At 68.1% G+C, this 112,639-nt stretch carries 105 protein-coding genes, 1 tRNA gene and 1 pseudogene (1 of these 107 cut by a window edge); 51 read left to right on the top strand and 56 right to left on the bottom strand.

Annotated features, from left to right (window positions below):
- Positions 1-399, bottom strand: partial view of a pentapeptide repeat-containing protein gene (locus AC1D1A_RS03030; protein WP_476870363.1) — the 5' portion only. It extends 279 nt beyond the left edge of the window; only the first 399 of its 678 coding nucleotides appear in the window; its start codon is at positions 397-399; its stop codon lies beyond the left edge, outside the window.
- Complete coding sequence (locus tag AC1D1A_RS03025) at positions 399-872, bottom strand: SRPBCC family protein (RefSeq protein ID WP_230010721.1); 474 nt, start codon at positions 870-872, stop codon at positions 399-401. Before AC1D1A_RS03025 ends, AC1D1A_RS03030 begins: the two co-directional genes overlap by 1 nt.
- 175 nt (positions 873-1,047) lie before the next feature.
- On the opposite strand from AC1D1A_RS03025, the gene AC1D1A_RS03020 reads away from it, so the two are divergent.
- From AC1D1A_RS03020 to AC1D1A_RS03010, 3 genes are all read left to right on the top strand, one after another.
- Positions 1,048-1,224, top strand: coding sequence for a CsbD family protein (locus tag AC1D1A_RS03020; RefSeq protein WP_043435744.1), 177 nt, complete (start codon positions 1,048-1,050; stop codon positions 1,222-1,224).
- Positions 1,225-1,325: 101 nt separating this feature from the next.
- Positions 1,326-2,099 carry a dienelactone hydrolase family protein gene (locus AC1D1A_RS03015; protein ID WP_476947111.1) on the top strand — a complete coding sequence of 258 codons (774 nt, stop codon included), beginning with the start codon at positions 1,326-1,328 and terminating at the stop codon, positions 2,097-2,099.
- A gap of 88 nt (positions 2,100-2,187) precedes the next feature.
- Complete coding sequence (locus AC1D1A_RS03010) at positions 2,188-3,045, top strand: prephenate dehydratase (RefSeq protein ID WP_223913646.1); 858 nt, start codon at positions 2,188-2,190, stop codon at positions 3,043-3,045.
- Between the two features lie 45 nt (positions 3,046-3,090).
- On the opposite strand, the gene AC1D1A_RS03005 is transcribed toward AC1D1A_RS03010, so the two are convergent.
- Complete coding sequence (locus AC1D1A_RS03005; protein ID WP_476947110.1) at positions 3,091-5,004, bottom strand: FAD-binding monooxygenase; 1,914 nt, start codon at positions 5,002-5,004, stop codon at positions 3,091-3,093.
- Between the two features lie 249 nt (positions 5,005-5,253).
- Here AC1D1A_RS03005 and AC1D1A_RS03000 point away from each other — a divergent pair, with 249 nt between their 5' ends.
- The 6 genes from AC1D1A_RS03000 to AC1D1A_RS02975 are packed head-to-tail and all read left to right on the top strand — an operon-like array spanning position 5,254 to position 11,766.
- Positions 5,254-6,759: a fumarylacetoacetate hydrolase family protein gene (locus AC1D1A_RS03000; protein WP_476931660.1), complete on the top strand. Its 1,506-nt coding sequence runs from the start codon at positions 5,254-5,256 to the stop codon at positions 6,757-6,759.
- On the top strand, positions 6,752-7,453 hold the full coding sequence (locus AC1D1A_RS02995) for a GntR family transcriptional regulator (RefSeq protein WP_026537409.1): 702 nt from the start codon (positions 6,752-6,754) through the stop codon (positions 7,451-7,453). The genes AC1D1A_RS03000 and AC1D1A_RS02995 overlap by 8 nt, the downstream gene beginning before the upstream one ends.
- A gap of 56 nt (positions 7,454-7,509) precedes the next feature.
- On the top strand, positions 7,510-9,024 hold the full coding sequence (hpaE, locus tag AC1D1A_RS02990) for a 5-carboxymethyl-2-hydroxymuconate semialdehyde dehydrogenase (protein WP_476872901.1): 1,515 nt from the start codon (positions 7,510-7,512) through the stop codon (positions 9,022-9,024).
- A gap of 48 nt (positions 9,025-9,072) precedes the next feature.
- On the top strand, positions 9,073-10,161 hold the full coding sequence (gene hpaD, locus AC1D1A_RS02985; protein ID WP_028276400.1) for a 3,4-dihydroxyphenylacetate 2,3-dioxygenase: 1,089 nt from the start codon (positions 9,073-9,075) through the stop codon (positions 10,159-10,161).
- Position 10,162: 1 nt separating this feature from the next.
- Complete coding sequence (gene hpaH, locus AC1D1A_RS02980) at positions 10,163-10,948, top strand: 2-oxo-hept-4-ene-1,7-dioate hydratase (RefSeq protein WP_476870358.1); 786 nt, start codon at positions 10,163-10,165, stop codon at positions 10,946-10,948.
- The gene (locus AC1D1A_RS02975) at positions 10,933-11,766 is read left to right on the top strand and encodes an aldolase/citrate lyase family protein (protein WP_476947109.1); all 834 of its coding nucleotides are present in this window, start codon (positions 10,933-10,935) and stop codon (positions 11,764-11,766) included. The genes hpaH and AC1D1A_RS02975 overlap by 16 nt, the downstream gene beginning before the upstream one ends.
- Before the next feature lie 105 nt (positions 11,767-11,871).
- On the opposite strand, the gene AC1D1A_RS02970 is transcribed toward AC1D1A_RS02975, so the two are convergent.
- Both AC1D1A_RS02970 and AC1D1A_RS02965 read right to left on the bottom strand, forming a co-directional pair.
- Positions 11,872-13,329: an amino acid permease gene (locus AC1D1A_RS02970; protein ID WP_476855549.1), complete on the bottom strand. Its 1,458-nt coding sequence runs from the start codon at positions 13,327-13,329 to the stop codon at positions 11,872-11,874.
- Between the two features lie 269 nt (positions 13,330-13,598).
- Entirely contained in the window at positions 13,599-15,281 is a 1,683-nt protein-coding gene (locus tag AC1D1A_RS02965; protein ID WP_476947108.1) for an ABC-F family ATP-binding cassette domain-containing protein, read from the bottom strand.
- A gap of 186 nt (positions 15,282-15,467) precedes the next feature.
- Here AC1D1A_RS02965 and AC1D1A_RS02960 point away from each other — a divergent pair, with 186 nt between their 5' ends.
- From AC1D1A_RS02960 to AC1D1A_RS02935, 6 genes are all read left to right on the top strand, one after another.
- A complete protein-coding gene (locus AC1D1A_RS02960) occupies positions 15,468-16,229 on the top strand; it encodes a lysostaphin resistance A-like protein (RefSeq protein WP_476947107.1) in 762 nt (253 codons plus the stop codon).
- Positions 16,230-16,359: 130 nt separating this feature from the next.
- Positions 16,360-17,637: a S1C family serine protease gene (locus AC1D1A_RS02955; protein WP_476872899.1), complete on the top strand. Its 1,278-nt coding sequence runs from the start codon at positions 16,360-16,362 to the stop codon at positions 17,635-17,637.
- Between the two features lie 39 nt (positions 17,638-17,676).
- Positions 17,677-18,117: a VOC family protein gene (locus AC1D1A_RS02950; RefSeq protein WP_476947106.1), complete on the top strand. Its 441-nt coding sequence runs from the start codon at positions 17,677-17,679 to the stop codon at positions 18,115-18,117.
- 21 nt (positions 18,118-18,138) lie between these two features.
- Positions 18,139-19,107 (top strand): 1,4-dihydroxy-2-naphthoyl-CoA synthase, encoded by a 969-nt coding sequence (locus AC1D1A_RS02945; RefSeq protein ID WP_476947105.1) that lies wholly within the window; start codon positions 18,139-18,141, stop codon positions 19,105-19,107.
- A 23-nt stretch (positions 19,108-19,130) separates the two neighbouring features.
- Positions 19,131-20,276: an AMP-binding protein gene (locus AC1D1A_RS02940; protein WP_476850271.1), complete on the top strand. Its 1,146-nt coding sequence runs from the start codon at positions 19,131-19,133 to the stop codon at positions 20,274-20,276.
- A 73-nt stretch (positions 20,277-20,349) separates the two neighbouring features.
- Entirely contained in the window at positions 20,350-21,231 is an 882-nt protein-coding gene (locus AC1D1A_RS02935; RefSeq protein WP_476947104.1) for a 1,4-dihydroxy-2-naphthoate polyprenyltransferase, read from the top strand.
- 137 nt (positions 21,232-21,368) lie between these two features.
- Here the strand turns inward: AC1D1A_RS02935 and AC1D1A_RS02930 are convergent, their stop codons facing one another.
- On the bottom strand, positions 21,369-21,692 hold the full coding sequence (locus AC1D1A_RS02930) for a DUF4229 domain-containing protein (protein WP_476872896.1): 324 nt from the start codon (positions 21,690-21,692) through the stop codon (positions 21,369-21,371).
- Positions 21,693-21,821: 129 nt separating this feature from the next.
- On the opposite strand from AC1D1A_RS02930, the gene AC1D1A_RS02925 reads away from it, so the two are divergent.
- Both AC1D1A_RS02925 and AC1D1A_RS02920 read left to right on the top strand, forming a co-directional pair.
- The gene (locus AC1D1A_RS02925) at positions 21,822-22,250 is read left to right on the top strand and encodes a PLD nuclease N-terminal domain-containing protein (protein WP_476947103.1); all 429 of its coding nucleotides are present in this window, start codon (positions 21,822-21,824) and stop codon (positions 22,248-22,250) included.
- A gap of 160 nt (positions 22,251-22,410) precedes the next feature.
- Positions 22,411-23,994: an alkaline phosphatase D family protein gene (locus tag AC1D1A_RS02920; RefSeq protein ID WP_476947102.1), complete on the top strand. Its 1,584-nt coding sequence runs from the start codon at positions 22,411-22,413 to the stop codon at positions 23,992-23,994.
- Between the two features lie 109 nt (positions 23,995-24,103).
- Here AC1D1A_RS02920 and ccsB read toward each other — a convergent pair whose 3' ends face one another.
- The 5 genes from ccsB to AC1D1A_RS02895 are packed head-to-tail and all read right to left on the bottom strand — an operon-like array spanning position 24,104 to position 29,065.
- On the bottom strand, positions 24,104-25,222 hold the full coding sequence (ccsB, locus tag AC1D1A_RS02915) for a c-type cytochrome biogenesis protein CcsB (protein WP_476855544.1): 1,119 nt from the start codon (positions 25,220-25,222) through the stop codon (positions 24,104-24,106).
- Positions 25,222-27,009 carry a cytochrome c biogenesis protein ResB gene (gene resB, locus AC1D1A_RS02910; RefSeq protein ID WP_476947101.1) on the bottom strand — a complete coding sequence of 596 codons (1,788 nt, stop codon included), beginning with the start codon at positions 27,007-27,009 and terminating at the stop codon, positions 25,222-25,224. Before resB ends, ccsB begins: the two co-directional genes overlap by 1 nt.
- The gene (locus AC1D1A_RS02905; protein ID WP_028278104.1) at positions 27,009-27,764 is read right to left on the bottom strand and encodes a cytochrome c biogenesis CcdA family protein; all 756 of its coding nucleotides are present in this window, start codon (positions 27,762-27,764) and stop codon (positions 27,009-27,011) included. Before AC1D1A_RS02905 ends, resB begins: the two co-directional genes overlap by 1 nt.
- A gap of 12 nt (positions 27,765-27,776) precedes the next feature.
- Positions 27,777-28,397, bottom strand: a complete 621-nt coding sequence (locus tag AC1D1A_RS02900) for a TlpA family protein disulfide reductase (protein ID WP_476850216.1) — start codon at positions 28,395-28,397, stop codon at positions 27,777-27,779.
- Positions 28,398-28,399: 2 nt separating this feature from the next.
- Positions 28,400-29,065, bottom strand: coding sequence for a histidine phosphatase family protein (locus AC1D1A_RS02895; RefSeq protein ID WP_243182124.1), 666 nt, complete (start codon positions 29,063-29,065; stop codon positions 28,400-28,402).
- Positions 29,066-29,278: 213 nt separating this feature from the next.
- Here AC1D1A_RS02895 and AC1D1A_RS02890 point away from each other — a divergent pair, with 213 nt between their 5' ends.
- The 3 genes from AC1D1A_RS02890 (at position 29,279) to AC1D1A_RS02880 (ending at position 31,934) form a co-directional block, all read left to right on the top strand.
- A complete protein-coding gene (locus AC1D1A_RS02890) occupies positions 29,279-29,827 on the top strand; it encodes a YceI family protein (RefSeq protein ID WP_028278101.1) in 549 nt (182 codons plus the stop codon).
- Between the two features lie 218 nt (positions 29,828-30,045).
- On the top strand, positions 30,046-30,804 hold the full coding sequence (locus AC1D1A_RS02885) for a hypothetical protein (protein WP_476947100.1): 759 nt from the start codon (positions 30,046-30,048) through the stop codon (positions 30,802-30,804).
- A 212-nt stretch (positions 30,805-31,016) separates the two neighbouring features.
- Positions 31,017-31,934, top strand: a complete 918-nt coding sequence (locus tag AC1D1A_RS02880) for a Yip1 family protein (RefSeq protein ID WP_476947099.1) — start codon at positions 31,017-31,019, stop codon at positions 31,932-31,934.
- Between the two features lie 66 nt (positions 31,935-32,000).
- On the opposite strand, the gene AC1D1A_RS02875 is transcribed toward AC1D1A_RS02880, so the two are convergent.
- Positions 32,001-32,696 (bottom strand): redox-sensing transcriptional repressor Rex, encoded by a 696-nt coding sequence (locus AC1D1A_RS02875; protein ID WP_079555510.1) that lies wholly within the window; start codon positions 32,694-32,696, stop codon positions 32,001-32,003.
- Between the two features lie 74 nt (positions 32,697-32,770).
- Positions 32,771-33,043 (bottom strand): glutaredoxin family protein, encoded by a 273-nt coding sequence (locus AC1D1A_RS02870; RefSeq protein ID WP_476947098.1) that lies wholly within the window; start codon positions 33,041-33,043, stop codon positions 32,771-32,773.
- Positions 33,044-33,174: 131 nt separating this feature from the next.
- On the opposite strand from AC1D1A_RS02870, the gene AC1D1A_RS02865 reads away from it, so the two are divergent.
- On the top strand, positions 33,175-33,993 hold the full coding sequence (locus AC1D1A_RS02865; RefSeq protein WP_476947097.1) for an HAD family hydrolase: 819 nt from the start codon (positions 33,175-33,177) through the stop codon (positions 33,991-33,993).
- Between the two features lie 225 nt (positions 33,994-34,218).
- On the opposite strand, the gene AC1D1A_RS02860 is transcribed toward AC1D1A_RS02865, so the two are convergent.
- The 3 genes from AC1D1A_RS02860 to AC1D1A_RS02850 form a co-directional block, all read right to left on the bottom strand.
- Positions 34,219-34,317: a 30S ribosomal protein bS22 gene (locus AC1D1A_RS02860; protein WP_003792170.1), complete on the bottom strand. Its 99-nt coding sequence runs from the start codon at positions 34,315-34,317 to the stop codon at positions 34,219-34,221.
- 205 nt (positions 34,318-34,522) lie between these two features.
- The gene (locus AC1D1A_RS02855) at positions 34,523-34,744 is read right to left on the bottom strand and encodes a helix-turn-helix domain-containing protein (protein ID WP_018775046.1); all 222 of its coding nucleotides are present in this window, start codon (positions 34,742-34,744) and stop codon (positions 34,523-34,525) included.
- Between the two features lie 199 nt (positions 34,745-34,943).
- Entirely contained in the window at positions 34,944-36,059 is a 1,116-nt protein-coding gene (locus tag AC1D1A_RS02850; protein ID WP_476947096.1) for a 3-deoxy-7-phosphoheptulonate synthase, read from the bottom strand.
- Between the two features lie 397 nt (positions 36,060-36,456).
- Between AC1D1A_RS02850 and AC1D1A_RS02845 the strand changes: the two genes are divergently transcribed.
- Complete coding sequence (locus tag AC1D1A_RS02845; RefSeq protein WP_476947095.1) at positions 36,457-37,803, top strand: alpha-hydroxy acid oxidase; 1,347 nt, start codon at positions 36,457-36,459, stop codon at positions 37,801-37,803.
- 103 nt (positions 37,804-37,906) lie between these two features.
- Here AC1D1A_RS02845 and AC1D1A_RS02840 read toward each other — a convergent pair whose 3' ends face one another.
- Entirely contained in the window at positions 37,907-38,470 is a 564-nt protein-coding gene (locus AC1D1A_RS02840) for an ArsR/SmtB family transcription factor (RefSeq protein WP_476947094.1), read from the bottom strand.
- An 81-nt stretch (positions 38,471-38,551) separates the two neighbouring features.
- Positions 38,552-39,775: an acetoin utilization protein AcuC gene (locus AC1D1A_RS02835; protein ID WP_476855537.1), complete on the bottom strand. Its 1,224-nt coding sequence runs from the start codon at positions 39,773-39,775 to the stop codon at positions 38,552-38,554.
- Between the two features lie 118 nt (positions 39,776-39,893).
- Between AC1D1A_RS02835 and AC1D1A_RS02830 the strand changes: the two genes are divergently transcribed.
- A complete protein-coding gene (locus AC1D1A_RS02830; protein ID WP_223913623.1) occupies positions 39,894-41,324 on the top strand; it encodes a TrkH family potassium uptake protein in 1,431 nt (476 codons plus the stop codon).
- Between the two features lie 40 nt (positions 41,325-41,364).
- Positions 41,365-42,003, top strand: coding sequence for a potassium channel family protein (locus tag AC1D1A_RS02825; protein WP_374208249.1), 639 nt, complete (start codon positions 41,365-41,367; stop codon positions 42,001-42,003).
- 72 nt (positions 42,004-42,075) lie between these two features.
- On the opposite strand, the gene proC is transcribed toward AC1D1A_RS02825, so the two are convergent.
- From proC to AC1D1A_RS02790, 7 genes are all read right to left on the bottom strand, one after another.
- The gene (gene proC / locus AC1D1A_RS02820) at positions 42,076-42,909 is read right to left on the bottom strand and encodes a pyrroline-5-carboxylate reductase (RefSeq protein WP_476947093.1); all 834 of its coding nucleotides are present in this window, start codon (positions 42,907-42,909) and stop codon (positions 42,076-42,078) included.
- Between the two features lie 488 nt (positions 42,910-43,397).
- Positions 43,398-44,699, bottom strand: coding sequence for an RNA polymerase sigma factor (locus AC1D1A_RS02815; protein WP_476947092.1), 1,302 nt, complete (start codon positions 44,697-44,699; stop codon positions 43,398-43,400).
- Between the two features lie 21 nt (positions 44,700-44,720).
- Positions 44,721-45,062 (bottom strand): YciI family protein, encoded by a 342-nt coding sequence (locus tag AC1D1A_RS02810; RefSeq protein ID WP_223913620.1) that lies wholly within the window; start codon positions 45,060-45,062, stop codon positions 44,721-44,723.
- Positions 45,063-45,176: 114 nt separating this feature from the next.
- A complete protein-coding gene (locus AC1D1A_RS02805; RefSeq protein ID WP_476850226.1) occupies positions 45,177-46,181 on the bottom strand; it encodes a Ppx/GppA family phosphatase in 1,005 nt (334 codons plus the stop codon).
- Between the two features lie 92 nt (positions 46,182-46,273).
- On the bottom strand, positions 46,274-46,717 hold the full coding sequence (locus AC1D1A_RS02800) for an SseB family protein (RefSeq protein ID WP_476850227.1): 444 nt from the start codon (positions 46,715-46,717) through the stop codon (positions 46,274-46,276).
- 115 nt (positions 46,718-46,832) lie between these two features.
- Positions 46,833-49,571 (bottom strand): type I DNA topoisomerase, encoded by a 2,739-nt coding sequence (gene topA / locus AC1D1A_RS02795; RefSeq protein WP_476859270.1) that lies wholly within the window; start codon positions 49,569-49,571, stop codon positions 46,833-46,835.
- Between the two features lie 236 nt (positions 49,572-49,807).
- The gene (locus tag AC1D1A_RS02790; RefSeq protein WP_476855533.1) at positions 49,808-50,509 is read right to left on the bottom strand and encodes an ArsR/SmtB family transcription factor; all 702 of its coding nucleotides are present in this window, start codon (positions 50,507-50,509) and stop codon (positions 49,808-49,810) included.
- Positions 50,510-50,588: 79 nt separating this feature from the next.
- Between AC1D1A_RS02790 and AC1D1A_RS02785 the strand changes: the two are divergent.
- Positions 50,589-51,851 (top strand): annotated as a pseudogene (locus AC1D1A_RS02785) (MFS transporter); the annotation flags it as partial.
- A gap of 114 nt (positions 51,852-51,965) precedes the next feature.
- On the opposite strand, the gene AC1D1A_RS02780 reads toward AC1D1A_RS02785, so the two are convergent.
- Together AC1D1A_RS02780 and AC1D1A_RS02775 are read right to left on the bottom strand one after the other, a co-directional pair.
- Positions 51,966-53,645, bottom strand: a complete 1,680-nt coding sequence (locus AC1D1A_RS02780; protein ID WP_476947091.1) for a DUF7059 domain-containing protein — start codon at positions 53,643-53,645, stop codon at positions 51,966-51,968.
- A gap of 92 nt (positions 53,646-53,737) precedes the next feature.
- Positions 53,738-54,517, bottom strand: a complete 780-nt coding sequence (locus tag AC1D1A_RS02775; RefSeq protein ID WP_476859268.1) for a MerR family transcriptional regulator — start codon at positions 54,515-54,517, stop codon at positions 53,738-53,740.
- 191 nt (positions 54,518-54,708) lie between these two features.
- Here AC1D1A_RS02775 and AC1D1A_RS02770 point away from each other — a divergent pair, with 191 nt between their 5' ends.
- Together AC1D1A_RS02770 and AC1D1A_RS02765 are read left to right on the top strand one after the other, a co-directional pair.
- Positions 54,709-55,167 carry a hypothetical protein gene (locus AC1D1A_RS02770; protein WP_223913613.1) on the top strand — a complete coding sequence of 153 codons (459 nt, stop codon included), beginning with the start codon at positions 54,709-54,711 and terminating at the stop codon, positions 55,165-55,167.
- Positions 55,168-55,277: 110 nt separating this feature from the next.
- Entirely contained in the window at positions 55,278-55,823 is a 546-nt protein-coding gene (locus AC1D1A_RS02765; protein ID WP_476872256.1) for a DUF6023 family protein, read from the top strand.
- 34 nt (positions 55,824-55,857) lie between these two features.
- Here the strand turns inward: AC1D1A_RS02765 and trhO are convergent, their stop codons facing one another.
- Positions 55,858-56,751, bottom strand: a complete 894-nt coding sequence (gene trhO / locus AC1D1A_RS02760; protein ID WP_028277710.1) for an oxygen-dependent tRNA uridine(34) hydroxylase TrhO — start codon at positions 56,749-56,751, stop codon at positions 55,858-55,860.
- A 117-nt stretch (positions 56,752-56,868) separates the two neighbouring features.
- Here trhO and AC1D1A_RS02755 point away from each other — a divergent pair, with 117 nt between their 5' ends.
- Complete coding sequence (locus AC1D1A_RS02755; RefSeq protein WP_223913610.1) at positions 56,869-57,561, top strand: GNAT family N-acetyltransferase; 693 nt, start codon at positions 56,869-56,871, stop codon at positions 57,559-57,561.
- Between the two features lie 162 nt (positions 57,562-57,723).
- Positions 57,724-60,150 (top strand): DEAD/DEAH box helicase, encoded by a 2,427-nt coding sequence (locus tag AC1D1A_RS02750; RefSeq protein WP_476947090.1) that lies wholly within the window; start codon positions 57,724-57,726, stop codon positions 60,148-60,150.
- A gap of 151 nt (positions 60,151-60,301) precedes the next feature.
- On the opposite strand, the gene AC1D1A_RS02745 is transcribed toward AC1D1A_RS02750, so the two are convergent.
- From AC1D1A_RS02745 to ssd, 8 genes are all read right to left on the bottom strand, one after another.
- The gene (locus AC1D1A_RS02745) at positions 60,302-60,772 is read right to left on the bottom strand and encodes an Rv3654c family TadE-like protein (protein ID WP_476947259.1); all 471 of its coding nucleotides are present in this window, start codon (positions 60,770-60,772) and stop codon (positions 60,302-60,304) included.
- Positions 60,772-61,242, bottom strand: a complete 471-nt coding sequence (locus AC1D1A_RS02740) for a TadE family type IV pilus minor pilin (protein WP_476947089.1) — start codon at positions 61,240-61,242, stop codon at positions 60,772-60,774. Before AC1D1A_RS02740 ends, AC1D1A_RS02745 begins: the two co-directional genes overlap by 1 nt.
- Positions 61,239-61,523, bottom strand: coding sequence for a DUF4244 domain-containing protein (locus tag AC1D1A_RS02735; RefSeq protein ID WP_476947088.1), 285 nt, complete (start codon positions 61,521-61,523; stop codon positions 61,239-61,241). Before AC1D1A_RS02735 ends, AC1D1A_RS02740 begins: the two co-directional genes overlap by 4 nt.
- Before the next feature lie 297 nt (positions 61,524-61,820).
- Positions 61,821-63,527: a hypothetical protein gene (locus tag AC1D1A_RS02730; RefSeq protein WP_476947087.1), complete on the bottom strand. Its 1,707-nt coding sequence runs from the start codon at positions 63,525-63,527 to the stop codon at positions 61,821-61,823.
- A 339-nt stretch (positions 63,528-63,866) separates the two neighbouring features.
- Positions 63,867-64,478, bottom strand: coding sequence for a type II secretion system F family protein (locus tag AC1D1A_RS02725; RefSeq protein WP_476855525.1), 612 nt, complete (start codon positions 64,476-64,478; stop codon positions 63,867-63,869).
- A 16-nt stretch (positions 64,479-64,494) separates the two neighbouring features.
- The gene (locus AC1D1A_RS02720) at positions 64,495-65,229 is read right to left on the bottom strand and encodes a hypothetical protein (protein WP_476931678.1); all 735 of its coding nucleotides are present in this window, start codon (positions 65,227-65,229) and stop codon (positions 64,495-64,497) included.
- 161 nt (positions 65,230-65,390) lie between these two features.
- The gene (locus AC1D1A_RS02715) at positions 65,391-66,731 is read right to left on the bottom strand and encodes a TadA family conjugal transfer-associated ATPase (protein ID WP_476947086.1); all 1,341 of its coding nucleotides are present in this window, start codon (positions 66,729-66,731) and stop codon (positions 65,391-65,393) included.
- A complete protein-coding gene (gene ssd, locus AC1D1A_RS02710; protein ID WP_476872251.1) occupies positions 66,728-67,837 on the bottom strand; it encodes a septum site-determining protein Ssd in 1,110 nt (369 codons plus the stop codon). Before ssd ends, AC1D1A_RS02715 begins: the two co-directional genes overlap by 4 nt.
- 134 nt (positions 67,838-67,971) lie before the next feature.
- Between ssd and AC1D1A_RS02705 the strand changes: the two genes are divergently transcribed.
- Both AC1D1A_RS02705 and AC1D1A_RS02700 read left to right on the top strand, forming a co-directional pair.
- A complete protein-coding gene (locus tag AC1D1A_RS02705) occupies positions 67,972-69,714 on the top strand; it encodes a bifunctional 3'-5' exonuclease/DNA polymerase (protein WP_476887250.1) in 1,743 nt (580 codons plus the stop codon).
- An 80-nt stretch (positions 69,715-69,794) separates the two neighbouring features.
- Entirely contained in the window at positions 69,795-70,118 is a 324-nt protein-coding gene (locus AC1D1A_RS02700) for a YegP family protein (protein WP_308288883.1), read from the top strand.
- Between the two features lie 85 nt (positions 70,119-70,203).
- Here AC1D1A_RS02700 and AC1D1A_RS02695 read toward each other — a convergent pair whose 3' ends face one another.
- Genes AC1D1A_RS02695 through AC1D1A_RS02685 form a run of 3 tightly spaced genes read right to left on the bottom strand, consistent with a single transcriptional unit; the run spans position 70,204 to position 73,235 of the window.
- Positions 70,204-70,884 (bottom strand): NUDIX hydrolase, encoded by a 681-nt coding sequence (locus AC1D1A_RS02695; protein WP_230008029.1) that lies wholly within the window; start codon positions 70,882-70,884, stop codon positions 70,204-70,206.
- Positions 70,881-71,699: an endonuclease III gene (gene nth, locus AC1D1A_RS02690; protein ID WP_476947258.1), complete on the bottom strand. Its 819-nt coding sequence runs from the start codon at positions 71,697-71,699 to the stop codon at positions 70,881-70,883. The genes AC1D1A_RS02695 and nth overlap by 4 nt, the downstream gene beginning before the upstream one ends.
- A 48-nt stretch (positions 71,700-71,747) precedes the next feature.
- A complete protein-coding gene (locus AC1D1A_RS02685; RefSeq protein WP_476947085.1) occupies positions 71,748-73,235 on the bottom strand; it encodes a hypothetical protein in 1,488 nt (495 codons plus the stop codon).
- A 431-nt stretch (positions 73,236-73,666) separates the two neighbouring features.
- Here AC1D1A_RS02685 and acs point away from each other — a divergent pair, with 431 nt between their 5' ends.
- From acs to AC1D1A_RS02670, 3 genes are all read left to right on the top strand, one after another.
- Positions 73,667-75,697, top strand: a complete 2,031-nt coding sequence (acs, locus tag AC1D1A_RS02680) for an acetate--CoA ligase (RefSeq protein WP_476947257.1) — start codon at positions 73,667-73,669, stop codon at positions 75,695-75,697.
- A gap of 220 nt (positions 75,698-75,917) precedes the next feature.
- Entirely contained in the window at positions 75,918-76,394 is a 477-nt protein-coding gene (gene aroQ, locus AC1D1A_RS02675) for a type II 3-dehydroquinate dehydratase (protein ID WP_028277671.1), read from the top strand.
- Between the two features lie 2 nt (positions 76,395-76,396).
- A complete protein-coding gene (locus AC1D1A_RS02670) occupies positions 76,397-77,572 on the top strand; it encodes a DUF2332 domain-containing protein (protein ID WP_476947084.1) in 1,176 nt (391 codons plus the stop codon).
- Between the two features lie 51 nt (positions 77,573-77,623).
- Here the strand turns inward: AC1D1A_RS02670 and AC1D1A_RS02665 are convergent, their stop codons facing one another.
- A complete protein-coding gene (locus AC1D1A_RS02665; RefSeq protein WP_476887247.1) occupies positions 77,624-78,808 on the bottom strand; it encodes a MarP family serine protease in 1,185 nt (394 codons plus the stop codon).
- A gap of 215 nt (positions 78,809-79,023) precedes the next feature.
- Between AC1D1A_RS02665 and AC1D1A_RS02660 the strand changes: the two genes are divergently transcribed.
- Positions 79,024-79,701: a Crp/Fnr family transcriptional regulator gene (locus AC1D1A_RS02660; protein WP_011693220.1), complete on the top strand. Its 678-nt coding sequence runs from the start codon at positions 79,024-79,026 to the stop codon at positions 79,699-79,701.
- A 419-nt stretch (positions 79,702-80,120) separates the two neighbouring features.
- On the opposite strand, the gene AC1D1A_RS02655 is transcribed toward AC1D1A_RS02660, so the two are convergent.
- From AC1D1A_RS02655 to AC1D1A_RS02645, 3 genes are read right to left on the bottom strand one after another with little or no spacing between them, the layout of a single operon-like run.
- Positions 80,121-81,032, bottom strand: coding sequence for an NUDIX hydrolase (locus AC1D1A_RS02655; protein ID WP_476855516.1), 912 nt, complete (start codon positions 81,030-81,032; stop codon positions 80,121-80,123).
- 16 nt (positions 81,033-81,048) lie between these two features.
- Positions 81,049-81,639, bottom strand: coding sequence for a RidA family protein (locus tag AC1D1A_RS02650; protein ID WP_476947083.1), 591 nt, complete (start codon positions 81,637-81,639; stop codon positions 81,049-81,051).
- 2 nt (positions 81,640-81,641) lie between these two features.
- Positions 81,642-81,797: a DUF4177 domain-containing protein gene (locus AC1D1A_RS02645; protein ID WP_003797879.1), complete on the bottom strand. Its 156-nt coding sequence runs from the start codon at positions 81,795-81,797 to the stop codon at positions 81,642-81,644.
- A gap of 37 nt (positions 81,798-81,834) precedes the next feature.
- On the opposite strand from AC1D1A_RS02645, the gene AC1D1A_RS02640 reads away from it, so the two are divergent.
- From AC1D1A_RS02640 to AC1D1A_RS02620, 5 genes are all read left to right on the top strand, one after another.
- Positions 81,835-84,120, top strand: coding sequence for a transglycosylase domain-containing protein (locus tag AC1D1A_RS02640; protein WP_476947082.1), 2,286 nt, complete (start codon positions 81,835-81,837; stop codon positions 84,118-84,120).
- A gap of 3 nt (positions 84,121-84,123) precedes the next feature.
- Positions 84,124-85,071, top strand: a complete 948-nt coding sequence (locus AC1D1A_RS02635; RefSeq protein ID WP_476947081.1) for a metallophosphoesterase — start codon at positions 84,124-84,126, stop codon at positions 85,069-85,071.
- A gap of 346 nt (positions 85,072-85,417) precedes the next feature.
- A complete protein-coding gene (locus AC1D1A_RS02630) occupies positions 85,418-87,241 on the top strand; it encodes an ABC transporter ATP-binding protein (protein ID WP_476947080.1) in 1,824 nt (607 codons plus the stop codon).
- A complete protein-coding gene (locus AC1D1A_RS02625; RefSeq protein WP_476947079.1) occupies positions 87,238-89,163 on the top strand; it encodes an ABC transporter ATP-binding protein in 1,926 nt (641 codons plus the stop codon). The genes AC1D1A_RS02630 and AC1D1A_RS02625 overlap by 4 nt, the downstream gene beginning before the upstream one ends.
- Before the next feature lie 128 nt (positions 89,164-89,291).
- A tRNA-Pro gene (locus AC1D1A_RS02620) sits at positions 89,292-89,368 on the top strand.
- Positions 89,369-89,605: 237 nt separating this feature from the next.
- Here AC1D1A_RS02620 and AC1D1A_RS02615 read toward each other — a convergent pair.
- A complete protein-coding gene (locus tag AC1D1A_RS02615) occupies positions 89,606-89,824 on the bottom strand; it encodes a hypothetical protein (RefSeq protein ID WP_018776166.1) in 219 nt (72 codons plus the stop codon).
- 131 nt (positions 89,825-89,955) lie between these two features.
- On the opposite strand from AC1D1A_RS02615, the gene AC1D1A_RS02610 reads away from it, so the two are divergent.
- A complete protein-coding gene (locus AC1D1A_RS02610) occupies positions 89,956-91,221 on the top strand; it encodes a helix-turn-helix domain-containing protein (protein ID WP_459385576.1) in 1,266 nt (421 codons plus the stop codon).
- A 33-nt stretch (positions 91,222-91,254) separates the two neighbouring features.
- Here the strand turns inward: AC1D1A_RS02610 and AC1D1A_RS02605 are convergent, their stop codons facing one another.
- Both AC1D1A_RS02605 and purD read right to left on the bottom strand, forming a co-directional pair.
- Positions 91,255-92,268, bottom strand: coding sequence for a phosphoribosylaminoimidazolesuccinocarboxamide synthase (locus AC1D1A_RS02605; RefSeq protein WP_476947078.1), 1,014 nt, complete (start codon positions 92,266-92,268; stop codon positions 91,255-91,257).
- Positions 92,265-93,575, bottom strand: coding sequence for a phosphoribosylamine--glycine ligase (purD, locus tag AC1D1A_RS02600; RefSeq protein WP_476947077.1), 1,311 nt, complete (start codon positions 93,573-93,575; stop codon positions 92,265-92,267). The genes AC1D1A_RS02605 and purD overlap by 4 nt, the downstream gene beginning before the upstream one ends.
- Before the next feature lie 738 nt (positions 93,576-94,313).
- Here purD and AC1D1A_RS02595 point away from each other — a divergent pair.
- Genes AC1D1A_RS02595 through AC1D1A_RS02585 form a run of 3 tightly spaced genes read left to right on the top strand, consistent with a single transcriptional unit; the run spans position 94,314 to position 97,371 of the window.
- Positions 94,314-95,888, top strand: a complete 1,575-nt coding sequence (locus AC1D1A_RS02595; RefSeq protein WP_476859229.1) for a molybdopterin-dependent oxidoreductase — start codon at positions 94,314-94,316, stop codon at positions 95,886-95,888.
- A gap of 36 nt (positions 95,889-95,924) precedes the next feature.
- Positions 95,925-96,941 carry an asparaginase gene (locus AC1D1A_RS02590; protein WP_079555582.1) on the top strand — a complete coding sequence of 339 codons (1,017 nt, stop codon included), beginning with the start codon at positions 95,925-95,927 and terminating at the stop codon, positions 96,939-96,941.
- Between the two features lie 13 nt (positions 96,942-96,954).
- Positions 96,955-97,371, top strand: a complete 417-nt coding sequence (locus AC1D1A_RS02585; protein WP_476855506.1) for a sterol carrier family protein — start codon at positions 96,955-96,957, stop codon at positions 97,369-97,371.
- A 71-nt stretch (positions 97,372-97,442) separates the two neighbouring features.
- On the opposite strand, the gene AC1D1A_RS02580 is transcribed toward AC1D1A_RS02585, so the two are convergent.
- The 4 genes from AC1D1A_RS02580 to AC1D1A_RS02565 all read right to left on the bottom strand — a co-directional run bounded on the left by AC1D1A_RS02580 (position 97,443) and on the right by AC1D1A_RS02565 (position 100,982).
- Positions 97,443-98,204 carry an SDR family oxidoreductase gene (locus AC1D1A_RS02580; RefSeq protein ID WP_476947076.1) on the bottom strand — a complete coding sequence of 254 codons (762 nt, stop codon included), beginning with the start codon at positions 98,202-98,204 and terminating at the stop codon, positions 97,443-97,445.
- 169 nt (positions 98,205-98,373) lie between these two features.
- On the bottom strand, positions 98,374-98,691 hold the full coding sequence (locus AC1D1A_RS02575) for a hypothetical protein (RefSeq protein ID WP_476947075.1): 318 nt from the start codon (positions 98,689-98,691) through the stop codon (positions 98,374-98,376).
- Positions 98,692-98,754: 63 nt separating this feature from the next.
- Positions 98,755-99,060, bottom strand: coding sequence for a hypothetical protein (locus AC1D1A_RS02570; protein WP_223913587.1), 306 nt, complete (start codon positions 99,058-99,060; stop codon positions 98,755-98,757).
- A gap of 134 nt (positions 99,061-99,194) precedes the next feature.
- Positions 99,195-100,982 carry a glycoside hydrolase family 15 protein gene (locus AC1D1A_RS02565; RefSeq protein ID WP_476850261.1) on the bottom strand — a complete coding sequence of 596 codons (1,788 nt, stop codon included), beginning with the start codon at positions 100,980-100,982 and terminating at the stop codon, positions 99,195-99,197.
- Between the two features lie 89 nt (positions 100,983-101,071).
- Here AC1D1A_RS02565 and AC1D1A_RS02560 point away from each other — a divergent pair, with 89 nt between their 5' ends.
- Positions 101,072-101,812, top strand: coding sequence for a DUF72 domain-containing protein (locus tag AC1D1A_RS02560; RefSeq protein ID WP_476855504.1), 741 nt, complete (start codon positions 101,072-101,074; stop codon positions 101,810-101,812).
- 90 nt (positions 101,813-101,902) lie between these two features.
- Positions 101,903-102,970 carry an App1 family protein gene (locus AC1D1A_RS02555; RefSeq protein WP_230010202.1) on the top strand — a complete coding sequence of 356 codons (1,068 nt, stop codon included), beginning with the start codon at positions 101,903-101,905 and terminating at the stop codon, positions 102,968-102,970.
- 21 nt (positions 102,971-102,991) lie between these two features.
- Here the strand turns inward: AC1D1A_RS02555 and AC1D1A_RS02550 are convergent, their stop codons facing one another.
- A complete protein-coding gene (locus AC1D1A_RS02550; RefSeq protein ID WP_476855503.1) occupies positions 102,992-104,530 on the bottom strand; it encodes a GH1 family beta-glucosidase in 1,539 nt (512 codons plus the stop codon).
- Positions 104,531-104,653: 123 nt separating this feature from the next.
- Here AC1D1A_RS02550 and AC1D1A_RS02545 point away from each other — a divergent pair, with 123 nt between their 5' ends.
- Positions 104,654-105,202 carry a TspO/MBR family protein gene (locus tag AC1D1A_RS02545; RefSeq protein ID WP_230007698.1) on the top strand — a complete coding sequence of 183 codons (549 nt, stop codon included), beginning with the start codon at positions 104,654-104,656 and terminating at the stop codon, positions 105,200-105,202.
- Positions 105,203-105,228: 26 nt separating this feature from the next.
- On the opposite strand, the gene AC1D1A_RS02540 is transcribed toward AC1D1A_RS02545, so the two are convergent.
- The 3 genes from AC1D1A_RS02540 to AC1D1A_RS02530 all read right to left on the bottom strand — a co-directional run bounded on the left by AC1D1A_RS02540 (position 105,229) and on the right by AC1D1A_RS02530 (position 106,580).
- On the bottom strand, positions 105,229-105,618 hold the full coding sequence (locus tag AC1D1A_RS02540; RefSeq protein ID WP_230007693.1) for a hypothetical protein: 390 nt from the start codon (positions 105,616-105,618) through the stop codon (positions 105,229-105,231).
- 93 nt (positions 105,619-105,711) lie between these two features.
- Positions 105,712-106,086, bottom strand: a complete 375-nt coding sequence (locus AC1D1A_RS02535) for a DnaJ domain-containing protein (RefSeq protein ID WP_476947074.1) — start codon at positions 106,084-106,086, stop codon at positions 105,712-105,714.
- A gap of 65 nt (positions 106,087-106,151) precedes the next feature.
- Positions 106,152-106,580, bottom strand: coding sequence for an Hsp20/alpha crystallin family protein (locus tag AC1D1A_RS02530; protein WP_476850266.1), 429 nt, complete (start codon positions 106,578-106,580; stop codon positions 106,152-106,154).
- A 136-nt stretch (positions 106,581-106,716) separates the two neighbouring features.
- Here AC1D1A_RS02530 and AC1D1A_RS02525 point away from each other — a divergent pair, with 136 nt between their 5' ends.
- A complete protein-coding gene (locus AC1D1A_RS02525) occupies positions 106,717-107,004 on the top strand; it encodes a MerR family transcriptional regulator (RefSeq protein ID WP_028276131.1) in 288 nt (95 codons plus the stop codon).
- A 6-nt stretch (positions 107,005-107,010) separates the two neighbouring features.
- Here AC1D1A_RS02525 and AC1D1A_RS02520 read toward each other — a convergent pair whose 3' ends face one another.
- A complete protein-coding gene (locus AC1D1A_RS02520; RefSeq protein WP_230007696.1) occupies positions 107,011-107,793 on the bottom strand; it encodes a phosphatase PAP2 family protein in 783 nt (260 codons plus the stop codon).
- A gap of 234 nt (positions 107,794-108,027) precedes the next feature.
- On the opposite strand from AC1D1A_RS02520, the gene AC1D1A_RS02515 reads away from it, so the two are divergent.
- The 3 genes from AC1D1A_RS02515 to AC1D1A_RS02505 all read left to right on the top strand — a co-directional run bounded on the left by AC1D1A_RS02515 (position 108,028) and on the right by AC1D1A_RS02505 (position 111,261).
- Positions 108,028-109,686, top strand: a complete 1,659-nt coding sequence (locus AC1D1A_RS02515) for a purine-cytosine permease family protein (RefSeq protein ID WP_476872234.1) — start codon at positions 108,028-108,030, stop codon at positions 109,684-109,686.
- A complete protein-coding gene (locus AC1D1A_RS02510; protein WP_476947073.1) occupies positions 109,683-110,849 on the top strand; it encodes a cyclase family protein in 1,167 nt (388 codons plus the stop codon). The genes AC1D1A_RS02515 and AC1D1A_RS02510 overlap by 4 nt, the downstream gene beginning before the upstream one ends.
- 202 nt (positions 110,850-111,051) lie before the next feature.
- The gene (locus AC1D1A_RS02505) at positions 111,052-111,261 is read left to right on the top strand and encodes a hypothetical protein (RefSeq protein WP_028276129.1); all 210 of its coding nucleotides are present in this window, start codon (positions 111,052-111,054) and stop codon (positions 111,259-111,261) included.
- Positions 111,262-111,400: 139 nt separating this feature from the next.
- On the opposite strand, the gene manD is transcribed toward AC1D1A_RS02505, so the two are convergent.
- On the bottom strand, positions 111,401-112,630 hold the full coding sequence (gene manD / locus AC1D1A_RS02500) for a D-mannonate dehydratase ManD (protein WP_223913579.1): 1,230 nt from the start codon (positions 112,628-112,630) through the stop codon (positions 111,401-111,403).
- Positions 112,631-112,639 lie beyond the last annotated feature (9 nt).

Genomic DNA, 112,639 nt, shown 5'->3' with positions numbered 1-112,639 from the left:
CACGTAGTCAAGTTTGCCGCCGTCGATCCGCACGGACTGCCAGCCACTTTCATAGAGCTCCGCCGATCCCCAGCGGGGGTTGCCGATCTCGACATCCCGCAGGCTGGTCCGGGCCGCCATCAGCACCGGGGCGTACGTCTCGGTCAGGATGCAGTCACGGAAAGTCGCGCCCCGCAGCTGCGTCTCATTGAAGGACATCCCGGTGAATTCGCACTCGGCAAAGTCCGTACCGCCCAGGTCCAGACCGTCTGCCGACGCGCGGCTGTAGCGGACGCCGTCGTACCGAACACCCCGACGGAACTCCGGGGCAGGGTCGTCCTGCAGATCCCCGGGACGGACCGGCGCGAGCCGGGGGGCGGTGACCTTGGGGGTTTTCTCCGCCGCGGTGCGCCGGACCATCACTGGCACTCGGCCTTGGCCGCGATGTCCGCCAGGTCTTTTGCAAGCGCCTTGCGGGTGATGCGCATCCCGAGCGGACCGAACACGGTGAGCATGATCCTGCTGAACCGGGTCGGTTTGATGACTTCGGCGCCAAAGGTCAGCGTAAGGTCGGTTCCCCCGCCGCGCTCCGCGAGCGCGAACCTGGTGGTGTAGTCGGCGCCGCCCTGGAGGGCCTTCACAGTGGTGCTGCCGGCCCGGCCGTTCGACGGCGCCTCGGACTGGGCAACCCACATCTCCACCGTTTCCGCGCGCCCCATCATGGTGCGGGTCTCCTTCCAGCGGGTACCCACGGCATAGGGTCCGTCGGTGAGCATCTGGATCGATTCGACGCCGGAGAGGGTCGCGGCAGATCCGGGAATGTCCGACACCACCGCCCAGACCGCGTCCGCCGGAGCATTGATGTGCTGCGTGAGAGTGGTCTTGTGGTCCATGACCTCGAGCCTAGCCCGCGGGCCGGGGGGATTTCATCCTTTCGCGAACCGCGCCGCCGCTGCCGCGGATGACGCTGCGGAGAATTGCCCCGCGAGACCCCTTGAATTAGTAAGCATGCTTTGTGTTAGGCTGATCGGACAGTATTTTCAACCGGAACGAAAGGTGGCCTACACCATGGGTGTCGGAGACAAGATTCAGAACGAAGCGGAGCACCTCGGCGGCAAGGCCAAGGAAACTGCCGGAAACGCCACTGGCAACGACCAGCTGCGCGCCGAGGGCCAGAAGGACCAGGTTGTAGCCGACGCGAAGAAGGTCGGCGAAAACGTCAAGGACGCCTTCAAGAAGGACTAGTCTTTAGGACGTTGGCGGCGCCGGATTTTCCTTTGGGGGATCTCCGGCGCCGCTTTTTTCGCCCGTGCAAGAATGGCCCCACAGCCGACGGAGGGGTCAGAATGGCACGGACACACGCAGGACGCGGCAAGCCCGCCGCCCGGGATCTCAGCAATACCGACCTAGGCCGGTCCGGCGCCGCCGCTGGCGGTTCGCCGGCGCTGCGCGGCTACCTGGCGACGCCGCAGGGCGAAGGGCCGTTCCCCGCGGTCCTGATGGTCCATGAGGCGTTTGGCCTGGACGACATCACCGTCCGCCACGCCGACCGGATGGCGGCGGCCGGCTACCTGACATTGGCCGTTGACCTGTACAGCGACGGCGGGGCGCGCCGCTGCCTCGTCGCCACCATGCGCGCGCTCTCCGCGGGCGAGGGCCGGGCCTTCACCGATCTGGCCGCCGCCCGGGACTGGCTGTGCGAAACCGGCCGGACCACCGGCAAGATCGGCGTCATCGGCTTCTGCATGGGCGGCGGCTTCGCCCTGCTGCTGGCCAATGACGGCTTCGACGCCGCCGCCGTCAACTACGGGCGGCGCCCAAAAGACCCCCGGGAGGCCCTCGCCGGTGCCTGCCCGATCGTGGCCAACTTCGGCGGCCGGGACCGCACCCTGCCCGGCGAAGCGGCGAAACTCGCGGCTGTGCTCGACGGGCTGGGCGTGGAGAACGACGTGAAGGAGTTCCCGCACGCCGGGCACGCCTTCCTCAATGATGTGGAGACCGGGCCGAAGGTGCTGCGGCCGCTCATGCGGGTCATGGGCATCGGCCCGGATCCGGAATCGGCCCCGGAAGCCTGGCAGCGGATCGAGGACCACTTCGCCAAGTATCTGAACCCCAGCTGAGTCGCGGCAGGGACCGTTTTTGGTTCTCAAACGGCCCTGCCGCGTCTTACTTGGGTGAGCGGGCGCCTGGCGTGAAACCATACGGAGCATGGCCCAGAAGATTGCGTACCAGGGTGAACCGGGCGCCAACTCCAATATTGCGTGCATGCAGATGTTCCCCGAACTGGAGAGCGTTCCCTGCGCGAGTTTCGAAGACGCTTTTGAACTGGTGGCCGTCGGCACCGCCGACCTGGCCATGATTCCGATCGAAAACTCCATTGCCGGCAGGGTGGCCGATATCCATGTGCTGCTGCCCCAGTCCGGGCTGCAGATCGTCGGCGAGTATTTTCTGCCCATCCACTTCGACCTGCTGGGCATCCCGGGCAGCACCATCGAGGCAGCCACCGAGGTCCACAGCCACCTCCACGCGTTGGGGCAGTGCCGGCGTCTGATCCGCTCCGCCAGCCTGCGCCCCGTGATCGCCGGCGATACTGCCGGGTCCGCCCGGGAAGTGCGCGACTGGAACGATCCCACCAAACTCTCGCTCGCTCCTCCACTCGCGGCTCAACTCTATGGCCTGGAGGTGCTCGCCTCCGCTGTCGAGGATGACCCCTCCAACACCACGCGGTTCGTGGTTCTGGCACGGGAAAAGCCGCTGCCGGCCCGGGACATCCTGTCCGGACCGGCCGTCACCAGCTTTGTATTCCGTGTCCGGAATGTCCCCTCAGCCCTCTACAAGGCGCTGGGAGGATTCGCCACGAACGGGGTAAACATGACGCGGCTGGAAAGCTACATGGTGGGCAATGAATTTGCGGCCACGATGTTCATGGCCGACGTCGAGGGGCACCCCGAGGATTTGCCGCTCAGACTGGCGCTGGAGGAACTGGAGTTCTTCACCACAGAGGTACGCATCCTTGGCGTCTACCCCGCCGCGGAATACAGGTCCAGGCAGGCAGCCGGCCTCTGACCGCCAGCCCGGACAAACCTTGCGAAGAAGGCCAACTCCACGCGGTCACACCGCCGCGGGCCGCCCTGCCCGCAACAGGGGTGCGAAGAACGCGGCAAGCTCCGCCGTCGCCGTCAGCGGCAGGACGGTGGCCACGTACTGGTCCGGGCGCACCACCACGATGACGCCGCCGCGGTCGATGCCGCGCAACTCAAAGATGTCCGCCGCCGGGTCGGTGCCGTAGACCTTTTCGAGGTAGGGGAGCTTGAACGGCCCCACCTCCGGTTTGAACACCGCGGGGACGTTGCCGATGTCGATGCCAGTGTGATCCTGCTGGTAGATCACCTTCACGTCGAACCAGGCGTCACGGTCGGCCCCCGCGGGGGTGGCGGCGAGCGGCGAGTCCGGCGCGCTGGCCAGCCACGCGGCGAGGTCCGCGGCGGGCGACGGGGCCCCCGCCTGTTGTGCTGGCGCCGCCTGGTCCGCGAAGACGTAGATGCGCCAGCGGCCGTCCGCCGTGGCCTGGTGGCCGAGCTGGACCGGGTTGGTGTCGCAGACCCGCACAACCGGCGCGGACTTGAAGCGCTTGCCGACGGGAAAGCCGGTGGCCAGCTGCTGGTGCGTGGCCTCGGCGACGACCATCGACGGCGAGTACTCGGTCATGAAGCCGGCAGGGAACTCGGCGGTGCGCACGTAGAAGTCCTCGAGCTCGGAGGGGTTTTCAAACTCCTCGGGCTTCTTCGCCATGAGCGTCGACCACACCTTGTCGAAGTCGATCAGGTTCTTCGCGACCACCTGCCGCTCGGCCGAGTACGTGGACAGCAGGCTCTCCGGGCTGCGCCCCTCCAGCACGTGGCCGAGCTTCCAGCCGATATTGAAGCCGTCCTGCATGGAGACGTTCATGCCCTGGCCGGCCTTGGCGCTGTGCGTGTGGCACGCGTCGCCGGTGATGAACACCCGCGGCGTGCGGGTGCCCAGCTCCTCCGGGAGGACGTCGTCGAACCTGTCGGTAAGGCGGTGGCCCACCTCGTACACGCTGTGCCAGGCCACGTTGCGCACGTCGAGCGTGTAGGGGTGGATGATCGCGTTGGCCTTGGCGATGATCTGCTCGATGGTGGTCTTGCGGACCGCACCGCGGTCGTCCGCGGCGACCTCGCCGAGATCGACATACATGCGGAAGAGATGCCCGCCCTCGCGCGGGATCAGCAGGATGCTGCCGCCGTCGTGGGACTGGATGGCGCATTTGAGCCGGATGTCGGGGAAATCCGTGGAGGCGAGCACGTCCATGACGCCCCACGCGTGGTTGGCCTGGTCGCCCGCCATGGTGCAGCCGATCGAGTCGCGCACCTTGCTGCGGGCGCCGTCCGCGCCCACCACGTACCTGGCCCGCACGATGCGCTCCCGGCCCTCGTCAGGACCGGCGGTGTGCGCCAGCGTCACGGCGACCGGGTACTCGCCCTCGCCGGTGACCTCCAGGCCGCGGAACTCCAGCCCGTAGTCCGGGCTCATGCGGCTCGGGGACATGGCCATGAACTCGGCGAAGTAGTCGAGCACGCGGGCCTGGTTGACGATGAGATGCGGGAACTCGCTGATCCCGCCCGGGTCATCGAGGGTGCGCGCGCTGCGGACGATGTTCGAGGGGTCCGCGGGATCCGGCTTCCAGAACGCCATCTCCGTGATGCGGTACGCCTCGGCGATGATCCGCTCGGCGAAACCGAAGGCCTGGAAGGTCTCGACGCTGCGGGCCTGGATGCCGTCGGCCTGGCCGATCGCGAGCCGGCCCGGCCGGCGTTCCACGATCCGGGTGGTGACGCCCGGGAACTGGGACAGCTGGGCTGCGGCGAGCATGCCGGCGGGGCCGGAGCCCACGATCAGCACATCTACCTCGTCGGGAAGGTGTGTGGGCCGGTCGATGCCGGCGCCGGCGGCCGGCTGGACCCGCGGGTCACCGGATACGTAGCCGTGGTGGTGGAAATGCACGGGCTTTCCTCACTTCGTTGTGTGGCGGCCTGTCGCCGACCAAGCGTGTTCGATATTAGAACGTGACGTTCGATAATAGAATTTCGGTCCCTGATCCAAAACTGTACGTCAGATATGACGCAGGTTACAAGTGCCCCCAACGGCCCGGGCAAAGGCCCCGGCAAACATCCCCGCGCAAGGGGTTGACGCTCCCCGGCTTCCGGGCCATAGTGTTTCGTATACGATTTCGTACTCGATGAGGAGTAACATTTGGAACAGGTCACCGACCACATCCTGGCCGCGGCCCGCAAGGTCATCGCGGTGCATATCAACTACCCCAGCCGGGCAGCCCAGCGCGGCCGCACACCCGAGCAGCCCTCCTACTTCCTGAAGCCGTCGTCGTCGCTGGCTCTCGGTTCTGCATCAGCGCCTTCAACCGTGGAGCGCCCGGCCGGCTGCGAACTCCTCGGCTACGAGGGCGAGATCGCCCTGATCATCGGCAAGACCGCCCGCCGCGTGGGCCTCGAGGATGCGTGGAGCCATGTCGAATGGGTCACCGCCAGCAACGACCTCGGCGTCTACGACCTCCGCTACGCGGACAAGGGCTCCAACCTCCGCTCCAAGGGCGGCGACGGCTTCACGCCCGTGGGCCCGGGCCTGATCGCGGCAGACGCCGTCGATCCCGCCAAACTGCGGATCCGCACGTGGCACAACGGTGAACTGGTCCAGGACGACACCACCGTGGACCTGCTCTTCCCGTTCGCCCGGCTCGTGGCCGACCTGTCCCAGCTGCTCACCCTCGAAGAGGGCGACATCATCCTCACCGGCACCCCCGCCGGGGCGTCGGTGGCCACGCCGGGCGACGTCGTCGAGGTGGAAGTCAGCGCGACGACGGGAGGCGCCGCCGGCGGCGGGCTCACCACCGGCCGGCTGGTCACCCGGGTGGAGGAAGGCACGACGCCGTTCGCGGACTTCGGCGCCCGGCCCAAGACCGATGATCTCCAGCGGGAGGAAGCCTACGGTTCCCGTGAAGCGGCCGGCCTCGCCGCCGCCCAGCTGTCAGGGACGCCGGGCCTGTCCCCGGAGCTGAAGGCCAAACTGGAGTCCGTCTGCACGGCCACCCTGTCCTCCCAGCTGCGCAAGCGCGGCCTGAACAACGTCAGCATCGACGGCCTGTCCTCCACCCGCCCGGAGCGGCGGATCGTGGGCCTGGCCCGGACCCTGCGCTACGTGCCCAACCGCGAGGACCTGTTCACGACCCACGGCGGCGGCTTCAATGCCCAGAAGAAGGCCATCGATTCCGTCAACGAGGGCGAGATCCTGGTGATGGAAGCCCGCGGCGAAAAGGGCACCGGCACGATCGGCGACATCCTGGCCCTGCGCGCCCAGGTCCGCGGCGCCGCCGCCATCATCACCGACGGCGGCGTGCGCGACTTCACCGCCGTGGCCGCCATGGACATGCCTACGTACTATGCCAACCCGCACCCGGCCGTCCTGGGCCGCCGGCACATCCCCTGGGACACGGACATCACCATCGCCTGTGGCGGCACCACCGTGCAGCCCGGGGACATCATCGTCGCGGACGCCGACGGGATCCTGGTGATCCCGCCGGCCCTCGCCGACGAGCTCGCGGACGACTCCATCGCGCAGGAACGCGAGGAAACCTTCATCGCCGAGATGGTGCAGCAGGGCCACAGCGTCGACGGCCTCTACCCGCTCAACGCCGCCTGGCGGACCCGGTACCAGGAATGGGAAGCAGGCAAGACCAATGACTGAGACAGCCAGGGCCGCAGCCACGCCGGCCGCGACTTCCGGCAGCAAATCCGAGCAGGCCTATGCGGCCGTCAAGGCCCGGATCGTGGACGGGACCTACTCCCCCGGCTACCGGCTGGTGCTGGCCAAGATAGCCGAGGACCTGGGCGTCAGCGTGGTGCCGGTCCGCGAAGCGATCCGCCGGCTCGAGGCCGAGGGCCTGGTCAAGTTCGAGCGGAATGTCGGCGCCACTGTGTCCGGAATCGACCCCACCGAATACCTCTACACGATGCAGACCCTCAGCATCGTTGAGGGCGCCGCAACGGCACTCTCGGCCCCGCTGATCGGGGCGGCGGACGTGGCCCGCGCCCGGGCAGTCAACGCCGAGATGCGCGAATGCCTGCAGCACTTCGACCCCGTCCGGTTCACCCGGCTGAACCAGGACTTCCACAGCGTCCTGTTCGAGCACTGCCCCAACCCGCACATCCTGGACCTCGTCCACCGGGGCTGGAACCGGCTGGCGTCACTGCGCTCCTCCACGTTCCGCTTCGTCCCGGGCCGGGCCCACGAATCCGTCGACGAGCACGAGGCGCTGCTGCAGCTCATCGAGTCCGGCGCCAGCCCGGATGACATCGAAAAGGCCGCCCGCCGCCACCGCAGCGCCACCCTGGACGCGTACCTCGCCCAAACCAACGCGGGGTCACTTAGCGCCCATTAAGGCGCCCGGCATGGGCCGTAAGTGACCCCGCGTTGCACTATCAGTAAGGAAAAACAATGACGTTTACTGCCGCAGAAACCACCACTCACTACGTTCCGCAGGGCCTTCCCACCCACATCCAGCACTACATCAACGGCGACTTCGTTGATTCGGTGGGCGGGGCGACCTTCGATGTCCTGGACCCGGTGTCCAACACCAACTACGCCACCGCCGCCGCCGGCCAGAAGGAAGACATCGACCTCGCCGTAGCCGCGGCCCGCGAGGCGTTCACCAACGGCCCGTGGCCGAAGATGAAGCCGCGCGAGCGGGCCCGGGTCCTGAACAGGATCGCCGACGCCGTCGAAGCCCAGGAGGCCCGCCTGGCCGAGCTCGAAACCTTCGACACCGGCCTGCCCATCACTCAGGCCAAGGGCCAGGCGCTGCGCGCGGCCGAGAACTTCCGCTTCTTCGCGGACCTGATCGTGGCCCAGTTCGACGACGCCATGAAGGTCCCCGGCGCCCAGATCAACTACGTCAACCGCAAGCCGATCGGCGTCGCCGGGCTCATCACCCCGTGGAACACCCCGTTCATGCTCGAGTCCTGGAAGCTCGCCCCGGCCCTGGCCACCGGCAACACCGTGGTCCTCAAGCCGGCCGAATTCACCCCGCTCTCGGCCTCGCTCTGGGCGACGATCTTCAAGGACGCAGGGCTCCCCGACGGCGTCTTCAACTTGGTCAACGGCCTCGGTGAGGAAGCCGGCGACGCCCTGGTCAAGCACCCGGATGTGCCGCTGATCTCCTTCACCGGCGAAACCACCACCGGCCAGACCATCTTCCGCAACGCCGCGGCCAACCTCAAGGGCCTCTCCATGGAGCTCGGCGGCAAGTCACCGTGCGTCGTGTTCGCCGACGCCGACCTTGAGGCCGCGATCGACTCCGCCCTGTTCGGCGTCTTCTCGCTCAACGGCGAGCGCTGCACCGCCGGCTCCCGAATCCTGGTGGAGCGCGCCGTGTACGAGGAATTCTGCGACAAGTACGCCGCCCGGGCCAGGAACATCGTGGTCGGTGACCCGCACGACCCCAAGACCGAGGTCGGCGCGCTGGTCCACCCCGAGCACTACGCCAAGGTGGCCTCCTACGTGGAGATCGGCAAGTCCGAGGGCCGGCTGCTGGCCGGCGGCGGCCGCCCTGACCACCTGCCCGAGGGCAACTACATCGCACCCACGGTGTTCGCCGACGTCGCCCCGGACGCGCGGATCTTCCAGGAGGAGATCTTCGGCCCCGTCGTCGCCATCACCCCGTTCGATACCGACGAGGAAGCCCTCGCCCTGGCGAACAACACCAGGTACGGGCTCGCGGCGTACATCTGGACCCAGAACCTGACCCGCGCGCACAACTTCTCCCAAAACGTCGAGGCCGGCATGGTCTGGCTCAACAGCCACAACGTCCGCGACCTCCGCACCCCCTTCGGCGGCGTCAAGGCCTCGGGCCTGGGCCACGAGGGCGGGTACCGCTCGATCGACTTCTACACCGACCAGCAGGCTGTCCACATCACCCTGGGCACCGTCCATACGCCCAAATTCGGCGCCTAAGTTTCCCGCCGGCGCCACCCAGACCCCTTTCAAAGAAGAGAGAGCACCATGACCAACTTCGTCCCCACCCCCACTGTCCCGGCCCCGGACATCGTCCGCTGCGCCTACCTGGAACTTGTGGTCACGGACCTCGCCAAGTCCCGCCAGTTCTATGTGGACCTGCTGGGCCTGCACGTCACCGAGGAAGACGAGAACACCATCTACCTGCGCTCCCTCGAGGAGTTCATCCACCACAACCTGGTGCTGCGCAAGGGGCCCGTGGCCGCTGCGGCCGCCTTCGCCTACCGGGTGAAGTCGCCGGCCGAGGTGGACGCGGCCGAGGCCTATTACAAGGAACTGGGCTGCCGCACCGAGCGCCGCAAGGAAGGCTTCACCAAGGGCATCGGCGACGCCGTCCGCGTCGAGGATCCGCTGGGCTTCCCCTACGAATTCTTCTACGAGACCGAACACGTCGAGCGCCTCACCCAGCGCTACGACCTCTACTCCGCCGGCGAACTGGTCCGGCTGGACCACTTCAACCAGGTCACCCCGGACGTCCCGCGCGGCCGGGCGTACCTCGAGGACCTGGGCTTCCGGGTCTCCGAGGACATCAAAGACTCCGACGGCGTCACGTACGCCGCGTGGATGCACCGCAAGCAGACAGTGCACGACACCGCCCTGACCGGCGGCAACGGCCCGCGGCTGCACCACATTGCCTTCGCCACGCACGAGAAGCACAACATCATCCAGATCTGCGACAAGATGGGCGCCCTGCGCATCTCGGACCGGATCGAACGCGGCCCCGGCAGGCACGGCGTCTCCAACGCCTTCTACCTCTACATCCTGGACCCGGACGGCCACCGCATCGAGATCTACACCCAGGACTACTACACCGGCGACCCGGACAACCCCACCATCACCTGGGACGTTCACGACAACCAGCGCCGCGACTGGTGGGGCAACCCCGTGGTCCCCTCCTGGTACACCGAGGCCTCCCTGGTCCTGGACCTCGACGGCAACCCGCAGCCCGTGATCGTCCGTGAGGAAAAGAGCGAGATGGCCGTGACCGTGGGCGCCGACGGCTTCTCCTACACCCGCAAGGAAGAGGACGGCTCCGCCGGAGAAGCGACGGGCTTCAAGCTCGGGGCGCAGGTTTAGCGTGCTTGATCCCGCGACGATCGAGGCCATCGCAGACGAACTGCTGGAAGCCGGCCGCAGCCGTACTCCGGTCCCCCGCCTGACCACCCGTTACCCGGGGATGACGGTGGAGGACTCCTACGCAGTCCAGCGGCTGTGGCGGCGCCGCAACGAGGACGCCGGACGGACCCTCGTGGGCCGCAAGATCGGCCTCACGTCCAAGGCGATGCAGGCCGCCACCGGCATCACCGAGCCGGACTACGGCGCGATCTTCGATGACATGGTGCTGGAAACCGGCTGCTCCGTGGACTGGGACCGGTACACCCATCCCCGGGTGGAGGTGGAGCTCGCGTTCGTGTTGAAGAAGGACCTCGCCGGTCCCGGCTGCACCATCTTCGACGTCCTGAACGCCACGGACTACGTGGTCCCGGCCCTGGAGATCCTGGACTCCCGGATCGAAATGGAGGGACGGACCATCGTGGACACCATCGCGGACAACGCGGCGATGGGCGCCATGGTGATCGGCGGCAACCCCGTGCGTCCCGACGCCGTGGACCTGCGCTGGGTCTCCGCCATCCTCTACAAGAACCAGACCGTGGAGGAAACCGGCGTGGCCGCCGGCGTCCTGGACCACCCGGCCAACGGCGTGCACTGGCTGGCCAACAAGATCGCCGCCCACGGCGACGGCATGAAAGCCGGCGACATCATCCTCGCCGGCTCCTTCACCCGGCCCCTCTGGGTCTACAAGGGTGACACCGTGCACGCCGACTACGGCCCCCTGGGAGTTGTGACATGCCGTTTCGAGTAGAACCCGACGCCACCTTCAAGCACGCCCTGCGCACCCAAACCGGCACTGCCGGCCGTCCCCTGGCCGGGATATGGGTCTGCTCCGGCAGCCCGCTCGTGGCCGAAATCTGCGCCGGGTCCGGTCTGGACTGGCTCCTGATCGACGCCGAGCACAGCCCGAACGGCCTCGAATCCATCCTGGCCCAACTGCAGGCCGTGCACGGCTACCCGGTCCATCCGGTGGTCCGGCCGCCGGTGAATGACACGGTGCTCATCAAGCAGTACCTGGACCTGGGCGTCCAGAACCTGCTGATCCCCATGGTGAACTCGGCAGCCGAGGCGGAGGCCGCCGTGGCCGCCACCCGCTACCCGCCCCACGGCGTCCGCGGGGTGGGCTCGGCCCTTGCCCGGGCCGCGCGCTGGAACCGTATCCCGGATTACCTCGCCCGCGCCTCGGGCACCGTCAGCGTCACCGTCCAGATTGAATCCGTTGCCGCAGTGGCCGCCGTCGGGGAGATCCTCGAAGTGGAGGGCGTGGACGCGATCTTCCTCGGGCCCTCCGACCTCGCCGCCTCCATGGGGCTGCTGGGCCAGCAGGAACACCCCCGGGTACGCGCCGCCGTCGAACGCTGCCTCGCCGCCGCCACAGCGGCCGGCAAACCTGCCGGCGTGAACGCCTTCAACCCGGCAACGGCCCGCGCTTACCTGGCCGCCGGCGCCGCGTTCGTGCTGGTCGGGGCCGATGTGTCCATCCTGGCCCGCGGCTCCGAGGCCCTTGCCGCCGACTACATCCCACCGGATGCGGTGGCTGAGCCCGGCGGCACCCCCGCCAGCTACTGAGGGCCCTCCGCTTTAAACGCAGTTAAACGCGACGGCGGCAGCCACCTTTTCCAGGTGGCTGCCGCCGTAGCATTTCTGCGTGCCGCGCGTCGGGACCGGTGGGTCCTAGCTGTAGAGCTCGCTCTTGGGCGCGTTGTTCTTGACCTTCTGCCAGCCCAGCCACAGCACCAGGGCGAAGAACGGGACGGTCGCCAGGGTCCACAGGCCCAGGTGGAAGACCTCGCCGGTCTTGCTGGTCATGGTGTCGAAGCCGATCAGCACGGTGATGGCCAGTAGTGCGACCAGCCCGGCCCAGCTGGTCCACGGCGAGCCCGGCATGGGCAGGCTGGAGACGCGGCCCTTCTGGTGGCGCAGCGCGATCTGGCTGGCGAAGATGGCGCCCCACGTGAAGATCACACCGATCGAGGCGGTGTTCAGCGCGAGGTCGAAGGCGTGCGAGCCGCCGAGCCAGATGTTCAGCATGATGCCCACGAGGTAGAAAGCTGCGATCGCAAGGATGGCCGCGTACGGCACGTGGCGCTTGGACATCCTGGTGAGCCACTGCGGGGCATGCCCGTTGTTGGCCATCGTGCGGAAGACACGGCCGATCGAGTACAGGCCCGAGTTGCAGGAGGACAGCGCGGCGGTGATGACGATCATGTTCATCACGTCGCCCACCCAGCCGAGGCCCATCTGGCCAAACACGGTGACGAACGGGGACACGCCGGCCTTGTACTGGTCCGAGGGCAGCAGCATGGCCAGCAGCAGCACGGAACCGACGTAGAACACCACAATGCGCAGTACGACGGCGCGGATCGCCTTGGGCACTTCGCGCTTGGCGTTCTGCATCTCACCGGCGGTGATACCGACGAGTTCGATGCCGTTGTAGGCGAAGATCACGGCGTTGAGCACGAGGACCATCACCAGGGCGCCCTTGGGGAACATCCCGCCGTCGTCGGCGAAGAGGTTGGTCACGGAGGCGTGGCCCGTGCCGACCTTGGCGTTGGTGACCACCATGAAGGTGCCAACGGCCAGGAAGATCAGGATGGCGCCGACCTTGAGGCAGGACGCCCAGAATTCAAACTCGCCGAACGCCTTGACGCTGAGCAGGTTGACGGCCACGAGCAGCGCGAGGGCGGCAATCGCGGAGGCTTCCACCGGCACGTTGGGGAAGAAGAACTGGAAGTACAGGCCGATCGCGATCAGTTCGGCGATCCCGGTCATGCCCCAGTTGATGAAGTACATCCAGCCGGAGAGGAAGGCGCCCTTCTTGCCGAACATTTCGCCGGCGTAGCTGACGAAGGAGCCCGAGGTCTGGCGGTACATGATGAGCTCGCCCAGCGCCCGCATGAGCAGGTAGGCGATCACGCCGGCGATGGCGTAGGAGAAGATCAGCGCCGGGCCCGTGGAGGCCAGGCGTCCGCCGGCGCCCATGAACAGGCCGACGCCGATTGCGCCGCCCATCGAGATCATCGTCACGTGGCGCCCGCTCAGGGTCTTCTTATAGCCCTCGGCGCTGAGGGTCGAGTCGACGGCGGTTTCCGCGGGCGCGCTCTGGAGTTCTGTGGGGGTAATTGATGGCACAACGGTTCCTTGTAGGTCGGATTATGGCCGGGACGGGACCGGGATTCGGTTACATTCCATTCGGGTTTCGGCCCGGTGGGACAGCAAGATGTACCGAACCTCACAAGGAGTCAAACCCTCGCGCGGCTCATCCATCGTACTGGAATTCCCGGACCGGCCGTGACGCGGGCAACAGCAGTCGGGCGCTATGCCTAATTAATGACACCAAATCTGCCAAATAGCAGAATAATGTTCTATTTTGTCCGCGCTGGCTCCGGCGAATCGTTCTGCTACGCCAGGGCGCCGTCCCGCATCGAGTACCGGAGCCAGTTACTGGCGCCGTTTCCGTGCCCGGTTTCCTGCCTGGCGCCGTGCCTTGTTTCTCGGCTCGTCCCTCGCCTGGCGCAGGTGCTGAACCACTCACCCAGCGCGCGGTCGTGGCTGACCATGACCAGTGTCCCTGCGAACTCGGACAGGGCCGCTTCAAGCTGTTCCACCAGCACGGGCGCCAGGTGGTTGGTGGGCTCGTCCACCAGCATCGTCCCGAACCCGCCCAGCAGGAGCCGGGCCAGCGCCAGCCTGCGTTGCTGCCCCGCGGAAAGGCTGCCCACCGGCACGTGGAATTCGCTGGTCCGGAAGAGCCCCAGGCGCAGCAGCGCCTCGGCGTGCTCATCGATATTGCCGCCCAGGCCCGCGGCAAAGGCGGGCAGGAGCCGCAGTCCCGGGCGCTGCGGGAGTTCCAACTCCTGCTGCAGGTAGCCGATCCGGCCGTGCCTCACCACTTTGCCCTGGGCCGGTTCCAGTGTGCCGGCGAGGACGGAGAGCAGCGTGGACTTCCCGGCACCGTTGGGGCCCGTGATGAGGATCTTCTGGCCGGCTTCCACCCGGAAGTCCGTGGGTTCCAGCCGGCCGGGCACCGCGACCCCCTGCGCCTCGAGCGCCGGGCCAACAGCTACGTCCGCCCGCAGATCCGTTGCCAGTTTCAGGGGCACCGGGGGACGGTCAATGGGGTTTGCCTCCAGCCGGCGCAGACGCTCCTGGGCGTTGCGGACCTTGCTGGTGGCCGCCTTCTGCCACGTGCCGGCCTTGAAGTCGAACCCCATCTTGTCGCCGTCGCGCTGGCGGGCGTAGCCCATCTTGCCGGCAACCGTGTCCGCCTGGAGCCGTTCGGCCGCCATCGCGTCCAGCCACCCGTGGTACTGCTGTGCCCAGCGCTGGCGCTCGGCAGCCTTCTCCCGCAGGTAGCCTTCATAGCCGTTGCCATACCGGTTGACCGACCGGCGCTCGGCATCGACCTCAATCACGGTTGAGGCCACTTTGCGCAGCAGCACGCGGTCGTGGGAGACCACCACCACCGTGCCGCGGTGCGCGGCCAGCCGCGCCTCCAGCCAGGCCGTGCCGGACGCGTCCAGGTGGTTGGTGGGTTCGTCCAGGAGCAAAATGTCGGCGGGATCGGCGAGAACGCAGGCCAGCGCCACCCGTTCCTGTTCCCCGCCGGAGAGCGAGCCCAGTGTCCGCATCCGGTCCAGCCCGCCCAGGCCGAGCCTGTCCAGCGCCGCTTCCACCCGGGATTCCGCGGCGTAGCCTTCCCGGAGCTGGTACTGCGTCTGCAGGTTTCCGTAGCGCTCCAGTTCGTCCGCTTCCGCGCCGGCCAGCCCGTCCTCCAGGCGGTCCAGCTCGGCCTCCAGCGCGCGGAGTGATTCCAGTGCGGCGTCGATCGCGTCGCTGACAGTGAACTGCTCCGGCATGCCATGGGTCTGGGCGAGGTAGCCCACGCGGCCGTGGCTGACGGACGTGCCCTCGTCCGGGGCCTCGAAACCGGCCAGGATACGCAGCAGTGTGGATTTGCCCGCGCCGTTTTCGCCGACGATCGCCACATGTTCGCCAGCCGTGATGGCAACGTCGACGCCGGCAAAGAGCTGGCGGTCCCCATAGCCGTGGGATACGCCCGAAAGGCGGAGATGTTCGCTCAAGGAGTCCTCGCAGTAGGTGCCAGCCTGCCCGACGGCGGCTTGCGTCCTCAGTATGGCACCGCCGGCCGTCACTGGGCACTGAGGCCCTGGGCACCGAGGCGGGTGCCGACGTCGGGCGTCAGGTCTGCGATGGCGCCGCGGATCAGCTGGACCGCGTCCTCCTGCCTCGGCGCTAGGCTGGGGGGCATGGGCACAGCTCTCCGTACACCACCCGCGCCGCAGCCGGAGCTTTACCGGTTCTCCCGGCTGGATTTCATCACTGTTGGACTCTATGTTGCCGTGGCCGGTCTATTCGCCGTGGCGGGCAGCCTGCTGGAGCCGCTGCTGCTGCAGATATCGCCCAATCCTGCTGTGGCGTCCTACGCGGTGAACCTGATCTTCTATGCAACGGTCGGCGCCCTTGCCCTGACCGCCGCGCGGCATGTTGCGGTCCGCGATCTCCGCGTCCTTGCCACAAGGCCCTGGTTCACGGCCCTGATGGTGCCGCTGACCGTCGTGGCGATGCTCATTCTCACCGCGGTTCTCGTGGCCCTCAGCGGACCTGTGCAGACCTCCGCCAACCAGGCGGGCCTTCAGGCGCTCATGCAGCAGGTCCCGGTCTGGCTCATGGTCCCCCTGCTGGTGTTGGTCGGCCCGTTCGTCGAGGAGTACATTTTCCGCCATTTGCTGATCGGCAAACTGAGCCGCCGGGTCAACCTCTGGGTCTGCTGCATCATGTCCGTGGTCCTGTTCGCGGCCCTGCACATCGTGGGCCAGGAGCAAATGACCCTGCAGGTGCTGATGCCGTACCTTGCCATGGGCGCCGTCCTGGTGTTCGTGTACGTCTGGACCGGGAAGAACGTGATGTTCTCCTACTTCGTCCACGCCTCCAAGAACCTCCTGGCGGTCGTCTTCATCTACGCCATTCCGCCCGAGGTGCTCGAACAGCTGCAGCAAGTGCAGGGGTAACCGAAGCAGCGCGGCGGCGCATGGCACCCGGCTCCCCTCTGGTTGTTCGCCGGCGCATGCGTTATCTTGAGGGCACTTCGCGATGGTTTGGGAGGGCTGGAGCGGCAACCTTGTATTGGGGAGGACTGCCATGAAAGCCCACGCCCACCGAATGTTCGCACTCCCGGCAGCTGCGGCGATGACGACACTTCTCGCGCTGAGCGGCTGCGTGTCCCTTCCCGGCGCCGCACCGACTGCACCGGCTGCACCGGCCACCCCAACGGCCACGTCTGCAGCGCCGGCGACCCCGCCGCCAACCAGCCAGGCGGCCGTCACGGCACCAGACCCGGTCGCTACCGGAAGCCGACAGCCGGGCGGGTGGGCCGGCACCGTCGCGAGTGTCCGCTCCGGAGTAGCAAAGATCAACGTCACGCTGTGCGACGCAGGCGGCGTCGGTACCGGTTTCCTCATCGAGAATGACCTCATCGTCACCGCCGCACACGTCGTGAAGGACCAAGCCGCCATCAGCATCAGCCTCGGAACAGAGATCTCGAGCGCGCAGGTACTCGGTATTGATGAGGCGGCCGACCTTGCTCTTTTGCGCACCGCCCGCCCGGTCAGCGGCCACATCTTCGACTTCGTCAGCGCTCCCCCGGCACTGGGCGAAGACGTGGCGGCGCTGGGCTTTCCCCTGGACGCCGACCTGACCTTCACCGCGGGACGCGTCAGCGGACTGAACCGGGAGCAGACAATCGGCACAAGGACGGTCAGCAACCTGATCCAGACCGACGCCGCCATCAATCCTGGAAACAGCGGCGGCCCGCTGCTGACCATGGACGGCAAGGTGGCAGGAGTCGTGAGCTCCAAGCGGGCCTGGGTTTTCGGTGCAGGCAGCGAAGGCAACTACAGTGCCGAAGGCACGGCCTTCGCTGTGGATGCCCGCAAGGCTGTCCTCGCCGTCGAGAGCTGGAAGAACCGCACCACTTCGCTGTCCCCGACAAGCTGCGGCCTGCCGGCACCGGCAGACACCAGCGCGATAGACGTTACGGTGAATTCCGATCACCCGCAGGCCGCCAACATCACCCAGAGCCTGGTATTTCATGGCCAGTCCATCAACCGCGGCGCATACGACCTCGCGTTCGCCATACTGACACCCGAGATGCAGGACCGGATGGGTGGACTCGAGACATGGCGGGAGGGGCTCGGCTCGTCTTTCTGGCGCACGCTGGAGGTCGAGGACGTATCCGCTGCCGGACCCGATCTCACGGCGTCCGTCCGGCTGAGGACCGTTCAGGACGCGCAGCACGGGCCCGACGGGCAGTCCTGCTCGGAATGGAAGCTCGACTACCTGATGACCTGGGATGGATCGATCTGGCGGATCGCGGACTCCCTTACGCCGCAAGGGCCTCCGGTGCCTTGCGGCGCCTGAACCCTACCGCCGCGAGCCGCGACGTCGTAGGTTCTTCCCATGACACTGAAAATCCAGATAGTCGTCGACTGCAAAAACCCGCACGAGCTCGCCGACTGGTGGGCCGAAACCCTGGAATGGGCCGTGGAGCCGCAGGATGAGGTTTTCATCCACTCCATGATCGAGCAGGGCTTCGCGACGGAGGCGGAGACCACCACGCACCGGGGCAAGGTCGTGTGGCGCGAGGGTGCCGCGATCCGGCCGCCCGAGGAACTCGACGCCAAGGCGCCCGCCCACCGCGTTTTGTTCCAGATTGTCCCGGAGGAAAAGACGGTCAAGAACCGGGTCCATTGGGACGTGCGGCTCGCGGGAGGGGACAAGGACGCCGTGCGGGCCGCCCTTGAAGCGCGCGGCGCCACGTTCCTCTGGTCTGCCAGTCAGGGACCGCATTCCTGGCACACCATGGCGGACCCGGAAGGCAACGAGTTCTGCATCAGCTGACGCGATTACTAGACTCGGACTGTGAGCAACGAAATCCCCGCCAAGGTATCCGACGTCTTTGACCCCTCCCGGTGGCGCACCGTGTCCGGTTTCGACGACTTCCAGGACATGACCTACCACCGGCAGGTGGAGCGCTCCACCGACGGGGAGGTGGTCCGGGACCTGCCCACCGTCCGCATCGCCTTCGACCGCCCCGAGGTCCGCAATGCCTTCCGGCCCGGCACCGTGGACGAGCTCTACCGCGCCATGGACCATGCCCGGATGACCCCGGACGTGGCCACCGTCCTGCTCACCGGCAACGGCCCCTCCCCCAAGGACGGCGGGCACTCGTTCTGCTCGGGCGGGGACCAGAGGATCCGCGGCCGCGACGGGTACCGGTACGTAGTACAAAACTCAGCTGACGGCGAGACCAAGGAATCCATCGATCCCGCCCGCGCCGGCCGGCTGCACATCCTGGAAGTCCAGCGGCTCATGCGCACCATGCCCAAGGTGGTCATCGCCGTCGTCAACGGCTGGGCAGCCGGCGGCGGGCACTCCCTCCACGTGGTCTCGGACCTCACCATCGCCTGCCGCGAGCACGGCAAGTTCAAGCAGACCGACGCCACCGTGGGAAGCTTCGACGCCGGCTACGGCTCGGCCCTCCTGGCCCGCCAGATCGGCCAGAAGTCCGCCCGGGAAATCTTCTTCCTGGCCCGTGAATATTCGGCCGAGGACATGGTCCGGATGGGCGCCGTGAACGAGGCCGTGGACCATGGACGCCTCGAGGAGGTCGCCCTGGAGTACGCCGCTGACATTGCCCGGCAGTCCCCGCAGGCCATCCGCATGCTCAAGTTCGCGTTCAACCTCGCCGACGACGGCCTGGCCGGCCAGCAGGTCTTCGCCGGCGAGGCGACCCGTCTGGCGTACATGACGGACGAGGCCGTGGAGGGCAAGGAAGCCTTCCTCGAGAAGCGCGATCCCGACTGGTCCGCTTTCCCGTACTACTTCTAAGGCGCGCTGTGACTTCCGGAGCCATGAACATCGAGCCTGCGCTCAAGGCGCTGGCTGCTGCCCTCCACGGCGAGGGACCCGCCGTCGAACTCTCCGCCGGGCCGGACGGCTCGCCGGTGCTGGGGTTCCCTGACACGGCCGGCATCGAGGACGCGGCCGTCGTGGTCCGGACCTCCGGGTCCACCGGCACGCCGAAGGCGACCGTCCTGACCGTCGAGGCCCTGGCGGCCTCGTCTGTGGCGACCGCCTTTGCGCTCAAGGGCGAGGGCCAGTGGCTGCTAGCCCTTCCCGTCCAGTATGTGGCCGGCGTCCAAGTGCTGGTCCGCTCGCTTTTTGCCGGGACCCGCCCGTGGGCCATGGACCTCTCCGGCGGTTTTACGCCGGAGGCCTTCACCGCCGCGGCCCTGGAGCTCACGGACAAGATCCGTTTCACCTCGCTGGTGCCCACCCAGCTCCAGCGCCTGCTGGACGCGCCCTCCGCCGAGACGCTGGCGGTGCTGCGGCGCTTCAACGCCATCCTGCTCGGCGGCGGACCCGCGTCCGCGCAGCTGCTCGACGCGGCCCGGGACGCCGGCGTGCGGGTGGTGACTACCTACGGCTCGTCCGAGACCTGCGGCGGGTGCGTGTACGACGGCTTCCCGCTCGAGGACGTCCTGGTCAGGGTGGAGGACGACGGCCGCATCCTGCTGGGCGGGGCAACCATTGCCGCCGGCTATCTTCAGGCCCCAGAGCTCTCGGCAGCGGCGTTCATCGAAGCGGACGGCGTCCGCTGGTACCGGACCAATGACCTCGGTGAACTGGACGCCGACGGCCGGCTCACCGTGCTCGGCCGGGCCGACGACGTCGTCATCACCGGCGGCGTCAAAGTTTCCGCCGCCCATGTCCAGGCTGAGCTGGAAAAGCTCGACGGCGTGCGGGCGGCTTTTGTCGCCGGTGTGCCGTCCGCGGAGTGGGGCCACGCCCTGGCCGCGTACGTCGCAGTGGCCGACAGTTCCCCGGAAGGGCTGGCGGCGTTCGCCGACCGCCGGAACCAGACCTGGGCCCCGTCGCTGGGCGCACTGGCCCCGAAAACCGTGCTGCCCGCCGCGGAACTGCTCATGCTGCCCAACGGGAAACCGGACCGGCTGGGCATGACGGTCCGGCTGGACGCCCTCCATCAGGGAAAATAGACAAGCGCTTCCGGCTTCCGGCCGGCAACTCAAACCACCAACGAGCATTCAACCAACCAACGAGGTACTGACCGTGGCCACAGCCGCACAATGGATCCAAGGCGCCCGACTGCGCACCCTGCCGGCCGCAATCGCACCGGTGCTGATCGGCAGCGCAGCCGCCTACGAGATGGATTCGTTCATCCTGCTGAACGCCATGCTGGCCGCCCTGGTCGCCCTGCTCCTGCAGATCGGCGTCAACTACGCCAACGACTACTCGGACGGGATCCGGGGCACGGATGAGGACCGGGTGGGTCCGCTCCGGCTGGTGGGCTCGGGGGCGGCCAGCCCGGAGCACGTCAAACGGGCCGCGTTCGCAGCCTTCGGGCTGGCGATGCTGTTCGGCCTGATCCTCGTGATCATCACGCAGGCCTGGTGGCTGATCCTGGTCGGCGTCGGCTGCGTGCTGGCCGCCTGGGGTTATACCGGCGGCAAGAACCCGTACGGCTATCTCGGCCTGGGCGACGTCTTCGTGTTTGTGTTCTTCGGCCTCGTCGCAACGCTGGGCACCACGTACACGCAGGCGGGGCAGTTGAGCGTGGCCGCGATCATTGGGGCGATCGGCACGGGGCTGATCGCGTGCGCCCTGCTGATGGCCAACAACGTCCGCGACATCCCGACCGACAGGAAGGCGGGGAAGAAGACCCTGGCCGTGCGGCTCGGGGACAAGCATGCGCGCGAAAGCTATGTGCTGATGCTGGCCGTCGCGATCCTGCTGGTCATCGTCCTGGCCCCCGCCCGGCCCTGGATGCTGATCGTGCTCCTGCTGATCCCCGCCAGCCTCATGCCGTCCTGGCTGATGATCGCCGGGCGGCGCCGCAAGAGCCTGATCCCGGTCCTGAAGCAGACCGGACTAATCAACCTCGGCTTCGCCGCGCTGTTTTCAATCGGACTCGTCCTCAGCCACGGGTTCTAAGCCGCGGGCTTAGGGCCGCGGCTCCCCGGGGCTTCCCGGGGCTTCCAGGGGCTTCCAGGGCTTCAGGGGACCAGCCCGGGGGCTCAGGGCCGCGGTTTCCCGGGGCTTGCAGGGCTTCAGGGAACCAGCCCGGGGGCTCAGGCCCCCGGTTGCCGGGAATCTTTGGGGCGGTCGTCCGTGCGGACGGCAATGTCGGGGTTCTCGTCCACGAGGCGGTCTTCGGCCTCGGCGTCGGCCACCTCTCCTGCGCTGCGCATCGGCTTGGCCTTGCCCGAGAACCGGTGGTGGAGCGTCGCGGTGGCCGCGTCGCGCTGCTTCTGGAAGAACAGGAAGCTGACGGCGAAGGACATCATTCCGGCGCACAGGGCGGCCAGGAGCACCCCCAGCTGCAGGTAGAGAAAGAGCGCAAACAAGGGCGCAAACAGCGCCAGTCGAATAAGGGTGTATTTGAGGAAAGCCACGCCTCAAGTTTAGCCGCCAGGACGGCGCGCTGCTTCGGCCATCCCGCTCCCCTCGTCCGCGGTGCCGGCAGCCTGCACCCGGGCATAGTGACCGGCGCCGTCGAGGCGCCCGACGGCTAGACTGAAGGTATGCTCCGTGTAGTGGTTCCGATCGTCATACTGGCCGTGTTTGTCTATGGACTGGTGGACCTCATCCGCACTGACGCGCGGCTGACCAGGGGCATCTCCAAGACCGCCTGGATTTTCGTGCAGGTCCTCCTCCCCGTGGTCGGCGCCACGCTGTGGTTTCTCATGGGACGCCCCCGCGCCACGGACACCGCACCGGTCGCCTACAGCCACCCGGTAGCGCCAGATGACGACCCCGAGTTCCTGCGCAACCTTGAGATCCGCCACCGCAACCAGACCGAGGCCGACAGGCTCAAGAAGCTCAAGGAAGAACTCGACGCCAAGGACCGCAAGAACGACGCCGGCAACGCGGAAGCCGGCGGCAGCGAAGGCGCCGGCGGTGCCCACGAACCCGGCGACGCCGGAACGCCCGGCACCGACGAGGTCAAGTAGCCCCAGCTCAAGTACGTGCGTTGACCGTTCCACTATTCCTGCCACCTCCATGGTGGATACCGACGAAGTGCCCGGTGCCAAGCGCGAATCTGGAGCTTAGAATGTCTAGATCATCGGCCGACCCATCTGAGCTCGGAAGTGGTGGAAATGCGTTTGAACCATGGATAACATTTCGCGCAGGGCACTGCTTACCGCCGGCTTGGGTGCAGGCATTCTCGTTTCGTTGCCCGGGGCCGCTGTGCCCGGCATCTCGACCGCGCAGGATGCCGGACTCCGGGGCGACCCGTTCACGCTCGGCGTCGCCTCAGGCGAACCCTGGCCGGATGGCTTCGTGCTCTGGACCCGCTTGGCGCTGGACCCGCTCACCGAGGACGGCCTCGGCGGGATGCCGTCCCGAAGCATCCCGGTAGCCTGGGAGGTAGGCGAGGACGCCGCGCTGGGCAAAGTGGTGGCCCGGGGCCTTGAATACGCCCATGTAGAGAACGCCCATTCCGTACATGTGGAATTGCGGGGGCTCCAGCCGGGACGCGAGTACTTTTATCGGTTCCGGTGCGGACGCCATGTGAGTCACACTGCCCGGACGCTTACGAGCCCCGCACCAAATGAGACTCCGGCGGCGCTCGCCATGGCCTTCGCCAGCTGCGCGAAGTATGAGCAAGGCTACTTCACGGCATACGCGCGCCTTGCCCAAGACCACCCTGACCTGGTGCTGCACCTTGGCGACTACGTGTACGAACGCCGCAGCGGCACCGATGTCCGCGAAGTCGCCCGCAACCGCGACGTGCTGGAGACGGTAACGCTTGAGGGCTACCGCCAGCGCCATGCGCAGTACAAGTCCGACGCCGATCTGCAGGCTGCGCATGCGATCGCACCGTGGCTGGTGGTCTGGGACGACCACGAAGTCGACAACAACTATGCGGATGACGTTCCCGAGGACAGGAGCCCGGCCGAGATGAACGATACCGCTGCCCGCTTCCGTGTGCGCCGCGGCGCGGCGTTCAAGGCCTACTACGAGAACATGCCGCTGCGCGCGTCCTCTGTGCCGGCCGGAGCGGACATGAAGATATATCGCACGATCCCTTGGGGCCAGCTGGCCAATTTCCATATGATGGACACCCGCCAGTATCGGGATGCCCAGGTCTCCGGCGGCTGGGGCAAGAATCTTGCCGGGCGGCTGGACAAGAACCGCACAATCACCGGCACCCGGCAGGAGAATTGGCTCCTGGAAGGATTCAAGAACTCCACCCAGCGCTGGGACATCCTGGGCCAGCAGGTCTTCTTCGCCGAACGGGACCGCAATAAGGCGGCCGGTATCGACGACGTTTCCATGGACAGCTGGGACGGCTACGCGGCATCGCGCCGGCGTATCACCCAGGGCTGGGTGGATGCCAAGGTGCGTAACGCCGTCGTCCTCACGGGGGACGTGCACCGGCACTGGGCCAACGAACTGAAGATCGACTATAAGGACCCTGACTCGCCGGTGGTGGGCTCAGAACTGGTCAGCACGTCCATTACCTCCGGGGGCAACGGTTCGGCTGCTACAGTCGATCCCGTCATGGCGTGGAATCCGCATTTGAAGTTCTTCAACAACCAGCGTGGCTACGTGAATACACGGATCACCAAGGACTCCCTCCGGGCGGATTTCCGGGTACTGGACTTCGTCAGCAGGCCGGGGTCCCCGGTCAGCACCAAGGCCTCGTTCCAAATCAACGACGCCCTTCCGGGCCTAGACCCCCGCGCTTAGGCACGGCAAGACGCACCTCTCCCCCGGCCGGCCCAACCGCACTCCTTGGACACGAATGGCCGCCAAACCCAGGGGCTTGGCGGCCATTCCGTTCGCGAATCGGTGCGGCTTACAGTCCCGAGTAGGAGTGCAGGCCGTTGAAGAACTGGTTCACGATCGTGAAGTTGAAGACCACGCACAGGTAGCCGACGATCGACAGCCAGGCAGCACGGGTTCCGGTCCAGCCGCGGGTGGCGCGGGCGTGCAGGTATCCGGCGTAGACGACCCAGATCACGAACGTCCAGACTTCCTTCGTGTCCCAGCCCCAGAACCGGCCCCAGGCTTTCTCCGCCCAGATGGCGCCGAACATGAGCGTAAACGTCCAGCCGACGAACGCGATCGCGTTGATGCGGTAGGACAGGTTCTCCAGGCTCAGGGCGTTCGGGACCAGGCGCATGAACCCGAGCTTGTCGGCTCCGCCGGCGGCGATGGTCTTCTGCCGGTGCGACTGCACGAGCTGCAGCGCGGACATCGCGAAAGTCAGGGTGAACAGCGCCGAGGACATTACCGCGATGGAAACGTGGATGATCAGCCAGTAGCTCTGGAGCGCCGGCACGAGGTGGCCCACGGGGGTCCAGAAGGCGATGGAGGCGGCAACCAGCATGATGATGGCCAGGCCGATCACGAACGTGCCCAGGAAGCGCAGGTCGCGGCGGATCAGCACCAGCAGGAAGACGGCCACGGCCACGAACGCGCCCGTGGTGAGGAATTCGTACATGTTGCCCCATGGCACCCGGCCGGCACCGAGCGCGCGGGTGATCACGCCGGCCGCATGAATCGCGGCGCCGAGGACGGTCAGCGCGACGGCGACGCGGGCGGGGGCACGCCGCTCGCCGGCGTAGCGCATGCTGCCGTCGGCGGTCTGGCCCGCGCCTGCGGCGGTGCCGGGGCGGGAGGTGGCCGACGTCGGACGCTCGGCACGGCCTGCCGGGCCGCTGACGTCCGCATCGGAGCGGGCCGCGTCGGCTCCGGCAGCCCCCGCACCGACGCCGACCGGAACGCGCGCGGCATTGGCCTCGGCCGCCGCGCCGGAGAGCTCCGCGGCCTTGAGGTCCACCGCGCGCAGCGTCTTGCTGCTCTTGGCCAGGTCCCAGGCGAAGGCGATGAACGCCACCGTGTACGTGCCGGCGGCCAGCAGCATGAACAGCTCGCTGTACTGGCCCATGGTTTCGTTGATCGAGAACGGCATTACTGATCCTTCTTCGACTCGGAAGAGCCGGCTGTTGACTGGATGAAGTCTTCTGCGGGTTTTTCAGGAGCGGCGTGCATGCCGCTGGCACCGGTGCTGCCTGTTGCCGTGCTGGCCTTATCCGCCCGGTCATTATCCGCTGTTGCGCTGGGAGCGGGCTGGGAGCCGGTCGCGGCGTCATCGCCCAACAGCCAATCGTCGGAAAGGAGTTTCCGGATTGCCGCGGCCTCCCCGGCCAGGCGGTGGTCCTCACCGCGGGCCAGGAGACCATACTCCACCATGGTGCGGCCGTCCTCGTGGGTGCCGGTGCGGACCCAAACACGGCGGCGGTTCACATAGAGCGAGGTCACAAGCCCGGCCACGGCCAGGAGCGCGAAGATCAGGGCGTACAGCTGGCCGGGGTTGTGGTGGATGTCCACGCCGATGTAGCGCTTGACGCCGTCGAAGCTGATGGAACCTTTGCCGTTCGGCAGCGTGTAGCTGCTCCCGGGCGCCAAAACGATGCCCTTGGTGTCCAGGTTGCGGGCGTTGAGCGGCGTCAGTTTCTTGACGTCGAGCTCGAAGACGTTCTGCGGGGAGCCCGCGTCCAGGCCGAGGTCGCCGAAGTAGGAATTCAGGGTCAGCTGCGGGTTGATGAGCTCCGGATCACCGCTGAAGGACACGCCCTTGTCGGTGACAAACGCCGTCGGCAGGAAGAACCCGGCGAAGGCGAGCTGTTCGGGTTTTGCGTCCGGAACCTTGATCACCACGGAGGAGTAGTAGTTCTCGCCCTGGAGCTTGGCCACCACGGGTCCCTGCATGGCAACATTGCCCGCGCCGTCGCGAATCGTGACGACGGGAGCGTAGCCGTTGCCGGTGAGGTACACGCTGGTGCCGCCGAGGCTGAGGGGGTCGTTGACCTTGAGCACCTCCTTCTTGGCGGGTGCGTCCGGGTTTTCCTTCGTGGTCACGGCGGCGGTGAAGTCGATGGGCTGACCGAACTTGCCCTTCGATTCACGGTCGAAGGTGATGTCGAACTTGTCCAGCTGGACCGAATAGGGCTGCAGCTGGCTGCTCTGGAAATTGGTGCCGGGGGTGAACTGGTCGTAGCCGACGAGGGTGTTGACGAACGTGTCGCCCTCCACCAGGATGCGCTGCCCGCTGTAGCCGAAGAGGCCGCCGGCCGCCACCGAAACCAGCACTCCGATCAGCGCGGTGTGAAAGACGAGGTTGCCGACTTCCTTCAGGAAGCCGCGCTCGGCGCCCAAGGACGGGCGGGCGCCGTCGCGGTCCCGCACGTCGACGCGGTAGCCGCGCTTTTTCAGCAGCTCGGCGGCGTCGGTGATGGCGGCCGACGCCGGGATCCCGGCGTCGGCCGGAATCACCAGGGTGCCGTATTCGGGGAGCCTGGACAGGCGGGCGGGGGTGCGCGGGGGCTGGGAGCGCATCGCTTTGTAGTGCGCGATGGCGCGCGGGATCACGCAGCCAATCAGCGAGACGAACAGCAGGATGTAGATCGCGGAAAACCAGGCGGAGGAGTAGACGTCGTAGAGCTGCACCGAGTCCAGGATCGAGCCGTAGTCCGGGTGGTCCTTGATGTACTGCGTGACAATCGCCGGGTTGGCCGGGCGCTGCGGGAACAGCGAGCCGGGCACGGCGGCGACGGCCAGCAGCAAGAGCAGGAACAGGGCTGTGCGCATGCTGGTCAGCTGCGTCCACGCCCACCGGAGCATGCCCAACGGACCCAGCGTGGGCAGGACGGCCTCGGGCTTCGGGGACTTCTTCTTTTCGTTCACGCGCTCGCTCATCAGATTGGCAAATTCACATCGGTTTGGAACCAGTACTGCAACCCGGAGACCCAGGTGCCCCACACACCGCTCGCCATCAGGATCCCAAGCAGGATCAGGATGCCGCCGCCAGTGCGCTGGATGGCGAGCCGGTGGTTGCGGAAGAAGGACATCACGCCAATGCCGCGGCGCACGGCCAGGGCGATCAGCAGGAACGGGATTCCCAGCCCAAGGCTGTAGACGAACGCCAGGAACGCCCCCTTGGCCGCCGAGGAGCCGCCGGAGAGGCTAAGGAGCTGGACGGCCGAATACGTCGGACCGATGCACGGTGCCCAGCCCAGCCCGAAGGTGATGCCCAGCAAGGGCGCGCCCCAGAGACCGGCCGGGGGTTTGGCATGGATCTTGGCATCGCGCTGGAGCCAGCCGAAGCCGCCCATGAACACCACGCCCATGACGATCACCAGGACGCCCAGCAGCTGGGTGATCCACATGTTCTGCGAGCCCGTGATGAAGCTGCCCAGCTGCCCGAAGGCGCCGCCGAGCAGCACGAAGATCACGGAGAAGCCCAGGACGAACAGCCCGATGCCGGCCAGCATGCGCCCGCGCCTTTGCTTCTGCAGGTCGACGCCGGTCAGCCCCGTGACGTAGCCCAGGTATCCGGGCACCAGCGGGAGGACGCAGGGCGAGAGGAAGGAGACCAGTCCGGCCAGCAGCGCGACGGGAATGGCAAGCAGCAGCGATCCGTTCAGGATGGCTTCGGCGAAGGGGCTGTTCACGGTGGGGCCCCGCTACTCGGCCACGGCGGCGGCGATGAGGGACTTCAGGGTGCCCTGCTGGATTTCGCCCAGGACCCGGGATGCGACGCGGCCCTGCTTGTCCAGCACGAGGGTGGTGGGCACGGCGCCGGGCGGCACGAGGCCGGAGACGGCCAGCAGCACGGCGCCGTCCTTGTCATTGAAGCTCGGGTACGTCAGGTTGAAGGTCTTGTCGAACGCGTCGGCCGTGGCCTTCTCATCGCGCAGGTTGACGCCGAAGAACTGTACGCCCTTGGTCTTGAATTCCTGGTTCAGCGCCTCGAGGGAGGGCGCCTCGACCCGGCAGGGGGCGCAGGCGGCAAACCAGAAGTTCAGCACGGTGACCTTGCCCGGGAAGTCCGCCGACGTGACGGCCGTGCCGTCGAACAGCGTCCCCTTGAGCGCCACGGGACTCTTGCGGTCCGCGACGGCGAACTCGGTGACGGACCCGTCGCCGGCCACGTAGTTCTTGTTGTCCCCGGCCTTGGCCTGTTTGGCGAGGGCGTCGTCCTGGGCGCAGCCGGACAGCCCGAACACCGCGGCCAGCGCGGCCCCGCCGGCGGTCAGGACGCTGCGGCGGGACAAAGGCATGTATTCGCGGCGGTTCGCGGCCATGGTCAGGCTCCCGGGGTGCTGGCGGCACCGGGCAGCAGGGCGGCAGCGGGCTCGCTGTAGTCGACGCGCACGAGGCCGCCGGCGTCGTCGAACACCAGGGACGTCAGGGACGTCAGGGTGCATTCGCGCTTGCGCGGGTCGTGCCACAACGGCCGGCCTTCGGCGCTGAGCCGCGTGGCCCAGATGGGCAGCTGGTGGCTGACAAGGATGGCTTCGGCCCCGTTGCCGCCCAGCTCGATGGCACGGACACGTGCGTCCTGGACGGCCGCGATGACCCGCGCGGCCTGCTCCTTGTACGGCTCACCCCAGGAGGGCCGCAACGGGTTGTACAGCCGGGCCCAGTGCTTGGGACGCAGCAGCTCCGCCTTCGAGACGCGGAGGCCCTCAAAGTAGTTGGCGGCCTCGATGATGCGGGATTCGGTGGCAATCTCCAGGCCCAGGGCGTCGGCGATCGGCTGCGCCGTCTCCTGCGCGCGGGTCAGTGGGGACGCGGCGAGATGGACGATCCTGGCCCCTTGCGCGGACCGCTCCCTGAAGTGTTCCGCCAGGGTGCGGGCCATCTCCCGGCCGAGTTCGGAGAGGTGGAATTCCGGCAGCCTGCCGTACAGGACACCATCGGGATTGTGGACCTCGCCGTGGCGGAGCAAATGAACAGTGGCTTGGGGCATGTCTACCAGTTTCTCAAAGATGCCGGTCGATCTGAAATCTTCTACGGGAGGTAGAACTGATGAGTTTGGAAAAATGTTCCCCGGAGTTGGAATAAAAGATGCAAATGCATGTTTATACTGGGTGAAGCAGTTAGTTGAGATTTCAACCAATGATGCTTCAACTAGCGATCAGACGAACCACCGCAGTACCAACCCGACTCAAGGAGAACCACCATGGCACTTCCCGCAAACGTCACCACCGGCACCTGGACCCTCGACCCGTCGCACAGCGAGATCGGCTTCACCGTCCGCCACGCCGGCATCAGCAAGGTCCGCGGTCAGTTCACCGACGCTGCCGCCACCCTGGACCTCGCCGAGAACGTCACCGACTCCAAGGTCAACGCCTCGATCAAGACCGCAAGCTTCGACTCCGGTGACGCCAACCGCGACGGCCACGTCCGCGGCGAAGATTTCTTCGACGTCGAGACGTTCCCGGAGATCTCCTTTGTCTCCAACACCATCGTCCCCAAGGGCGACGCCTACGAGCTCCAGGGCGACCTCACCATCAAGGGCATCACCCGCCCCGTGGCCCTCGAGACCGAATTCAACGGCGTGGCCGTCGATCCCTTCGGCAACACCCGCGCCGGCCTGAGCGCCGAAACCACGATCAGCCGCAAGGACTTCGGGCTGACCTGGAACGCCGTCCTCGAAGCCGGCGGCGTGCTGGTCAGCGACAAGGTTGCCATCAACCTGGAACTGGCCTTCATCGCTCCCGCAGCATAGCCAGCATCCAGTACGGTCGCGGCCCGGTCACTCCCGCCCGCGCCTGAGGGCCGACGCCGGTCAGCCGGCTCCAGCGCCCCGCTTCATCTTCGCGATGAAGCGGGGCGCTGTTGTTTTTCGCCGCTGCTGCCTGCCCCTCTTGGGCGCCGCCGTCGGGCACCGCGACGCGGCTGCAGATTCCCTAGATAACAAGGAAACGGCGGTCTACAGTGAGAGCCATGAGCAACCCGAGTGATGTACCTCCGCAGCAGCCGGGCGCCCAGCCGCCGGCATCGGGCAGCGTCCCGCCCGCCGGCCCACCGCAGCTTCCCGCCAACCCGCCGCCCCCTCCCGGGTACCAGGCACCGCCTCCCGGGTACCAGGCACCGCCGCCCGGGTACCAGGCACCGCCGCCCGGGTACCAGGCACCGCCTCCCGGATACCAGGCACCGCCTCCCGGGTACCAGGCACCGCCGCCGGGGTACCAGGGCCAGCCGGCGTCGGCCGGCGGATTCCGCTTCGAGATGCCCACCGACCGCCCCAGGAACTTCGGCGATGCACTGCCTGCCGGCGGGCTCTCCGGCATGTTCAAGGTCGCTGCAATGCCCACCGAGCTGAAGGTCTCCTACTGGATCTGGCTGATCGGCGGGCTCCTGGGCCTCCTCGGTGGAGTCATCGGGTTGTTCGGGTCCTTCGTCCTGGTCGCCTTCGCGCCGGCGATCGGGCTCCTGGTGCTGCTGCTCGTGATCGTGGCGCTCGCACTGGCAACCGCTCAGATCATCCTTGCCATGAAGATGAAGGAAGGCCGGGAATGGGCCCGCTTCGCCCTCACCATCCTTGCCGGCATCTCCCTGGTGCTGACACTCATCAGTTCCGGCATCGCCGACGGCCGGGCGGGCGGAGGCCTGCCGGGCTTCCTCATCAGCCTCGTGGCGACCGTGCTCATGTGGCTGCCGAATGCACAGGCCTGGTTTGCCGCCAACCGGGGCCGAATCTAGGCCTGCCGCCGCACAGGGCACCCGCGGATTCGTGGCAGCGCCAGGGCTCCCCCGCCGCCACGCACCGGCCATCGAAAGAGGCTTGAGAATACCTCTCCGGAATGATCCACACGGCGGCCGGGCCGCGGTACGGTTGAGCTAAACCATGCTGGGGGCAGGGCAGGATCTCTGATCCCGGTGGCCGATTCGATCGACACGCAAAGGACCGCTTCATGAGCAATCCCCCAGTCCAGCCCCCGCCTCGCAACGGCTCCGAGCCGGGCGGGGAATCCACTCCGGCGCCGCAGGCACCGCAGTACGGCCAGAACGCCCCGCAGGCACCGCAGACACCGCAGTACGGCCAGCAGACACCCCCCGCCTACGGCCAGAACGCCCCGCAGACACCGCAGTACGGCGAGCAGACACCCCCCGCCTACGGCCAGAACGCCCCGCAGACACCGCAGTACGGCCAGCAGACACCCCCCGCCTACGGCCAGAACGCCCCCCAGACGCCGCAGTACGGCCAGCAGACACCCCCCGCCTACGGCCAGAACGCCCCSCAGGCACCGCAGTACGGCCAGCAGACACCCCCCACCTACGGCCAGAACGCCCCGCAGGCACCGTACGGCCAGTCCCCGTACGGCCAGTCCCCCTACGCGCAGTACCCGTCCGAACAGCCGCAGGCTCCGGGCGCGGTTCCCCAGTTGGTCAATACGTCGTTCTGGCTGATCATCGCAGCCGGAGCCTTGTGGGTCATCTCCATGCTGGTATCCCTGGGAACCCTGGACACCCCTGCCGTCAGGGACATGTTCGAGCAGCAGATGGCAGCGAGCGGCACGAGCGTCGACTTCGAATCCATTAAGGGTGTCCTGATCGGCACCATCGTGGTGTTTGCCGCCATCAGCGCCGGGCTGTACGCCCTCGTGGCATTCAATGTCCGCAAGGGCAAGAACTGGGCCCGCATCCTGGGCACCGTGTTCGCGGCCTTGTCGGTCTTCAACATCATCCCGCTCAGCCTCGCCACCCTGGCGGCACTCGTGGGCATTGCGGCCATCGTGCTGCTTTACCTGCCCGCGGCAGCGCCGTATTTCCAGAAGCGGCAGCCCTTTGCCAACCCCTATGGACAGCCCGGAGCCCCCTTCGGGAAGTAGCTTCGCCAGGAACCCACCCAGCGGGGTACCACTCAGCGGGCGCGGGAACCGGAGGGCTGGCCGATCTTAGTCGGCGTCTTCCGGGTCCTGCGCCCTCTGTGCGTGGTAGGCCAGAATCTGCAGTTCCGTTGCCATGTCCACCTTGCGGAGGTTGACTCCCGGGGGGACCTGCAGCATCACCGGCGCGAAGCTGAGGATGCTCCGCACGCCGGCGGCTATCACCCGGTCGCAGACGTCCTGGGCCACCGCCGCGGGCAAGGCGAGGACCACCATGTTGGCACCGGTACGCTGCAGTACCGGCTCAAGGTCGGCGGCGTCGCTGACCCGCAGCCACCCGACTTCACTGCCCACCACCATCTGGTCGGCGTCGAAAATCGCCACAATGTCAAAGCCTCGAGACTCGAATCCGCCGTACCGGGCCAGGGCTTTGCCGAGGTTGCCCGCACCGACGATCGCGACTTTCCAGTCGTGCGTCAGCCCGAGGGCAGCGGCGATGTTGCGGTTGAGGTACTGGACCTCATAACCGACACCCCGGGTTCCGTAGGAGCCGACATAGGAGAGGTCCTTGCGCAGCGTCGAGGAACTGACTCCGGAGGCCTCGGCCAGCGACTCGGACGAGACCCGGTCCACCCCGTCAGCCAGCAGCGTGGTCAGGGCGCGCAGATAGATGGTCAGCCGGGCCACGGCCGCGGGCGGAATCTGTTTGGCCGCAGTCCCGGCTCCCCCGGGGACAGGCCCGGGAGATGAATCCAGCGAAGTCACTATCTGCTCCATTGCGTCGCGTTGTGCTTCCCACTCTAGAGCCCCCGCGCATCACGCAACAAAGCACCCCGCCGTCAGGAGGGCTGGTCGAGGACCCGTTGCAGGGTCCGGGTCAGGCGGGCCTCGTCGATCTTCCAGAAATCCCGCTGGACGCCGTTGACCAGCACCACCGGGATCTCCTCGGCGAAGCGTTCCCGCAGACCGGCGTCGTCGTCCACCGATTTTTCCGACCAATCTAGTCCGAGCGCAGCGGTGACCCGGCCGACGGCGGCACGCGCCTCTGTGCACAGGTGACAGTCGGCCTTGGTGATCAGAACTACATCAGGTAAGTGTGCGGGTTTGGCCATGCATCCACCGTAGCCCGGCGGCCACTTCGGCGTCGACGCGCGGAGCAGTCCGCCCGGGTCCGGGGCCGTCCTGCCCTCGCGTCGCGCGTCCCGCGGGCGGCCGGGGGCCCGTCATTGACTAGACTCGTGGCATGCCCGAGGAGAAATACGTCATTGTGGCCAATGAGCCTGCTGCATCGACGCAGCACGGCGAGGCCGCATTTTTCGACGTCGACAACACCCTCATGAAGGGCGCAAGCCTTTTCCATGTCGCCCGCAAGCTTCACCAGCGTGGCGCCTTCACCCTGCCGCAGGCTGCCGGGTTCGCCTGGAAGCAGTTCATGTTCGTGCTGCGCGGCGAAAACATGGATGACGTCCATGCAGTCCGCGATTCCGCCCTGACGCTGGCCGCCGGCATCACGGCCAAGGACATCGAGGCGTTGGGCGAAGAGGTCTACGACGAGATGATTGAGTCGCGGATCTGGCCGGGGGCAAAGGCCTTGGCCGAGCAGCATCTCCGGGTCGGGCGCAAGGTATGGCTCGTCACGGCGACGCCGATCGAGGTGGCCACTGTCATTGCCGCCCGGCTGGGCCTGACCGGGGCGCTGGGCACAGTTGGCGAGATCATGGACGGCTCGTACACGGGACGGCTTGTGGGCGAGATCCTCCATGGACCGGCCAAAGCCGTCGCAGTCCAGGAAATTGCCGAGGAGCAGGGTCTGGACCTGAGCCGCTGCTGGGCGTACAGCGATTCCCACAACGACATCCCGTTGCTGAGCATGGTGGGGCACCCCGTTGCCATCAATCCCGACTCCAAGCTGCGCCGCTACGCCCGCGAGCACAACTGGCCGGTCTACGACTTCCGTGCAGGCCGGCGCGCCGCCACTCTGGGCTTCAAGGCCGCGACGGTCGGAGGGGCCATCTACGGCCTGTGGCGGGGGTTCTCCCGCTTCCGCGGCCCCAGCCGCTAGGCCGCCCGCGGCTTCCGCTGCGGATTCGGACAGGCGCGGCGCGGATCCGGGCCGCCGTCCTCTGATTCCGAAGCCCGCGTCCGAATCCGGCGCGAATTTACGCGCCACCTCCTCGGCGTCTCCCCGGTTCGCCCCGGCCCGCCCCAACGCAAATCAACCGCCGAAGGCAAGAAAAATGCCCGTCGCCTGGAAGGCGACGGGCATTTCATGCATTTCGAAGTATTGCTACTTCTTATTGCGACGCTGGTGGCGCGTCTTGCGAAGCAGCTTGCGGTGCTTCTTCTTGGCCATACGCTTGCGACGCTTCTTAATAACTGAACCCACGAAAGTTCCTTACCGGCTAGATGCAGTACCTGCCTGTTGGGAAGGGTCCGCGGGCTAAGCAGCAGACTGAAACAACTGACAGGTTCTTACAATGACGTAAAACGTTCCTTAACAGGGTACCGCCTCTGCGAGGCACCCCACGACCGCGGGCCCCGTGCGGGACCCAAAGCAGTCGATTCACGCTGTGAATGTTGCCGCTGACTGATCAGCCAGTTCCGGCGTGGCCGTCATTCCGGTCGACGACGGCACCCTTGAGGTACTGCTCGACGGCGTTTTCCGGCACGCGATAGGAGCGGCCGAACCGCACGGCCGGCATCTCCCCCGAATGCACAAGACGGTACACAGTCATTTTCGATACCCGCATAAGTTCCGCGACTTCGGCCACGGTCAAAAAACGGGCCTTGGAGAAGTTGGCCTCCGTAGACATTTCCCTATTCCTTTGCTCAAGCGAACGGCAGCCCCACCTGTTGACATGGCGGTGTGCCGATGCTGAGCCATCAAACAACCATGTGTTAGCAACACTAGTTGCTCATGGTGCCAAAGTGAAAGACTTCCTCAGGAATCCCCACACGATTTCCGCAGGAATCTCGAAAATCCCGCGGCACGCTCCTTCTCCTGCTCCTCCCTCAGGCACGGGTCCGCCGCGTGCGGGCCGAGGCGGCCAGCTGGCCCAGTACCGACGCCGTCACGTCCCAGTCCATGCAGGCATCAGTGACGCTCTGGCCGTAGACCAGCCCGTCCCGTCCGGAGCCGGTAACGGCGTTGACATCAAGGTTCTGGGCCCCGCCCACCAGGAAGCTCTCGAGCATGACGCCGGCGATGGCCCCGGCGGCGGCTCCGGCATTTTCCAGCTGCGCACCGATTTCGAGGGCGACCTCGGCCTGGCGGTGGTGGTTTTTGCCGCTGTTGGCGTGGCTGGCGTCGACGATCAGACGGGGGTTGAGCTGCTTCGCGGCGAGTTTCGCTGAGGCCGCTTCAACATCGGCGGCTGAGTAGTTGGGGCCTTTGCGCCCGCCGCGGAGGATGACGTGGGTGTCCGGGTTGCCGGCGGTAGCCACAAGCGCCGCCCGGCCGCCGTCGTCGATCCCGAGGAACGCCTGGGCGGCAGCGGTGGCGCTGCACGCGTCCAGCGCCACCTGGAGATCGCCGTCGGTCCCGTTCTTGAAGCCGATCGGCATCGACAGCCCGGAGGCCAGTTGGCGGTGGATCTGGCTCTCCGTGGTGCGGGCGCCGATCGCGCCCCAGGCGACCAGGTCCGCGACGTACTGGGGGCTGATGGGCTCAAGGAACTCGGTGGCGGTGGGCAGGCCGAGGGCGGTGACCTGGCGCAGGAAGGACCGGGCCGCGCGCAGGCCCGCGGCGATGTCGTGGCTGCCGTCCAGCCGGGGGTCGTTGATCAGGCCCTTCCAGCCCACCGTGGTGCGCGGCTTTTCGAAGTAGGTGCGCATGACGATCAGCAGGTCTTCGCGGTGCTTCTCTGCCTGGCTGACCAGCCGGCGGGCGTATTCCAGGCCCGCCTTGGGGTCGTGGATGGAGCAGGGGCCCACGATGACGAGCAGCCTGTCGTCCACACCGTCCATGATGGCCCGGACCTCGTCCCGGCCCCGCCCGACCACCTCGGCCAGGCGGGCCTCCAGGGGCAGTTCCGCCATGAGGTCCTGCGGGGTGGGCAGCGGGGTGAACTCGCTGACGCGCAGGTTCGAGGTGGAGTGTTGGGGGCCGGTGGCTGCTTCGATGCTCATATTCGGGTCCTGTTCCGGGTGCGGAGCGGGCCCTGGTCAGAACCCGCCGAAGAAATGGCGAAGGGCAGAGAATAATCTCTGCCCTGTTGGCTCTGAAGGAAAGTTGGATGCGTGTCAGTTAGACGCGGGCCCCTCCAGAGCCAACGAAAAATACGCATACCAACGGTTAGTCATAGCGTTGACCATAGCCCCGGAGCCGCGGCCGGAGCAAACGCCGGACGTAACAATCCGCGGGCGGCCAGTTCCGGGCGGCCAGGACCAGGTCCGTGGTCGCCGGGCAGGCACGTCGCGGCGGTGTTCGCCGGCACTGCCGCGAAATGACATCTCGACGCACACCGGCACCACCTAGAGTGTGAGGAAACCCAGCACAGCATCCGATCCGCAAATGGAGGCAGCCATGACGCACACCGTCCCGCCCGGCAACCCCGAGGCTCCGACCACTCCCGCGGCCACGGACCCTGGCCCTGCGGTGTCCGCATCCGGGCACCACACAGCCGCGGCCGCCGGCGGGCTCCCTGCCGCGTTGAAGCGCCGCGTGCCCAAGTACGCCGACCTTGCTCCCCTGATGCAGTTCAAGAAGCCGGAATTCAGCCGGGCCGCCAGGCTGCGCCGTGCCAGCACCATCTGGGACCTGCGGGACATGGCCAAGCGCCGCACACCCCAGGCGCCCTTCGACTACACGGACGGCGCCGCCGAGGCCGAAATCTCCCTCCGCCGCGCCCGCCAGGCGTTCCTGGACATCGAATTCCGGCCCGGGGTCCTGCGGGACGTCTCCAGCATCGACCTCAGCACTGACATCCTGGGCGGGCCGTCCCGGCTCCCGGTGGGGATCGCGCCCACCGGTTTCACCCGGATGATGCAGTCCGAGGGCGAATACGCCGGTTCCCAGGCCGCCGCAGCCGCAGGCATTCCGTACACCCTCTCCACCATGGGCACGGCGTCGCTCGAGGACGTGGCCGCCGCCGCACCCACCGGCCGCAACTGGTTCCAGCTGTACCTGTGGACGGACCGGGAGCGTTCGCTGGAACTGATCCAGCGTGCCGCCGCGGCGGGCAATGACACCCTCATGGTCACGGTGGACACCGCCGTCGCCGGCGCCAGGCTCCGCGACGTCCGCAATGGCATGACCATCCCGCCCGCCCTGACGCTCAAGACCGTCCTGGATGCGTCCTACCGGCCCGCGTGGTGGTTCAACTTCCTCACCCACGAGCCGCTGACCTTCGCGTCGCTGTCCCGCTACACGGGCACGGTCGCGGACCTCATCAACTCCATGTTCGATCCCACCCTGACCTTTGCCGACCTCGACTGGCTGCGCGAGACGTGGAAGGGCAAGCTCGTGGTCAAGGGCATCCAGACGGTCGACGACGCCCGCAAGGTGGTGGACCATGGCGCGGACGGGATTGTGCTCTCCAACCACGGCGGCCGCCAGCTGGACCGGGCACCGGTTCCGTTCCACCTGCTCCCGGAGGTCTCCGCGGCACTTAAGGCGGACCGCAGCGACGCGGCGATCATCCTGGACACCGGCATCATGAGCGGCGCGGACATCATCGCCGCCCTCGCCCTGGGCGCCGACTTCACGCTGATCGGCCGTGCCTACCTGTACGGGCTCATGGCCGGCGGTCGGGCCGGTGTGGACCGTGCGCTCCAAATCCTGGAGAAGGACATGGAACGCACCATGGCCCTGCTGGGCGTCAGCCGGGTCGCGGACCTCACCCCCGAGCACGTGCGGATCCTCCGCACCTAGCACCTCTGACAAGCCCCTGGCGCCCGAAAGATCGGCTAGGTGCCTTTGGGCGGGGCGGATGGCCGCGCGCATACCCAGGGCGGCATACGCGGGGCAGGAAAGCCTACTTCTTGCGGCCGAATTTGGGCAGGTTGGCCAGGAGATCGGCGGCCCTGGTGGCGGCCCGGCCCACGGTCCGCCCGATCTGCTGGGGCATCTTGTCTTCCCCCGCCGTTCCCACCGGGATGACGACGGCGGGGCTCAGCGGGCTGCCGGCAGGGCGGCCCGCCAGTGCTGCGGCGGGTTGCGCGGCGACCGGTTGTGGGACGGCTGGTTGCGGAACAGCGGCGGCGGCCAGGTCTTCCGGGACGGCTGCGGGGCCGGCTTCGGGGTGGAGGGCGGCGGCCGCGTCCGCCGTCGCGGCGGGGCCGACGTCGAACGCCTGCAGCCAGGTGGCGATCCCGGTGAGCGGCTTGGGGTTGAGGGTGTAATACCGCTTCTGGCCCTGGGCGCGCATGCTCACCAGGTCCGCTTCCCGGAGGACTTTGAGATGCTTGGAAATGGTGGGCTGGCTTGCTTCAAGCTCCTGGACCAGTTCCCCCACCGCTTTGTCCCCCTTGCGGAGGGCTATCAGAATGTCACGCCTGGTTGCCTCAGCAATGACGGCAAATACGTCGTCTGTCACCATGCCCTCCACACTAGCGACATATACGCCAGATGGCATCCACGAATTGTTCCGTTGGTGCAAGCCCCCAAGCCCGGCCCGGATTCAGTCGAACCAGGGGTCCAGTCCGTGCAGGGGAAACACTTCCTTGCGGGTGGCCATGATGGTGCGGTCCACCTCGTCGTTGGGGTCGAAACCCACTTCCCAGGACCGCCACCAGAGGTCCACGTCGTCGCCCATCGTCTCGGGGGGCTCCACGCCGAACCTGGCGCCATATTTGTCTTTGACGTAGTTGCGCCAATCCTCCGGAACCGGGGTGCGCAGCGGCACCGGGCGGCCGGCGGCGATGGCTATGAGGTGGCTCCAGGACCGCGGCACCACGCTGACCACGTTGTAGCCGCCGCCCCCGGTGGAAATCCACCGGTTCTCGCAGTAGCGTGCGGCGAGGTTTCCTATCGCCGTGGCGGCCTCGCGCTGGCCGTCCACACTGATGTTCAGGTGGGTGAGCGGGTCAAGCCGGTGCGAGTCGCAGCCGTGCTGGCTGACGATCACTTCCGGTTCGAACGCGCCAATGAGCTGGGGCACGACGGCGTGGAAGGCCCGCAGCCACCCGGCGTCGACGGTGCCGGCCGGGAGGGCGACGTTCACGGCGCTGCCCTGCGCGTTCGGTCCGCCGATCTCGTTGGCAAACCCGGTGCCCGGGAAGAGGGTCAGTCCGGATTCGTGCAGCGAAATGGTCAGGACGCGCGGATCGTCCCAGAAGATGCTTTGCGTGCCGTCGCCGTGGTGCGCATCGACGTCGACGTAGGCCACCCGCCGGACGCCGCCGTCGAGCAGCCGCTGGACCGCGAGGGCGGCGTCGTTGTAGATGCAAAAACCGCTCGCGCGGTCCCGGGAGGCGTGGTGCATCCCGCCGCCGAAGTTCACGGCCCGCACGGCGCTGCCGTCCAGGACAGCTGCGGCCGCCAGCAGGGAGCCGCCGGCCAGCCGGGCGCTGGCTTCGTGCATGCCGGCAAAGGCGGGGTCATCCTCGGTTCCGAGACCCCTGGCGTGGTCGGAGGTGTCCGGGTTTGCGCTCACGCGCCGCACGGCGGCCACGAACTCCGGGCTGTGGACCGCGCCCAGCTCCGCGTCGGTGGCGACGTCCGGAGCCGCTACCGTGACGTGGTCCAGATCCAGCAGTCCAAGGCTGCCGGCCAGCTTCGCTGTGAGCTCCATGCGCTCCGGCGCCATCGGGTGGGAGTGGCCAAAGTTGTAGGCAGTCATGGCTGGGGCCCACACCACCGTCGTTGGCAGCGCGGTCTGAGCGAGTCCGGGCAGGAATGTCATCAATCACAGGCTACCCGAGCCGTCCCCGGCTTCCCGCGCGCGCACGGGCGTTCCCCCGGCCATTACCCGGTGTTTAGTGGTTTACTACTTGGGGAAGAAGTTTCAACCGAGGAAGAACATGACGCAAAGCCAGTCGAGGTCCACGAGCCCGGCCAGCTGGCAGCCAGGCATGCCGGAGCGGGAAGGCCTGTGGATCTTCACACGCCTGCGCGACTTCATTGACAGCATCGCGAACAGCTCACCCGCCCGCCTGGCGCTCTCGGCGTTCGGCGTCGTGATTCTGGTCTTCACCGCTTTGCTCTCGCTGCCCATGGCTTCCGCGACGGGACAAGTCACACCACTGCATCAGGCGTTCTTCACCGCGGCGTCCGCTGTCTGCGTCACGGGACTGACCGTGGTCTCCACGGCTGTGCACTGGTCCTTCTTCGGCCAGCTCGTAATCCTGGTCGGCATTTTCGTGGGCGGCCTGGGCACCTTGACCCTCGCATCGCTGCTGGCGCTCATGGTCAGCAAGAGACTCGGTGTCCGCGGCAAGCTGATCGCCCAGGAGGCCATGAATGCCGGCCGGCTTGGCGAAGTCGGTACGCTGCTCCGGATCGTGATTGTGACCTCCGTGGTGATCGAGGCCGCCCTGGCCGTGACCCTGATCCCCCGCTTCCTGGTCCTCGGGGAGGGCTTCCCGCAGGCCGTCTGGCACGGGGTCTTCTATGCCATTTCATCGTTCAACAACGCCGGATTCACGCCGCATTCGGACGGAATCGTGCCGTACGAAACCGATCTCTGGATCCTCGTCCCGTTGATGCTCGGCGTATTCCTGGGCAGCCTGGGCTTCCCGGTGGTCATGGTGCTGCACCAGAACGGGCTCCGGTGGAAGAAATGGAACCTCCACACCAAGCTGACCATCCAGGTGTCCTTCATTCTCCTGGCCGCCGGCACGGTCCTCTGGGGCTTCCTGGAGTGGGACAACCTGCGCACCATCGGGGACATGGACCTCGGCGACAAGATCACGCATGCGCTCTTTGCCTCAGTCATGTTGCGCTCCGGCGGCTTCAACCTCGTGGACCAGAACCACATGGAGTCCACCACCATGTTGCTCTCCGATGCCCTCATGTTCGCCGGCGGAGGTTCCGCATCCACGGCCGGCGGCATCAAGGTCACCACCATCGCCGTGATGTTCCTGGCGATCACCGCCGAGGCCCGCGGCGACGCGGACGTGAAGATCTACGGCCGCACCATCCCCGAGGGCACCATGCGCGTGGCCATCTCGGTGATCGTCGCCGGCGCCACCCTCGTCTCGGTCTCGGCCCTCCTGCTCCTGCATATCAGCCATGCATCCCTGGACCGGGTCCTGTTTGAAACCATTTCCGCCTTCGCCACCGTGGGCCTCAGCACCAACCTCAGTGCAGAGTTGCCGCCGGAGGGGGTCTACGTCCTCGCTTTGCTCATGTTCGCCGGGCGCGTCGGGACGGTCACCCTTGCCGCCGGCCTGGCCCTGCGCCAGCGCAGCCAGCTGTACCACTACCCGGAAGAGAGACCGATCATTGGCTAGTTCCTCAGGCGCCGTCAACCGCCCCGCCCACAACGCCCCCGTGCTGGTGATCGGGCTGGGCCGTTTTGGTGCATCCACCGCAGAACAGCTGGTCAAGCAGGGCCGGGAGGTCCTGGCCATTGAACGCGACCGCGCCCTCGTCCAGAAGTGGGCGAGCGTCCTGACGCACGTGGTGGAAGCCGACGCCACCAACATCGATGCCCTCCGCCAGCTCGGCGCCCAGGAATTCAGTTCCGCCGTCGTGGGCGTGGGCACCTCGATCGAATCCTCCGTGCTGATCACGGTGAACCTCGTGGACCTGGGAATCGAACACCTCTGGGTCAAGGCGATCACGCCCTCGCACGGCAAGATCCTCACCCGCATCGGCGCCAACCACGTCATCTACCCGGAGGCCGACGCCGGCGTCCGCGCCGCGCACCTGGTCTCCGGGCGCATGCTGGACTTCATCGAGTTTGACGACGACTTCGCGATCGTCAAGATGTACCCGCCGCGCGAGACCGTGGGCTTCACCCTGGACGAGTCCAAAGTCCGGTCCAAGTACGGCGTCACGATTGTGGGCGTGAAGTCCCCGGGCGAGGACTTCACCTACGCGCGGCCGGAAACCAAGGTTTCTTCGCGGGACATGCTCATCGTTTCGGGCCACGTGGACCTGCTCGAACGGTTCGCTGCCCGCCCCTAGGCCACAGCCGGAGCCTGCGGCTCCCAGGGCTGCGGCTCCAGGGCCGCGGCTCCAGGGCCCGCCCGGGCCGGCTCAGGCGAGCTGTCGGGTGATTTCCGCGGCGCGCTCAGCCGCCGCGCGGGCGCCGTCGGCAATGATGGCCGGCAGTCCGCGCTCGTCAAAGGTGGCGATGGCCCGTTCCGTGGTGCCGTTCGGGCTCGTGACCGCCTTGCGCAATGCAGCAGGATCCGCGCCGGGCTCAGCCAGCATGAAGCCCGCCCCGGCGACGGTCTCGCGGGCCAGCAACAGCGACAGCTCCGGGTCCAGGCCCAGTCGTGCCCCGGCCTCGGCCATGGCCTCCGCCAGGTAGAAGGCGTAGGCCGGGCCCGAGCCGCTGATCGCGGAGAGGGCGTCCACCTGCTCTTCCGGGATCTCCACGACCGTGCCGGCGGCTGCGAGGATGTCCTTGGCGCGCTGGAGCTGCCCGGCGGAGCAGCTGGTCCCGGGCGAGACGGAGACCACGCCGCGGCCCAGCTTCGCCGGCGTGTTCGGCATCGTGCGGATGACGGGCTGGCCGGCCGGCAGCGCCGCCTCCAGCTGCTCCAGTGACACGGCGGCCGCAACGCTGATGACGATCGTGCCCGGTGAAAGGGACCCGCTGATTTCCCGGGCCAGGTCCGCGATCCCCACGGGTTTGACGCCCAGGATCACGACGGCGGAGCCGGTGGCGGCCTGTTTATTGTTGTCCGGCTCTTCTTCGCCCGCGATGGCGGTGATCCCGGGGTGGCGCTGGGCCAGCTCGACCGCGCGCCCGGCCCGGCGGACGGTTGCGACAATGTCGCCCGGGTCGACGCCGCCGTCGATCAGCCCCGCCATAATTGCCTCGTTCATTGACCCACAGCCCAGGAATGCGATTCGGTTGCTCATGTCCCCATCATTGCAGTCTGACGTGATTCCCAGCCAGCTCCCACCTTCAGCGCAGTCAGCGCACAACTTTGGAACCTAACGTTGTAACTACCTCATTGAGGGTGCGAGTGATGCAGCAGGCATGCGGATGCCTGCGCGGCACCGGTGGTTGCAGCGGGTTTTCCCATTTTCCCGCAGCGGACCGCCGGTGCCTTTGCCGTTTAAAGCCCCCGCGGCGGAGCCGGCCACCATCCCGGGGACGCCGTCGGATTGCCAGCGAACACACAGGGAAAACTCGCTGCGCACCCATGATCGGCCATTACCTTGGAAAGTGCCTCAACAGGTGCGAGTGATGATAGCCGGTTCCCCCGGAGCCGGCGGTGCGCCGGGCGATTTGCAGCAGAGTTCCCCCAAGTCCTGCTCCAGATCGCCCGGCCCTACTCTTTTAACCGGTGCAAACGGGCCCGCCACGGGGCGCGGTCCGGCCCAGGTTTCCAACCGTCTGCTTTCTAACCGTCTGCGGCCCCGCCGAACACCGGGCTGCGGAGCTTGCCTTCCAGGAACCGGCGTTCCGCGGCGCTGCCGGCAAGCGCCAGCGCCCGCCTGTAGCCTTCGGCGGCCTCCGGATAGCGGCGCAGACGCACCAGGAAGTCGGCGCGGACGGCGTGGAAGAGGTAGTAGGTGTCCAGTCCCAGGCCCTCGACCGCCGCCAGCCCGGCAACGGGCCCGTGGAGCTCTGCCAGGGCCACGGCGCGGTTCAGCGCCACGACAGGACCCGGCGCGACGGCCAGAAGCTGGTCATACAACTGCAGGATCTGCGCCCAGTCGGTGTCCCCGGCGGCCGCGGCGTCGCTGTGGACGGCGTTGATCGCCGCCTGGAGCTGATACGGTCCCGGCTGGTTCCGGCGCAGGCACCGGCGCACCAGCTCACGGCCTTCGGCGGCCAGGGCGCTGTCCCAGTGCCCCCGGTCCTGGGCCGCGAGCAGCACCAGTCCCCCGTCGGGCGTGAATCGCGCGGCGCGGCGGGACTCGATGAGCAGCATCAGCGCCAGCAGTCCCGCCGCTTCCGGTTCGTCCGGCATCAGCGACGCCAACAGCCTGCCGAGCCGGATGGCTTCCGTGCAGAGCTCCGTACGTTCCCGGCCGTCGGCGGGGCCCGCGGTGTAGCCCTCGTTGAAGATGAGGTAGACCACCGCCAGCACCGATTGCAGCCGTTCGGGCAGGTCGGCGCCCTGCGGGACCCGGTATGGGACCTTGGCATCCCGGATTTTCGCTTTGGCCCGGACCAGCCGCTGCGCCATGGTCGCTTCCGGGACCAGGAAGGCCCTGGCGATTTCCGCCGTCGTCAATCCACCCAGAAGCCGCAGCGTCAGCGCCACCTGGGCGGACCCGGCCAGGGCAGGATGGCAGCACGTGAAAATCAGCCGCAAAGTATCGTCGTCCACGTCCTCGACCCCTGACTGTTCCGCCAGGAACTGCTCTTCGGCGGCCGGCGCGGGTCCGGCCCCGGACCGCGCCGCCGCGAGCAGGGCCGCCTGTGCGTGCTTGTCCTCGCGTGAGGCTTCCCGCCGCAGCCGGTCAATCGCCCGGTGCCGTGCCGTCGTGATGATCCAGCCAGCCGGGCTGGGCGGGATGCCGGCCGAGGGCCAGTGCTGGACCGCCGCGGCAAAAGCATCCTGGACGGCGTCCTCGGCAATATCGATGTTCCCGAACGTCCGCGTCAGAACGGCTACGGCGCGCCCGTACTCGCGCCGGAACACCCGGGCGATGTCCGCCTCGGTCGCTGCCTCATGTCCACGGCGCTCACCCACACCAGCACCCCCGACCGGCGGCTAGTGCTGGAACGGACGGACTTCGACGGGAAGTGTGGTGGCGCCGGCCAGCTTCCTTGCCCAGCCAAGGGCCGCGTCCAGATCCTCGGCCTCGATCACGGTGAATCCGCCGAGGTGCTCCTTGCCTTCGGTGAACGGCCCGTCGGTCACCAGGATCTCGCCACCGTTGGGCCGCAGGACTGTCGCGGACTCCGCCGGGTGGAGACCCGCGGCGAACACCCAGGCCCCGGCCGCCTGCATTTCATGGTTCAGGGCCGCCAGGTCACGCATGATGGGTTCGAGGAACTCAGGTTCCGGGGCAGGGCCGTCCGGCTGGTAAATGCTGAGCAGGTACTGCGTCATTTCGGGTGCCTCCTTGTCGAATCGGCCGGCGCCGTGCCGGCCTCTCAGCACTTACACGATCGAGGACGCTCCGGATCGACACAGTCTCGACACCCGCCACTGGCCCAAGCCGTCTCAGAGAGCCTTTTCCGGCGACTGAAGCCGCGCCGGCGGTTGCTCTGCCACGTGCGGCGGGGGATCGATCGGCCCCTCAAACACCAGCTGGTCCAGGCGGCGGAGGATGAGTCCTTCACGCAGGGCCCACGGGCAGGTCACCATGCTGTCGAACTTGAACATTTCCAGTGCCGCTTCCGCGACTAGGGCGCCGGCGAGGACCTGCGGCGCGCGGGCCTCGGAGACGCCGGGCAGGTGGAGCCTGTCCCCTATCTCCATGGCCGAGATCCGCTGCGCCCAGAGCCCGAGGTCGAGGGCCAGCAGCTCCCGCTTGACGTAGGGCCCGGCGCCGCTGGGGGCGGCCCCGGCAATCCTGGCGAGGGATCGGAATGTTTTGGATGTGCCCGCGACGAGGTTGGGCGGGCCCAGCTTCTCGAATTTGCGCACCGCGGGTTTGAGCGTGGAGCGGATGTAGCGGCGCAGCTCCTTGATGCTCTTGGCCGAGGGCGGGTCCTCGGGCAGCCAGTCGCGCGTCAGCCGGCTGGCGCCGAGCGGAACGGACATCGCCAGCTCGGGCAGCTCGTCCTGTCCGAGGGCCATCTCGAAAGAGCCGCCGCCGATGTCCAGGTTCAGGATGGGCCCGGCACCCCAGCCGTACCAGCGCCGGACGGCGAAGAAGGTCATGGACGCCTCTTCGCTGCCCGTGAGTTCCCGGAGGGTGACGGTCGTTTCATGTTTGACGCGGGCCAGGACGTCAGCGCCGTTGGTGGCCTCGCGGATGGCCGAGGTGCAGAACGCGAGGAGGTCGTCGGCTTTGTGCTTGGCCGCGAATTCCCACGCCTCGAGGACGAACTCGACCAGTTCATGCTGCCCGTCGTCGTCGATGTTGCCGTCGTCGTCGAGGTACTGCACGAGCGACAGCCGCCGCTTATGCGAGGCGTAGGGAACCGGGCGGGCGCCGGGATGGGCGTCGACCAGCAGGAGATGGACAGTGTTGGACCCGATGTCGAGGACGCCTAGACGCATGCTGCCATTATTCCCCCCACGGAGCGGCCGGCCTAGCTGCGACGGCGGTATTCGCGAAGAATACCGCCGTCGCAGTCTGGCCGATTACGGGCCTAAGCCGGGTCGGCGGAGCCGTCAGCGGGCTCGTCCGTCGGCTTGAAGTCGCGGCGGATGTTGGCCACGCCCTCCGGGTCGATTTCAAAACCGTAGGCGGCGCCGGGGTTGATCACCATGCCGAGCTCGGCGCCGAGGTTACCGATGATCGCGGCGCCCTGCGTGCCCAGCACGTTCGGGGCGGCGGCGAGATACTGCTCGGTGACGCGGCTCGGGTGCGAGAAAACGGCCAGAACGGGCTTGCCGGAGGAGTTGGCGAGGACCAGCGGCTCCACCTGCGAGTCGGGGCCCTCGAGGGCGTCGGAGCTGACCACATAGACCTCGTTGTTGAGGAAGGCCAGGATCACGTCCACCGGGTTGGCGTCCGGCTGCTCCCCCCGGGCGAGCTGCTCCTCGAGTTCGTTCAGCGGCTGGTTGTCCAGGTGTGCGGGCTGTTCAGTCATATTCCTACTCGATCACGTCCACGGCCCGTCCGCAAACGCGAAATCGCCGGAAACCTGCGGATTCGCCGGTATTTTCCGGCGAATCGGCAGGTTTCCGGCGATTTCGGCGTGCTGCCTACTTCTTGGCCGGGGCCTTCCGTGCGGGCGCCTTGCGGGCCGTCGTCGTGCGCTTGACCGGGCCCTTGGCCCGCTTCTCCGCGAGGAGTTCGACGGCGCGTTCCCGGGTCAGCTCCTCGATCGAGGTGGTGCGCGGCACGGTGATGTTGGTGATGCCGTCGGTGATGTACGGGCCGAACCGGCCTTCCTTCACCACGATGTTCTTCTCCGAGACCGGGTCCGGTCCGAATTCGGCCAGCGGCGGCACGGCGGCACGGGCGCCGCGCTGCTTGGGCTGCGAGTAGATCTCCAGCGCCGCCTCAAGCGTGATCGTGAAGATCTCCTCTTCGGAGCCGATGGAGCGGGAGTCCGTGCCCTTCTTCAGGTACGGGCCGAACCGGCCGTTCTGCACCGTGATCGGGTTGCCGTCGGCGTCCTGGCCAAGCACGCGGGGCAGGCTCATGAGCTGCAGCGCCTCGTCCAGCGTGATGGTGTCCACGCTCATGGACGCGAACAGGGACCCGGTGCGCGGCTTGGCCTTGACGGGCTTCTTCGGCGGCTTGGGCTTGCCGTTCTTGTAGTACTCAACGGGCTGGTTGGCCAGCTGTTCCTCGGTCATCTCCGGGATGATCTCGGTGACGTAGGCGCCGTAGCGGCCATTCTTGGCCACGATCGTGTGCCCGGTGTGCGGGTCCGCGCCGAGGACGCGCTCCTCCGGGGCAGCGGTCTCCATGAGTTCAACGGCTTTGGCGGCCGTGAGCTCGTCCGGGGCCAGGTCCTCGGGGACGTTGGCGCGGGCCGCCTCCACCACTTCGCCGGTCTCGGGATCCACCGTCGCGGTGGAGCTTTCCAGGTACGGGCCGAACTTGCCGACCCGGAGGGTGATCGCGTCCGTGATGGGGATGGAGTTGATCTCGCGGGCATCGATCTCGCCGAGGTTGTTCACGATGCTCAGCAGGCCGGGCTCGGAGTCCTCACCGAAGTAGAAGTGCTTGAGCCACGCGGGTCCGGCCGCCTGGCCGTTGGCGATCTTGTCCAGGTCCGCTTCCATGTCGGCCGTGAACTCGTAGTCCACGTAGTCGTGGAAGTGCTGTTCGAGGAGCCGGATCACGGAGAACGCGATCCAGCTCGGGACCAGCGCGGAGCCCTGCTTTCGGACGTAGCCGCGGTCCTGGATCGTAGAGATGGTGGAGGCATAGGTCGACGGGCGGCCGATGCCCTTCTTTTCCAGCTCCGCAGTCAGYGAGGCTTCGGTGTAGCGCGGCGGCGGCGAGGTTTCGTGGCCGACGGCGACAATGTCGCTGGCAGTGAGCGCGTCGTCCTTGGCCACGTTGGGCAGCCGGCGTGCTTCCTCGGACTCGTCGTCGCCGCGGCTTTCGTCCTTGCCTTCTTCGTAGGCGGCGAGGAAGCCGGGGAAGGTGATGACGGTGCCCGACGCCGAGAACTCGGCGTCGCGGCGGTCGGCCGGGTCACCAACGGTGACGGCGCCGAGACGGATCGTGGCGGTGGAGCCCTTGGCATCAGCCATCTGCGAGGCGACCGTGCGCTTCCAGATGAGCTCATAGAGGCGGAATTCGTCGCCGGAGAGCTGCTGGGCCACCTGGGCCGGGGTGCGGAAGGAGTCGCCGGCGGGACGGATGGCCTCGTGGGCTTCCTGCGCGTTCGCTGCCTTGCCGCTGTAGACCCGCGGCGACTGCGGCACGTACTCGGGGCCGTACAGCTCGGAGGCCTGGCGCCGGGCGGCCGTGACGGCCTCGTTGCTCAGCGCGGACGAGTCCGTACGCATATAGGTGATGTAGCCGTTTTCGTAGAGCCGCTGGGCCACCTGCATCGTGCTCTTCGAGGAGAAGCGCAGCTTGCGGCCGGCCTCCTGCTGCAGGGTGGAGGTGGTGAACGGCGCCGCCGGGCGGCGGGTGTACGGCTTGGTGTCGACGGAGCGGACGCGGAAGTCGGCGTCCTGCAGCCCCGCCGCGAGCGAGGTGGCGAGTTCCTCGTTGAGGTGGACGGCGTTGCGGGAGGTGAGCTCGCCGTTGTCGTTGAAGTCCCGGCCGCTGGCGACCTTGGCGCCGTCGACGGCGGCGAGTTTGGCTTTGAAGGAGCCGGAACCGGCGCCGAACTGGCCGGTGAGGTCCCAGTAGGAGGCGGCCTTGAAGGCCATCCGCTCGCGTTCGCGGTCCACCACCATGCGGGTGACAACGGACTGCACGCGGCCGGCGGAGAGGCCACGGGCCACCTTGCGCCACAGCACCGGGGAGATCTCATAGCCGTAGAGCCGGTCCAGGACGCGCCGGGTCTCCTGGGCGTCCACCAGGTCCTGGTCGACATCGCGCAGGTTGTCCATGGCGCGGTGGATGGCTTCCTTGGTGATTTCACCGAAGGTCATCCGGTAGACGGGAACCTTGGGCTTGAGCACTTCGAGCAGGTGCCACGCGATGGCCTCGCCCTCGCGGTCCCCATCGGTTGCGAGATAGAGAGCGTCGGCGTCTTTGAGCTGCGCCTTGAGCTCGGCGACCTTCTTCTTCTTGTCCGAGGACACCACGTAGTAAGGCTTGAAGTCGTTGTCGATGTCGACGGCGAACTTGCCCAGCGGGGTCTTCTTCAGTTCCGCGGGGAGCTCCGAGGGCTGCGGGAGGTCGCGGATGTGACCGATGGAGGCCTCCACAATGAAGCCTTCGCCGAGGTACTTGGCGATGGTCTTGCTCTTGGCGGGAGACTCCACAATCACGAGTTTCTTGCCGGTTTTGGCCTTGCTTGGCACGGTGCTCCTACAGAAAAAGGTGGCTCGGGCAGATGCGCCCATACCCGCCTAGTTCACCATATTTTGCAGAATCCCGCGCATCCGGCCGGAAATGACGGCCCGACGGACGCGGCTTCCGGCCGCAATAGGGCCACGTGCCGGCCGGCCCCTGAGCGCACTCCGGATGCGGTTCAGCGCCGTGCCCGCGACCGGTTCAGGCCTTCCCGGCGGCGGGCTCAGCCCTCCCCGGCGGCGGCTCAGCCCTTGCCGGCGGCGGGCTTGACGGGGGCGGGTTTTGCGGCGGCGGGTTTGGCGGCGGCCGCCGGGCCGCGGTCGTCCGGAATCATCGACCACATCGTGGCCATGCGTTCGGCACCTTCGGGCAGGTGGTCCGGATCCTCCAGTTCGTAGTCCCGCAGCAGGTCGAAGATCCGCCGCGTCAGTTCGGCCCGCTGGTCCGGCGTCAGGTACAGCAGATTGCTGGCCAGTACTACCGAGGACGGCCCGTCGGCGGTGTCGCCGCTCTCGCGCCGGGCGTTGCGGGCCGTAGCGTAGGCACGGACCCGGCGGCGGTAGGCGTCGAGCTCGAGGTCCAGGACGGCGAGCTCGGGGCTGGCCACTCCCCCCAGCGAGTGGATGGTGAAATCTGTACCGGCGGCCTGCCAGCGCCGCTCCCGGGCATCCCCCGCGGTGGCGGCGGGAATCACGATGCCCCACTTCTGCAGTGCCCGCAGGTGGTAGCTCATGGCACTGGGAGTCAGCCCGGTCTGCGCGGCAAGCTCGGTGGCCGTCCGGCTCACCTGCGTGGAATACAGCTCGGAAATGACCTCCAGCCGGGCGGCGTGGGCCAAGGCACGGATCGCCTTCGGGTCGGTGATTTCCACTTGCTTCTCCGGACGGTGCCGGCGCCTGGTGGCCGGCGGAGCCATTGACTCCGCCGTCGGGGTTTCTGCGTTCACTCCTCCAGTGTATCCAGCCCCGCCAAACTATGAAAGAAATGCTTGACATTTGTTTTGCCGCCGGACTAGGTTCCTTTTTATGAAACATACACTTCATAAATTGCCGGCATCCGCAGCCGGCGTGCCGCCCCTGTGGCGCAACCGCGACTTCCTGATTGCCGGCACCGCCCGGTTCGTGGCGACGGCGGGGATGGGCGCCGTCGTCGTAAGCGTCATGCTGCATCTGCAGAACGCGGCCGCCGCCGGCGAAACTCCTGTCGCCGGGCCCTGGCTCGTGGCCGCGTACCTGCTGTGCTCAGCGCTGCCGCTGGTCCTCCTGGCCCCGTGGGCCGGCCGGCTCGCCGACACCATGGACTCCCGCACGCTGGCGACGGCGAGCTCAGCGGTCAGCGCCGCCGCCGTCGCCGGCATGGGGCTTGGCATGCAGTACCTGGAGAACTATCTGCCCGTGCTGTTTGCCACGACGTTCCTGCTCGACGCGGCCCAGTCCGTGGCCAGCCCCACCTGGCAGGCCCTGCTGCCGCGGATCGTCGGAGAGGACCGCACCCCCCGGGCCATGGGGACCATGCAGGCGACCATCATGATCGCGGGGATGGCAGGACCCGCCGCGGGCGGCCTGCTCAGCGGCTGGGGCGGGACCGGGCTGGTGTTCACCGTGGCCAGCGGCTGCTACGTCGCTATGGGGCTGGGCGCGCTGCTGATCCGGACCCGGCGCGGCACGGCGGCCGAACGTGCCGGCCAGGCGAAGCCCGCGCTGCTGGACGGGCTGCGCCTGATCCGCCGGGACAGCCTGGTCTGGGCCCTGGTCCTGGGGGCGATGTTCTTCATCGTCGTCGGCGAAGCCACCAACGTGCTCGAGGTGTTCCTGGCCCGCAACGAGCTTGGCGCCACCGAAATCCAGTACGGCCTCCTGTCCGCAGCCTTCGGCCTCGGCATGGCGGCCGGGGCCGCGATGGCCGGCAGGATCAGGACGCCGCGGGTCCGCCTGCGCGTGCTGCTGGCCGCCATGACCGGAGCCTCGGCGTGCCTGGTCCTCACCGGGATGGTCCCGAGCGTGGAACTGCTTTTTGCGGCCTACACAGGGACGGGAGTGGCCTGCGGCGTCCTGAACGCCTGTTTCGGGGCCATCGCGATCCTGCGGATTCCGGAAAGCGGGCGCGGCCAGGCGATGGCGATTGTCGGCGGGATGACGCGTGCCGTCTCCATTGGCGCGCTGGCCCTGGGCGGTCTCCTGGGCGCCCTGGTGCCGGTCCGCGTCAGCTTCGTGCTCACCGGCGCCGTCGGGGCCCTGGTGGCCCTCGCCCTCACGGCGTACGTCCTGCCGCGGTTCGGCCGGGAGGACTCCGCCGCCAACACTCCAGCGGCGGCCAAGGCGGCGGCCGGGGCAGCGGCGTACGCGGCGTTGCCGGCCAAGGCCGCGGCCGAACCGTTGTTGGCGGGCACGGCCGCGACGGTATCAGGCAGGCAGCAGGAAGCCGTCGCGGACGAGGTTCCCGACTTCCTCGAGCAGGCCGGCGCGGAACTCCGCGCTGTCAAACCCCTCGTAGCCGCCCAGCAGCGCCTCGAGGGCGCCGATGATCTGCCCGACGGACAGGTCGCCGTCGCACGCTGAGACCAGGCCCGCCAGCTCGGTACTGAGCAGGTTGGTGCGGCGCAGCCCGGCACCCTGCCGCAGCAGGATGACGCCGGGGTGTTCCGCACCGGGGCGCTGGTGCCGTTCTTCGGTGACGTCCTCCGCGACCAGCAGGTGGGCGGCGGCCAGATCATGGCCGGCCAGCCAGTCGGCACGCTCGACGGCGGCGCCCAGGTGTGGCCCTACCGGCTGCTCGATCGGGTAGGTGATCTCCTCGAAGCGCGACAGCACCCGCCCCGCGCCGTCGGCAGGCCTCCGCAGCCAGATCATGCCGAAGCCGATTCCGGCCACATTGCGCGAGGCGAAGTCGTCCAGGTAGGCCGCGTACGAGTCCGCGTAGAGCCGGCGGTCGCGGCTTTCCGAGGCGTCCTGCAGCCAGGTCTCGGCGTACTGCTCGGGGCCCACCTGCTCGCGCTGGATGAACCAGACGTCGGTGGCCGGGCCGGCCCAGCTCTGGGGCCGGTCGGCCCAGCCGGCGCCGGCCGTGATCTCCCAGTTGCCCAGAAGCTGGGCCGTTCCGCCCGGGGCAAGGACCGAGGGCAGCACACGGACCAGCGAGGACACAATCTCGTCCCCCGGCAGGCCGCCGTCGCGGTACGTGAACTGGTCCGTGGCGGTCTCGCCCAGGCTGCGGGGGGTGATGACGAAGGGCGGGTTGGAGACCACCAGCTCGAACTCCTGCCCCGCGACGGGGTCCAGCAGGGATCCGAGCCTCAGGCTGACGCGGGCGTCAAAGTCGGCCGGGTCCAGGTGCAGCTCGGCGGCGTTGAGCAGCAGGTTGAACCGGGTAAACGCCAAGGCGCGTTCGGAGATGTCCGTGGCGGTCACGTGCTCGGCGTGGTGCAGCAGGTGGAAGGTCTGGATCCCGCAGCCGGTGCCGAGATCGAGGGCCTTGGCAACATGGCGGCGGGCGGTGACCTGGACCAGGGTGGTGGAGGCCTGCCCAATCCCCAGGACATGGTCGTGACGAAGAACGCCGGCGCGCTGGTGGGCCGCGAGGTCGCTGGCCACCCAGAGGTCTGCTCCGCCAGCGCTGGTCCCGTCTTCCCCCACTGTCGGGTCCCAGCCGTACGGCCTGAGGTCCACCCTGGCCTGGACCAGGTCACCGCCCGCAGGCTCCACGAGCCCAAGTTCCACCAGCCCCTTGGTACGGATGCCGGGGAGGGCGGCGTCGAGCGTCGCCGCGGGCTGCGGTTCAGACAGAAGCCAGAGACGCACGACGCCGGCGAGCGCCGCCGTCGCCGGCTCCCCGAGGGAACGCCCGGTGACGATCAGGGCCGGGATGAGCTGGTCCCGGCCCAGGGCCGAGTGCGCGGCCTCGCCGAGCAGCTCCGCAACCCCGTCCACGGTGTAGCCAATCGCACGCAGGTCCGCGGCCAGGGCCTCGAGGAGGCCGGCGAGGTCGCTGCGCGGAGCGTCCGGGGTGTTGCCGGCCGTGAACGGGGCTGAGGGAGCCTGCGTTGAACGGGAGGGTGCGGCGGGGCCTTGCGCTGAGGGAGTCACCGGACAAGTTTAGTCCGGGGGGCCGGGCCATGGGGTGGGACCTGGGTTGGCCCCGTCAGCGCCGGGGCTGGGCTTGGGGCGTGCGGGTCCGGCTAGAGCTCGGTCTCGGCATAGATTTTCAGCGCGTCCCGGACGAAGGCGGCGCCGTCCTCACCGCCGTAGTTGGCGGCGAACCTGGGATCGGCCACGTACATCTCGCCGAGCCCCGTCACGTACCCCTTGATGCCACCACCTGCCGCCGGGCTGCCGCCCGCTGCGGGTGACGCCGGCGTGCCGGGGATTCCCCTGAGCCATTCGACGTGGCGCCGGGCCAGGTCCTGCGCCTGCGCGCTGTCCGCCGGGACTCCCGACGCCGCAGCAGCCGTCCACTCGGCACCGAGCTGCCGGGACTGTTCCGTCCAGGCAGCCTTCTCCCCGGCCCCCATGCTGCGCCACCAGGCGTCGGACTTTGCATAGGCGTCCTTGCCCCACCGCTGCTGGACTTCCTCCTGGTACTTGGTGTGGTCGAAACCGTCGAACATTTCCTCCGCCATGATCTTTCCTCCCGTTTGCAATGCCTCAATGGTGTGACGGACCGCGGCAATCTGCCGCCCCAGCCTGTCCTGTTCCTGCAGCAGCCACGCCAGGTGCCGGCCCAGTGCATGCTCCGCGTCCGCCTCGTTGCCGAGCACGTCCGCGATCGCCGGCAGCCCGAGCCCCAGGTCGCGCAGGAGCAGGATCCGCTGCAGTCGGACCAGGGATTCCTGGCCGTAGTACCGGTAGCCGTTGTTGCCGGTGCGGCTCGGCCTGAGCAGGCCAATGTCGTCGTAGTGACGCAAAGTCCGGCCGGTGGTGCCGGCCAATTTCGCGATCTGCTGAACGGACCAGTCCATGCCTCCACCCTTCTGCTCCTTCGAGGCCCGCGTTCCTCGGACCCCCGCTGTTACCGTGCCGACCGGCTGCTTCCGGCCATCGCTTCGACTCTAAACTTTGACGCAGCGTCAAAGTCAAGGGCCCGCAGGGATAGGGCGCCCGGGACGTCGGCGCGGCCGGAGGGGAGCCTTCGAGACGGTAAGTTTGAGGCATGGTTTTCCCTTCCTCCCACGTCCCGGCCGCCCGCCTGGCAAGGCGGACGCTCAGCGGCGTGGCCGCCGCCGTCGTCGTACTGGCTGCAGCGGCATGTTCCCCGGCCGGTTCGATTGAGGGCGCCGATGTCCCGGCGTGGAAGGCCACCGCGCTGCCCTCCGCCCCTGGAACAGTGCTGGAGGATGCCGGCAAAATCCTGAACCGGGATCCGATCGTCCGGACCGCGTCCGGCGTTCCCGCCGGCACCTACACCTTGACCATGACCTGCGACGGCGGCGGGAAGGCGTTCTTCGCCGTCAGCCTGGACGGCAGCCAGCTCGCCGAAGCCGGAGCCGCCTGCAACGGCAGCCGCGAAACCGCCCGCATCAAAGTGCCCGCCGCGGGCAAGGTCACGCTCAGCACGTCCAGTGTGGATGCCCCGCTTCTCTACGCGTACCACCTGGCGTCGTCCGAGTAGCACCCGCCGCAGCCCGGTTCGTGGCGTCCGGCCCGGCGCCCCCTGAAGGCCTGTCCGACCCGGACCTTTGGCCTCTGGCGTTTGATTCCGGGCCGCCCTAATCTCAGGGTATGCCAACTGTGCCGGCGAGCAGGGTGCCGCGACGGCGCACCCCGGCGGCCGCCGTGGTGCTTTCAGTTGCGGTATTTCTCGGGGCAGCCCTGTCCGGCTGCGCCTATGAATACAGCGCCGACCACTGGGACGATGAATCGACCTCCGCTGCCCCGCCGCCGACCACTGACGCCGCCCTGCCCCAGGACCCCCATCTCAACGAGCCGGTGACGGGCGAGGAACTGGATGACTGGGTCGATGCCGTACTGCCCGACGCCGAGGGGCAGGTCTTCCAGACGGGTTTCGGGACGCTGGAGGCGGACGAGGAGCGCAAAGAGACTACAGCCCAGCTGCCCAAGGGTACTTACGCCCTGACCCTGGCCTGCCGGAGCACCCGCCGCGTGTCCTTTTCCATCGAGAACGGTGAGAACGAACTCGTGGACCTGAGCCTCCGGTGCGGGACGTCCAGGGTGAACGTGGTGCAACTGGCCGCAGATGCGTCGCTCTCCATCAAAGTGGATGCGAACGCACCGGCAAACTTTGCGTACCGGGTGAGCCGCATCTGAGGGTTCCCGGCCGGCCAAATGTCCGGCTCGCGCCTCAGGCGGCGCAGCCCTCGGGGCACCGCAGGGTGTCGGGGCTCGCGGCGCACCCGGCGCAATAGAGCGTCAGGGTCCGGCAGGACGGATTCGAGCAGTTTTCGAACTTGCTCGTGGGTGCCGAGCAGCGGACGCACTCGCCGATCGTCTTGGCGTCCCCGCTGAACTCGACGTGCATGCGCTTGTCGAACACATACAGTGAGCCCTCCCACAGGCCCTGGTCCTTGAAGGCCTCGCCGTAGCGGACAATGCCGCCGTCGAGCTGGTAGACCTCCTTGAACCCGCGGTTCACCATGAGGCTCGACAGCACCTCGCAGCGGATGCCGCCGGTGCAGTAGGTGACAACCGGTTTGTCCTTGAGGGCGTCGTATTTGCCGGAGTCGAGTTCCTTGATGAAGTCGTGGGTGGTGGCGACATCGGGAACGACGGCGTCCTTGAACTTGCCGATCTGGGCCTCGAACCCGTTCCGGCCGTCGAAGAACACGACTTCGTCGCCCTGCTGTTTCTTGGCTTCAATGAGTTCGTGGAGTTCCTCGGGTTTGAGGTGGGTTCCGCCGCCCACCACTCCGCCGGCGTCGACTTTGAGTTCGCCCGGGGCGCCGAAGGAGACGATTTCGTCCCGCACCTTGACGCTGAGCCGCGGGAAGTCCGCCGCGCCGCCATCGGACCACTTCACGTCGATGCCCTGGAAGCCCTTGTACTCGCGCGTGGTTTTGACGTACTGCTTCACGGCGTTCAGTTCTCCGCCGACCGTGGCGTTGATGCCGTCCTTGGAAAGGATGATGCGGCCGGTTAGTCCGAGTTTTTCGCACAGGGCGCGCTGCCAGAGCCGGACGGCGTCCGGGTCAGGCAGGGGGGTGAATCCGTAAAAGAGGACAATCCTGTTCAAAGCCACGCTTTTAAGGGTACTTGCTGGGGCGGGCGGCCGGGCGACAGTCACAATTGGATAAGCAAGCGGCTTCCCCCGACCCGGCCCCTGTTGCTTGTGGCACTGCTGGAATACGCTCATCACATGAGTCTTGACGCCATGGTTGAAGACACCACTCACCTGCTGGAAATCTGGGTTGCCGGATGGGCCGGCTGCCGCGGATATGAGACGCGCAGGGAGGGCAGGTTCCCCGCGGCCTTTCGCGGTGACACCACCCACGAATGGGAGTACTTCGCCTACGATCCGTCCGACGCGGAGTTCGAGGCGCTGGCGGCAAAGACGGCCGAAGCGCCGGCCCGGGTCCTCACCATCCTCACCAACGATGTGGCCCGATTCACCATACTGGGGCAGCGGAATGGGCTGCATGTCACCTCGGCCTCCCAAACCATGATGATCGTGGACATGGAGACCCAGGATTCGGAGGACCCCTGGCTTTCGGATGACGACCTCAGGCTCGAGACGTCCCGGACCGACGGCGTCCACCACGCGGTGGTCAGCGCCGGCGAGGACGTCGCCGCGAGCGGACGCGTGTTTGTGGTGGGACATACCGCCATCTTCGACAACATCGTGACGTCAGAGGCTTACCAGCGGCGGGGGCTGGGCAGCTTCATCATGAAGGCCCTGGCAGCCCAGGCGTTCGAACACGACGTCGACTCCGGGCTGCTGCTCGCCTCGCTGGACGGCCAAAAACTCTATTCGCACCTCGGCTGGCGCGAGGTGTGCCACGTCCTGATGTTGTCGACGTCAGACGAAGGGGCCGACCTGTCCGTGGGCTGAGGCGCCGCGAGCGCCGGCCGTCCGGCGGGCCTGCGCCCGGGGCAACGCGTTTGCCGGGCAGCCGCGCCGAAGCCACCGCGCGAAGCCGCAGCGCCTGCCGGGCTGCGTGCCGGGCTGCGTGCCGGGTATGGGCGATTTGAGGGCGGATGAAAGAATATGTGAGTGAACCCGCATGAGTCCTTGATTCCGTTGCTGGGCCGAGGTCCGGACCCGGAACAGCTGCGTCATGTGCGGACGATCCCCGCCCGCCAGGCCGTCAATGCTCCGTGGCCACAGTGGTCGCACCCGGATCTCGTGGCAGCCTACGGTTCCCTGGGCATCCACGAGCCCTACCTTCACCAGGTCCGGGCCGCCGAACTGGCCCACGGCGGAGAGAACGTGGTCATCGCCACCGGCACCGCGTCCGGCAAGTCCCTGGCGTATCAGCTGCCGGCCCTGGACGCGATCCACCGTTCCGAGCTCAGGGTCCTGTCCGATCCCGGGAAAATCCACGACGACGGGGCCGTGACTCTCTACCTGTCCCCGACCAAGGCGCTTGCCGCCGACCAGTTGGCGGCGATCAGGGCACTGAAGCTCCCCACAGTCCGGGCCGAAACCTACGACGGCGACACCGATCCCGCGTCCCGGCGCTGGATCCGGGACCACGCGAACTTCATCCTCGCCAACCCGGACATGCTGCACTTCGGCATTCTCCCGAACCATGCCTGGTGGGCCAGGTTCTTCCGGCGCCTCCGCTACGTGATCGTGGACGAAGCCCACAGCTATCGCGGCGTCTTCGGCTCCCATGTGGCAAACCTCATGCGCCGGCTGCGTCGGATCTGTGCCTATTACAGCCCGGGCGGCTCGCATCCCGGACCGGTGTTCATCGCGGCGTCCGCCACGGCGTCTGAACCCGGGCAGTCCTTCGGCCGGCTGATCGGCGCGCCCGTGCGGGCCGTTTCCGAAGACAGCTCGCCCCACGGGTCCACGACGGTGGCGTTTTGGGAGCCGGCACTGACCGAACTCCGGGGCGAAAACGGTGCCAAGGAGCGCCGGACGGCAGTCGCCGAGACCGCCGACCTGCTGGCCAACCTGGTGTCCTCGCGGACCAGGACCATTGCGTTCATCAAGTCCAGGCGCGGGGCAGAGTCGATTTCCTCCATCGCCAAACGCCTCCTCGACGAGGTGGATCCCAGCCTGCCCCAGCGTGTGGCCGCGTACCGCTCGGGCTATCTGCCGGAGGAGCGGCGGGCCCTGGAAAAGGCGCTGCGCTCCGGTGAACTGTTGGGCGTCTCGAGCACGTCCGCGCTGGAGCTGGGCATTGACATTTCCGGTCTCGATGCAGTCCTGGTCGCAGGCTGGCCGGGCACCCGCGCGTCGTTGTTCCAGCAGATCGGCCGCGCGGGCCGCGCCGGCCAGGACGCGATCGCGGCCTTCGTGGCCAGCGACGACCCGCTGGACACCTACTTGGTGAACCACCCCGAGGCGATTTTCGACGTGTCGGTGGAGGCCACGGTCTTCGATCCCTCCAATCCATACGTTCTGGGCCCCCACCTGTGCGCCGCCGCCGCGGAACTGCCCCTCGGGTTCGCCGAACTGGAGCTCTTCGGGTCCACCGCTGAGAAGCTGCTGGACCGCCTGGTCCTGCAGGGCTACCTGCGCAAACGGCCGGCAGGATGGTTTTGGACCCATCCGCAAAATGCCGCAGCCATGGTGAACCTCCGGGCCGACGGCGGAGGTCCGGTGAGCATAGTGGACGCGGAGACTGGCTCCTTGCTCGGCACCATGGATTCGCCGCAGACCCATTACCAGGCCCACACAGGGGCCATCTATGTCCACCAGGGCGACAGCTACGTGGTCGAAGACCTGAATGAGGACGATCACTGTGTGGTGGTGCGGCGGGCGAACCCGGACTACTACACGACCGCCCGGGACGTGACCCAGATCGAGGTCCTTGAAACGCAACGCACCACCCAATGGGGCGATGTGGCCGTGCATTTCGGCGATGTGAAAGTGACAACACAGGTGGTCTCCTTCCAGCGCAAGGCGTTAATTTCGAACGAGATCCTCGGCGAAGAACCCTTGGAATTGGGCGCCAGGGACCTGTTTACCAAGGCGGTCTGGTTTGTCATGGACAACCGCTCGCTGACCGGCGCTGGGCTGATCGAGGCACAGTTCCCCGGAGCGCTGCATGCTGCCGAGCACGCGGCCATCGGACTCCTTCCGCTGGTGGCCTCCAGCGACCGCTGGGACATCGGCGGAGTGTCCACGGCCATCCACGCCGATACCGGAGTGCCCACCATCTTTGTCTACGACGGCCATCCCGGCGGGGCCGGCTTCGCCGAACGCGGATACGACAAGGCGAGGTTGTGGCTGACCGCCACGCGCGACGCCATCAAGGCCTGCGAATGCGAGTCCGGCTGCCCCTCCTGCGTCCAGTCACCCAAGTGCGGCAACAAGAACAACCCGCTCGACAAGGACGCTGCCGTCACACTGATCGATGTGCTGCTCCAAGACGCCACCGACCTCATGCACGCCGGCAATCCCGGAACAACGGCCGCCGCGGCCGGGACCCCGGACGATCAGCCCGCCCAGCCGCTCCGCGCCTGACCACGTCTCAGCGGCCGGTTCGTGGGCGGCGGCCGGCAGGTTCGGAGCCGGGGCGGCAGGCACGTTCGTGTGAGCCGGGCGGCGGCAGGGCTGCACGCCAGGCCGCAGACGGATGCACGGCTTCTGGCGACCGCCGGAGTTGGTGCATCTTTCACGGTGCTGGCCTGTTCCCGGCCGCAGGGGGCGGTCCGGCCCTGGCCAGTCCCGTGGCCGCCCCGAGGAACGGTCCGGCGCTGAACTCGGTGCGCACCTGAACGGTGTCGTCCGGTCCTTGGGCACAGGCAGCCAGCGTGGCGTTGTTCTTCATTGCGACCTCTCGAGCCACAGCGCAGGGTTCGCCGGACGTGATGCCCCGCGCGGCATCCGCCGCAGCCAGCGCTGCCAGATCGGCGGCCGCCGCAGCCCTCGATGCCGCAACGGCCGATTCGGCCAAAAGAAGCAGCAGGGCCAACGCCATGATGACCACCAGCCCGAGTCCCAGGGCCAGGACGGTCCCCGACCCCCGCTCTGAAGACGTACACCGGTGCCGGGCGTGGGCGGGTTTCGGGCTCCGGGGTCGCGGCCCGCGGGCACGGACACGGACAGGTGCAGGTGCAGGTGCAGGTGCAGGTGCAGGCGACATCATGTGCCGCCCTGCCACGGGGAACGGGAGACGCCTTTTAGGTGGGGCTCGTCCAGCCCGGGCCGTTGTGCCGCGCCGGGGGCCTCCGCACGCGCCCACGCGCTGGCGCTGAGGGCCCAGGGAACCAGGGAGCCAACGGCCCCGGGGACCCGGCCGGAGACGGTGACCCTGTGCCACTCGCCGTCGTGCGTCACCTCGGAGTCCGCCGTGTCGCCGGCGAGACGGCGGACAATCTCACCGACTTCGCCTGCCGCGGCTCCCCTCGCCACCGCCCGGGCACCGCCGCGGGCCGCTTCCTCAACCCGCAGCTGCATCACCCCGGCCGCCGAACCCGCGAGCAGCACGGAGAGCAGGAGAACGACCGAGGGCAGCGCGACGGCGAACTCTGCGGTAACGGCCCCGCGGCTCCCCGCGGTTGGCGGCGGCTCCCTCCGGCCGCCGCTCCCCCTGGCGCGCCAGAGTCCGTTCATGGCAACGTGAGCGCTGTCCGGATGAGGTTCAGGAGGAACCCGCGGACCTCATCGCTGCGCATGATGAACACGAGGACCCCGGCGAACCCCACGGCGGCGAGGGTTGCGATGGCATATTCAGCGGTAGCCATTCCGGCCTGCGCCGCTGGCGGCCTGCTGCGTCCGTGCGGCTGAACGGGAACAACCGAGCTGGCGCCAGGGTAGATCTCATAGACCTCGGCAACGCCGCCCTCCCCTGCGTCAATGCGACTTGCAGCGGGAGTGTCCTGATTTATTGACATCTGCTTTCCTTCCACGGGTCACCGGCGTGATCGCCGGCTGATTCGACTCTCCCGGCTTGTACATCGCGCCATAAGCCCCGATAGCAGCCAAGTGGAAAACCTGCCCGAAGGTGCGGTCCTGGCGGCCTGTGGAGGAGAACTGTCTGGCCTCTCCGGTCGGTCAACGGACGCCAAACGTAGTGCCCGGATCCGCCAGCGCTCTGCGCGGACCGAGACAGGGCTGAACCCGAGGGGCTGCGCGTCCGTACTGCGACGACAGCCCCTCGGGTTCAGTTGGTGCGGGTCACCCCCGCGTTGCTAGGGGAGGAAGTACCCCGCGAGGTCGGCGATGAGCTGGGCGGACCCAGAGGACCGGTTGAACAACGTCACCTTTCCGTCAGGCCCGAGCGGGACCGAGACCAGGTTCGGAATGGTCTGTCCGGTGGCGAAGTTCAGGTTGGACGCATTCGGCCGTAGCGAGCCGGACGGAAACGCGGTGGCGAAGCCGAAGGACCGCGGAGCGGTGACCGTCAGGTTGAAGACAGCTGCCAGCGCGCCGGCCGGTACTCCGTTGGCACCGGCGACCTGGACGGACACTGGTGAATCCGCCGCTACCGAGAAGGTGTTCCGGGTGTCCAGGATCCGGATGGGGCCGACGGCCTTGAACGCACCGGTAGCGGTGGGAGTTCCTGGCAGGTAGTAGCCCGCGACGTCGGCGATCAGGTGGGAGGAGCCCGAGGACGCGTTGAACAACGCGACCTTTCCGTTGGCGCCGACGGGGACCGTGACCAAATTCGGCACAGTCTGGCCGGTGGAGAAGTTCAGGTTGGACGCGTTGGGCCGGGCGGCGTCGGAAGCGTACGCGGTCACGAAGCCCAGGGACCGCGCCTGGGTCACCGTGAGGTTGAACACCACTGCAGCAACGGATGGGGGAATGCCGTTGACCCCCGCGACCTGGAAGGTTACCGGCGAATTTGCGCCCACCGCATTCGAGTTCCTGGTGTCCAGAAGCCGGGAGGGCGAAAGGCTCTTGAAGGCTCCCGGCGTCGTCGCGGCGCCGGTGACGTAGTAGCCGGTGACGTCGGCGATCAGCTGGGACGATCCCGAGGACCGGTTGAACAGGGTGACTTTTCCGTTAGCGCCCACGGGGACCGTGACCAAATTCGGCACCGTTTGGCCCTTGGCGAAATTCAGGTTCGAAGCGTTGGGACGCGCAGTGCCAGCGGCGTAGGCGGTGATGAATCCGAAGGACTTTGGTTGGGTGACCGTGAGGTTGAAGACTACGGCCGACACCTTGGCAGGAATGCCGTTGACCCCCGCGACCTGGAACGACACGGCAGAATCCCTAGCGACGGGAGAGCCGTTCCTGGTATCCAGGAGCCGGGTCGGCGAGATGGGGCTAAATGTTCCGGGAAGCTGGCCACCCGCCTTTCCGGACTTGATGACGACGTCGTCAATGAAGCTGTCGCCGGCCTGCCGCCTGTGCTCGGCACCGAGCTGCATCTTGGTGACGGCGGTAAAGCCCGTGGCGACCTGCTTGCTGGAATACAGGAGCTTGCCGTCGAACGTTACCTCGATCGTGGAGGAGGATCCGTTGGCGACGACGTGCATGACGAGATGGTGCCAGGTGCCGAGCGGGACGTTGACCTTCATCGCCGTGTATTTTAGTGCGCCGTCGGGCGCCGCCACGCGCAGCCACAGGGCGCCGGCAGCGCCGTTATCGCGGAAGACGTCCACGAACCGGGTGTTCCCGTTGAAGAAACGGAAGTAGGGAACGTTGTTGCCCGCGACGCCGGGCTTCGTGACGTTGAACCAGCCGTCGGCGTAGACCTCATTGTTCCCGGCAGGAAGTGGTGCGGAGAAATTGGCCAAGGAACCGGCGTCCGTGGTGACGTGAACATGGGCCGAGCAGCGGCCCGAGTGTTGCTCTGCAGAGGACACATCGGCCGTGCCGGTCCCGGTCGTGGCTGGCGCGTTGAAGCCGGAGGCAGTGAGGCTTCCGGACTCGAAGTTCGTGGCAATCACCGTTGTGCCAGGGTATTGGTTGGTCGGTTGAGGTGCTCCCGGCTGACAGGTCGGTACGGCGGCGGACGCCGGACTGGCACCGACCGCCAAACCGGTCAACACTAGTAGGTTGAGCGCTGCAATCACGCCCGCTTTATACAGTCGAATCATTGATCTGCCCCCCTGGCATGGCTCCCATTTAGTACGAGACCCCAGATACTCCGGGATTCGAGGCGCCAAGGAGGTGCTGTGAGAAGCCGACGCACGAGACCGCTCATACTCCGACGGTGCCTGCCCCAAAGGTATCCCCCAGCAACTTGAATAAACCTTGGGCCCGGGGTGATCCCCGGGCTGCCGGCATCACGCCCGAAGCAGCCCCAGGAGCACGGGCACGACGCCGAGGCAGACGAAAGCCGGCAGGGAGCACAGGCCCAGCGGCACCACGAGCTTCACCCCGAGCGTGGCCGCGCGCTGCTCGGCGGCCCTGTTGCGTTCACGGCGGAGCCGGGCCGCCTGGGCATAGAGGAGCGCTGAGGAGGGGGCGCCGGTAAGCGCGGCGAAGGAAAGAGCGTCGCGCAGGGCCTGAAGTTGGGGCGCCCGGGCACCGGAGCTGCGCCATGCCGTGCCCCAGTCCGCACCGATTGCGAGGGCTGACACAACCGGCCGAAGCTGCCGCCCGAGTTCCGGTGGCATGAGGGCGGCCACGAGGTCGAGGGACCGGCCAAGTCCGGCTCCCGCATCCAGCATGGCGCCGATCAGTTCCAGCATCATGGCGGTGTCCCGCAGGCCCGGGAGGCCGTGACGTCCGTGCCGGCCGGCGTCGTGGACCGTCGGGCGCCGGGCGGCCCCGCCAGCAGGGGCCCGAAGCTGGCGCCGGAGCCGCCGGCGGACACGGCCCGGGCGGGCGAGGACGACTGCGGCTGCCCCGGCAAGGCTCGCTGCCATCACGAATCCGGCAAGTTCGGGCCTCACGGCGACCACCGCGGCGTCACGTTGGTGCTTCCGCCGCGGCGCGGACGAGCCTTGCGGACCACAACCGGCCGACGGCGGTCAGCGCCACGCCTGCGGCCAACGCCGCGAGGCCCCAGGGAGTTCCCAGCAGTGTCGCCACCGGGTCCACGCCGAGCAGCAGGCCGAGACCCAGACCCGACAGCGGCAGCCAGGTCAGCAGACGAACGGTCGCGCGGGGGCCCGCCAAGGCCGTCTGCCGCGCTGCCTCGGCGTCGTCCTCCGTTTCAAGGTGGGCGGCAAAGCGCGCCAGGACATCAGCCAGGGGGCAACCGCTGGCTTCAGCGGTGTCAAAGCATGCGGCGAGCTCGCCCCACACACGCACGTCGCGGCGGGCCCGGTTGCCGACGGCACCCGTGGTGACCGTGACGACGGCGCCCGCACCGGCAGTGACCGCGGAGACCTCGCGGCGGATGGCCGCGGCCACGGAAGACCCGCGCCGGGCGGCGGCACGCGCGGCTGCGAGGATCCTGCGGGACTCCGGGCCGAGGACCGTGCCGGTGCCGTTTGCGGTGCGGGGCTGGCCGGCGCTGTGAACTGCGGCCTGGGCCGCCGGCCCGTCCCGCGCGGTGTCACCGCCGTACAGGGCCCACAGTTCATCCCACAGTCGGGCGGGGATGCGCCCTCCCTTCAGCAGCGCGGCCAACTGCTGGACCAGGACTGTCATGGGGACGGGCCCGGCATCGGCGGATCCCCTGCCGCGCCAACGGGTCATGCCCCCGACGGCCCGTCCTGGGCGGGATCCCGGGGAACCGTAGGCCGCGGGAGCTCGCGTGCCCGCGGCGTGCAAGGCCCTGCGGGTACGATGGCCGGCCGCGCGCGGGGTGGGAAATGCCAGCCACACGGCCAGGACCAAAACGACGATGAGGAAGACGGTCATCGCTGCGTCCAGGGCTGGAGGGATTCGCGGCCGGAACCCGGCGGCCGTCCTGCCGGCAGCGCCGCCTGCAGTTCGGAGGGGTCCGCCCCGGCCAACCCGGGATCCAGGCCGAGACGGCGCGCCAGCAGCGGCCAGGCTCCGCCGAAGCGGAGCTCGCCCTGTTGGATCTCCAGTGCGGCGGCGACAACCAGGCCCGAGTCTAGGACCTCCATGATTCCAACGCTCGCCACCTGGCGGCCCGATTCGGTCCGCTCGACGTGCACGACGACGTCGATCGCGCTGGCGACCTGCAGCCGTACCGCGTCCTGGCCCATGCCGGCGAGCGCGCCGAGGGCCGTCAGCCGGGCAGGCACAGCCGCCGCCTCATTCGCGTGGATGGTCCCGCCGCCTCCGGTGTGTCCGGTGTTCATCGCCGAGAGCAGCTCGCGGACCTCGGCGCCGCGGCATTCGCCCACCACCAGCCGGTCCGGCCGCATCCTGAGGGCCTGGCGGACCAGTTCGCCCAAGTCGACGGCGCCACCGCCTTCCAGGTTTCCGTGCCGGGATTCCAGCGAGACGACGTGCGGGTGGACGGGATTCAGTTCTGCGGCGTCCTCAATCAGGACGAGTCTCTCCCCCGGGTGGCACAATCCCAGCAGTGTCGCCAGTAACGTGGTCTTCCCCGAACCGGTGGCCCCGCTGATGAGGAAGCTCAGCCTGGCCGCCACCATGCGTTCGAGCACGGACTGGACCAGGCTCCCGGGCGTCCCGGCCCCGAACATGCCGGCGCGCTTCAGCTCGGGCATGGAGAAGACCGTGGCCCGGCGGATCCGCACGCTCAGGAGGGTCCCGGCCGTGGAAATGGGCGGCAGCACCGCGTGCACCCGGTAGCCGCCGTCGAGTCGGACATCGACGCACGGCGAACCGTCGTCCAGGCGGCGGCCACCGGCTGCCACCAGCCTCGCGGCGAGGGCCCGGATCTGCGGTTCCCCGGAAAAGACGACCGGCGCCTTTTCCAGACCGCGGCCGCGGTCCAACCAGACCGAGTCCGGCCCGTTGACAAAGATGTCTGTCACGGCGGGATCACGGGTGAGCGGTTGCAGGGGGCCCAGGCCGTTCAATTCCGCGCTGATGCTCTCCACTGCGGCCAGGGCGCCGGCCGTGCCGAGCAGCCGCCCGCTCGCCTGGACCGCAGCCGCCACCCTTGAGGGGGTCACCGGGGAGGCATCGGCCATGACGGACTCGCGCACGGACTCCAGCAGCGTCTGGTCGAGAAATCCCTGCGAGCGGCGGCGGCCCGGTGCCCGCCGGGCCGGACGTTCCGGTCCGGCCGGTTCTACGGCCGCGTGGGCACTCATGAGCCGTCTCCGCCGTTCAGCTCAAGGAGTCCGGCCGCGAACCGGCGGACGGCGCGCTGCCGGCCGGTTTCGAGAAGGCGGCCGAGTTCCGTTGCCCCGGCCAGATCCTTGATGTCCGGCATGATGCCCTGAAGGACAAGCCCCACGGAGCCGGCGATCAGCGGCGCATCCAAAGCGGCGCCGCGACTGGCCCGGACCACGAGCGCGGTGTCCACGGGTGGAAGCTCCTGCAGCAGCCAGGCCGTGGCGACGGCGGCCCGCAGCCGGGCGGGCGCCACGACGATGATCCGGTCGCATTCGCCGGCGAAGGCCCGCAGGGCCTCCCGTTCCCGGCCGATATCCAGCACCACCAATTCGCAGCCGCGGCGTGCGGCGTCAAGAACCGCGGCCACGGTGGTCGCGTCCACCCCGGCGGCTTTGTCACGGGTTCCCGGCCACGACAGGAAGGAGAATCCGCCGGCGACCGGCAGCGACTCCTCCAGCTGGGCGGGGTCGATACTGCCGCTCACCCCGGCCAGATCCGGCCAGCGGAGCCCGTGGGTTTCCTCGGCGGCCAGCGCAAGTTCCAGGCCTCCGCCCCGGGGGTCGCCGTCGATCAGCAGCACCCGGATCCCGGCCCCGGCGGCGGCCTGCGCGATCCAGATGGCGGCGGTCGTGGCCCCGGCACCGCCGCAGCCGCCGGTGAGACCCAGCACCAGGCCGCCGGCTTCCGGGGCGCGGGACCGGCTCAGGTATTCCGCCAGCCAGGCGGCCGCGTCCGGCAACACCGCGACGCGTTCGGCCCCGACGGCGGCGGCCAGATGCCATAACCCTTCCCCGTCACCTTCGAGGCCGAGCATCACGGCAGGGGTCCTCCGCCGGGGCGGCAACCCGCGGATGTCGCTGCCCACCAGCACGGCGGCCGCGGCGTCCCAGAACGGCGCGGCCTCGGCAACGTCCTGCACCGTCCGCAGCTGGCCCCCGGCTGCTGCGACGATGCGTTCCACCTCGCTGCGCAGCACATCGGCGCCGGTTACGAGCAGGATTTCCGCGGAATCCCCGGGGGTCCAGGGCTCATGCGCCCGCGGTGGCGGTGAGCCTGGGCCACGGTCCTGGTGCCTGTTCATGCTGCCACTGTGCCCGGGCCGGGACCGCAGCGGAACCGCCGTCGTGGGCTATGTGGACAAGTCCGGCGTCTTTCCTGCACCGCGGCAAGGGACCGAGCACAGATCACGTCCCGGAGCAGGGCAGAATTGATCCTATGTATCTGCTGCTCGCTGCCCACGCCGACGGCGCGGCACTGCAGCAGCTCACGGCCGATGGCGCCCCCGAACCCTCCAATCCGGAACCCCGTGTGGTCAGGGCCGGCGACCTCGCCGGAATTGTGCGCGAGTTTGAGGAGCGGCACCCGCGCTGGATCTGGCACCGTACGCAGGACTGGTATCCCGCGTTGCTGCGCGCCGGGGTGGAACTCGAGCGCTGCTACGACCTCACCTTGTGCGGTTCGATCCTGGCCCACTCGGAGTTCACCGCCCACACCGGCTACGCGCAGGCGGCGGAGAAGCTGACCCAGGACGACGAGCTGAACCAGCCACCGCGGGGGCTGCAGCCTCCTGCCCCGCCGCCAGAACAAGGGGCCTTGTTTGATGCCCCGGCCTCCGGCCGGCGTCCCGGCCAATCCATTGAGGCTCTCCGCGCCGAGTACGCCGCGCAGCAGGAGGCCCTTCGCCAGGCGGGACCTGCGCCCGGAACGGCCTCCGGCACGGTCGTCGTCCCTGACGCCGGCCGGCGCCAACGGCTCCAGCTGCTGCTCGCGGCGGAATCCGCCGGAGCCATGATCGCCGCCGAAATGCAGCACACCGGCGTCCCGTGGCGGGAGGAACTCCACGAGCAGATTCTCGCAGAACACCTCGGACCCCGCCCGGCTCCCGGTCAGCGTCCGGCCAAACTCGAATCGCTCACGGCCGAACTGAGGCTGCTGCTGAAGTCGCCCGCGCTGAACCCGGACTCGCCGCAGGAGCTCATGCGCGCCCTGCACCGCAACGGCATCGAAGTTAAAACCACCCGCCAATGGGAGCTGAAAGAATCCAGCCACCCCGTGATCGTGCCGCTGCTGGCCTACAAGAAACTGGCCCGTCTCCACGCGGCCAACGGCTGGGCGTGGCTTGATACCTGGGTGAAGGACGGCAGGTTCCAGCCTGAGTACGTGGTGGGCGGCGTGGTCTCGGGCCGGTGGGCGTCGCGGGGCGGCGGGGCGCTGCAAATCCCGCGCCAGGTCCGCGGCGCGGTCCACGCCGATCCCGGCCACAAACTGATCGTTGCCGACGCCTCGCAGCTGGAGCCGCGCGTGCTCGTGGCGCTGGCCCAGGATTCCAAAATGGCCGAAGCCGCCCGGGACAAGGACCTCTACGCCGGCATTGCCGCCCAAGGCTTCGGCGGCGACCGGGCGAAGGCGAAGGTGGCCCTCCTTGGAGCAATCTACGGGGCGACCACGGGCGAGTCCGGCCGGCTGATGCCGCAGCTGGCCCGCACCTACCCCCGCGCCGTGGGCTTCGTCGAGCAGGCTGCCCGCGACGGCGAAGCCGGCAGGACCGTGACTTCGCGCCTGGGCCGGAGCAGCCCGCCGCCGTCGGAGCGCTGGCTGCAGAGCCAGCACTCCACCACCGCGGAAGAGCAGCGCCGGGCGGACTCGATCGCACGCTCGCGCGGCCGCTTCACCCGGAACTTTGTGGTCCAGGGCTCGGCCGCTGACTGGGCGGCATGCTGGCTCGCGGAATTACGACGGAGGCTTCGCGCCATACGGTCGGACGGCGCAGCCGCCGGCGAACTGGTGTTCTTCCTCCACGACGAGGTGATGGTCCACTGTCCCGAATCCGCCGTCGGGGATAGCATCAAGGCGATCGAGGACTCCGCAAATGCCGCGAAGGAGCTCTTGTTCGGCCGCATTCCGGTGGAATTTCCGGTCAGCGTGGCCGTCGTCGATTCGTACGACAATGCCAAATGAGTGACCGAAGTCACCGCCTGTAACGTACCCGTCGGTAGCGTTGTGTGCGCTCCGTCACCGGGCTACCCTCGGAAAGGCCGGTGAATTTCCCGTACGATCCGCCGGCTATTGCAACGACGCAAGGATATTGGGGAGGCACAGGTTTGGCTGGCATTTTTGAGATCGCGCAAGCTGGCGACAAGGCTTATTTCTTCAGGCTGACGGCGGCGGATGGCACGGTAGTGGCCGTGTCCCCGCTCTTCAGCTCCATCAAGAGCGCGGCGGCGGGCATCAACGCCGTGCGCGAGAACGCCGCGACCGGCCTGGTTGTGGATCATTCCGGCGCTCACAGGCGGGTCGCCTCCAGCAGGTCGGGAGGACGGGCGATGGCTCCCCTGGCAGGCAGCCCGGTGGCTGCCGGCTAGGCGGCCGCAACCCCGTTGCTGCCTGGCAGGCAGCCCGGTGGCTGACAGCCAGCGGACCGGCCGGCGGGCCGGCGCCGCGCGGGGTTCACACATCAATCCCGTAGAGCCGCGCGCGGTCCCACGGCACGGCCCAGCCCAGCTGTTCAAAAAGCTGGTTCAGGATCATCCCGGTAAAACCCCACACCACGACGCCGTTGACGGTGAAGGCTGGGCTCTGGAATGTCTGGCCGGCCCGGCTGACCGTGGCCATCACCCTGTTGTCCGGGTCCAGCAGGTCCCTGACCGGGACCCGGAACACCTGCGCGGATTCACCGTAGTCGACCACCCGGACCGGCGACTGGGCAGCCCACCAGGCCAGGACCGGCGTCACCAGGAAATTGCCCCGGGGCAGGGCCAGTTCAGGCATCACGCCGAGTACGTCCACCCCCGCAGGGTTCAGGCCAGTCTCCTCCTCCGCCTCGCGGAGGGCCGCGTCCACCACGGACTCACCCGGATCGATGCCGCCGCCGGGAAACGCCACCTGCCCGGGATGGTCCTCCAGCGTTTGGGCCCGCTGCAGCAGCAGCACGTCCAAATCGGCCGGAGCCAGCAACTTCTCGGACACAGCGGGGACGTTGTCGAGCGCACCAAAGAGCATCAGCACCGCTGCCCTACGGACCCGCTCGCCGGGTTCGACGGCGAGTTCCCGCCAGCGCGGATCCGGGGCCGGCGCCGTGCCCGCCTCCACCGCGGCAACGAGCTCGACGAGGTCCTGGCGCGCGGTCACGGCTGTTTCCTCTGCGATTCCATCCGGATTTCCGCGGCGCGGTGAGTCTCGGCCAGCAGCCGGGCCAGCAGTTGCTCCTGGCCCGGGGCGAGTTCGTACTTCAGCAATTTCTTTGACTTCTCCGGGTCGATTTCCCCCATGCCGTAGCTGGGGCACCAATTGGCCACCGCGCAGGCGCCGCACGCCGGCTTCCGGGAATGGCAGACGCGGCGGCCGTGAAAGACGACGCGGTGCGAGAGCATGGTCCAGTCCTTCGGCTCGAACAGCTCAGCAACGTCCGACTCGATCCGGACCGGATCATCCGACTCGGTCCAGCCAAAGCGCCGGGCCAGGCGGCCGAAGTGGGTGTCCACCGTGATGCCCGGGATGCCGAAGGCATTGCCCAGCACGACGTTCGCGGTTTTCCGCCCGACGCCGGGCAGCGTCACCAGGTCCGCGAGCCGGCCCGGCACCTCGCCGTCGTACTCGTCCACCAGCCGGGTGCACAGCGCCAGAAGATTTCTGGCCTTGGCGCGAAAGAAGCCGGTGGGCTTGATGATGGCCTCCAGCTCGGCCGGATCCGCCTCCGCCATCCGCCGCGCATCCGGGTAGCGCGCGAACAACAGGGGCGTGATCTGGTTGACCAGCACGTCCGTGGTCTGCGCGGACAGCACCGTGGCTATCACGAGCTCGAACGGCGTGCGGAAGTCCAACTCCGCGTGGGCATAGGGGTACTGCTCCGCGAGTTCCCGGTTGATCCGGCGCGCGCGGCGCTTGAGCGCCAGAATTGACTCCCCCGACGCCCGCGGCGCACCCGGCTTGGCGCTCCCCGGGATCGGGTTGCCGGGTTCCGAGCCACCGGATTCCGTGTTCACGGCGGCGGACTAACCGCGTTCGATGTTGCTGAGGTCCCGCAAAACGCCGAGCCGGCCGTCGGTGTGCTGGACCAGGAACTCGTTGCCGCGGTCCTCCAGGGCAAGGACCCAGCCGCCGGGTTCAATGACGAACGCCGGGGCACCGGTGCGCACATCGACGGCGGTGCGGGGCTGCGCGACGGCGAACCAGAAGGCCTCGTGCACGGGGTGGACATCATCCTCCGCGGGCCGGCTGGCGGGATCAACGGTCGCGCCGATGGGTTCCTGCGGCCGGGCCTGTTCCTGCGGCCGGACCTGGGGGTTGACCGTAGTGGGGGCACTGCCGCCGGTGGCGGCCGGCACGCCGGCGGCCTGGGTCTGTTCCGCGGCCTGGGTCTGTTCCGCGGCGGGAGCGGTCTGTGCAGCCGCACCAGCGGCACCAGCGGCGGCGACACCAGCGGCGGCGGCACCGGCTGCAGCAGGGACGCCCGCGGTCCGGGTCTTGTCCGCGGCGGACGGAGCAGACTCCGGAGCCGGGGCCTGCGTCGGGGCCGTCGATGAATCCGTAGATGCCGGGGCAGCCGCGCCGGCGGCTGGCACCACGCCCGAGATCTGGGTCTCCGGTGCGCCGGGGGCCGCAGCGCTGGGGGCCGCGGCGGACGCCGCACCCGCCGAAGATGCCCCGGCAGAGGGCCCGGCAGGTGTGGTTGCCGCCGGCGTGGCCGTCTGGCTGCCGGTGGCCGGACGCTTGGCCCAGCCCGCGGCCTCCCCGGAAGCGGCTTGGCCGGACGCAACCTGGCCGGACGCAACCTGGCCCGATGCGGCCGCCAGAGAGGCGCCCGCCCCGGCCGCGCCGGACGCACCCGCAGCGTCCTTGGTCAATTTGGATTCCTTCGGTTGTTTCGGTTGCTTCGGCGCCTTCGGTGCCCGGGGCTTTCGCACCGGGACAACAGCTTCGCGGGCAACCACGTGGGCAGGCGCGTCCTCCCGGCCCAGGAAGTCGCCGGCAAAGAACGGGATCCAGCGGCCCAGCACCGTGGCGGCGAAGAGCCCCAAAGCGCCCAGGAGCGCGATCAGCATGCTCGGCACGAACGCCCCGGCGGCGGCGAGGAAAAAGAAGGCCAGCGTGAAGGACGCTACAACGGACGCGAACTGGTCGATCGACAGGGATCCGATCCGGATCTTGGTCGACGGGCTGAGGCGGCGGGCCACAAACAACGCGGTGACAATGAGGGGCAGCACGATGCCCAGGCCCAGGAAGAAGAGGCTGCCCAGGTTCCAGAGGTTGTAGGCGAAGGCAAACATAGGAATCAGTGAGGCGATGAAAAGAAGCAGCGTGGAGCCGAAAACGGTGAGGTCACGGATGGTGAACGGGCCGAGGACGGCTTCGTTCTTCTTCCCGGTCTTTTTGTCCACCGTGAAGCGTGGCGCATCCCCGAACCCGGCGGGCCCCGGCTGCGCCGTTCCACCCTGGTTCTGGGCGGGCGCCCGGAGCTGCCCGTTGTCTTGCTCGTTCATTCCGTATCTCCTTAGCATGGCGGCGCCCTGGACAGCGCCGTCTAACGGCAGGCAAGGACAGGACCGCCAGCGGTCCTGTCGCCTCCATCGGATGTCACAACTTCATCTCAGCCTAGCCAAGTGAATGGCCGATCACTAGCTGACAAGCCGTGGGCGGACGCAGCAGAATTCCCCAGATTTCCGAATCCCGGACGCTTGCCCCGGCCCGCCGTCCGGCGCCGGGGACAGACCACTCGGCGCTTAACGAACACCGCTCACGGTGCTGTTTGTGACGGGGCGCACGTTTGGTCGGACCCAAGTATTAGTGTTGATTCCAGACAGCGCTAGCGGCACTGCCGCCGTCTGCCGCCGCCCGACGTCGCGCATGCGGCCCGGCGCGACGGTGGCGAGCACGGCCGCGCAGCCCGGATCGATGAATGATGAGGTTCACCATGTCCCAGCAGACACCCGGCTCCACGGCCACGCAGACACCCCAGGGCGATGCGTTCGAAAACCTGTCCCAGGAGAACCGCCGTTTCGCGCCGTCGGCCGAGTTCGCCGCGAACGCAGTGGTCACCGCCGCCGATTACGCGGAGGCCGCCGCCGACCGTCCGGCGTTCTGGGCGAAGCAGGCCCGGGAGCTGCTGAGCTGGTCCAAGGACTTCACCCAGGCGCTGGACTGGTCCGACCCGCCGTTCGCGAAGTGGTTCGTCGGCGGGCAGGTCAACGCGGCCTACAACGCCCTGGACCGGCACGTCGAGGCCGGCAACGGGGACCGGGTGGCGATCTACTTCGAGGGCGAGCCGGGAGATACCCGCACCTACACCTACGCGCAGCTGACCGAGGAGGTGAAGAAGGCCGCGAACGCGTTCGAGTCCCTCGGCGTGGCCAAGGGCGACCGCGTCGCCGTGTACCTGCCCATGATCCCCGAGGCCGTCATCACCCTGCTGGCCTGCGCCCGGATCGGCGCGATCCACTCCGTGGTCTTCGGCGGATTCTCCGCCGAAGCCCTGCGCTCCCGGATCGACGACGCCGAGGCCAAGCTCGTGGTCACGGCCGACGGCACCTACCGCCGCGGCAAGCCCAGCGCGCTGAAGCCGGCCGTCGACGACGCGTTGTCCCACGAGGGCGACGGCACCGGACACACCGTGCAGAACGTCGTGGTGGTCAAGCGCAACGGCCAGGCCGTGGACTGGCACGAGGGCCGGGACCACTGGTGGGCGGACACCGTCGGCGCCGCGTCCCCCACACACACCGCCGTCGGGCACGACTCCGAACACCCGCTCTTCATCCTCTACACCTCCGGCACGACGGGCAAGCCCAAGGGCATCCTGCACAGCACCGGCGGCTACCTCACCCAGGGCGCCTACACGCACAAGGCGGTCTTTGACCTCCACCCGGAGACCGACGTCTACTGGTGCACCGCCGACGTCGGCTGGATCACCGGGCACTCCTACGTCGCCTACGCCCCGCTCATCAATGGCGCTACCCAGGTCATGTATGAGGGCACGCCCGATTCCCCGCACCAGGGCCGCTGGTGGGAAATCGTGGAGAAGTACAAGGTCTCCATCCTCTACACCGCCCCCACCGCGATCCGCACCTTCATGAAGTGGGGCAAGGACATCCCGGCCAAGTCCGACCTCTCCTCGATCCGGGTCCTCGGTTCCGTCGGCGAACCCATCAACCCCGAGGCCTGGATGTGGTACCGCGAGGTCATCGGCGGCAACGCCGGCAAGAACGGCGAGCGGAAGGAAAACCCCGCACCGATCGTGGACACCTGGTGGCAGACCGAGACCGGGGCGCAGATGATCGCCCCGCTGCCCGGCGTCACGGCCACCAAGCCCGGCTCGGCCCAGGTCCCGCTGCCGGGCATCGCCGTGGACGTCGTGGACGAACTCGGCGAATCCGTACCCAACGGCCACGGCGGCTTCCTCGTAATCCGCGAACCGTGGCCCGCCATGCTGCGCGGGATCTGGGGCGACCCGGAGCGGTTCAAGGAAACGTACTGGTCCCGCTTCGAGACCATGTACTTCGCCGGCGACGGCGCCAAGAAAGACGAGGACGGCGACATCTGGCTGCTGGGCCGGGTGGATGATGTGATGAATATTTCCGGCCACCGCCTCTCCACCGCCGAAATCGAGTCCGCACTCGTGTCCCACCCCGCGGTGGCGGAAGCCGCCGTCGTCGGAGCCGCGGACGAGACCACCGGACAGGCCGTCGTCGCCTTCGTGATCCTGCGCGCCGACGCCGTGGACACCGGCGACGCGATCGTCCAGGAACTCCGCAACCACGTGGGCAAGGAAATCGGCCCGATCGCCAAACCCAAAACCATCCTCGTGGTCCCGGAACTGCCCAAAACCCGCTCCGGCAAGATCATGCGCCGCCTGCTCAAGGACGTCGCCGAAGGCCGCGAAGTCGGCGACGCGACCACCCTGGCGGACAACACCGTCATGGCCCAGATCGCGCAGTCGCTGAAGAAATAGCCGGCTCGTTCCGATAAGGGTTCGTCGGCTGTGTTTGGCTGGCCTGTTTGTCCGGCGGCGGCGCCGCCCACCGTGGTGGGCCGCGCCGCCGTCGTCGTTGGTCCTGCCTGTCGACGCCGCCGCGGCGGGAACATCCGCAGCAGCGAAGAATGCGGCAGTAACGAACCGATTGGCAGTAACGAACGGCGCGCGCGGGCCGCGGCGCGATAGATTTGCAGACATGACTGAAGCCACCTCCGCCACCGCTGCCGGCCGCGGCACCATCCTGGTTCTCAACGGACCCAATTTGAACCTGCTTGGCACCCGCGAGCCCGAGAAATACGGGACGGCGACGCTGGCCGACGTCGAACAGCTCGCCAAAGACGCCGGTGCCGCGCACGGCCTGGACGTCGAGTGCTTCCAGTCCAACCATGAAGGGGCCCTCGTGGACGCCATCCACGCCGCCCGCGGGAAGGCGGTGGGAATCGTGCTCAACGCCGGCGCCTACACGCACACGTCCGTGGCCATCCGGGACGCCATTTCGGCTGTTGCCCTGCCGACGGTCGAGGTGCACATCACCAATGTTCACGCCCGCGAGCCTTTCCGGCACCATTCCTACCTTTCGGACATCAGCAAGGCCGTGATCGCCGGCGCCGGGATCCTGGGCTACCGCTTCGCAGTGGAATACCTCGCCGGGCTGCACGCGGCCGGGGACTGAGCATGTCCCCGGTGGATCCCGCGGCGGCGGAAGCATCCGGGGAACCGTCCGCAGCTCCGGACCCTGCCACGGGCACCGCCTCGGACACAGCACCGGGCGCGGCTACGGCTACGGCTACGGCTACGGACACAGCGCAGTGGTACCGGCACTTCGGCACGGTCGACGCCCCCGACTCCTCCCCCTGCTATGCCGCGTGGTCCGTGGGGATCGCCGGGGACGCCGAGGTGATTCGGCGGATTGATCAGTGGCCGCACAACAAGCGCCAGCCGCTGCTGATCCTCGCCGCGGCCCGGTTCCTCGGCGCGCAGATCAGCCCTTACCGCGATTTCCGGAGGTTCCTGGACCATCACTGGGACGCGGTCTCGGAAATCGTGCTGTCCCGGTCCACGCAGACGAACGAGGCCGGCCGCTGCGCCACCCTGCTGCCCTCACTCGCGCAGATATCCGCGGCAGAGGGCCGGCCGCTGTCCCTCATCGAGGTGGGCGCCTCGGCGGGGCTGGCACTGTTCCCTGACCGCTACGGTTACGAGTTTGTCGACACCGGGGCGGGGGCACCGGATGAGTCGGCGGCGGACCCGGCGGCGGCGGAAGCAAGGACGACGCGGCTGGTTCCGGATGGCGCCCGGCCTGGCACGTTTCCGGTCTTGCGCTGCCTCACCTCGGGCCCGGTGCCGCTGCCGGCGGAAATCCCCCGGGTGGCATGGCGTGCCGGGATCGACCTCAACCCCCTGGACGTGCGCGACCCGGCCGACGTCGCCTGGCTCGAAGCCCTCGTCTGGCCGGAGCAGGAGTTCCGGCTTGAACGGCTGCGCCAGGCGATCGCCATTGCCAGGGAACGGCCGCCGCTGCTGGTGGCCGGCGACCTCAACGAACAACTTGTGGAACTCGCCGGCCGCGCCCCGGCCGACGCTGCCCTGGTGGTATTCCACAGCGCCGTCATGGCCTACCTGGATGCCGGCGGCCGCTCCCGGTTCCGGCGCACCATGGCGGATCTCGCCGCGGAGCGGGGCTGCCACTGGCTCTCGAACGAAGGCCACATGGTGGTGGTGCAGGGAGACGGGTCCAGTGTGGTCCCGGAAATGGATGACGCCCGGCTCCGCGGCCGGTTCCTGCTGCTGCAGGACGGCCAGCCTGCAGCCATCACGGGCCCGCACGGGCAGAGCCTGGAGTGGCTCTAGCCTGCGTGCGGCTCCGGCCTGGCTGTGGCTAGGGCCTGCATGGCAGTCCGGTTATTTCTTGATGCACTGTCCGGACGAAACGGCGCTGCCCAGACCCGGCGCCTGCGCCGCCACGGGGCTCAGGTCATTCATGGTGATCGCAAATCCGAGCGAAGACTCGGTTGTGGCCTTGGCAAAGACCACCCCCGCCACCTGCCCGTCCATGGTCAGGAGCGGACCCCCGGAGTTGCCCGGCTGCACGTCGCCGGCCAGCCGGTAGACGTCCTCGGGCGACGCATTCTTGCCATAGATGTCCGGGACCAGCACGGTGGCGATGTCCTGCACCGTGGCCGGTTTGGACTGGAAAGGCCCGCCGTGCGGATAGCCGGCAAAGGCCGCAGCGCTGCCGGACGGCAGGTCGGCAGCCAGCGCCAGGGGTTCCGAGCGCAGACCGTCAACGGCCACGACGGCGAGATCGTGCTGGGAGTCAAAGTACACAACGCGCCCAGGCAGTGCGCGGCCACCGGGCGTTTCCACCACTGGTTCGTCGACCCCGGCGACCACATGGGCGTTGGTCACCACGCGCCCGGGGGCGACCACGAAGCCTGTTCCGGTCTGGTTTTGGCCGCACTGGTAGGCGGTTCCGGCGATCTTGAGCACGGACGCGGCGGCCTTGTTCAGCGCCGGCGTGTCGGTGCTGGTGTCCGGAACGGCAACGGGCTGGCTCTGGCCGAAGCCGTCCAGCAGGGTGGGGATTCCCTCGCCGATCACGGCGGAACGCAGCTGCGCCATTGATGCCTTGACCGGCATCGGCGTCACGCCGTCGATGAACCTGATGACTTTGGATTCAGCGAGCTGCTGGGACACGAACGGCACACCCAGGGCCCCGATGCTGAACGCCAGCATCGACATCACGAGGGCGGACACCACCACGTTCACGCCTCCGCCCACGAGGCGATCCGCCGCCCGCATGGGGCTGAACGGGACCACACTGCGGATTCGCCGCCCGATCATGGTGCCGAGGCCGTTGCCCACGATCATCAGAAGGACCGCCGTGGCGACGATCGCTGTCAGGCGCCAGCCGCTGTCCTCCACGAGGCCGCTGACGATGGGCACGGAGACGAAGGCGGCGACGGCGCCTGCCGCGAATCCCGCGATGCCTCCGAGCGTCACAAGGAAGCCGTTGCGAAGACCGTGGATCAGGTAGGACAAGAGCGCCACAACCAACAGCAGGTCCAAAATGGTCAAGCCAAACACCGGGGCTCCTCACAGACAGTTCAGCGACGATTCTACCGGTGTAAGCTGAACGTTTGCCGACCGGCCGCCAGCCTGCACAGGGATCTGCGCGGACTTCCCGAGCCGTTCGCTTTCGGCCCCTTCGGGCGTTTCCGTGCCAACTACGTCACAGAAGCTCCAAAATTCTGAAAGAATGGCTGAAGCGCCCCAGCCGACACAGCTAGTCAGGAGATTTCATGGATATCGAGGTATTGCGCCGCGCACCCCTTTTCGCCACGCTCGACGACGAGGCGTTCCGTCTGCTGACGGACGAACTTACCGAGGTGGACCTTTCACGCGGTGCCTCGGTATTCCGGGAAGGCGACCAGGGTGACCAGCTTTACTTCATCGTCTCCGGCAAGGTGAAGCTCGGCCGCACGTCGCCGGACGGCCGCGAATCACTACTGGCCATCCTCGGCCCGGGCGAGCTTTTCGGCGAAATGGCGCTGTTCGATCCCAGCCCGCGCACAGCCACGGCAACTGCCGTTTCCGAGACGCGTCTTGCCGGCCTGAAGAACGAGAGCCTCAACGCGCTGCTGCGCACCCGCCCCGAGGTCTCGGCCCAGCTGCTGCAGGCCTTGGCACGCCGCCTGCGCCGCACCAACGATTCCCTTTCCGACCTCGTCTTCTCCGACGTACCGGGCCGTGTGGCCAAGGCGCTGCTGGATCTGGCCGACCGCTTCGGCCGCCCGGCGACCGACGGCGTCCTGGTCGCCCACGAACTGACGCAGGAGGAGCTCGCACAGCTGGTCGGCGCCTCCCGTGAAACGGTCAACAAGGCCCTCGCAGAATTCGTGCAACGCGGCTGGCTGCGACTGGAAGCGCGCGCCGTCGTCATCCTTGACATGCAGCGCCTGCGCCAGCGTTCCCGCTAGGGATCCCCAGTAGCAACCACGAAGGCCGGCCCCGGAAACGGGACCGGCCTTCTGCCGTTAATCTTCTGCCGTTAATTCGCGGTGGCGGTTTCGGGCTGGTTGTCCGCGGGACATGTCCACTGGTGCGGATCGGGGCGGAGCATGTCCCCGGGCCGGCAGGCAGCACGAAGGGACATGTCCCGCCCCGGCTGCAACGACTGGACATAATGCCACTATGTCCACCTGTCAGGTCCACCGGAGGGCATGTCCCGGGCCGGCACGCGGCACGAAGGGACATGTCCAGTGCTCAGGAGCAGGGCGGGGCATGTCCCGGGCATGTCCCGGGAATCGCCCGGCCCCCGCCCGGCCCCCGCCCAAGCCAAGCCCTAACAGGCTGCCCGCATGGAGTCAGCCTTCCGTGGCGTCGGCGCTCCCCGGGCCTAGCGTTCCCGCTGCGGTTCGCCGGCGATCGTTTTGGCTGCTTCGACTTCCAGCATGAGCCGGCCGTCTTCCTCGACCAGCTTCGGCTGGTACACGTGGGCCTTGCGCTTGTAGCTGAGGTAGGCGATGCAGCCGTTGGCCTTGGCCATCTTCTCAAGCATGATCTCCGAGCCAGGGACCAGGAGTTCGCCCAGGGTCCGGCCGACGGTGTTCTCCTGCCCTACCTCGTCACCCAGCACGGTGCTGTCCCGCTCGCTCACGACTTTCCGGACGCACACCCAGCGGCCCCAGACGCCCTTGCTGGCCAGCAGCGAGGGCTGCTGGTTCACGGGCACGGTGGCGGCAAAGTAGCGGGTGTTGAACCGGCGGTGCGCGAAGTCGGGGCTCAGCCAGTTCACCAGGGGTTTAAGCAGGTCAGTGCGCAGCGAGAGCCCGCGCTTGGCGAGCAGGTCGGTGAAGGATTTCTCCTGCTCGGCCACGGCTTCGCGGGCGCGCATCCAGTCGGCGCTGGAGGTCAGCTCCACTGTGGTGGACAGGTCGGGGCCGGCCAGCAGGATGCCGGTCTCCTCAAACAGTTCACGGATGGCACCGACGACGTGCCGGCGCGCCAGCCCGACGTCGGACGTCCCCATCTGCTCGGCCCAGTGCTGCGGTGAGGGGCCCAGCCAGCCGACGGCGTCGTCGTCGGTGGATTCCAGCGATCCGCCGGGGAAGGCGAGGACACCGAGCGGGGAGGACCCCGTGCGGTAGCCGAGCCAGGTCTCCAGGCCCGTGGGCGAATCCCGCAGCAGGATCACGGAGGAGGCCAAACGGGGCGCGCGGGGCGTCCGCTCACCGTGTTCAATCCAGCTGCGGGCTGCTCCCTCAAGATCCGGGGGCAGGACGAACAGGCGGCGTTCTAACTGAGGCAACGACGTAACCGGTCTACTAGGCGAATTCAGCGATCAGTTCGACTTCGACAGGCGAGTCGAGCGGCAGAACGGATACGCCGACGGCGGAACGTGCGTGCTGGCCGGCGTCGCCGAGGACCTGGCCCAGCAGCTCCGAGGCGCCGTTGATGACACCGGGCTGGCCGGTGAAGGAAGGGTCGGAGGATACAAATCCGACAACCTTGACGATCCGCGTGATGCGGTCGAGGTCGCCGATCACACTCTTGACGGCGGCCAGGGCGTTGACGGCGCAGACGGCAGCGTAGGCCTTCGCGTCCTCCGGGGACACCGTGGATTCGTCGGAGGCGCCCGCCGAACCGGTGGAAACCTTTCCGGTGGCCTCGAGCTTGCCGTTGATGAACGGCAGCTGCCCGGAGGTGTAGACGTGGTTGCCGGAAATCACGGCCGGAACATACGCCGCGACCGGAGCAGCGACGTCGGGGAGCGCCAGGCCCAGCTCCGCGAGGCGCTGTTCGACGGCGGACGACGCGCCCGCGCCGGCCGTGGGGCTCGCTGCGCCGGCCGTGTTTTCGGAGATGTTTTCCGCGCCCGCCGGCGTGGCCGGAACGGCTTCTGAGGGGGTGTTCATGGCTACTGCTTCTCCCGCTTCAGGTAGGCAACCAGGCCGTTTCCATCGGGTCCCGGAACAACCTGGACGAGCTCCCAGCCGTCGTCGCCCCACTGGTCCAGGATCTGCTTTGTGGCGTGAATAATGAGCGGAATCGTGGCGTACTCCCATTTGGTCATGACATAAAGCCTAGTCGTTGCCGGTAAAGTGGAAAACATGGCGACTGGCAAGAACCCTTTATTCGACACGGCCACCACCCTCGGAAAGATCTTTCTTTTCCTGGGCGTGAGCGCTATTTGCGGTGTCCTGGTGGCGGGCCTCCTGGTCCCCGCGGCGGCCGTCTCGGGCAGTGCGGCGAGCGGTTCGATCCAGTTTTTTGACACGCTCCCCGCTGAGCTGAAGGTCGATCCGCCGAGCCAGTCGACCACGATCCTGGCGTCCGACGGCAGCCCGATCGCGAACCTCTACGCGGAAAACCGCACCCGTGTTTCGCTGGACCAGATGTCACCGCACATCAAGGACGCGATTATCGCCATCGAGGACAGCCGCTTCTATGAGCACGGCGGTGTGGACACCACCGGCATCCTGCGCGCGCTCGTGAGCACCGCCCGCGGCAACAAGCAGGGCGCGTCCACGATCACGCAGCAGTACGTCAACAACGTCATCAACTCCTCGCTGGAGGCCGAGGGCAAGGGCGACGAGGTCCTGCTCAACGGCGTCAACAAGGGCGTCGGGGACAAGCTCCGTGAAATGAAGCTGGCCATCGCGCTGGAGAAGAAGTTCACCAAGGAGCAGATCCTCGAGGGCTACCTGAACATCGTGTTCTTCAACCGGGACGCCTACGGCATCGAGGCCGCGTCCAAGTTCTTCTTCAGCACCACGGCCAAGGACCTGACCCTGCCGCAGGCGGCCCTGCTGGCCGGCGTCGTGAACAGCCCCTCCTACTACGACCCGATCACCAATCCGGAGAACGCCAAGGTCCGTCGCGACCTCGTGCTCCGCGCGATGCTGACGCAGGGCAAGATCAAGCAGGCCGACTACGACGCAGCGGTCGCGACACCGGTGCAGACCAAGGTCACCCAGCCCCGCCAGGGCTGTGCCTACTCACAGACGGCGCCGTACTTCTGCGACTACGTGCTCCACCTGCTCCTGAACAACCCGGCCTACGGGGCCGACGCGGCCGAGCGTGAGCGGAAGATCTTCCGCGGCGGCCTGACCATCAAGACCACGCTGGATCCGAAGGCCCAGTCCGTGGCGCAGGCCCAGGTGGACGGGTCGGCCGGCGCGAACCCGGATAAGTGGGGCGCCTCGCTGGTGTCCGTGCAGCCGGGATCCGGCAAGATCGTCTCCATGGCCCAGAACACCGTCTGGTTCCCGGCCGACGGCAAGTTCGACCAGACCCAGAACTTCAACGTGGACGTGCAGGATGCCAAGGGCAATGACCTCAACGGCCTCGGCGGCTTCCAGCCCGGATCCACGATGAAGCCGTTCACGTTCGCGGAGTGGCTCAACGAGGGCAAGTCGATGAGCACCCAGCTCAACGGCGCCGTGCGGCGATATCCACAGAATTTCCCTTGGAAGAACACCTGCCCGGCACCGACCACCGGCTGGTATGACGCGTCCAACGGTAGCTACGACCTACAGAACGCCGACGAGACCCACTACAAGTACATGTCCGTCCTTGACGGCCTGGCGAACTCCATCAACACCATCACGTTCGCTTCCGCCGCCCAGGTGGACCTCTGCGGGATCCAGAAGGTCGTGGACGCAGTGGGCATCCACGGCGGGCTGCCGAGCGCGGACAACCCCAACCCCCCGGTGCCGATGACCACCCTCGGCAACCTCATCGGGTCCACCCAGACTGCGCCGCTGACCATGGCCAGCGCATTCGCCACCTTCGCCAACAATGGCAAGTACTGCGAACCGATGGCCATCGAGTCGGTGACGGACGCGACCGGCGCCCAGCTGCCGGCCCAGTCTCCCAACTGCAGGGACGCGATCAAGCCCGAGGTGGCCCACGGCGTCGCGTACGCTATGCAGGAAGTGCTCAACCGCGGCTCGGGCTCGCTCATTGTGCCCCGGATTTCGACCCGGACCACTTTCCCCATTGCGGCGAAGACGGGCACCAACGACAACAACAGCTCCACCTGGGTGGCGGGCTACACCAGCGGCCTCGCGACGGCCACGTGGTTTGGCGATCCCCTGGGCGACCAGAAGCGTGCCGGGCAGAATGTCACGATCAACGGCAACTTCTACAAGGGCATCGACGGTTACATGATCGCCGGGCCGCAGTTCTCGAACTACATGGCCCAGGTGGCACCGGCCTACGGCACCGATCCGTTCCCGGCCCCGCCGTCGGACATGCTGTACTCCCCGGCCCCGGTCCCGGACCCGATCTCAACGCCGCGGACCTCCATTCCGACCGCCAAGAGCACCGAGCCGGCCACACAACCGTCCGCCGACCCGACTCCGGCACCTACGAAGTCCTCCGGCAAGAAGTAGCCGATGACCCTGGGCAATGATCTGGCGAGCCGCGTTCGAAGCATCGGACGCGGCTTTGCCGTGACCGCCGCAATCGGGACAGCGGCGGGGGCGGCCGCTACCGGCTACGGGCTGTGGGAGAAGAACCAGTTTGTGGTCAGGGAGGAAACCCTCCCCATCCTGCCGGCCGGGTTCGGCCCGTTCCGGATACTGCACCTGTCCGATATCCACTTCGTTCCGGGCCAGCACCGGAAGGCGCAGTGGCTGTCCTCCCTGGCGCAGTTGCAGCCGGACCTCGTGGTGAACACGGGCGACAACCTCAGCCATGCCAAGGGCGTGGACCCCCTCGTGGCGGCCCTGCGGCCCCTGCTGGAATTTCCCGGCGTGTTTGTCCCCGGCTCGAACGACTACTTCGGCCCGAGCCTGAAGAACCCGGCGTCATATTTGCTCGGGCCCTCGGGCGAGCGCAAGCACCCGGAAAGGCTCGACTGGCCCCGGCTGCGTGCCGAGTTCGGCATGTCCGGCTGGGTGGACCTGACCAACCGCTGCCAGTCGGTCGTGCTCAAGGGCATGCGCTTCGATTTCTCCGGCGTCGACGATCCGCACCTGCGCCTCGAAAGGTACGCGGGCTGGCCGCGCGGGACCAAGGGCCGGGACGCCGACCCGCACCTGCGCATCGCCGTCGCACACGCACCCTACCAGCGCGTCCTCGACCACTTCACCGAAGCCGGCGCCCACCTCCTCCTGGCCGGCCACACCCACGGCGGCCAGATCTGCGTCCCGGGCTACGGGGCCCTGGTCACCAACTGCGACCTGCCCACCTGGCGGGCCCGGGGGCTGCACACCTGGGAGAGCAACGGGCGGACGACGCCGGTGAACGTCTCGGGCGGCATCGGCACGTCCCGCTTCGCCCCTGTCCGCATTGCCTGCCGGCCCGAAGCCGTTCTGCTCACGCTGACCTCCCGCGCCTAGGCCTGGCCGCGGCCAGTGCTGCCCGCCCCCGGCCTGTCCGGTGGACATGCCCTCCCTTGGCGCCCGAGCCCACGGGACATGCCCTCCCCTGGTCGCGGGCACTGGGCATAGGCCCACAATGCCCACCCGCTGCGGCCACCACCGGACATGTCCCACCGGGCCCGGCACCACCGGACATGTCCCGCGGCCACCCGCCGCCCGCACCTATTGCGGATCGCAATGACTGGGCGAGATGCTGGGAGCGCTGAACAACGTGTGAATCCGGTCACCCGATGGCCTAGGGTAGTTGCTACAGGAAACTACATTCAACGGTGCGATCTATGCACGGGCGTCTTAAGAAGCAGGCATGGCCAAGCAGAGCTCATTCTTCACCTCCATCAGCCGTCTCTACCCGCACGTCAGGCCAATCCTGCCCCGGCTGGTCATGGGCCTGCTCTGCGCGCTGCTGGCCAGCGTCATGGCACTGGCCATCCCGCAGGTGCTGCGCGTGCTGGTCAACGAGTCCCTGACCCCCGGCGGCAGCGCGGAAGCCGTCTGGACTGCCTCGCTCCTCATCCTGGTCCTGGGCATCGCCGAGGCGGGCCTCGTGGCCCTGCGCCGGCAGTTCGTCATCAATCCCGCCACCACCGTCGAGACCCGGATGCGGGTCTCGCTCTACGGGCATCTGCAGGACCTCACAGTTTCCTTCCATGACCGCTGGGGCTCCGGTCAGCTGCTGTCCCGGGCCATGACGGACCTGAACTTCCTGCGCCGCTGGATGGCCTTCGGCGCCATCATGCTGGTGGTCACGACGCTCACCGTGGTGATCGGCGTCGCGGTGATGTTTGCCATGAGCTGGCAGCTGGCCCTGATCTTCCTGGCCGCCGCCGTGCCGATCATGATCTACGGATTCCGCTTCCGCACCCGCTTCAGCAAGGTGGCCCGGCGCAGCCAGGACCAGGCCGGGGACCTCGCCACCACGGTCGAGGAATCCGTGCACGGCATCCGCGTCCTGAAGGCCTTCGGCCGCAGCCGGGAGGCCCTGGAGAACTTCAACGAACAGGCCGAGGAACTCCGGCAGACCGAGATCGCCAAGGCCAAGCACCTGGCCACGTTCAGCCTGGTGGTGACGCTCCTGCCCGAACTCGCGCTCGGCGCCGGCCTCGTCGTCGGCATCCTGCTGGCCTCCACGGACCAGCTCTCCATCGGGTCCCTGGTGGCCTTCTTCGCCACCGCCGCCGTGGTCGCCGCGCCGGTCGAGTTCTGCGGCATGCTGCTGGCGATGGCCCTCACCGCGAAGTCCGCGGTGGACCGGCACTTCGAGGTCATGGACGCGCAGAACACGATCACCAGCCCGGACCGGCCCCGCCGCCCGGCCGGCCTCAAGGGTGCCCTCAGCTTCCGCAATGCCTCGTTCGCGTTCGAGGACGCCCCGGACAAGCCGATCCTCAAGAACATCACCCTGGACATCCGCCCCGGCGAAACCATGGCCCTCGTGGGCATCACGGGCGGCGGTAAGAGCGCCCTGCTCCAGCTGGTCCCCCGCCTCTACGACGTCACCGGCGGTGCCATCACCGTCGACGGAGTGGACCTGCGCGAGTTCGCGGTGGAGGACCTGCGCACCGTGGTCTCCGTGGCGTTCGAGGACACCACGCTGTTCTCCAGCTCCGTCCGGGACAACGTCCTGCTCGGCGCGCCCGACGCCGGATCGGCGGAGGGCCGCGACGCGGCCCTGGAGGAAGCCCTCGACGTCGCCCAGGCCCACTTCGCCTATTCCCTGCCGGACGGGGTCGATACCCTGATCGGCGAGGAGGGCCTCAGCCTCTCCGGCGGCCAGCGCCAGCGCATCGCCCTGGCCCGGGCCATCGCCGCGAAACCGGCGGTGCTGGTCCTGGACGACCCGCTCTCGGCGCTGGATGTGAACACCGAGGTCCTCGTCGAGGCCCGGCTGCGCAAGGTCCTCGCGGACACCACCACGCTGATCGTGGCCCACAGGCCTTCCACGGTGGCGCTGGCCGACCGGGTGGCCCTGCTCGAGGACGGCCGGATCGCCGCCGTCGGAACCCATGCGGAACTGCTCGCCAAGAACAGCCATTACCGCTACGTGATCGCCAGCCTGGACCCGGAACCGCGGGACCTGGATTCAGAATTGTCCGCCCTCGAGGACCAGTCCGAGGAGATTTCCCGATGAGCAGCGCAACGTTCGGCACCGCCAATGAGGACAACGCGCACCTCAGCAGGAACGAAAGCAAGGCCGTCCGGCGACGCTCCCTGACCCTCCTGGGCTCCCTGATCCGCCCCGTCCGGGCCCGGTTCTGGCTGACGATCGGCGCCGTCGTGCTGTCCCAGGCCGCCCGCGTGGCCGGGCCGGCCCTGATCGCCTTCGGCATCGACCACGCCCTGCCCGCCGTGCGCGCCGGCGACAACCTGCCCCTGGTGCTGACCGGCGCCGCCTACCTTGCCGCGGCCGTCGTGGCCGCCGGCCTGACCGCCCTGTACGTGACCTCGACGGCGCGGCTCAGCCAGGCGATGCTGCTGGACCTCCGCGTCCGGGTCTTCCGCCACACGCAGCGGCTGAGCCTGGAATTCCACGAGAAATACACCTCGGGGCGCATCATCGCCCGGCAGACCTCGGACCTGGAGGCCCTGCGCGAACTCCTGGATTCCGGCGTGAGCTCGCTGGCCTCGGGAATGCTGTTCATGGCGTTTACCGCCGTGACGGTGTTCGCCCTGGACTGGCGCAGCGGCGTGCTGGTGCTGGCCGCCGGCGTGCCGATGTATTTCCTGGCCCGCTGGTACCAGAAGCACTCCCAGATCGCCTTCCGCGAATCCCGGGTGGTCTCGGCCCGGCTGATCGTGCACTTCGTGGAGACCATGACCGGGATCCGCGCCGTGAAGGCCTTCCGGAAGGAACGCGAGAATGCCGCGGGCTACTCCGAACTGTCGGAGGACTACCGCCGCGCGACCGTCCGTTCCATCAACCTCAACGGCATCTTCCAGCCGGGGCTGGTGCTGATCGGGAACGTGTGCGTGGCCCTCGTGCTGCTCACCGGCGGCTTCCGGGTCCTCAGCGGCGACCTGGAGGTCGGCGTGCTCCTGGCCCTGATCCTGTCCGCCAAGCGCTTCTTCCAGCCGGTGGACCAGATGGCCATGTTCTACAACTCCTTCCAAAGCGCCCAGGCGGCCCTGGAAAAGGTCTCGGGCCTGCTCGAGGAGGTCCCCACTGTCAGACCGCCGAAAACACCCGCGGCCCTGCACCAGGCGCAGGGCAGCATCGATTTCAACGGCGTCGAATTCCGCTACGGCGACGGCCCGGTGGTCATCCCGAGGCTGGACCTGCACATCCCCGCCGGGCAGACGGTCGCGCTCGTCGGGCAGACCGGCGCCGGCAAATCAACGCTCGCGAAGCTGATTGCCCGCTTCTACGACGTCTCCGCCGGGTCCCTGACCCTCGACGGCGTGGACCTGCGCCAGCTCAGCACCGAGGACCTGCGCCGGAACGTCGTCATGGTCACCCAGGAGGCCTTCCTGTTCAGCGGCTCCGTGGCGGACAACATCGCCCTGGGCCGGCCCGAAGCCTCGCGTGCGGAGATCGAGGACGCGGCCCGGGCGGTGGGGGCGCACGCCTTCATCATGGAACTGCCGGACGGCTACGACACCGACGTCAACAAGCGCGGCGGCCGCGTCTCCGCCGGGCAGCGCCAGCTGATCAGCTTCGCCCGCGCGTTCCTGGCCCGCCCGGCCGTGCTGATCCTGGACGAGGCTACGTCCTCGCTGGACATCCCGTCGGAGCGCATGGTCCAGCAGGGCCTCGCGGGACTCCTGCGCGGGACGCGGGAGGCCGGCACCCGGGAGGCCGGCCAGCGGCCGTCCGGTGGACAGGCGGGCGGCGGACAGCCCGTTGCAGACTCGGCCCCCGGCCCGGACTCGGCCCCCGGCGCCGGGCGGACAGCGCTGATCATTGCCCACCGGCTCTCCACCGTGGAGACGGCGGACCGGGTGCTGGTGGTGCACGACGGACTCGTCGTGGAGGACGGCACCCCGGAGCAGCTGATCGGCGACGGCGGCGCCTTCGCCCGGCTCCACGGCGCCTGGAAAGACTCGCTGGTCTGAACAGCGCCTGCCGGGACCGGCCGGCGTCCGGGCCGGGACGACGGCGGGACACGTCCCGGCCGGCGCCCGATTTCACATCCGGGGCCATGATCGGATACTCTTGTGAAGTTGCTTTTGAAGCAACGGATCGGGATGTGGCGCAGCTTGGTAGCGCGCGTCGTTCGGGACGACGAGGTCGCAGGTTCAAATCCTGTCATCCCGACCAAACACAAAGAGGGCCCTCCACACGGAGGGTCCTCTTTTGTATGTCCGGTGGTAGGTCCGGCACGATTTCATGACACCGGCACCGGCGATCGTCCCGGCCCAGGGCCCGGCCCCTGCCCCCCGGACACAACGCAGCCCCGGGAGGAAATCTCCCGGGGCTGCGCCGGATATCCGTGCCGCAGGCAGCCGGCCGTTGCTGCGCCGGGCCTGCCGTGTCGGGCTTGTTACATCGGGCTTGTTACATCGGGTCGGGCCAGTTGCCGACGTTCAGCGAGTGGGTCATGGGGTCGGGCCAGTTGCCCACCGCCTGGGCGGTGCGCATGGGATCGGGCCAGTTGCCGACGGCGGCAACGTCTGAGACATCGGTAAGTGAAGCAGCGGACAGCACGGCCGGGGCCGCGGCGGAGAATGCCAGTGCGCCCGCCAAAACGGCGCCGGCTGCAATCTTCTTCAACATAAGTTTCCTCAATATGGGTTGGGGTTCCTTAACCAAGTCAGCACTACCCTTGTTGACACACATTGTAAAATGGTTTCTACAGAGACTGTCAAGCATTTAGTACAAAGAATGTCCGGAATTAGGAGGTATCCGTGGGGAACGGATTTGGGGAGAAGCTCCGCGCGGAACGGCTCGAACGGGGCCTGACGCAGGCGGAGTTGGGCCGTGACCTGTACTCCCCCAGCTACATTTCTCTGCTGGAAACCGGACGCCGCGAGCCGACCGCCGATGTCATCGAGGAGCTTGCCCGCCGGCTTGAACTGGCCCCCAAGGCGCTTGAGGCCTGGAGCCAGCCGGTGTCCGTCAGCGACGCCGAATACGTGCTCGCGGGATTGTATGCCCGGCAGGCCTGGGACCTCCGGGACTACCCCGTGGCCGCCACCCACGCCGCCGCCGCCGCCAAGATCGCCCTGGAGGCCAAGAACACCAGCGCGTGGTGGAACATGACCTATATGCAGGCCGAGTGCCTGATCAAGCAGGGCCTCTGGCAGGAGTGCAAGGACGTGGTCCAGAATCTCCTGGAGCACCCGATGGCCGCGGAGTCTGCCGGGCTCGGCGTCCGGGCCCAGCAGATGCTCGCCGCAGCCTCGCAGGGCCAGGGGCAGCTGACCGCCGCCGTCGAGCATGCGCAGGAAGCGGTGCGGCTCTGCGCACAGCTGCCCAAAGGCTCCACCATGATCATCGGCGCCCTCCGCGCCCTGATTGGTGCCCTGGCCGAGAGCGGCCGGCTCGATGAGGCCTGGGAGTACTGCCAGGCCATGAACGACCAGATGGACGACCACTCGATGTCCCAGCTCGCCGGCGAGGTGGCCTGGGTGATCGGCAACGTGGCCTTCATGCGCCACGACTATCCCGAGGGGATCAAGTACCACGAGCGGGCCGGCCGGCTGCTCTCCCCGGCCAACGACATCGACCTGTGGGCCCGGTTCAACAAGGCCTCCGCCGCCGTCCGCCTGTCCTCGGGAATCGTCGAACCCGAGACGCTCTCATCGATCGAGCGCGCCGAACTGGCCCTGTCGATTGTCGGCGGCAACAAGACCGACCAGCTGGAGGTCGCCTTCATCCGGGCCCGCTGGCTCTACCTCACGGGCGACATCGTGGCCGCCGTCCAGAAGCTGCGCGAGATCCATGCCGAGCGGGAGGCTCTGGCCCGGCACACGGCCGGCGAGGTCTCCCTGCTGCTGGGGAAGGCGCTCAAGGCTGCCGGGGAGGCCGCGGAGGCGCTGGTGTACCTCGAGGAAGCCCAGAAGGAGTTCAGCGCGGCGGGCGCCTCGGACCGGGTCCAGCAGGCGCTGGACGCCGTGCTCGAGATCAAGCTCGCCCAGCGCCGGGCCGAGGCCGCTTCCGCGGAAGCCTAGCCCCGGCCGGACCGGGCCAGGCGAACGGCCCGGCTAGGCGAACGTCCGGCCGGTGAGCTTCTCGTAGGCCTCCACGTAGCGGCTGCGGGTGCGCGCCACAACGTCGGCCGGAAGGACGGGCGGGGGCGTGTCCGAGGCCTTGTCCCAGCCCGACTCCGGCGAGGTCAGCCAGTCGCGCACATACTGCTTGTCATAGGACGGCTGCGCCTGCCCGGGCCGGTACGTGGCCGCATCCCAAAACCGTGAGGAATCCGGGGTCAGCACCTCGTCGCCGAGCGTGATGACGCCGGTCGCCGCGTCGAGGCCGAACTCCACCTTGGTGTCCGCCAGGATGATGCCGCGGCCGCGCGCGATTTCCTCGGCCTTGGTATAGATCTCCAGGGTCAGCCTGCTCAGGTCCGCCGCGACGTCCGCACCCACGAGGCCGACGACGGCGTCATAAGTGATGTTCTCGTCGTGCTCACCCACCTCGGCCTTGGCCGACGGCGTGAAGATCGCCTCCTGCAGCCGTGACCCGTCAACCAGGCCGGCGGGCAGCGGGATGCTGCACACTGTGCCCGACGCGCGGTACTCCGCGAGCCCGGTGCCGGTGAGGTAGCCGCGGGCGATGCATTCGACCGGGAACATGTCCAGCTTCTTGCAGATCATTGCCCGGCCCTCGACGGCGGCGGGGACACCGTCGTCGGCCGTGGAAGCGAGGACGTGGTGCGCGACGCCGAGCTGGTCGAACCACCACAGGCTCAGCTGGGTCAGGATGCGGCCCTTGTCCGGGATCTCGCTGGCCAGGACGTGGTCGAACGCACTGATCCGGTCGCTGGCCACCACCAGGACACAATCCTGGCCGAAGCGTTCCGCGAGCGCCGGGTCCGCGGGGACGTAGAGGTCGCGGACCTTGCCGGAGTAGACGTGCCGCCAGCCGGGCAGGTCCTGCGTGGCGGTGTCGAGCCCGCCCTTGGGCCGGGTCTCAGGCGTGGTCTCAGGCGTGGTCTCAGGCGTGGTCTCGGGCTGGGTGCCGGGCGTCGGCGCTGCGGATTCGGTCACGTTCATGCCTTCGCTTTCGACGCGGCCGCGGTTCCCGGCCCGGCTACCCGGATCTGGCCGCGGGCGGCCTTGCCGCCGATGTCGGTGCGGAACTGGCTGCCGTCCAGCTGGACGAGCTCGACGCCGTCGTACGCCCGCTCCCGGGCCTCCACGAGGTCCGTGCCCAGCGCCACCACGGCCAGGACGCGGCCGCCGGCGGAGACGACCTTGCCTTCGCCGTCGAGCTTGGTCCCGGCGTGGATCACGTGGACGCCGTCCAGGGCGTCGACCTTCTTCAGGCCCCGGATGCGGTCGCCCGTCCGCGGGGTGTCGGGGTAGTTTTCGGCGGCCACGACGACGGCGACGGCCGTGTCCTTGGACCAGCGCAGCGGCTGCACCTTGTCCAGCTCGCCCTTGGCCGCTGCCATGAGCAGCCCGCCGAGGGGCGTCTTGAGCCGGGCGAGGACGGCCTGGGTTTCGGGATCGCCGAACCGGACGTTGAATTCGATGACCCGCGTGCCGCGCGAGGTCAGGGCGAGGCCGACGAAGAGGACGCCGACAAACGGGGTGCCGCGGTGCGCCATCTGGTTGACCGTGGGCTGGGCGACGCGGTCGATCACTTCCTGCACGAGGCCTTCGGGGGCCCACTCCAGCGGTGTGTACGCGCCCATGCCGCCGGTGTTGGGGCCCTCGTCGTTGTCGAAGATGCGCTTGAAGTCCTGCGCCGGGGACAGGGCCACGGTGTTGGTGCCGTCGCAAAGGACGAACACGGAGACCTCGGGTCCGTCCAGGAACTCCTCGATCACCACGGTGCCGCCCGCGTCGAAGCAGGTCTGGGCATGCGCGAGGGCCTCGTCCCGGTTGGAGGTGACCACGACGCCCTTGCCGGCCGCGAGCCCGTCGTCCTTGACGACGTACGGGGCGCCGAAGGTATCGAGGGCGTCGGCGGCTTCCCCGGGGTTGGAGGCAACGCGGGCCATTGCGGTGGGCACGCCGGCCTCGGCCATGACTTCCTTGGCGAAGGCCTTGGACGCTTCCAGCTGGGCCGCGGCCTTGCTGGGGCCGAAGACCGGGACGCCGGCGGCGCGGACGGCGTCGGACACGCCGGCGGCGAGGGGCGCCTCCGGACCGACCACCACCAGGTCAACGGTGAGCTTGAGGGCCAACGCCGCGACGGCGTCGGGATCGTTCGCGTCGATCGCATATGTGGGGACCAGCGCGCTGATGCCGGCGTTGCCCGGGGCCGCGTGGACCTCGGAAACGTTCGGGTCTGCAAGCAAGGATCGGACAATGGCGTGTTCGCGGCCGCCGGGGCCGATGACAAGTACCTTCACAGTCTCCAAGGGTACGTGGTGCACCCCGCAGGCTCCTAAGCTGTGTCGGCCGCCGGACATGCTCAATTTTCGCGGCGGCGCCTCGCGGGCGGCGGGCAATCCTGAGCGCGGCTCGGCGCTCCCGGCGCAGGGCGGCAATCCTGAGTCCGGCAGTCCCGGGCACCAGGCAATCCTGAGCTCAGCAGCGCCGGGGACCGGGGGCAGCCCTCGGGACATGCCCAGTCCCGGCCGCGGCCACTGGGCATAATGCCACCATGCCCATGCCCGGCTCCCGAGGCTGGACATGTCCCGTGGTGCCGGAGAGCATGCCCCTGCAGGAATACCAAGGCTGGACATGTCCTCTCTGGGTCCGGGGAGCATGTTGCACGCGCCAAGTTACGGCCGGACATGTCCCCCGGCCGCCTGGCACAGACCCAGGCACAAGCCACCGGACCGCATCTGAGTCTTCAGCGCGGCACCCACGGGGCCGGGCAGCCCTCGGGACATGCCCAGTCCCGGCCGCGGCCACTGGGCATAATGCCACCATGCCCATGCCCGGGTCCCAGGACTGGACATGTCCCGTGGTACCGGAAAACATGCCCACGCCCGAGTCCCACGACTGGACATGTCCCGGGGACCGCGGGGCATGTCCACGCCAGGGTCCGGCAGGAGGGCATGCGCACACGCCCGGAACCACGCCCGGCGCCGAACAATCCGCGGGGCGCGCGGCTACGAATGGCATGTATGAACAAACCCAGCATGAAGCCCAGCAAGCGGTCCCGCGGCGCCACAGCCCTGGCCGCAGTGGCCGGAGTGGCTGCGGCCGCCGTCGTCCTGTCCGTCGCGGAACTGATCGGGGCGTTCTTCACCACACGGGCGACGCCCCTGATTGCGCTGGGCTCGACGTTCATCGACTTCACGCCGCTGTGGATGAAGAACTTCGCCGTTGAAACGTTCGGCACCAACGACAAGGCCGCATTATTCGTCGGCATGGCGGTCACGATCCTGCTCCTGGCGTGCGTGCTCGGCATCGTGGCGTACCGGACATGGGCCCTGGGTGTGGCCGGGGTGGTGCTGATGGGCGCCGTGATCGTCGGCAGCGTGGTGACGCGGGCCAGCGTCAAGCCGATCGATGCCATTCCCTCCCTGATCGGCACCGTCGCCGGGCTGGTGGTGCTGCGGCTCCTGATCACCCGGCTGTGGCGGATGCAGGAATGGCCGGACCGGGCAGCGGACGTCGCCGCGAAGGAACCCGAGCGCCCGGCGACCACGCGGCGCGGGTTCTTCGCCGCCGCCGGCATCACCGCGGCCGCCTCGGCCGTCGCCGCCACCGGCGGACGCCTGCTGAGCGCGGCCCGCAGCAACGTGGCCGCGGCCCGCGAGTCGCTGCAGCTGCCCGCGCCCGCCAAGGCCGCCGCCGCGGTCCCGGCCGGGGTCCAGTCCAAGGCGCCCGGCGTCACGCCGTGGCTGACCCCGAACAAGGACTTCTACCGGATCGACACGGCGCTGAGCGTGCCGGAGATCAACGTCCAGGACTGGGAACTGCGCATCCACGGCCTCGTGGAACAAGAGGTCCGGCTCACCTTCCAGGACCTGCTCGACGCCCAGCTCATCGAATCCCATGTGTCCCTGACCTGCGTGTCCAACCCGGTCGGCGGCAATCTGGCCGGCAACGCCAAGTGGCTGGGCATGCCCATCCGCGACGCCCTGAAGCTGGCCCGCCCCACACAGGGCGCGGACATGGTGCTTTCCACCTCGGCTGACGGCTTCAGCGCCTCGACGCCCCTGGAAGTCCTCCAGGACGACCGCGACGCGATGCTGGCGATCGGCATGAACGGCGAGGCGCTCCCGCTCGAGCACGGCTACCCGGTGCGGATGGTGGTTCCCGGCCTGTACGGCTTCGTCTCCGCCACCAAGTGGGTGGTGGACCTGGAGGTGACCCGGTTCGCGGACAGCAAGGCGTACTGGACCCAGCGGGGCTGGTCCGAACGCGGCCCGATCAAGACCATGGCGCGGGTCGAGGTGCCCAAGTCCTTCGCCAAGGTCCCCGCCGGAAAGATCGCCATCGGCGGCACCGCGTGGGCCCAGACCCGCGGGATCACCAAGGTCGAGGTGCAGATCGACAGCGGGCCCTGGACCGAGGCGGTACTCTCCGACGAGGCCTCCCTCATCACGTGGCGGCAGTGGTCCCTGGACTGGGATGCCACGCCGGGCCCGCACTACATCAAGGTACGCGCCACGGACGGCAAGGGCGAGGTCCAGACGGACAAGCGGGCGGATCCGGTTCCGGACGGCGCCTCCGGCTGGCAGTCGGTGATGGTGACCGTGGAATAACCGGGGTATCAGCACCGGGCACCATAGACTTGCAGCATGGCTTTGAACCCGCATGCAACATTCACAGTCGACTCCGCCGTCGAACTGGCAGTCATCGAACGCAGCGGCTTCGTGGAGTCCCGCCACATCGGCTCGGCCGTGGTGCTGGCCGCGGACGGGACGGTAGTGATCGAGCTCGGCGATGTGAACGCCCCGATCTTTGCCCGGTCCACGCTCAAACCGTTGCAGGCCCTGGCCTCGATGCAGTCCGGCGTACCCCTGCGGGGCGCCCAGGTGGCCATCGCGTGCGGCAGCCACGTCGGATCCCTGGATCACATGGACGTGGTCGAGGGCATGCTCAAGGCGGCCGGGGCCAAGGAAGACCAGCTGCAGTGCCCGGCCGACTGGCCCCAGGATGAGACCGCCCGGAACTGGCTCGTCCAGACCGAGCGGGGCAAGTCCCGGCTGGCCTTCAACTGTTCGGGCAAACACGCCGCGTTCCTTTGGGCGTGCACGGAGAACGGCTGGGACAAGAACAGCTACCTCGAACCCAACCACCCGCTGCAGCAGCGCATCCGCTCCGTGATCGAGGAGTACTGCGGCGAACGCATCACCCACCTGGGCATCGACGGCTGCGGCGCGCCGGTTGCCGCCGTCTCCCTGATCGGCCTGGCCCGGGCCTACTCGAAGCTGGCCAAGGCCCCGGGCGACAAGAACTCGAACGCGCGGGCAGCCACCATTGCCACGTCCATGCTGGACTACCCGTGGGCCGTCCAGGGGCGAGGGCAGGCCAACACGATCGTCATGGACGAACTCGGCATCCTGGCCAAGATCGGCGCCGAGGGCGTCTTGGTCATGGCCACCCGCCAGGGCGTCTCGGTTGCCATCAAGATGCTCGACGGCAACATCCGGGCCACCACGCTGGTCGGGTTGACGCTCCTCGCGGCCTCCGGCGCCGTCGAAATCCCTGAAGTGTCCAGCGTCCTGGACAAGGTGGTGGACCCGGTACTGGGCGGGGGACGCCCGGTAGGCAAGATCCGGCTCGGGCGGGCCGTCGCGGCACTGCTGGACTAGGAGACTCGGGAAAGTGGCTGTATCGCGCCGTCGAATCGCCGTGGACGAGGGCCGCGCGGCCCTCGCCGCGTGGCAGGAAGCCACCGCGCCCGCTCCGGGCCCGAACGTGCCGGCCGGGGTCCCGGGCTCTGGAGGACCCGGCGCCGTCCCGCGCACGACGATCGCGACGGCGGTGCGCTACTGCCTGGAGGAAGTCACCGCGCGGGCGCCCGGGAACTCCGTGGAGGTGCGCGTCCCGCCGTTCGGCGTCACCCAGTGTGTGGAGGGCCCGCGGCACACGCGCGGCACCCCGCCAAACGTCATCGAGTGCGACGCCGACACCTGGCTGGCGATGGTCAGCGGACGATTGAGCTGGGCCGACGCCGTCGCCGCCGGCCGTGTTGCCGCCTCGGGACTGCGCGCGGACCTGTCCGCCCTCCTGCCCCTCTAGGTCCCCCCGGTGGCGTCCCGCAGGACCCACCGGCCGGGGCCCGTGCCCGCAGCCGTGCCCCCAGCCGCGCCTCAGCCGCGCCCGATGAACGGCATGCCCGCAGCTGTCACCACGAGGGATCCCACGTTGGCCGACGCCGGCATCCCGGCCATCAGCAGCACGGCCCGGGCGGCGTCCTGCACCGCAAAGGTCGGCTCGGCCCGCAGGCTGCCGTCTGCCTGGGCGGTCCCGGAGCCGACGCCGATCTCCTCCATGAGTTCCGTCGCCGCGTTGCCGATATCGATTTGTCCGCAGCTGATGCCGAAGCCCCGGCCGTCCAGGTCAATGCTTTTGGTCAGCCCCGTGATGGCGTGCTTGGTCACCGTGTAGGCCACCGTCCGCGGCCGGGGCGAATGCGCCGCGACCGACCCGTTGTTGATGATCCGTCCGCCCTGGGGCGACTGGGCCTTCATGGCCCGGACCGCGGCGGCGGCGCAGAGGAGGGACCCCGTGAGGTTCACGGCGACGGTCGCGTCCCAGTCCTCCACGGTGATCTCGTCCACCGCGGCGGCGGGGCCGAACACGCCGGCGTTGTTGAAGAGCACGTCCACGCGCTCCCACTGCCCCAGCGCGGCGGTGAAAAGCCGTTCGACGTCGGCGGGGACGGTGACATCGCACGGGACCGCGAGCGCCTGGCGGTGGCCGGCCGCGGTCTCTCGGAGCGGTTCTTCCCGCCGCCCCGCGAGGACCACCCGGTAGCCCTCGGCCAGCATGAGCCTGGCCACTGCGCGGCCGATGCCGGAACCGGCTCCGGTGACAACGGCGACCCTTCCGGGGGTGTGGTGCTGGCTCATGAGGTCCTCCTCGACGGTTAGGCGCTGCCCGGCCAGCGTACCGCCGAGACGGCACATCACGGCAGTGTTTCGAGCCCGGAACGCCGCGAACTGTCTCCTCGGGGGCCGCGGCAGAGCGGCTGGCGGCGCTTCAGCCCGGCTGCGGGGCGGACGGCCGAGCGGAAGCCGCCTAGCGGGAGTCGTCGCCGCGGTCCCGGGCCTGCCGGCCCGTGCGGTAGCCGGACCAGAACGCCAGCAGGAGCAACCCGATGCTGATCAGCGCGACCCCTGCCCAGATCCACGGGCCCATGACCATGAGCCCCTGCAGCACAACGGGCCCCGTGGCCACCGGCGCATACGCTACCCAGCCAAAGTCCTCCTGCGTCACCGGCTGGGCAAGAAGGGCCAGCCCGGCGAGCAGCATGGCCGCGGCAGTGAGCGGCACCGCCACACGGCCCAGCAGCTTCTTCCGGGCACGGCCGGTGTTCCGATTCCCCCGCTGCTCCATGGCCATACTGTAACCGTTCGGCGCGGCGAACCGGCTGGGGAAACGGCCTACTCGATGATCAGGTCAGGTACGGGCCTGCGCCCTCTTGCCCGCCAGCGAGCCCCCCAGGGTGGAGTTTGAGCGCCCGGCACCGCCGCGCCGACCCCTGATCACCCGGGCGGACGATCCGGGCACGGCGGCCCGGCCATCGGCGCTGCGGTCCCTGATCAGGCCGGTTCCGGCGATTTCCCTTGCCTGGGCGACGCCGGCAACGGCGGCTTTCTTGGTGGGAAACGTCACTGAGACTGCCATCAGTTGCCCTGCCCCGTCCATCATCCGAATGCGGTAGCCGCCCTCGGGCGCGTCCACGAGCTCAAAATATCCCGCCATTTGCAACACTCCTAGTTCCCTCGTATCCCCCGCCGGGATATTAGTAAGTGTACTTATTTTACGGTGCGGGGAAAGTGCTGAAGGTCCCGCCCTTCGTCCGCCGGCGGTCGCCGCGGCGGGGCCGCGGGCGCGGATCACGGAAGCGGGGTGTCGCTGCGGCGGACGCCGTCTTCATGCAGTTCCAGCGCGCTCATGACGAGGGCGAAGTGGCTAAAGGCCTGCGGCGTGTTGCCCAGCTGCCGGCCGGTCTCGACGCCCCACTCCTCGCTGAGGAGCCCGACGTCGTTGCGCAGCGCCAGCAGGCGCTCGAACAGCTCCCGGGCCTCATGGCGCCGGCCAGCCCCGATCAGGGCCTCGACCAGCCAGAAGGAGCATGCCAGGAACACCCCCTCCTCGCCGGGCAGCCCGTCATCGCTCTGTGCCGGCAGGTAGCGGCGCAGGAAGCCGTCGTGCGTCAACTCGCGCTGGACCGCATCGATGGTTCCGATGATGCGCGGATCATCCGGCGGGAGGAACCCCACCCGGGGCAGCAGCAGGAGGCTCGCATCCAGCTCCGGCCGCCCGTAAGACTGCACGAATGTGTTGCGGTCGGCGTCGAACCCGTTGGCCATGACCTCGGCGTGGATGGCGTCACGCAGCTCCTCCCAACGGTCCGCCGGGCCGGTCAGGCCGAAGTCCCGGACGCCCTTGACCATGCGGTCCGCCGCCACCCAGGCCATCACCTTGGAGTGCGTGAAATGGCGTTGCGGGCCGCGCATTTCCCACAGCCCGTTGTCCGGCTGGCGCCAGGCCGTCTCCAGATGTTCCATGAGGGCCACCTGGACGTCCCAGGCGTCGTCGGTGTGTTTGAGCAGGGAGTTCCGGGTCAGGGACAGGCAATCGAGGACCTCGCCCCAGACGTCGAGCTGCAGCTGGCCGGCCGCACCGTTACCGGTCCGCACCGGAGCGGAGTTTTCGTAGCCCTTCAGCCACGGCAGTTCGAGCTCCGGCATCCGGCGTTCGCCGTGGAGCCCGTACATGATCTGCAGATCCGCCGGGTCCCCGGCGATGGCGCGGAGCAGCCAGTCGCGCCACGCGCCGGCCTCCTCCGTGTAGCCCGCGGCCAGCAGCGCCTGCAGCGTGAGCGTGGCGTCGCGGAGCCAGCAGAAGCGGTAGTCCCAGTTCCGGGTACCGCCGATCTCCTCCGGCAGGGACGTCGTGACGGCGGCCACGATCCCGCCGGTGGGGGCAAACGTCAGGGCCTTGAGCGTGATCAGCGAGCGCTGGACGGCGTCGCGGTAGCGCCCGGTGACCGTGCACTTCGCCGACCATCGAAGCCAGAACTCCTCGGTCGACGCCAGGACCGTTTCCGGGTTCACCGACCGCGGCCGGCCGAGGTGGCTGGGGCTCCAGGTCAGCACGAAGGGCACACGCTCCCCGGCCTTGACCGTGAAGTCGCTGACGGTATGCATCCGCTCACCGCGCAGGGGCGCCTCGGTCACCAGGTAGGCGGCATCAGGCCCGGCGACGGCGTGGATCCCGAGCTCGTCGTGGCGGACCCACGGCACAATATGGCCGTAGTCGAACCGGAGCGCCAGTTCGCCGCGCATCCGCACCGTGCCGCGGACACCGACCACGATCCGCACGATATCCGCCACCTCGTCGCGGGGCGGCATGAAGTCAATGATCCTGACCTTGCCCTCGGGCAAATCCCACTCGGTTTCCAGGATCAGCGTGCCCTTGCGGTAGCGGCGGCGCGTGCATTCCCCGCCGCCCGCCGGCGCCAGGAGCCACCGGCCGGCCGCGGGGGAATCGAGGAGGGCGCTGAAACAGGCCGGCGAGTCGAAGCGCGGCAGGCACAGCCAGTCGATGGAGCCTTCGGTGCTGATCAGGGCAGCGGTGTGCAGATCGCCGACCATTGCGTAATCCTCGATGCGTACCATGACACTTACAGTGCCACACCGCCGTCGCCCCCGGCACGGTAGAGGGAGCACGGTGGAGGGAGCATGGCGTCGGCGGAAGGGGAAGGGGCATGGCAGGGCACGTGGCCGCTGTGCGGATCGGCACATCCGGCTGGAGCTATGACCACTGGGACGGGGTCCTCTATCCGCCGGGCCTGCCGGCCCGGGACAGGCTGGCATATTACGCGGCCCGCTTCGACACCGTGGAATTGAATGCCAGCTTCTACCGCTGGCCGAAAGAGGGCTCATTCGCCAGCTGGCGCCGCCGCCTGCCCGACGGTTTCGCCCTGTCCGTCAAGGCGCCCCGCGGCCTGACGCACGCCAAGAAGCTTTACGCCCCCGAGGTCTGGGCGGACCGGATCACCCGGTGCTGGCACGAACTCGGCGACAAGCGGGCCGTGCTGCTCGTCCAGCTGCCCCCGGGCTTAGCGCGCGACGACGCCCGGCTGGACTACTTCCTGGCGGCTCTGCCCGGCTGGATCCGTGTCTGTGTGGAGTTCCGCCACCCCAGCTGGGACGACGACGCCGTGTACGCCCTGCTGGAACGTCACGGCGCGGCCTACTGCATCATGAGCGGCGCCGGGCTCCCGTGCGTCCTGCACGCCACCGCGGCGTTCGTCTATATCCGGCTGCACGGCCCCGACCACGACGTCCTGTACGGCGGATCCTATTCCGATGACGACCTGCGCTGGTGGGCGGACCGGATCCGCGAGTGGCAGGCCGGCGGGAAAGACGTCTACGCGTACTTCAACAACGACGGCGGCGGCAACGCCGTCCGCAACGCCGCCACACTGCGCGGGCTGCTGGGTTAGCCGCCACGCTGGTAATCCGGCGTGGCGGGGGCCCGCGTCCGGGGACCCCGCCGGCACAGCCGGAGCCCGGCACTGTGGGAGAGTGGAGGCATGGAATTGGCCTCGCAACCAGCGCAGCAGCTGCCCGTGTCCGGCAACAGGGCCTTCCGGCTCGCCCACTGGGTGTCGGACACCGTCAACGGGTTCCGGCTCAAGACGGCCCGGCGCTGGAAGTTCAGCCCGCAGACAGTCGCCTATCAGGGCTACGGCTCGACCGAGTGGGTCAGGGTACTGGGCCGCGTGGTCCTCACCAGCCGGCCGGTGCCCGGCGGCAAGGCGGAGCGGCTGGCCCTGAACGGCAACCAGAACTTCCGCGGCTGGCGGGCGTTCACGAGCGTCCCGGTCCAGTTCACCGAGGTGGAGATCCAGATCGGCGGCGTCACCACCCGCGTGCATGCGGACCGCGGCGGCCTGGTGGACACCCTGGTTCACGTGGCGTTGACCCCGGGCTGGCATACGGCCGTGCTGCGCGCCGAGGGAACGGAACCGGTCGAGGCCAGGATTTTCGTGATCTCGCCGGACACCAGGCTCGGCATCGTCTCGGACATTGACGACACCATCATGGTCACCGCCCTCCCCCGGCCCTTCCTGGCGCTGTGGAACACCTTCGTCCTGAACGAACGGGCCCGGATGGCGACACCCGGCATGGCCGTCCTGCTGGATCGGCTCAAGGTGGAGCACCCGGAGGCGCCGGTGATCTATCTGTCCACCGGACCGTGGAACGCAGCTCCCACCCTGGCCCGTTTCATCGCCCGGAACCTCTATCCCTCGGGCGCGCTGCTGCTCACGGACTGGGGGCTGACGCACGACCGCTGGTTCCGCAGCGGCCAGGAACACAAACGGCGGAACCTTGAGCTGCTGGCCCAGGAGTTCCCGAACATGCGCTGGCTGCTGTTCGGCGACAACGGCCAGCACGATGAAGAGATTTACTCCGGCTTCGCGCAGAAGCACCCGGACCAGGTGGCCGCGATCGGCATCCGGCAGCTCTCGGCCAGTGAGGCCGTCTTCGCCGGCGGCCACTCCGACACCGGAGACCACTCGGAGTCCTCCGTCCCGTGGTTCTATTCGCCCGACGGCGCGGGGCTCGCCAAGGGCCTGCAGGACTTGGATCTGCTCTAGGTTGACCCGGTTTGAGGGGCGTCAGCTCGCCGGGTGCGGCTCTCCGACGTCGGCGGTTTCGTCCTGCCCGCCGGCGCCGCCGGGCTGCGCTGCGCTGCCGGGCTCTCCGGCGGACGCCGAGCTTCGGGCCGCAATGACCTCCTGGAGCCAGTAGTAGGAGGCCTTCGGCGTGCGGACCTGGGTATCGAAATCGACGTGCACCAGACCGAACGGCTGCTTGTAGCCGGCGGACCACTCGAAGTTGTCCATGAAGGACCACACATAGTAGCCGCGAAGGTCGACGGCCTCGGCGGCGCCGCCGGGACGTGTCGCTTCCAGGGCCGTGCCGATGTGGTCTGCAAGGTAACGCAGGCGCCGTTCGTCCGGGATTATCCGTTGGTTCGCCCCGACAGGCTGGACCACGACGTCCTCGAAACTGGCCCCGCCCTCGGTGATGAAGACCGGGGGCAGATCCGGGTAGCGGTCGGCCATCTCGGCCAGGGCGACGGACATGTATTGGGGCTTGACCGGCCAGCCGTAGGCCGTGGTCTCGGTGTCCGGGAACTGCGCGATGTGGAAGGGCGCACCGGGTGTCCCACTGAGGTCGTCCCCCATGGCCTCGGCCATGCCGGGCGGCACGGCCCCCTCACCCGGACCCGCCCCGACAAGGGTGGGCATGTAGTAGTTCAGGCCGTAGAAATCCAGGGGCTGGGAAATCAGCTCCATGTCTTCGCTGGACGGGCTGAAGGACGACGAAAAGAAGGTGGCGGCCCGGATGACATCCGGGTATTTGCCGAGCAGCACCGGATCGGCGTAGAGCCGGTTCTGCGCCACATCCATGAGTCCGGCACTGACCTTGTCCAGCGGGTTCGCGGTGGCCGGGACCATCGGTGAGTAAACGTTGGTGATGCCGATGTCGCCCGGCACCTTGGCGGCGCGCAGCGCCTGGAGCGCCAGGCCGTGGCCCAGCAGTTGGTGGTGCACGCTGGGGAGGGCCTTGAGCATGAGGGCCTCCCCGGGCGCGTGCATGCCCAGGGCGTAGCCGTTGGTGGTGACTGTGGCGGGCTCGTTGACAGTCACCCAGCGCCTCACGCGGTCCCCGAAGGCAGCCGCGGCGATGGCGGCGAAGTCCCCCAGCCGGTAGGCCGTGTCACGGTTCATCCAGCCGCCGGCCTCATCCAGGGGCAATGGGGTGTCCCAGTGGTAGAGCGTGGCCATGGGGGAAATGCCGTTGGCGAGCAACAGGTCGATCAGCCGGTCGTAGAAGTCCAGCCCGGCAGGGTTCGCGGGCCCGCTCCCGCCGGGCTGGATCCTGGACCAGGACAGCGAAAACCGGTACGAGTCGATCCCCAGCTCCTTCATCAGAGCCACGTCCTCGGGCATCCGGTGGTAGTGGTCGCAGGAAACGGCCGGACTCTGGTCCTCCACGATCGAACCCGGCTTCGCGGCGAAGACATCCCATCCGGAAGGGCCGCGGCCGTCTTCATCGAGTGCACCCTCGATCTGGAAGGCGGAGGTCGCTACACCCAGGGTGAAGCCGGGCGGAAGAAGGGAAGCCAGATCCTTGGCGGAAGCGTTCATCGACGGGGACCTCTATGTAGTTTCGGTGGTTGGTTGACTGATTTTAGGCTCCCCCGGGGGTGAGCGCCACGACCCTGGCCGTTTGACGGACGCGATGCCAACGGCCACTGTTGATCGGTGCACGTGAAAATTGAACAAGGCGTCAACCGCCGGCCGCCATCGGCGCCGCCCAGCCCCGGCCGGCAGACGGCAGCCCTCCTTTGCTTCCTGGCGGTCTCCCATGGGGTGTCCTTCGTGGCGTCGCTGGTCATTATCGGCAACGCCGGCGGCTGGTACGCGGCGGCAGAGAAGGCTCCGTGGACTCCGCCGGGCTGGGCCTTCGGAGCGGTCTGGACGGTGCTCTACACGACAATGGCAGTGGCGGCGTGGCTCGTCTGGCGCCGGGAAACAGGACTTCGCTCCGGGCGCGGCCGGGGGGCCATGACCGTCTACGCCATCCTGCTGCTCGTCAACCTCGCCTGGGCGCCCCTGTTCTTCGGCATGTACCCCATGGCCGGCGGGGCCGCGCTCTGGCTGGCCCTGCTGCTCATCGCCGTCCATGCGGTGGCCGCCGCCGTCACGGTGGTCCGGTTCGGCCTGATCAGCCGGGCAGCGGGCCTGCTCATGCTGCCGTACCTCTCCTGGATCGTGTTCTCGCTGAGCCTGAACGCCTATGCCGCCGCCAGCAACTGATCCTGGCATCTGCTGGTCCCTGCCGTTCAGAACAGCGACGTCTCCGGCCCGAACAGGAAGACTTTGGCGTGCTCCACGGCCTTGCGGAAGGCATCGTTCCGCAGCGTCACGAGCTGCTCAGCCTCATCCAGCGAGGGTTCCAGATACTCCGTGAAGCCGGGCCTCAGCACCCAGATATCACCCGCGGGCGGCAGGTAGAACACGCCGAAGGACCGGTGCTGGCTGTCTTCATCTGTCCAGACCGGGACCACCGCCAGCGCCGCACCCGTGTCGATGTTGATCCATTGCGCACGGGGCAACGGGGCCTCATGCGCCTCCGGGTCCAGGAACGGCGCCGTTCCCTCGCCCCAGCGCGCTTCGAAGCGCTCGTGGAACACCGGCATAAGGTGCGAATCGTAGCGGCGCCATGCGCTCATGGCTGGTCTCCTCCTCAGTGGATGGGGCTGCTGGATGTAACTGCTGGGTGGGTTCCTGCCCGGGTCAGCGGCCTGGCCAGGAGAGTTTCCCCGTCACGGCCCGGGTTCCCAGCGGACGGGGAGCACGCGCACAAGGGGATCCCGACGCCGGATGATGCGCACCGGGATGTCGCGGCTGCCTTGGCCGGCATGGTCGTTCCGGTGCTGGAAGGTGTCGTCCTCGACGGCCTCGACGGCGGAACGCCAGCGGTCGGCGTCGTACTCCGCCCGGCTCCTGGCGTCCCGCAGCACGGCGAAAGCGTGCAGAATGGCGCCGACATCGGGAGGATCGACGTCAGACTGGCCGACGTCGGGATGGTGCCGGCGCATCAGCGCCCGGAAGGCGCGGCCAATCTCCTGCCGGCCCGCCTCCGGCGAGACGTGCAATAGCGCGTAGTAGCCTCGGGGATCAGGGTTCCTGCCGGGCATGATCGGCCTCCGTTGCATGGAGCCGGAGCCGGAGCGACGCTGCGGGCGCCGCGCCGGCCCGGGGGCTACTTCCCGATCTCCTGCATCTTGTCCTGCGAACGGGTGACTTCAATCTTCCGCGGCTTGGCCGCCTCCGCCACCGGGATGCGGAGCGTCAGGACGCCGTCGGCGTAGTTCGCCTTGACGTTCTCCGTATCCAGGGTGTCGCCGAGGATCAGCTGGCGGCTGAACACTCCACGGGGACGCTCCGAGACCATCAGTTCCACGTCGGGCTGCACCGGATCGCGCCGTTCCGCCCGGACCGTCAGGACATTGCGCTCAATGTCGAGCCCGATCGAGTCGACATTGACCCCCGGAAGATCGAAGGCGACGACGAATACGCCGTCTTCCTGCCATGCGTCCATGGGCATGGGCGCGGGGCGTGCCACCGTCCCGAACACCTGCTGGGCAAGCCGGTCGAAGTCACGGAACGGGTCCGTCCGAATCAACATCATTTCCCACTCCTTCAGCGAGACTTGATCTGCATTCCTTCTACAACCCACCTCAAGTTTTCTGTGGTGGCGGGTATAGATTTTTTATAGCACCGGTGAAACACTGATGCAAGGGAATTTCCGGAACGGGAGGAAGACCATGGCGGACCGAGGCGCGAATTCAGGCCTGTACGCCATCTCGGTCGTGGCGCAGCTGGTGGGCACGGGGCAGCAGAATATCCGGCTCTACGAGCGCCGGGGGCTCCTCGCGCCGGACCGCACCGCGGGTGGCACCCGGCAGTACAGCGACGCAGACCTTGTGGTGCTGCGGCGGATCGGCCAACTCCTGGCAGAAGGGCTTAACCTGGCCGGCGTGGCCAAGGTGATGGAACTCGAGGCCGCCAACGCCCGGCTGCGGGCCGAACTCAAGCGGGCGCGCAGCCGCTGACGGCGCTCAGTCCTGGCTGGTGTCGGCGGTGGAGAGCGTCCCGGTGACCTGTTCGCCCGGAATCCGCGCCGTCCGCCAGGTGTCCAGCGCAATGACGCCGCCCAGGATCACGAGCGAGATCGAGAAGGCGCCCAGGGCATCGGTCATCCAGTGGTAGCCGAGGTACAGGCGGCTGACGGCGGCGAAGAAGATGCCGATCCCCGCCACGATGAAGGCGATAACAGCGGACATGGGGTTCTTCCGGCGCGAAAAGACCAGGTACGTGGTCACCAGCAGGAAGTCGCACGCGCCGAGGACGTGGCCGGACGGAAACGAGAACGTGGAGTCTGCGCCGAAGAGCATGAGGTCGATCGGAGGCCGGTGGCGTTCGACGATGTGGCCGATAATCTGCGCCAGAATGACGCCGGTCAGCATGGCACCGGCCAGGAGCATCGGCCGCCAGGCATGCTTGGCGATCAGGCCCCAGGCCACCGTCACGATCAGGACGATGATTGGCAGGCCGATGGGGCCGAAGATGATCGCCAGGATGATCATGATGATGGTGGTGGGTTCCGCGCGCAGGGTCAGGAGCCAGGTCCGCACGGGCTCATCCGCTGCCGAGATGCCGGCGTGCTGCAGGACTCCGGCGAGGATTACCACGAACAGCACGGCGCCCGCGATCATCAGCACGACGGCGGTCCGGTAGAGATTCCGGCGCGCCGTCACGCTCATGAAGCGCTCCTCCACGACGAACTTTTCGTGGAAGGTCCGCCACCGTCCCTGGGGTTTGCCTGCTTGAGCCTGTGCCATGTCGCTGTGCCGCCTTTGCGCCGTGTTGTGGATGGTCCCCGTTGAAGATTATCCCTGTTATTTACCGGGCGGCGGGCACATGGGCCGCCCGGGCTTCCCGCGGGAGGGTCCAAGGCCGGAGGCCGGTTGCGTAACCCGCCGGCCGGACAGGGCAGGACCTTGCTGTGAGCCGCTTCACAGTGTAGCCTCCAACACAACTTGTGATGCTTATAAAGCAACTCTTAGGAATCAATGATGAGCTGGATGGAGAACAACATGGTCGAGGAAAAGCCTGACGGCGCCGGCGCAGGGCGGAACCGCGGCAAGGTCACCGACGTGGAGACCTACGGCATTGAGCGGATCCCCGAAAAGGACCGCAATGCCAGCGCCTTTGACTTGTTCAGGGTTTCGTTCGGCGGAGCCAACACCTTTGCCACCGCCTTCCTGGGCGCATTTCCGATCCTGTTCGGCCTGTCGTTCTGGCAGGGGCTCGCCGCGACGGTGACGGGCCTGGTTGTCGGCGCCCTCCTGCTGGCGCCCATGGCCGTCTTCGGCCCGACGAACGGAACCAACAACGCGGTGTCCTCCTCCGCCCACCTGGGCGTGCACGGCCGGGTGGTCGGATCATTCCTGTCACTGCTGACCGCGCTGGCATTTTTCTCCATCTCGGTCTGGAGCTCCGGCGATGCCCTGGTCGGCGGGCTGAACCGGCTCGTTGGCCTGCCGCAGGACATGGGCTCGTTCGCCGTCGCCTACGGCCTCTTCGGTGGACTCGTTCTGGTGGTCTGCGTCTACGGGTTCAAGTTCATGCTGCTGGTGAACAAGATTGCCGTCACCGCGGCCACCCTGCTGTTCGTTGTCGGGTTCATCGCCTTCGCGGGCGACCTCAACCTGAACTTCGAGGGTGCCTTCGGCACCGGATTCGACGGCGTCGGCGTCGCAGGGTTCATCCCGGCGTTCATTGGCGCGGCACTGATCGTCATGTCCAACCCCATCTCCTTCGGCGCGTTCCTGGGCGACTGGGCGCGCTACATCCCCACCGCCACCCCGAAGCGCAAAGTCATGGGCGCGGCGCTGCTGGCCCAGCTGGCCACCCTGATTCCGTTCGTCTTTGGCCTGGCCACGGCGTCCATCATCGCCACCAAGGCGCCGGAATTCATGGACCCGGCGGCGCCGAACTACGTCGGCGGCCTGCTGGCCGTCTCCCCGGCCTGGTACTTCATCCCGCTCTGCGCCATCGCCCTGATAGGCGGCATGTCCACCGGGGCGTCCTCGCTGTACGGGACCGGCCTTGACTTCAGCAGCGTCTTCCCGAGGTTCAACCGGGTCCAGGCCACCCTGTTCATCGGGGTCCTGGCGATCGCCTTCATCTTCGCCGGCCGCTTCGCCTTCAACCTCGTCCAGAGCATTTCCACGTTCGCCACCCTGATCGTGACCTGCACCGCGCCCTGGATGGTGGTGATGATCATCGGTTTCATCACCCGCCGCGGCTGGTACGACGCCGACGCCCTCCAGGTGTTCAACCGGCGCCAGACCGGCGGACGGTACTGGTTCAACCACGGCTGGAACCTGCGCGGCATGACGGCCTGGCTGGTCAGCGCCGCCGCCGGGCTGAGCATGGTGAACATGCCCGGCCAGTTCCAGGGGCCCCTGGGCAACCTGGCCGGCGGCGTGGACATCAGTCTGCCGGCATCGCTGGGGCTTGCAGCCGTCCTCTACCTCGGGCTGCTGTGGATCTTCCCGGAGCCGCGCGGAGTGTTCCCGGCCGCCGGGCCGCGCTGGATCCCCTCGAAGGACACCCCGGTGCCGCCGGTCATCGATGCGGCTGGAAACACCGTCGCTGCCGGAACACCGGAGGCAGCCGCGCCGGACTTGCACGGCGACTTCGACACGGAACTGGTGGGCCAGCGGTGACGTGGTTCGATCTCAGCGTTCCGCTGCGCACCGGAATGCCTGTCTATCCCGGCGACCCGGAGGTCCGGATCGCATCGGCACTGACCGTGGAGGCCGACGGCGCCAACGTGCTCTCGCTCGGACTGGGCTCCCATTCGGGTACCCACGCCGACGCACCCCTGCATGTGGGCGACGGCTGGGCAGCTTTGGACGAATTGCCGCTGTCCCTTTTCGGCGGCGTCGCCGAAATCGTGGACGTCCGGGACGTGGCCCGCGGCGGCGCCATCACCGCCGCGCACCTGGCGGGGATCGCCCCGGCGGGCTCCGCCGGAAATCCTGGGGAACCTGGAAATCCGGACAATCCCGAGAAGATCCTCCTGCTGCACACCGGCTGCGCAGCGGCGTGGGGAACGGAGGAGTACCTCAAGCACCCATGGCTGGAGGCCGCGGCGGCGCAACTGATCGTGGACCGCGGCTACCGCGCCGTAGGCCTGGATGCCCTCAGTGTGGATCCAACCTCCCCCGGCGCCACGCACGGCGACCAGCAGGGCAACCAGCACGGCAACCCGGCCGGCGGCAGCTTCCCCGCCCACGACATCCTGGCCGGAAACGGCTGCATCATCGTGGAAAACCTCACCGGACTGGAGCAGGTCCAGCGGGCCACAGACGCAGGATCCGACGTCGAGCTCTTCCTCTTTCCCCTCAATATCCCCGGGGCCGACGGCGCCCCGATCCGGGCCGTGGCCCGGCCGCTGCCGGCTGCGGCGCTGCAGCCGGCAGCGCCCCGCGCCCTCAGCCGCGAAGAGGTCCAGGAGGCAGCCGACCGCCTGGTCGCCGCCTTCGCCGCCACGGACACCGAGGCCTACTTTGCGGCCTTCAGCCCGGAGGCGACCTTCATCTTCCATCCGGAAGCCCAGCGCCTTGGGTCCCGCTCCGCCTACCGCACCCTTTGGGACAGCTGGCTCGCCGGTGGTTGGCGTGTGCTCGAATGCCGGAGCAGCCAGCAGGATATCCAGCTCCTCGGTGCTACCGCGGTGTTTTCGCACCGCGTGGCCACGACGGTCCGGGTTGACCGGGACGGTGGCCGCGATACGAGCGATGAACGGGAGACCATCATCTTCTCCCGCACCCCCGACGGAGGCATTGTTTGCGTCCACGAGCATCTTTCGGCCTGCCCGCAGTGATGCCGGGTGATTAGACTCACTGGGACCACCCGGGCCTGCGTGGATCTGCAGGTCAGCCGCCCGGGCCGCGATGTGCGGGCATTTGGCGTCCGCACGGGCCACGCGCACATGCGGCGTGGTGATTTGACGGGCCAATAAATATGACGTTACTGTTCCTGAATCCATTGGGGCCGACTAGAAGTACTCCAAGAAAGACAGAGCGATGACCACCATTACCGAGCCCATTGAGATCCAGGTCGACAACCGGCGCGTGCTCGACGACCGACTCAACGACGCCGTCCGCGGGCTGCAGCAGCTCGCCATGACAACCGGGACGCACGGCATTTTGCTCACGCGGCACAAGCCGGGCCACTACACCGCGGCCCTCTCCGACCAGGTCCCCTTCGGCATGACCCGGGAACAGGTTCACTAAGCAACCAGCAAACCGGACGCTGAGAGCCGGACTCAAAAGAGCCAGGTCCCGGGCGGCTGAGCATCGACTCGCCGCCCGGGACCTTTTTGGTGCTTAAGGCACTGCCATCCGTCAGTGCCAGTTACCCGTCGTGGTCGGGTTACCAGTCATGGACGGTGCCGTCGACGAGGCGGTTGTAGGGCAGGTAGGCCTGCTGGTAGGGGAACGCGGCGGCGGCTTCTTCGTTGAATTCGACGCCGATGCCGGGCGCCTCGCCCGGATGCAGGTAGCCGTCGACGAAGGTCATGGATTGTTCGAAGACCTCGTTGGTCGCATCCGAGTGCTGCATGTATTCCTGGATGCCGTAGTTGTGGATCGCCAAGCCCACGTGCAGCTGCGCGGCGAACCCGACCGGGGAGATGTCGGTGGGGCCGTGGAAGCCGGACTTGATCTGGTACTGCGCGGCGTAGTCCATCACCTTCTTCAGCGGGCTGATCCCGCCGAAGTGGGTGGAGGCTGCCCGCACGTAGTCGATCAGCTGTTCCTTGATCAGGGCCTGGTAGTCGTAGACGGTGTTGAAGATTTCCCCGATCGCCAGCGGGGTGGTGGTGTGCGCCCGGACCAGGCGCAGGGCCTCCTGGTTTTCGGCCGGGGTGCAGTCCTCGAGCCAGAACAGGTCGTAGGGTTCGAGCGCCTTGCCCAGCTTCGCGGCCTGGATCGGGGTCATCCGGTGGTGCCCGTCGTGCAGCAGCGGGAGTTCCGGGCCGAACTCGTTGCGCACSGCCTCGAACACGGTGGGCAGGTGGCGGAGGTAGGCGCGGGTGTCCCAGTCCTCTTCCTGCGGGAACGCGCCGCGCCCGGCCGGTTCGTAGTCGTAGCGCTCCCCSGAGGCCTGGGCCTGGGCCGCGACGCCGTAGACGGCCTTGATCCCGGGCACCGCGGTCTGGATCCGGATCGACTTGTASCCSAGYTCCAGGTGCTCMCGGACCGAATCGAACAGGGACGGCAGGTCCGCGCCGGAGGCGTGCCCGTASGCGCGCAGCCCGTTCCGGGACGCCCCGCCCAGGAGCTGGTAGACCGGCATCCCGGCGAGCTTGCCCTTGATGTCCCACAGCGCCATGTCCACCGCGGCGATCGCGGCCATCGTGACCGGGCCGCGGCGCCAGTACGAGGACCGGTACAGGAACTGCCAGGTGTCCTCGATCCGGTGCGGGTCCTTGCCGATCAGCAGCTGCGCGACGTGCTCCTTCAAATAGGCGGCCACGGCGAGCTCGCGCCCGTTCAGGGTCGCGTCCCCGATCCCGGTCACGCCGTCCTCGGTGGTGATCCGCAGGGTCACGAAGTTCCGGGAGGGGCTGGTGACGAACACTTCAGCGGCAATGATTTTCACAACAGGTCC

The sequence above is a fragment of the Arthrobacter sp. P1_B9 genome (genome assembly GCF_056406495.1).
The sequence above is the reverse complement of the archived record's forward strand: the minus strand, read 5'-3'. Positions and strand labels throughout refer to the sequence as shown.

Excerpts from the sequence above, each read along its gene's own strand:
- AC1D1A_RS02720 (WP_476931678.1), bottom strand. The coding sequence starts at position 65,229 with ATGACCCGTTGGCGCGGCAGGGGATCCGCCGATGCCGGGCCCGTCCCC.
- AC1D1A_RS02715 (WP_476947086.1), bottom strand. The coding sequence starts at position 66,731 with ATGAGTGCCCACGCGGCCGTAGAACCGGCCGGACCGGAACGTCCGGCC.
- AC1D1A_RS02705 (WP_476887250.1), top strand. The coding sequence starts at position 67,972 with ATGTATCTGCTGCTCGCTGCCCACGCCGACGGCGCGGCACTGCAGCAG.
- AC1D1A_RS02540 (WP_230007693.1), bottom strand. The coding sequence starts at position 105,618 with ATGAGCGCATGGCGCCGCTACGATTCGCACCTTATGCCGGTGTTCCAC.
- AC1D1A_RS02850 (WP_476947096.1), bottom strand. The coding sequence starts at position 36,059 with ATGAGCATCGAAGCAGCCACCGGCCCCCAACACTCCACCTCGAACCTG.
- ccsB (WP_476855544.1), bottom strand. The coding sequence starts at position 25,222 with ATGCCGTTCTCGATCAACGAAACCATGGGCCAGTACAGCGAGCTGTTC.
- AC1D1A_RS02650 (WP_476947083.1), bottom strand. The coding sequence starts at position 81,639 with ATGAACACCCCCTCAGAAGCCGTTCCGGCCACGCCGGCGGGCGCGGAA.
- AC1D1A_RS02565 (WP_476850261.1), bottom strand. The coding sequence starts at position 100,982 with ATGGTACGCATCGAGGATTACGCAATGGTCGGCGATCTGCACACCGCT.
- AC1D1A_RS02740 (WP_476947089.1), bottom strand. The coding sequence starts at position 61,242 with ATGAACGGACTCTGGCGCGCCAGGGGGAGCGGCGGCCGGAGGGAGCCG.
- AC1D1A_RS03010 (WP_223913646.1), top strand. The coding sequence starts at position 2,188 with ATGGCCCAGAAGATTGCGTACCAGGGTGAACCGGGCGCCAACTCCAAT.
- AC1D1A_RS02810 (WP_223913620.1), bottom strand. The coding sequence starts at position 45,062 with ATGACGCAGTACCTGCTCAGCATTTACCAGCCGGACGGCCCTGCCCCG.
- AC1D1A_RS02775 (WP_476859268.1), bottom strand. The coding sequence starts at position 54,517 with ATGGACTGGTCCGTTCAGCAGATCGCGAAATTGGCCGGCACCACCGGC.
- AC1D1A_RS02840 (WP_476947094.1), bottom strand. The coding sequence starts at position 38,470 with ATGGTGACAGACGACGTATTTGCCGTCATTGCTGAGGCAACCAGGCGT.
- AC1D1A_RS02735 (WP_476947088.1), bottom strand. The coding sequence starts at position 61,523 with ATGTCAATAAATCAGGACACTCCCGCTGCAAGTCGCATTGACGCAGGG.
- AC1D1A_RS02995 (WP_026537409.1), top strand. The coding sequence starts at position 6,752 with ATGACTGAGACAGCCAGGGCCGCAGCCACGCCGGCCGCGACTTCCGGC.
- AC1D1A_RS02885 (WP_476947100.1), top strand. The coding sequence starts at position 30,046 with ATGAGCAACCCGAGTGATGTACCTCCGCAGCAGCCGGGCGCCCAGCCG.
- AC1D1A_RS02870 (WP_476947098.1), bottom strand. The coding sequence starts at position 33,043 with ATGGCCAAACCCGCACACTTACCTGATGTAGTTCTGATCACCAAGGCC.
- AC1D1A_RS02630 (WP_476947080.1), top strand. The coding sequence starts at position 85,418 with ATGGCCAAGCAGAGCTCATTCTTCACCTCCATCAGCCGTCTCTACCCG.
- acs (WP_476947257.1), top strand. The coding sequence starts at position 73,667 with ATGTCCCAGCAGACACCCGGCTCCACGGCCACGCAGACACCCCAGGGC.
- AC1D1A_RS02960 (WP_476947107.1), top strand. The coding sequence starts at position 15,468 with ATGGGCACAGCTCTCCGTACACCACCCGCGCCGCAGCCGGAGCTTTAC.
- AC1D1A_RS02555 (WP_230010202.1), top strand. The coding sequence starts at position 101,903 with ATGGAATTGGCCTCGCAACCAGCGCAGCAGCTGCCCGTGTCCGGCAAC.
- AC1D1A_RS02505 (WP_028276129.1), top strand. The coding sequence starts at position 111,052 with ATGACCACCATTACCGAGCCCATTGAGATCCAGGTCGACAACCGGCGC.
- AC1D1A_RS02845 (WP_476947095.1), top strand. The coding sequence starts at position 36,457 with ATGACGCACACCGTCCCGCCCGGCAACCCCGAGGCTCCGACCACTCCC.
- AC1D1A_RS02520 (WP_230007696.1), bottom strand. The coding sequence starts at position 107,793 with ATGGCACAGGCTCAAGCAGGCAAACCCCAGGGACGGTGGCGGACCTTC.
- AC1D1A_RS02635 (WP_476947081.1), top strand. The coding sequence starts at position 84,124 with ATGACCCTGGGCAATGATCTGGCGAGCCGCGTTCGAAGCATCGGACGC.
- AC1D1A_RS02640 (WP_476947082.1), top strand. The coding sequence starts at position 81,835 with ATGGCGACTGGCAAGAACCCTTTATTCGACACGGCCACCACCCTCGGA.
- AC1D1A_RS02625 (WP_476947079.1), top strand. The coding sequence starts at position 87,238 with ATGAGCAGCGCAACGTTCGGCACCGCCAATGAGGACAACGCGCACCTC.
- proC (WP_476947093.1), bottom strand. The coding sequence starts at position 42,909 with ATGAGCAACCGAATCGCATTCCTGGGCTGTGGGTCAATGAACGAGGCA.
- AC1D1A_RS02570 (WP_223913587.1), bottom strand. The coding sequence starts at position 99,060 with ATGGCGGGATATTTTGAGCTCGTGGACGCGCCCGAGGGCGGCTACCGC.
- aroQ (WP_028277671.1), top strand. The coding sequence starts at position 75,918 with ATGACTGAAGCCACCTCCGCCACCGCTGCCGGCCGCGGCACCATCCTG.
- AC1D1A_RS02660 (WP_011693220.1), top strand. The coding sequence starts at position 79,024 with ATGGATATCGAGGTATTGCGCCGCGCACCCCTTTTCGCCACGCTCGAC.
- AC1D1A_RS02590 (WP_079555582.1), top strand. The coding sequence starts at position 95,925 with ATGGCTTTGAACCCGCATGCAACATTCACAGTCGACTCCGCCGTCGAA.
- AC1D1A_RS02745 (WP_476947259.1), bottom strand. The coding sequence starts at position 60,772 with ATGTCGCCTGCACCTGCACCTGCACCTGCACCTGCACCTGTCCGTGTC.
- AC1D1A_RS02525 (WP_028276131.1), top strand. The coding sequence starts at position 106,717 with ATGGCGGACCGAGGCGCGAATTCAGGCCTGTACGCCATCTCGGTCGTG.
- AC1D1A_RS02605 (WP_476947078.1), bottom strand. The coding sequence starts at position 92,268 with ATGAACGTGACCGAATCCGCAGCGCCGACGCCCGGCACCCAGCCCGAG.
- AC1D1A_RS02865 (WP_476947097.1), top strand. The coding sequence starts at position 33,175 with ATGCCCGAGGAGAAATACGTCATTGTGGCCAATGAGCCTGCTGCATCG.
- AC1D1A_RS02920 (WP_476947102.1), top strand. The coding sequence starts at position 22,411 with ATGGATAACATTTCGCGCAGGGCACTGCTTACCGCCGGCTTGGGTGCA.
- AC1D1A_RS02765 (WP_476872256.1), top strand. The coding sequence starts at position 55,278 with ATGCCAACTGTGCCGGCGAGCAGGGTGCCGCGACGGCGCACCCCGGCG.
- AC1D1A_RS02830 (WP_223913623.1), top strand. The coding sequence starts at position 39,894 with ATGACGCAAAGCCAGTCGAGGTCCACGAGCCCGGCCAGCTGGCAGCCA.
- AC1D1A_RS02535 (WP_476947074.1), bottom strand. The coding sequence starts at position 106,086 with ATGCCCGGCAGGAACCCTGATCCCCGAGGCTACTACGCGCTATTGCAC.
- AC1D1A_RS02595 (WP_476859229.1), top strand. The coding sequence starts at position 94,314 with ATGAAGCCCAGCAAGCGGTCCCGCGGCGCCACAGCCCTGGCCGCAGTG.
- AC1D1A_RS02890 (WP_028278101.1), top strand. The coding sequence starts at position 29,279 with ATGGCACTTCCCGCAAACGTCACCACCGGCACCTGGACCCTCGACCCG.
- AC1D1A_RS02805 (WP_476850226.1), bottom strand. The coding sequence starts at position 46,181 with ATGCGTCTAGGCGTCCTCGACATCGGGTCCAACACTGTCCATCTCCTG.
- AC1D1A_RS03025 (WP_230010721.1), bottom strand. The coding sequence starts at position 872 with ATGGACCACAAGACCACTCTCACGCAGCACATCAATGCTCCGGCGGAC.
- AC1D1A_RS02575 (WP_476947075.1), bottom strand. The coding sequence starts at position 98,691 with ATGGAGCAGCGGGGGAATCGGAACACCGGCCGTGCCCGGAAGAAGCTG.
- AC1D1A_RS03020 (WP_043435744.1), top strand. The coding sequence starts at position 1,048 with ATGGGTGTCGGAGACAAGATTCAGAACGAAGCGGAGCACCTCGGCGGC.
- AC1D1A_RS02895 (WP_243182124.1), bottom strand. The coding sequence starts at position 29,065 with ATGCCCCAAGCCACTGTTCATTTGCTCCGCCACGGCGAGGTCCACAAT.
- AC1D1A_RS03015 (WP_476947111.1), top strand. The coding sequence starts at position 1,326 with ATGGCACGGACACACGCAGGACGCGGCAAGCCCGCCGCCCGGGATCTC.
- AC1D1A_RS02800 (WP_476850227.1), bottom strand. The coding sequence starts at position 46,717 with ATGACTGAACAGCCCGCACACCTGGACAACCAGCCGCTGAACGAACTC.
- AC1D1A_RS02580 (WP_476947076.1), bottom strand. The coding sequence starts at position 98,204 with ATGAGCCAGCACCACACCCCCGGAAGGGTCGCCGTTGTCACCGGAGCC.
- AC1D1A_RS02770 (WP_223913613.1), top strand. The coding sequence starts at position 54,709 with ATGGTTTTCCCTTCCTCCCACGTCCCGGCCGCCCGCCTGGCAAGGCGG.
- AC1D1A_RS02975 (WP_476947109.1), top strand. The coding sequence starts at position 10,933 with ATGCCGTTTCGAGTAGAACCCGACGCCACCTTCAAGCACGCCCTGCGC.
- AC1D1A_RS02925 (WP_476947103.1), top strand. The coding sequence starts at position 21,822 with ATGCTCCGTGTAGTGGTTCCGATCGTCATACTGGCCGTGTTTGTCTAT.
- AC1D1A_RS02645 (WP_003797879.1), bottom strand. The coding sequence starts at position 81,797 with ATGACCAAATGGGAGTACGCCACGATTCCGCTCATTATTCACGCCACA.
- AC1D1A_RS02670 (WP_476947084.1), top strand. The coding sequence starts at position 76,397 with ATGTCCCCGGTGGATCCCGCGGCGGCGGAAGCATCCGGGGAACCGTCC.
- hpaE (WP_476872901.1), top strand. The coding sequence starts at position 7,510 with ATGACGTTTACTGCCGCAGAAACCACCACTCACTACGTTCCGCAGGGC.
- AC1D1A_RS02615 (WP_018776166.1), bottom strand. The coding sequence starts at position 89,824 with ATGTTGAAGAAGATTGCAGCCGGCGCCGTTTTGGCGGGCGCACTGGCA.
- AC1D1A_RS02550 (WP_476855503.1), bottom strand. The coding sequence starts at position 104,530 with ATGAACGCTTCCGCCAAGGATCTGGCTTCCCTTCTTCCGCCCGGCTTC.
- AC1D1A_RS02560 (WP_476855504.1), top strand. The coding sequence starts at position 101,072 with ATGGCAGGGCACGTGGCCGCTGTGCGGATCGGCACATCCGGCTGGAGC.
- AC1D1A_RS02955 (WP_476872899.1), top strand. The coding sequence starts at position 16,360 with ATGAAAGCCCACGCCCACCGAATGTTCGCACTCCCGGCAGCTGCGGCG.
- AC1D1A_RS02530 (WP_476850266.1), bottom strand. The coding sequence starts at position 106,580 with ATGATGTTGATTCGGACGGACCCGTTCCGTGACTTCGACCGGCTTGCC.
- hpaD (WP_028276400.1), top strand. The coding sequence starts at position 9,073 with ATGACCAACTTCGTCCCCACCCCCACTGTCCCGGCCCCGGACATCGTC.
- AC1D1A_RS02685 (WP_476947085.1), bottom strand. The coding sequence starts at position 73,235 with ATGAACGAGCAAGACAACGGGCAGCTCCGGGCGCCCGCCCAGAACCAG.
- AC1D1A_RS02755 (WP_223913610.1), top strand. The coding sequence starts at position 56,869 with ATGAGTCTTGACGCCATGGTTGAAGACACCACTCACCTGCTGGAAATC.
- resB (WP_476947101.1), bottom strand. The coding sequence starts at position 27,009 with ATGAGCGAGCGCGTGAACGAAAAGAAGAAGTCCCCGAAGCCCGAGGCC.
- ssd (WP_476872251.1), bottom strand. The coding sequence starts at position 67,837 with ATGAACAGGCACCAGGACCGTGGCCCAGGCTCACCGCCACCGCGGGCG.
- AC1D1A_RS02900 (WP_476850216.1), bottom strand. The coding sequence starts at position 28,397 with ATGGCCGCGAACCGCCGCGAATACATGCCTTTGTCCCGCCGCAGCGTC.
- AC1D1A_RS02940 (WP_476850271.1), top strand. The coding sequence starts at position 19,131 with ATGAACATCGAGCCTGCGCTCAAGGCGCTGGCTGCTGCCCTCCACGGC.
- AC1D1A_RS02515 (WP_476872234.1), top strand. The coding sequence starts at position 108,028 with ATGAGCTGGATGGAGAACAACATGGTCGAGGAAAAGCCTGACGGCGCC.
- AC1D1A_RS02950 (WP_476947106.1), top strand. The coding sequence starts at position 17,677 with ATGACACTGAAAATCCAGATAGTCGTCGACTGCAAAAACCCGCACGAG.
- AC1D1A_RS02835 (WP_476855537.1), bottom strand. The coding sequence starts at position 39,775 with ATGACATTCCTGCCCGGACTCGCTCAGACCGCGCTGCCAACGACGGTG.
- AC1D1A_RS02855 (WP_018775046.1), bottom strand. The coding sequence starts at position 34,744 with ATGTCTACGGAGGCCAACTTCTCCAAGGCCCGTTTTTTGACCGTGGCC.